At 70.3% G+C, this 115,343-nt stretch carries 95 protein-coding genes and 2 tRNA genes (2 of these 97 cut by a window edge); 49 read left to right on the forward strand and 48 right to left on the reverse strand.

Translation table 11 applies throughout. The features are described 5' to 3' along the window. On the reverse strand, positions 1-123 hold the start of the coding sequence (locus ACH4RG_RS02915) for a hypothetical protein (RefSeq protein ID WP_398539020.1). 303 nt of this gene lie to the left of the window's left edge; only the first 123 of its 426 coding nucleotides appear in the window; it begins with the start codon at positions 121-123; its stop codon lies beyond the left edge, outside the window. 154 nt (positions 124-277) lie between these two features. On the opposite strand from ACH4RG_RS02915, the gene ACH4RG_RS02920 reads away from it, so the two are divergent. The 3 genes from ACH4RG_RS02920 to ACH4RG_RS02930 are packed head-to-tail and all read left to right on the forward strand — an operon-like array spanning position 278 to position 2,803. Then, complete coding sequence (locus ACH4RG_RS02920) at positions 278-1,402, forward strand: helix-turn-helix domain-containing protein (RefSeq protein ID WP_398539021.1); 1,125 nt, start codon at positions 278-280, stop codon at positions 1,400-1,402. Continuing rightward, the gene (locus ACH4RG_RS02925) at positions 1,399-2,067 is read left to right on the forward strand and encodes a YdcF family protein (protein ID WP_398539022.1); all 669 of its coding nucleotides are present in this window, start codon (positions 1,399-1,401) and stop codon (positions 2,065-2,067) included. The genes ACH4RG_RS02920 and ACH4RG_RS02925 overlap by 4 nt, the downstream gene beginning before the upstream one ends. Before the next feature lie 46 nt (positions 2,068-2,113). Further along, positions 2,114-2,803, forward strand: a complete 690-nt coding sequence (locus tag ACH4RG_RS02930) for a WbqC family protein (RefSeq protein WP_398539385.1) — start codon at positions 2,114-2,116, stop codon at positions 2,801-2,803. A 30-nt stretch (positions 2,804-2,833) separates the two neighbouring features. Here the strand turns inward: ACH4RG_RS02930 and ACH4RG_RS02935 are convergent, their stop codons facing one another. The 4 genes from ACH4RG_RS02935 to ACH4RG_RS02950 form a co-directional block, all read right to left on the reverse strand. Next, positions 2,834-4,525 (reverse strand): relaxase/mobilization nuclease domain-containing protein, encoded by a 1,692-nt coding sequence (locus tag ACH4RG_RS02935; RefSeq protein ID WP_398539023.1) that lies wholly within the window; start codon positions 4,523-4,525, stop codon positions 2,834-2,836. Continuing rightward, positions 4,522-5,034: a plasmid mobilization relaxosome protein MobC gene (gene mobC / locus ACH4RG_RS02940; protein ID WP_398539024.1), complete on the reverse strand. Its 513-nt coding sequence runs from the start codon at positions 5,032-5,034 to the stop codon at positions 4,522-4,524. Before mobC ends, ACH4RG_RS02935 begins: the two co-directional genes overlap by 4 nt. 718 nt (positions 5,035-5,752) lie before the next feature. Further along, entirely contained in the window at positions 5,753-6,448 is a 696-nt protein-coding gene (locus ACH4RG_RS02945) for an ATP-binding protein (RefSeq protein ID WP_398539025.1), read from the reverse strand. Beyond that, positions 6,445-7,338 (reverse strand): hypothetical protein, encoded by an 894-nt coding sequence (locus ACH4RG_RS02950; protein WP_398539386.1) that lies wholly within the window; start codon positions 7,336-7,338, stop codon positions 6,445-6,447. Before ACH4RG_RS02950 ends, ACH4RG_RS02945 begins: the two co-directional genes overlap by 4 nt. 256 nt (positions 7,339-7,594) lie before the next feature. Between ACH4RG_RS02950 and ACH4RG_RS02955 the strand changes: the two genes are divergently transcribed. The 3 genes from ACH4RG_RS02955 (at position 7,595) to ACH4RG_RS02965 (ending at position 11,699) form a co-directional block, all read left to right on the forward strand. After that, complete coding sequence (locus tag ACH4RG_RS02955) at positions 7,595-7,879, forward strand: helix-turn-helix domain-containing protein (protein WP_398539026.1); 285 nt, start codon at positions 7,595-7,597, stop codon at positions 7,877-7,879. Positions 7,880-8,368: 489 nt separating this feature from the next. Further along, positions 8,369-9,886, forward strand: a complete 1,518-nt coding sequence (locus tag ACH4RG_RS02960; RefSeq protein WP_398539027.1) for a LacI family DNA-binding transcriptional regulator — start codon at positions 8,369-8,371, stop codon at positions 9,884-9,886. Positions 9,887-10,271: 385 nt separating this feature from the next. Further along, the gene (locus tag ACH4RG_RS02965; RefSeq protein WP_398539028.1) at positions 10,272-11,699 is read left to right on the forward strand and encodes a hypothetical protein; all 1,428 of its coding nucleotides are present in this window, start codon (positions 10,272-10,274) and stop codon (positions 11,697-11,699) included. A 39-nt stretch (positions 11,700-11,738) separates the two neighbouring features. Here the strand turns inward: ACH4RG_RS02965 and ACH4RG_RS02970 are convergent, their stop codons facing one another. The 4 genes from ACH4RG_RS02970 to ACH4RG_RS02985 all read right to left on the reverse strand — a co-directional run bounded on the left by ACH4RG_RS02970 (position 11,739) and on the right by ACH4RG_RS02985 (position 14,377). Then, entirely contained in the window at positions 11,739-12,242 is a 504-nt protein-coding gene (locus ACH4RG_RS02970) for a hypothetical protein (RefSeq protein ID WP_398539029.1), read from the reverse strand. A gap of 147 nt (positions 12,243-12,389) precedes the next feature. Beyond that, positions 12,390-12,463 (reverse strand) — tRNA-Pro (locus tag ACH4RG_RS02975). A 28-nt stretch (positions 12,464-12,491) separates the two neighbouring features. Then, positions 12,492-13,262, reverse strand: a complete 771-nt coding sequence (locus ACH4RG_RS02980) for a Pr6Pr family membrane protein (protein WP_397927505.1) — start codon at positions 13,260-13,262, stop codon at positions 12,492-12,494. A 176-nt stretch (positions 13,263-13,438) separates the two neighbouring features. Continuing rightward, positions 13,439-14,377, reverse strand: coding sequence for a metallophosphoesterase (locus ACH4RG_RS02985; RefSeq protein ID WP_397918342.1), 939 nt, complete (start codon positions 14,375-14,377; stop codon positions 13,439-13,441). A 99-nt stretch (positions 14,378-14,476) separates the two neighbouring features. Between ACH4RG_RS02985 and ACH4RG_RS02990 the strand changes: the two genes are divergently transcribed. Further along, positions 14,477-14,941 carry a GatB/YqeY domain-containing protein gene (locus ACH4RG_RS02990; RefSeq protein ID WP_265600285.1) on the forward strand — a complete coding sequence of 155 codons (465 nt, stop codon included), beginning with the start codon at positions 14,477-14,479 and terminating at the stop codon, positions 14,939-14,941. Between the two features lie 105 nt (positions 14,942-15,046). Here the strand turns inward: ACH4RG_RS02990 and ACH4RG_RS02995 are convergent, their stop codons facing one another. Continuing rightward, positions 15,047-17,299: a transglycosylase domain-containing protein gene (locus ACH4RG_RS02995; protein WP_397918341.1), complete on the reverse strand. Its 2,253-nt coding sequence runs from the start codon at positions 17,297-17,299 to the stop codon at positions 15,047-15,049. Between the two features lie 685 nt (positions 17,300-17,984). Here ACH4RG_RS02995 and ACH4RG_RS03000 point away from each other — a divergent pair. Then, positions 17,985-18,335, forward strand: coding sequence for a WhiB family transcriptional regulator (locus ACH4RG_RS03000; protein WP_003967458.1), 351 nt, complete (start codon positions 17,985-17,987; stop codon positions 18,333-18,335). Between the two features lie 52 nt (positions 18,336-18,387). On the opposite strand, the gene ACH4RG_RS03005 is transcribed toward ACH4RG_RS03000, so the two are convergent. Further along, positions 18,388-19,836: an ArsA-related P-loop ATPase gene (locus ACH4RG_RS03005; protein WP_398539030.1), complete on the reverse strand. Its 1,449-nt coding sequence runs from the start codon at positions 19,834-19,836 to the stop codon at positions 18,388-18,390. Continuing rightward, positions 19,833-20,807, reverse strand: a complete 975-nt coding sequence (locus ACH4RG_RS03010; protein WP_398539031.1) for an ArsA family ATPase — start codon at positions 20,805-20,807, stop codon at positions 19,833-19,835. The genes ACH4RG_RS03005 and ACH4RG_RS03010 overlap by 4 nt, the downstream gene beginning before the upstream one ends. A 72-nt stretch (positions 20,808-20,879) precedes the next feature. Between ACH4RG_RS03010 and ACH4RG_RS03015 the strand changes: the two genes are divergently transcribed. The 4 genes from ACH4RG_RS03015 to ACH4RG_RS03030 all read left to right on the forward strand — a co-directional run bounded on the left by ACH4RG_RS03015 (position 20,880) and on the right by ACH4RG_RS03030 (position 23,556). After that, entirely contained in the window at positions 20,880-21,038 is a 159-nt protein-coding gene (locus ACH4RG_RS03015) for a DUF4177 domain-containing protein (protein WP_003967454.1), read from the forward strand. Further along, on the forward strand, positions 21,038-21,508 hold the full coding sequence (locus tag ACH4RG_RS03020) for a RidA family protein (protein WP_397927507.1): 471 nt from the start codon (positions 21,038-21,040) through the stop codon (positions 21,506-21,508). The genes ACH4RG_RS03015 and ACH4RG_RS03020 overlap by 1 nt, the downstream gene beginning before the upstream one ends. Before the next feature lie 279 nt (positions 21,509-21,787). Continuing rightward, positions 21,788-22,723 carry an NUDIX hydrolase gene (locus tag ACH4RG_RS03025; protein ID WP_397927508.1) on the forward strand — a complete coding sequence of 312 codons (936 nt, stop codon included), beginning with the start codon at positions 21,788-21,790 and terminating at the stop codon, positions 22,721-22,723. Continuing rightward, on the forward strand, positions 22,720-23,556 hold the full coding sequence (locus ACH4RG_RS03030) for an MBL fold metallo-hydrolase (RefSeq protein WP_397918336.1): 837 nt from the start codon (positions 22,720-22,722) through the stop codon (positions 23,554-23,556). Before ACH4RG_RS03025 ends, ACH4RG_RS03030 begins: the two co-directional genes overlap by 4 nt. A 100-nt stretch (positions 23,557-23,656) precedes the next feature. Here the strand turns inward: ACH4RG_RS03030 and ACH4RG_RS03035 are convergent, their stop codons facing one another. After that, entirely contained in the window at positions 23,657-24,331 is a 675-nt protein-coding gene (locus tag ACH4RG_RS03035; RefSeq protein WP_003967450.1) for a Crp/Fnr family transcriptional regulator, read from the reverse strand. 580 nt (positions 24,332-24,911) lie between these two features. Between ACH4RG_RS03035 and nth the strand changes: the two genes are divergently transcribed. The 3 genes from nth (at position 24,912) to ACH4RG_RS03050 (ending at position 27,855) form a co-directional block, all read left to right on the forward strand. Further along, complete coding sequence (gene nth / locus ACH4RG_RS03040; RefSeq protein ID WP_397927811.1) at positions 24,912-25,694, forward strand: endonuclease III; 783 nt, start codon at positions 24,912-24,914, stop codon at positions 25,692-25,694. Positions 25,695-25,793: 99 nt separating this feature from the next. Then, positions 25,794-26,558, forward strand: a complete 765-nt coding sequence (locus tag ACH4RG_RS03045) for an NUDIX hydrolase (protein WP_397918335.1) — start codon at positions 25,794-25,796, stop codon at positions 26,556-26,558. 91 nt (positions 26,559-26,649) lie between these two features. Beyond that, positions 26,650-27,855, forward strand: a complete 1,206-nt coding sequence (locus ACH4RG_RS03050) for a MarP family serine protease (RefSeq protein ID WP_397918334.1) — start codon at positions 26,650-26,652, stop codon at positions 27,853-27,855. A 129-nt stretch (positions 27,856-27,984) separates the two neighbouring features. On the opposite strand, the gene ACH4RG_RS03055 is transcribed toward ACH4RG_RS03050, so the two are convergent. The 5 genes from ACH4RG_RS03055 to acs form a co-directional block, all read right to left on the reverse strand. Beyond that, a complete protein-coding gene (locus tag ACH4RG_RS03055) occupies positions 27,985-28,188 on the reverse strand; it encodes a hypothetical protein (protein ID WP_397918333.1) in 204 nt (67 codons plus the stop codon). A 115-nt stretch (positions 28,189-28,303) separates the two neighbouring features. Then, a complete protein-coding gene (locus ACH4RG_RS03060; protein ID WP_397918332.1) occupies positions 28,304-29,326 on the reverse strand; it encodes an alpha/beta fold hydrolase in 1,023 nt (340 codons plus the stop codon). Further along, on the reverse strand, positions 29,323-29,877 hold the full coding sequence (locus tag ACH4RG_RS03065) for a phage holin family protein (RefSeq protein ID WP_397918331.1): 555 nt from the start codon (positions 29,875-29,877) through the stop codon (positions 29,323-29,325). Before ACH4RG_RS03065 ends, ACH4RG_RS03060 begins: the two co-directional genes overlap by 4 nt. A gap of 40 nt (positions 29,878-29,917) precedes the next feature. Continuing rightward, positions 29,918-31,333, reverse strand: coding sequence for a Na+/H+ antiporter NhaA (gene nhaA, locus ACH4RG_RS03070; RefSeq protein WP_397918330.1), 1,416 nt, complete (start codon positions 31,331-31,333; stop codon positions 29,918-29,920). 283 nt (positions 31,334-31,616) lie between these two features. After that, a complete protein-coding gene (gene acs, locus ACH4RG_RS03075; RefSeq protein ID WP_398539032.1) occupies positions 31,617-33,614 on the reverse strand; it encodes an acetate--CoA ligase in 1,998 nt (665 codons plus the stop codon). A gap of 458 nt (positions 33,615-34,072) precedes the next feature. Between acs and ACH4RG_RS03080 the strand changes: the two genes are divergently transcribed. Further along, positions 34,073-35,590 carry a hypothetical protein gene (locus ACH4RG_RS03080; RefSeq protein WP_398539033.1) on the forward strand — a complete coding sequence of 506 codons (1,518 nt, stop codon included), beginning with the start codon at positions 34,073-34,075 and terminating at the stop codon, positions 35,588-35,590. A gap of 105 nt (positions 35,591-35,695) precedes the next feature. On the opposite strand, the gene ACH4RG_RS03085 is transcribed toward ACH4RG_RS03080, so the two are convergent. Continuing rightward, positions 35,696-36,691, reverse strand: coding sequence for an ATP-binding protein (locus tag ACH4RG_RS03085; RefSeq protein WP_397918327.1), 996 nt, complete (start codon positions 36,689-36,691; stop codon positions 35,696-35,698). 108 nt (positions 36,692-36,799) lie between these two features. Here ACH4RG_RS03085 and ACH4RG_RS03090 point away from each other — a divergent pair, with 108 nt between their 5' ends. Next, positions 36,800-37,627 carry an oxidoreductase gene (locus tag ACH4RG_RS03090; protein ID WP_397918326.1) on the forward strand — a complete coding sequence of 276 codons (828 nt, stop codon included), beginning with the start codon at positions 36,800-36,802 and terminating at the stop codon, positions 37,625-37,627. Between the two features lie 609 nt (positions 37,628-38,236). On the opposite strand, the gene ACH4RG_RS03095 is transcribed toward ACH4RG_RS03090, so the two are convergent. Next, the gene (locus ACH4RG_RS03095; RefSeq protein WP_397927513.1) at positions 38,237-39,082 is read right to left on the reverse strand and encodes an HAD family hydrolase; all 846 of its coding nucleotides are present in this window, start codon (positions 39,080-39,082) and stop codon (positions 38,237-38,239) included. 500 nt (positions 39,083-39,582) lie between these two features. On the opposite strand from ACH4RG_RS03095, the gene ssd reads away from it, so the two are divergent. From ssd to ACH4RG_RS03130, 7 genes are all read left to right on the forward strand, one after another. Beyond that, positions 39,583-40,719: a septum site-determining protein Ssd gene (ssd, locus tag ACH4RG_RS03100; protein WP_397918324.1), complete on the forward strand. Its 1,137-nt coding sequence runs from the start codon at positions 39,583-39,585 to the stop codon at positions 40,717-40,719. Beyond that, positions 40,716-41,864, forward strand: a complete 1,149-nt coding sequence (locus ACH4RG_RS03105; RefSeq protein ID WP_397927514.1) for a TadA family conjugal transfer-associated ATPase — start codon at positions 40,716-40,718, stop codon at positions 41,862-41,864. Before ssd ends, ACH4RG_RS03105 begins: the two co-directional genes overlap by 4 nt. After that, complete coding sequence (locus tag ACH4RG_RS03110; protein ID WP_398539034.1) at positions 41,825-42,784, forward strand: type II secretion system F family protein; 960 nt, start codon at positions 41,825-41,827, stop codon at positions 42,782-42,784. The genes ACH4RG_RS03105 and ACH4RG_RS03110 overlap by 40 nt, the downstream gene beginning before the upstream one ends. Then, entirely contained in the window at positions 42,781-43,623 is an 843-nt protein-coding gene (locus ACH4RG_RS03115; RefSeq protein WP_398539035.1) for a type II secretion system F family protein, read from the forward strand. The genes ACH4RG_RS03110 and ACH4RG_RS03115 overlap by 4 nt, the downstream gene beginning before the upstream one ends. Positions 43,624-43,769: 146 nt before the next feature. Further along, entirely contained in the window at positions 43,770-44,036 is a 267-nt protein-coding gene (locus ACH4RG_RS03120; RefSeq protein ID WP_397918268.1) for a DUF4244 domain-containing protein, read from the forward strand. A 106-nt stretch (positions 44,037-44,142) separates the two neighbouring features. Then, positions 44,143-44,508 carry a TadE family type IV pilus minor pilin gene (locus ACH4RG_RS03125; protein WP_398539036.1) on the forward strand — a complete coding sequence of 122 codons (366 nt, stop codon included), beginning with the start codon at positions 44,143-44,145 and terminating at the stop codon, positions 44,506-44,508. 141 nt (positions 44,509-44,649) lie between these two features. After that, positions 44,650-45,162, forward strand: a complete 513-nt coding sequence (locus ACH4RG_RS03130) for an Rv3654c family TadE-like protein (protein ID WP_397927516.1) — start codon at positions 44,650-44,652, stop codon at positions 45,160-45,162. Here the strand turns inward: ACH4RG_RS03130 and ACH4RG_RS03135 are convergent. Then, positions 45,125-47,593, reverse strand: a complete 2,469-nt coding sequence (locus ACH4RG_RS03135; protein WP_398539037.1) for a DEAD/DEAH box helicase — start codon at positions 47,591-47,593, stop codon at positions 45,125-45,127. The two genes, ACH4RG_RS03130 and ACH4RG_RS03135, sit on opposite strands and share 38 nt — an antisense overlap. A gap of 79 nt (positions 47,594-47,672) precedes the next feature. On the opposite strand from ACH4RG_RS03135, the gene ACH4RG_RS03140 reads away from it, so the two are divergent. The 19 genes from ACH4RG_RS03140 to ACH4RG_RS03230 all read left to right on the forward strand — a co-directional run bounded on the left by ACH4RG_RS03140 (position 47,673) and on the right by ACH4RG_RS03230 (position 79,014). Next, positions 47,673-48,026, forward strand: coding sequence for an STAS domain-containing protein (locus ACH4RG_RS03140; protein WP_003967428.1), 354 nt, complete (start codon positions 47,673-47,675; stop codon positions 48,024-48,026). Positions 48,027-48,225: 199 nt separating this feature from the next. Beyond that, the gene (locus ACH4RG_RS03145; RefSeq protein ID WP_397918264.1) at positions 48,226-48,696 is read left to right on the forward strand and encodes an ATP-binding protein; all 471 of its coding nucleotides are present in this window, start codon (positions 48,226-48,228) and stop codon (positions 48,694-48,696) included. A 485-nt stretch (positions 48,697-49,181) separates the two neighbouring features. Beyond that, complete coding sequence (locus ACH4RG_RS03150; protein ID WP_397918263.1) at positions 49,182-51,611, forward strand: sodium-translocating pyrophosphatase; 2,430 nt, start codon at positions 49,182-49,184, stop codon at positions 51,609-51,611. A gap of 490 nt (positions 51,612-52,101) precedes the next feature. After that, entirely contained in the window at positions 52,102-52,788 is a 687-nt protein-coding gene (locus ACH4RG_RS03155) for a small secreted protein (protein ID WP_398161847.1), read from the forward strand. Between the two features lie 78 nt (positions 52,789-52,866). Beyond that, positions 52,867-54,393 (forward strand): methyltransferase, encoded by a 1,527-nt coding sequence (locus ACH4RG_RS03160; protein WP_397918261.1) that lies wholly within the window; start codon positions 52,867-52,869, stop codon positions 54,391-54,393. Between the two features lie 578 nt (positions 54,394-54,971). After that, complete coding sequence (locus ACH4RG_RS03165) at positions 54,972-55,169, forward strand: hypothetical protein (protein WP_398539387.1); 198 nt, start codon at positions 54,972-54,974, stop codon at positions 55,167-55,169. Positions 55,170-55,450: 281 nt separating this feature from the next. Next, entirely contained in the window at positions 55,451-58,351 is a 2,901-nt protein-coding gene (gene topA, locus ACH4RG_RS03170; RefSeq protein WP_397927519.1) for a type I DNA topoisomerase, read from the forward strand. 341 nt (positions 58,352-58,692) lie between these two features. Continuing rightward, positions 58,693-61,962, forward strand: coding sequence for a dTMP kinase (tmk, locus tag ACH4RG_RS03175; protein ID WP_398539038.1), 3,270 nt, complete (start codon positions 58,693-58,695; stop codon positions 61,960-61,962). Between the two features lie 248 nt (positions 61,963-62,210). After that, positions 62,211-63,416 (forward strand): DNA polymerase III subunit delta', encoded by a 1,206-nt coding sequence (locus tag ACH4RG_RS03180; RefSeq protein ID WP_397918258.1) that lies wholly within the window; start codon positions 62,211-62,213, stop codon positions 63,414-63,416. A 79-nt stretch (positions 63,417-63,495) separates the two neighbouring features. After that, positions 63,496-65,025 (forward strand): alpha/beta hydrolase, encoded by a 1,530-nt coding sequence (locus ACH4RG_RS03185; RefSeq protein ID WP_397918257.1) that lies wholly within the window; start codon positions 63,496-63,498, stop codon positions 65,023-65,025. A 124-nt stretch (positions 65,026-65,149) separates the two neighbouring features. Next, positions 65,150-65,223, forward strand: a tRNA-Thr gene (locus ACH4RG_RS03190). A 526-nt stretch (positions 65,224-65,749) separates the two neighbouring features. Further along, positions 65,750-66,355, forward strand: coding sequence for a VWA domain-containing protein (locus ACH4RG_RS03195; RefSeq protein ID WP_361333268.1), 606 nt, complete (start codon positions 65,750-65,752; stop codon positions 66,353-66,355). A gap of 28 nt (positions 66,356-66,383) precedes the next feature. Continuing rightward, complete coding sequence (locus tag ACH4RG_RS03200; RefSeq protein WP_397918234.1) at positions 66,384-67,790, forward strand: protein kinase; 1,407 nt, start codon at positions 66,384-66,386, stop codon at positions 67,788-67,790. A gap of 347 nt (positions 67,791-68,137) precedes the next feature. Continuing rightward, the gene (locus ACH4RG_RS03205) at positions 68,138-71,296 is read left to right on the forward strand and encodes a DEAD/DEAH box helicase (RefSeq protein ID WP_398539039.1); all 3,159 of its coding nucleotides are present in this window, start codon (positions 68,138-68,140) and stop codon (positions 71,294-71,296) included. Beyond that, a complete protein-coding gene (locus ACH4RG_RS03210; protein WP_397927533.1) occupies positions 71,277-72,854 on the forward strand; it encodes a hypothetical protein in 1,578 nt (525 codons plus the stop codon). Before ACH4RG_RS03205 ends, ACH4RG_RS03210 begins: the two co-directional genes overlap by 20 nt. Continuing rightward, complete coding sequence (locus ACH4RG_RS03215) at positions 72,854-75,190, forward strand: AAA family ATPase (protein ID WP_398539040.1); 2,337 nt, start codon at positions 72,854-72,856, stop codon at positions 75,188-75,190. The genes ACH4RG_RS03210 and ACH4RG_RS03215 overlap by 1 nt, the downstream gene beginning before the upstream one ends. Further along, positions 75,190-77,331, forward strand: a complete 2,142-nt coding sequence (locus ACH4RG_RS03220; RefSeq protein WP_398539041.1) for a hypothetical protein — start codon at positions 75,190-75,192, stop codon at positions 77,329-77,331. The genes ACH4RG_RS03215 and ACH4RG_RS03220 overlap by 1 nt, the downstream gene beginning before the upstream one ends. A gap of 676 nt (positions 77,332-78,007) precedes the next feature. Continuing rightward, entirely contained in the window at positions 78,008-78,790 is a 783-nt protein-coding gene (locus ACH4RG_RS03225) for a hypothetical protein (RefSeq protein WP_398539042.1), read from the forward strand. Continuing rightward, the gene (locus ACH4RG_RS03230) at positions 78,787-79,014 is read left to right on the forward strand and encodes a hypothetical protein (protein WP_397918228.1); all 228 of its coding nucleotides are present in this window, start codon (positions 78,787-78,789) and stop codon (positions 79,012-79,014) included. The genes ACH4RG_RS03225 and ACH4RG_RS03230 overlap by 4 nt, the downstream gene beginning before the upstream one ends. A gap of 393 nt (positions 79,015-79,407) precedes the next feature. Here ACH4RG_RS03230 and ACH4RG_RS03235 read toward each other — a convergent pair whose 3' ends face one another. The 25 genes from ACH4RG_RS03235 to ACH4RG_RS03355 all read right to left on the reverse strand — a co-directional run bounded on the left by ACH4RG_RS03235 (position 79,408) and on the right by ACH4RG_RS03355 (position 106,470). Beyond that, complete coding sequence (locus ACH4RG_RS03235) at positions 79,408-80,307, reverse strand: ABC transporter permease (RefSeq protein WP_397918227.1); 900 nt, start codon at positions 80,305-80,307, stop codon at positions 79,408-79,410. Further along, entirely contained in the window at positions 80,294-81,064 is a 771-nt protein-coding gene (locus ACH4RG_RS03240) for an ABC transporter ATP-binding protein (RefSeq protein ID WP_398539043.1), read from the reverse strand. Before ACH4RG_RS03240 ends, ACH4RG_RS03235 begins: the two co-directional genes overlap by 14 nt. Position 81,065: 1 nt before the next feature. After that, positions 81,066-82,415, reverse strand: coding sequence for a sulfate adenylyltransferase subunit 1 (locus ACH4RG_RS03245; RefSeq protein WP_398539044.1), 1,350 nt, complete (start codon positions 82,413-82,415; stop codon positions 81,066-81,068). A 2-nt stretch (positions 82,416-82,417) separates the two neighbouring features. Further along, the gene (gene cysD / locus ACH4RG_RS03250) at positions 82,418-83,350 is read right to left on the reverse strand and encodes a sulfate adenylyltransferase subunit CysD (RefSeq protein WP_397919246.1); all 933 of its coding nucleotides are present in this window, start codon (positions 83,348-83,350) and stop codon (positions 82,418-82,420) included. 2 nt (positions 83,351-83,352) lie between these two features. After that, positions 83,353-83,898 (reverse strand): adenylyl-sulfate kinase, encoded by a 546-nt coding sequence (gene cysC / locus ACH4RG_RS03255; RefSeq protein WP_397918224.1) that lies wholly within the window; start codon positions 83,896-83,898, stop codon positions 83,353-83,355. A 21-nt stretch (positions 83,899-83,919) separates the two neighbouring features. After that, the gene (locus tag ACH4RG_RS03260; protein WP_397918223.1) at positions 83,920-84,741 is read right to left on the reverse strand and encodes a glycosyltransferase; all 822 of its coding nucleotides are present in this window, start codon (positions 84,739-84,741) and stop codon (positions 83,920-83,922) included. Between the two features lie 82 nt (positions 84,742-84,823). Then, on the reverse strand, positions 84,824-86,119 hold the full coding sequence (locus ACH4RG_RS03265; protein WP_397918222.1) for an ATP-grasp domain-containing protein: 1,296 nt from the start codon (positions 86,117-86,119) through the stop codon (positions 84,824-84,826). 30 nt (positions 86,120-86,149) lie between these two features. Beyond that, the gene (locus tag ACH4RG_RS03270) at positions 86,150-86,950 is read right to left on the reverse strand and encodes a sulfotransferase (protein WP_398539045.1); all 801 of its coding nucleotides are present in this window, start codon (positions 86,948-86,950) and stop codon (positions 86,150-86,152) included. Further along, the gene (locus ACH4RG_RS03275) at positions 86,947-87,846 is read right to left on the reverse strand and encodes a sugar phosphate isomerase/epimerase family protein (protein ID WP_398539046.1); all 900 of its coding nucleotides are present in this window, start codon (positions 87,844-87,846) and stop codon (positions 86,947-86,949) included. The genes ACH4RG_RS03270 and ACH4RG_RS03275 overlap by 4 nt, the downstream gene beginning before the upstream one ends. Further along, a complete protein-coding gene (locus ACH4RG_RS03280; RefSeq protein ID WP_397918219.1) occupies positions 87,843-88,595 on the reverse strand; it encodes a hypothetical protein in 753 nt (250 codons plus the stop codon). The genes ACH4RG_RS03275 and ACH4RG_RS03280 overlap by 4 nt, the downstream gene beginning before the upstream one ends. Further along, positions 88,592-89,533, reverse strand: a complete 942-nt coding sequence (locus ACH4RG_RS03285; protein WP_398539047.1) for a Gfo/Idh/MocA family protein — start codon at positions 89,531-89,533, stop codon at positions 88,592-88,594. The genes ACH4RG_RS03280 and ACH4RG_RS03285 overlap by 4 nt, the downstream gene beginning before the upstream one ends. Continuing rightward, positions 89,530-91,083: an Ldh family oxidoreductase gene (locus ACH4RG_RS03290; protein WP_397927540.1), complete on the reverse strand. Its 1,554-nt coding sequence runs from the start codon at positions 91,081-91,083 to the stop codon at positions 89,530-89,532. Before ACH4RG_RS03290 ends, ACH4RG_RS03285 begins: the two co-directional genes overlap by 4 nt. A 62-nt stretch (positions 91,084-91,145) precedes the next feature. Next, positions 91,146-91,553: a glyoxalase gene (locus ACH4RG_RS03295; RefSeq protein ID WP_397918216.1), complete on the reverse strand. Its 408-nt coding sequence runs from the start codon at positions 91,551-91,553 to the stop codon at positions 91,146-91,148. An 87-nt stretch (positions 91,554-91,640) separates the two neighbouring features. Continuing rightward, positions 91,641-92,933 carry an ATP-grasp domain-containing protein gene (locus ACH4RG_RS03300; protein WP_398539048.1) on the reverse strand — a complete coding sequence of 431 codons (1,293 nt, stop codon included), beginning with the start codon at positions 92,931-92,933 and terminating at the stop codon, positions 91,641-91,643. Between the two features lie 151 nt (positions 92,934-93,084). After that, complete coding sequence (locus tag ACH4RG_RS03305; protein ID WP_398539049.1) at positions 93,085-94,416, reverse strand: MFS transporter; 1,332 nt, start codon at positions 94,414-94,416, stop codon at positions 93,085-93,087. Further along, complete coding sequence (locus ACH4RG_RS03310; protein ID WP_397918213.1) at positions 94,413-95,213, reverse strand: polysaccharide deacetylase family protein; 801 nt, start codon at positions 95,211-95,213, stop codon at positions 94,413-94,415. The genes ACH4RG_RS03305 and ACH4RG_RS03310 overlap by 4 nt, the downstream gene beginning before the upstream one ends. After that, on the reverse strand, positions 95,210-98,350 hold the full coding sequence (locus ACH4RG_RS03315) for an amino acid adenylation domain-containing protein (protein ID WP_398539050.1): 3,141 nt from the start codon (positions 98,348-98,350) through the stop codon (positions 95,210-95,212). Before ACH4RG_RS03315 ends, ACH4RG_RS03310 begins: the two co-directional genes overlap by 4 nt. Then, positions 98,347-99,675: a nucleotide sugar dehydrogenase gene (locus tag ACH4RG_RS03320; protein ID WP_398539051.1), complete on the reverse strand. Its 1,329-nt coding sequence runs from the start codon at positions 99,673-99,675 to the stop codon at positions 98,347-98,349. The genes ACH4RG_RS03315 and ACH4RG_RS03320 overlap by 4 nt, the downstream gene beginning before the upstream one ends. 513 nt (positions 99,676-100,188) lie before the next feature. Further along, positions 100,189-101,178: a LuxR C-terminal-related transcriptional regulator gene (locus ACH4RG_RS03325; RefSeq protein ID WP_398161798.1), complete on the reverse strand. Its 990-nt coding sequence runs from the start codon at positions 101,176-101,178 to the stop codon at positions 100,189-100,191. Positions 101,179-101,587: 409 nt separating this feature from the next. Continuing rightward, positions 101,588-101,749, reverse strand: coding sequence for a hypothetical protein (locus tag ACH4RG_RS03330; protein ID WP_397918209.1), 162 nt, complete (start codon positions 101,747-101,749; stop codon positions 101,588-101,590). A gap of 433 nt (positions 101,750-102,182) precedes the next feature. Then, positions 102,183-103,235: a 3-oxoacyl-ACP synthase III family protein gene (locus ACH4RG_RS03335; RefSeq protein WP_397918208.1), complete on the reverse strand. Its 1,053-nt coding sequence runs from the start codon at positions 103,233-103,235 to the stop codon at positions 102,183-102,185. Between the two features lie 51 nt (positions 103,236-103,286). Beyond that, a complete protein-coding gene (locus ACH4RG_RS03340) occupies positions 103,287-104,099 on the reverse strand; it encodes an arylamine N-acetyltransferase (RefSeq protein ID WP_397918207.1) in 813 nt (270 codons plus the stop codon). 26 nt (positions 104,100-104,125) lie between these two features. Next, entirely contained in the window at positions 104,126-104,938 is an 813-nt protein-coding gene (locus tag ACH4RG_RS03345; RefSeq protein ID WP_397918206.1) for an arylamine N-acetyltransferase, read from the reverse strand. A gap of 6 nt (positions 104,939-104,944) precedes the next feature. Then, positions 104,945-106,105, reverse strand: coding sequence for an amidohydrolase family protein (locus tag ACH4RG_RS03350; RefSeq protein WP_398161796.1), 1,161 nt, complete (start codon positions 106,103-106,105; stop codon positions 104,945-104,947). Beyond that, a complete protein-coding gene (locus ACH4RG_RS03355; protein WP_397927546.1) occupies positions 106,066-106,470 on the reverse strand; it encodes a YybH family protein in 405 nt (134 codons plus the stop codon). Before ACH4RG_RS03355 ends, ACH4RG_RS03350 begins: the two co-directional genes overlap by 40 nt. 217 nt (positions 106,471-106,687) lie before the next feature. On the opposite strand from ACH4RG_RS03355, the gene ACH4RG_RS03360 reads away from it, so the two are divergent. Both ACH4RG_RS03360 and ACH4RG_RS03365 read left to right on the forward strand, forming a co-directional pair. Further along, positions 106,688-107,368 carry an NAD(P)H-dependent oxidoreductase gene (locus tag ACH4RG_RS03360; RefSeq protein WP_397918203.1) on the forward strand — a complete coding sequence of 227 codons (681 nt, stop codon included), beginning with the start codon at positions 106,688-106,690 and terminating at the stop codon, positions 107,366-107,368. A gap of 306 nt (positions 107,369-107,674) precedes the next feature. Continuing rightward, a complete protein-coding gene (locus ACH4RG_RS03365; protein ID WP_397918202.1) occupies positions 107,675-108,433 on the forward strand; it encodes an NAD(P)-dependent oxidoreductase in 759 nt (252 codons plus the stop codon). Between the two features lie 82 nt (positions 108,434-108,515). On the opposite strand, the gene ACH4RG_RS03370 is transcribed toward ACH4RG_RS03365, so the two are convergent. Together ACH4RG_RS03370 and ACH4RG_RS03375 are read right to left on the reverse strand one after the other, a co-directional pair. Next, positions 108,516-109,520, reverse strand: coding sequence for a 3-oxoacyl-ACP synthase III family protein (locus ACH4RG_RS03370; protein WP_397918201.1), 1,005 nt, complete (start codon positions 109,518-109,520; stop codon positions 108,516-108,518). A gap of 291 nt (positions 109,521-109,811) precedes the next feature. Next, complete coding sequence (locus ACH4RG_RS03375) at positions 109,812-110,474, reverse strand: TetR/AcrR family transcriptional regulator C-terminal domain-containing protein (protein ID WP_397927548.1); 663 nt, start codon at positions 110,472-110,474, stop codon at positions 109,812-109,814. A gap of 211 nt (positions 110,475-110,685) precedes the next feature. On the opposite strand from ACH4RG_RS03375, the gene ACH4RG_RS03380 reads away from it, so the two are divergent. From ACH4RG_RS03380 to ACH4RG_RS03395, 4 genes are all read left to right on the forward strand, one after another. Beyond that, complete coding sequence (locus ACH4RG_RS03380; RefSeq protein WP_397927549.1) at positions 110,686-111,336, forward strand: NAD(P)-dependent oxidoreductase; 651 nt, start codon at positions 110,686-110,688, stop codon at positions 111,334-111,336. Between the two features lie 622 nt (positions 111,337-111,958). Next, positions 111,959-113,212 carry an IS701 family transposase gene (locus ACH4RG_RS03385; protein ID WP_397918198.1) on the forward strand — a complete coding sequence of 418 codons (1,254 nt, stop codon included), beginning with the start codon at positions 111,959-111,961 and terminating at the stop codon, positions 113,210-113,212. Between the two features lie 272 nt (positions 113,213-113,484). Then, positions 113,485-114,657, forward strand: a complete 1,173-nt coding sequence (locus tag ACH4RG_RS03390) for a 3-deoxy-7-phosphoheptulonate synthase (protein WP_397918197.1) — start codon at positions 113,485-113,487, stop codon at positions 114,655-114,657. Between the two features lie 48 nt (positions 114,658-114,705). Beyond that, positions 114,706-115,343: the 5' portion of a 2,3-dihydro-2,3-dihydroxybenzoate dehydrogenase gene (locus ACH4RG_RS03395; RefSeq protein WP_397918196.1), read on the forward strand. The gene runs 133 nt beyond the window's last position; only the first 638 of its 771 coding nucleotides appear in the window; it begins with the start codon at positions 114,706-114,708; its stop codon lies beyond the right edge, outside the window.

The raw sequence follows: 115,343 nt of genomic DNA on the forward strand, positions 1-115,343 counted from the left end.
CCGGCAGTACTCCGTCAGTGACGCCTGTAACGCCGTTTGACGGGCTGCGGAGACTCCGGCCAGCCGCAGGAAGCCGTAGACGACGGGCCCGTTGACCGGGCGGTGCTCGGTAAGGAGTTCCATGCTGGTGACCGTCCAAGGGACTCGGCGAAAAGAGACCCCTTGAGCGTTGCTGTACCTCAATGCGCAGGGAATCACCGGCTGTTCCACTTGCGCTCTACTTCCGCCCCACCGGCCGCACGCTTCTGCTTCCATGGCTGGTGGAAGGGAGCGACGCGTGGCGACCGTGCACCACTGGACCGGCCTGGAGGCCAGAGCCCTACGGCTCGCCCTCCGCCTGAGCGTGCGTGCTTTCGCCGAGCGCCTCGGTCTTGCCGTCGCGACCATTTCGAAGTGGGAAAAGCTCCGGTCCGCGACCGAGCCCCGCCCCGACACGCAGGCCATTCTCGACACCGCGCTTGGTCGCGCCGATGCCTCCGTGCACCTGCGCTTCGAAACGCTCCTGTCGGAGATGGCCGGCCCCGGGCAGGTGGCAGCCGGACGCCGGGTGACGGCTGCCGGGCCCAGAGCCTGGGAGTACGAGTCGTGGACCGACGACCTGGACCGTGCCGTCGTCGCCTTGTCCCGGCAGAACTTCACCTTCGCCGACAGCCTGCTGGGCCGATGGCTCAACCGTTTCACGGCCGCCGAACTCGATGACAAGGGCCTGTACCTCTACGCCCGATCCACTGCGTTACTCGGAGACCTCAAGCGCGATCAGGGCGCGGTGCTCGGACCACTGTCCGCACGCCACTCCTACGCGGGCGCGCGCTCGATCTTCACCCAGCTCGACATTCCCCGCCGTGTCGCCCAGCTCGATCTGTCCCTCGCGGTCGTCGCGGAGATGTCCGGTGACCTGGAGACGTCGGCCCGTACGTACGAGACGCTCGCCGTCGACGACCGGCTCTCTCGCCGTGACCGGGCCAGAGCCCGCCTGTGGGTGGGCACCGCACTCAGCAAGGACGGCAACCACGACTACGCGACCCGCGTGATGCAGGCCGCGACCCGTGAATTCGAAGACCTCACCGAACCCGACGATTGGTCGGTGGCCCATCAGAAGCTCGCCCTGGCCCGCCGGGGCGTCGGGGACCTCACCCAAGCCCTGCACTTCATCGACATTGCCCGAAGCAGCGGGAGCAGCGACTCACCGATGCAACGTGTACGACTGGACACCGCTCACGGCCACATCCTGCTGTCCGACGCGGCGACCCGCGATGATGGGTTACGCGTTCTCGGCCAGGCCGCTCGGACGGCCGCGCAGTACGGTCTCGTGCATCAACTGCGCAGTATCGAGAGCGTCAAGGCCAGCAGCGAGGGGCCGCCCGGGGCCTCGCCGAAGGTGATCAGGGAGACGAACGCATGAGTGACAACCAGCAGGCCATCACCGAAGACCAGTGGCACCAGGCCAAGGCGATCTGGGACTACCACCAGATGCACCACCAGGCCCGCCCCGTGGACGTGGCGATCGGCCTGGGCAGCCACGACCTGGGGGTGGCGACGCGCACCGCCGAGCTGTACCACGCGGGTCTCTTCCCCACGCTGGTCTTCACCGGCGGCAACAGCCCGACCACCGCCAAGGTCTTCCCCCGCGGCGAAGCGGTCCACTTCCGCGAGCACGCCATCGACCTCGACATCCCCGCCTCCGCGATCCTGCTGGAGCCCCACGCCGCGAACACCGGGCAGAACATCACCCTCGCCCGTGAGGTCCTGGCCGACGCCGGCATCACCCCGGAGAAGGTGCTGCTGGTCTCCAAGCCCTACATGGAACGGCGGTCGTACGCCACCGCCCGCAAGCTGTGGCCCGAGGCCGAGATGGTGTGCGCCTCGGAAACCCTGGAGTTCGACGACTACCTCAAGTCCATCGGCGACGAGAAGCTCGTGGTGGACATGCTCGTCGGCGACCTCCAGCGGGTGATCGAGTATCCGAAGCTCGGGTTCGCCATCGAGCAGGAGGTCCCGGAGGACGTGCATGCTGCGTACGAATCCCTCATCCACGCCGGCTTCACCAGCCGCCTCATCGCTTCCTGAACTCTCCTCCCCGGGCAACCTGTGCGCCATCCACCAGCCCAACTTCATGCCCCGGCTGACTACGCTGGCCAAGCTGTTCGCGTCGGACCACTGGATCGTCCTGGACGACGTGCAGTTCGCCCGCCGCGACTACCAGCACCGCGCCCGCATCGCCACACTCGACGGCCTTGGCCCGAACCGGTGGCTGACCATTCCCACTCACCGCCCCTCCGGGCGCGCCACCCTTATCAGAGACACTCTGATCGCCGACCCTGCCGCGGCCCGACGCAGAGCCTCATCGATCCTGCGCCAGCAGTACGGGACCAGTCCTCACTGGCCCGCACTTGACCGTGCCCTTCAGCCGGTCTGGAATGCGTTCGACACAGGAAGGATCGCGCCGGTCGCCACGGCCTCGACTCGCGCCCTGCTCGAACTGCTCGGCTGGCGGGGGCAGATCTTCACCAGCAGCGCCCTGCCCGCACGCACGGGTCGGTCCGAGCGGCTGGCCGACCTGGCCGACGCCACCGGCGCACGCGCGTACCTGTGCGGCACCGGCGGCATGACCTACCTGGACCATGCCCCCTTCACCGAGCTGGACGTAGCCGTCGTCCCGTTTCTCTCGCCGGCCACTGGTCTGTGGGCCTCGGGGCGACAGGTCAGTGCTCTGCGGGCGTTGGCCTTCCGCGGCCCCGACGCTGTGGGAGCTCGGTTTCGGGCTCTCGTGTTCGCCCACGATGCGCTGGGGTACGCGGCCTGACACCCGCTTCGGGTACGGAAGCGGGTGTGATCAACGTCGACGTGCCTGTGGCGGCTGTGGCTGGGAGGCCGGCGCGACCGCTGCCGGGCTGACCGATGTGCTTTGCCGCCGTGCCGCGCTCCGCATCCGTGCCACTCGTGCACGGTCGCTCGGAACTGGCCCGGTGCTGAGCCGCTCGACGCGCCAGGTCACTACCCGTGCGGGGCTTCGGGCGTCGTTGAGTGCACGTTCGTCGGTGGCCTGCTGCAGCAGCTGCTTCGGATCATGCCCGGCCTTCTCGGCGGTCGCGAGGGCGGCGGTGAGGGCGTCGAAGGCCGGGTCCCTGACAACCTGCTCGGCGTGGACAGGCATGGCCTGTCGGATGAGGAGGATGTGTCGTTCCACCGTCTGCTGAGGTGGCCGGCGCTGGGCGAGGACGGTCAGTGGTGCGGTGGCTGTCTGCTCGTAAGCGGCCTGCAGGTGGATCAGGGCCTGATGGGCTGCGGCCACCTGTTGGTCGTGGCGGCGGAGCTGGTGCCAGCGGGCGGCGGCGATGACGGCGAGGATTGCGGCGTCGAGGAGCATCGCCAGCAGCGCGCCGTCCTTGGGGGCGGGCTCGCGGACCATGGCTCGTACGGCGCTACGCAGGGCGCGGGCGTGCTGGTGCTCGGCCTGGACGCGGGAGCGGGTTGCGCGCTCGAACGCCTCGGCTGCCTGCCATAGCTGGGGACGAATTTCCTGGGGTGCGCGCATGGGCAGGGCGTCGAGGGCTTCGCCGAAGGCAGCCACGTGGGCCTGAGCGGCTGCATCGTCATCGCCGTCGAGGTGGTGGGGGATGCGCTCCGCGGCGGCGGTTGCCTGGTGCCACGGGTTCACAGGACGGGGGCTGTGCTGGGGTTCGGTGGCTTCTAGACGCTTGTGGATCTTGGGGAGGGACAGGTCGGGGGAGAGCTCGGAGCCGGAGTACCAGAGCTGCTCCTGCTGGGTGTTGACGTCGCCGTCGAGGGCGACGGTGTAGCCGCGTACATCACCGGACGGGAAGTGCTTGATGTCCACGAGGATGCCGTCGGTGTGCTCCAGCAGGTGGACGAACTCCTCGGTGCTGGTGGCGGCGGCCACGGCGGTGCGCACGGTGGTGCGCAGGTGTTCGCGGGCGGTGCGGGCTTGGCCGGCGCGCTTGGCCTTCTCCTGCTCGGCACGGGTAGGCCGTTTCGCGGCTGTGCGATCCCCGCGTATGACCTGGAAGAGGCCGTACTCCTTTTCGACGGCTGCGAGTTCGCGGTCGGCGGTGAGGTAGTCGTTCCAGTGCCGGGCGGTGCGCAGGTCGGCGCGGACTGTGGTGGCGGCGATGTGGATGTGGTCGGGGGCGTGGCGGACGGCGACCCAGCGGCAGCCGTCCGGATCGCCGTCGGGTGCGATGCCGGTGGCGGCGACGATGCGGTGGGCGATGTCAGCCCAGTCGTCGTCGCTGAGGTGGCGGTCGGCCTTGGTGGCACGGATCGAGCAATGCCACACGTGCTTCTCGGGTGTGCGGCCGAGCCGCTCGGCCTGCTTGACGTGCAGGTCGAGGTCGGCGACGAGAGCCCGCTTCGTGGCATCGACATCATCGGTGCGGCCGGGGTCGGGGGCGAAGCCGTCCCAGGAGGCGACCAGGTGCGGGTCGGTGTGGCCCTTCTTCTTCGTGTCGTAGAGGTAGCGGATCAGGTTGGCGGTGTCCTTGCCTCCGGTGATCTTCGCGATCATCGCGGCGCCTTGTGGCTGACGGCCTGGTTCGCGGCGGCCGCGATGTGGCTCACCGTCTCACCGACCGCGTCCAGGGTCCGGGCGGTCTGGGCGAGGAGAGCGCTGTCCCCAGGATGTGGATGACCGCCGGAGTTGAGCTTCTTGGCGATTTGGTTGACGTTGCGGCCGATGGCGGTGACCTGCTCGCGCAGGGCGTTGATCTCGTCGATGTAGTCGTCGAGCTGGGTGCGCTGGCCGGCCAGGGTGAGGTCGCCGTGGACGTGGGCCAGAGTGGCTGCGGCAACGTAGTGGGCGCCGCTGAGGTTCAGCGACGTTGCCTTGGCGCGTATGACGGCCTCTTCCTCTTCGCTGTAGCGGACGTCGACTCGTCCCTCGCGACGGCCGTTGGGGTCGGGCTTGCGACGTTGGGCGACGCGTTGCAAGGTGGCTTCTTCTGCTGCACGCGGCAACGGCATCTCGACGGCAGCAGTGCTGTCGGCGATGGCGGTGGGCTGTTCCTGCTCGGGCACCCCCTGGTGCCCGAGTGCCTCCGCCACTCCCGGGGCGGAGGCTTCCCCGTGAGACCGGCCCTTGGACGGTCCAGCGGGATACCTTGCTCCGCCCGGGGCTGGCGTGGAGGTCACTGGGCTGGGACCGGTGGGGGCAACGTGGTGTGACTGGTGCATGGGTTCCTTCTGGGCAATGCGTCTCGGAGAGGGATCGGTGTGTTGCGCCCGATGGCTGCGTGCAGAGGCACTCGGCACCCGTGCTGCGCGCCGCCGACTTCGGGGGTGGACGGATGGGAGTGGGGACCCGGTACCCACGACTCACTGCTCTGGGGGACCGTGCTTCTGGCAGTCGGTGTTCTGGTCCTGCGGGCGGGGACCGAGGGGATGCTGAGCGTGTCCCCGCGTTCGGTCCCCGCGTCCGGCCCCCGTATCCGGTTCTCGACCCCGGTCCCCGTTGCGTGGACCGGCTTCGCGGGGACCATACGCGCGGTGACCTGCGTCTTTGCGGGAACCGGTCCCCGAATCAGTAGGGGACTGGCTGCCGTTCGGTGGGGACCGGTCCCCGGTTCTCGACGGGACCGTCCCCGACGGGCCGTCAGGGGGACGTGCCCATGTTGGGGACCGTGGCCGGGACCGGTCCCCTCGTGTCTCTGCCTGGTCCCCTGTGCTGGTCCCGCACGGTCCCGGGCAGTCGGAGGCTTCCGGTCCCCGATGCGGCGGGGGAGGTGTCCCGGGGTGGTCAGGTCTGGGTGCGGCGCCTGCGGTCGGGGCCGTCGAGGATGACGCGCTCGGTCATCTCGGCGAGGCGGGAGGCGACGCGGTCTCCGAGGGCGGTCCGTAGGTCGGCGGTGGGAAGGTTCGTGGTGATCAGGGTGGGGCGCAGGTGCTCGTACCGGTGGTTGATCAGCCGGTAGGTGAGTTCCTCGGTCCACTCGCTGGTCTTGGCTGCTCCGAGGTCGTCCAGGAGCAGCAGCGGGCACTTGGCCAGGGCCTGCAGCTCGCGCTCGCTGTCGAAGCCGGAGCGGGGACGCAGGCGGGCGTACAGGTCGGCGGCGGTGACGGCCTCCCAGCGCAGGCGGACTCCGGCGGCGAGGAGGGCGCGTATGGCGCCGTACGCCTGGTGGGTCTTGCCGGTGGCGGTGGGACCGGCGATCAGCAGGGACGAGCCCTCCGAGATCCCCGGTGCGCCTGCCGGTCCGGGGCGGCCGGCGCGGGCGATCTCGTCCACCCAGGCTGTGACTTGCGGGTGGTCGGTCAGAGCGTGCCGGTAGCGGGCCGGGATGCGGGCGTCGGCCAGCTCCAGCGCGGTGACGCGCTCTGGCGGCGGCTCGTGCGCGATGGCGTCGGAGCCGATTCCTCGCTGGGTCAGGATGGCGCCGAGGCGGTCGGCGATCCGGCCGACCTGGTGCGGCTCCCGGGCGAGGGTGGCGGTCACAGGTCACCTCCGTAGGCTGCGGCGACGTCGGCGGGGTTGGTCCACGGCCGGTGGGCGGCGGCGGGCGCGGGCGCGGAGGCGTTCATGGCCTCGTGGACGAGGCTGGGCAGGGTGCTCGGGTGCAGGCCCTTGGCCCGGTGCCGTGCGAGACCTGCCCGTACGTGGGTGGGGTCGATGCCCTCGTCGAGGAGCTTGCGCACCTGCCCGCCGAGATGGCTGAGGACGTCTCGGGGCGGTCGGTGGGTGCACGCGGCAGCGTACTCGCCGATGAGGTCCTTCGCCGAGACGGTCTGGGGCGCGGGGGCGCTCGCGCCCCCCAACGGGGTAGTTCCTAGATCCCTGTTCCTAGGTCCTAGATCCGGACCGTGAGGGCTCACCGCAGGCTCCGTGAGTCCTCCCTGTGCCTGCGGTGAGGGCTCGCTGAATCGCGTCTGACCTGCGGATTCGTCATTCACGGCAGCCTCCGTGCTTCCTCTGTGCCCCTTCACGGAGGGCTCCGTGACTGCTCCGTGCGTCGGCGGTGAGGGCTCACGCGTGACACCGAGGTCGTGGCGCGGGCAGGCGGGGTTCCGGACGCCGCTGGGACGGTTGATCTTCTGGTGCTTGGCGAAGGAGACGATGTGCAGGTAACGCTTGCCGTCGTCGCCCTCGTAGCGGCAGATCAACCCGGCGGCGTCGAGCTGGGTGAGATCGTCCTCGACCTCCACCGGGCCGTGCTCGCGACGCAGTGACCACAGCTGGCCGCCGATGACGGCCGCCTGGTCACGGAACCTGCCCTGGTCGTCGGCGAGGGTGAGCAGCCCGAAGAAGGTCCGCTCGGCGGAGAGGGGCACGGCCGCGAGGGACTCAGACGCGAACGCCTCGGGCTTGATCGTGCGGATACGGGCGATGCCGATCGACCACCTTTCGAAATCGGGGGCAGGGAACCGGCGAGGCCGGGGTGCGTGGACAACACAGCCACACCCAGGGCCCAAAAGTCCAGTGTTGGTTCTAATCCCCGACACAACTTCTCACCGGCCGCATGACGGTAGGCCCGAAATCCCGGTTGGCCAAATCACCCCGACAATTCACCGGTGGCCGGCGCATCGCTCACAGCAGACAGGAAAACCGTCCCCAAGCAGCTCGGACGCAAGCTACAACACATCAATGCCGCCACGCCCCCTCGAAATCGGACCCGCCGGACAAGCCGCCGCCCACGCCATCGAGCGCACCCGCACCGCCCGCGGTTACTCCCAGCGCCAGCTCGCCGCACGCGTCACCGCGCTGGGCCGGCCCATGACCTTCACCGCGTTGTCCCGCATCGAACGCACAGTCCGAGGCTGCGACATCGACGACCTCGTCGCCATCGCCGCCGCCCTCGGAACTCCACCGCATACCCTCCTCGCCGGCCCTCACGCACACCCAAGGCCGGTGGAAGCGGGCGCAACATAGCCGACGATCCCCGGTTAGCCAAACCGGGGATTCTCCGCATCATTGTCCTGATGTCGAACCCGGCCGCCAACGATGAGATCTCCCGCCGAGTGTCCCGAAAAGGAAAACTCTCTGTTGTCTGTTCCTGCGATACCTCCCGCCCTTCCCCGACTCCATACGGCCAAGGAAGTCGCCGAAGCCTTGGGATGTTCCGTCTGGTGGGTAAAAGAGCGTGCCCGACGCCGACTCATTCCCTTCGCGTACCTGGGTGGCGCCTATCGCTTTACAGCGGAACACGTAGCGGAAATCGTGCGGCTCCACGAGGAATCTCCCTCGCGTGTCCCGCAGCTCCGGACACGCCCCGTTCCGGTGTCCGCCCTGCGCGAGCCCGGCGCCGCCTCGTCCGGACCCGCGCTCACCGCCCGGCCGCCGCGTCGGCTGCTCAAGACCCAGGCCGCCCAGTACGGCATCACCGCCTAGACAGCCCCAGCGAGAGAAGGGAGGGAACACTTGGGGTACGCGGAGAAGCGCGCCACCTACTGGCGGGGCCGGTACAAGCTCGCCGACGGCAAGTACGGCACCGTCTCCGACCCGAGGGGGGCGGTGCTCAAGTTCGCCACCAAGCGGGAAGCCAAGCAGGCCGCCGACGCCGAGGAGGTCGCCGTCCGCCGCGGGGAGTGGCGGGACCCGGGCCTCGGTCAGGAGACCTTCGGCGAGTACGCCAGCCGCTGGTACGCGGACCAGGACCTCGCGGCGTCCACCATGCAGAACTACCGGTGGCACATCGAGGAGCACCTTCTCCCCACCTTCGCGGACAAGTCCCTCTCCGGCATCCTCCGCTCGGACGTGGAGCGTTGGGAGAAGGCGGAGAGAGGCGTCTATGCGGCCTCCAGCGTGAAGACCTGGCGCTCGACCCTGCACCTCATCCTTGAGGATGCGATCGACGAGGGGCTCATCACCTCCAATCCGACGGCCCGACGGCGCGGTCGCGGCAAGCGCGCCGGCCGGTCCCGTGACCGCGGCCCCGAGAAGGTGATCACCGACCCGCTCGGCGCCCTGCTGATCGCCGAGCGAGCGGCGCTCCTGTCCGGGCGGGACGACGAGTTCGTCGCCGTGATCCTGAAGGCGTACACGGGGATGCGGTGGGGCGAAATCGTCGGCATGGAGACAGAGTTCGCCCGCCACAACGCCTTCCGCGTCGAGTGGCAGCTGTACGAGCTCGACTCCGGCGAGATGGTGCGCGTGCCGCCGAAGGACGACAGCTACCGCACCATCGACGCCATGGACTGGCTGTCAGCCCTCGTCGCCGATCACATCGCCCGTACGAAGCCGGTCTCGTGTCCCTGCCACGGCAAGACCTACGTCTTCCGAGGGCAGGGCGCCGCCCGCACGGGAAGTCACACCGGCGCGAAGCTCGTCGACGTCGCCCGCCGCGCGGGCGTTTCCACCGGCACGGTCTCCAACGTGCTCAACCACCCCGAGCGCGTACGGGAGGAGACCCGCGCCCGAGTTGAACTCGCCGTCGCCGAGCTGGGCTTCGTACGCAACGCGGCTCCGACCCACGAGGCCGCCCACTGGCGCCGTAACGGCTTCGCCACCTGGCTCTTCCAGCCGGCCGCCACCGGCTGGTACCCGAAGAAGGCCCCCCAGGAGCCGCGCCCCGTCCCGCTCCTCGGTGATCCTTGGCCCGGCGTCCCCGCCCGCGGCCGTGGCGCGAGTCAGCGAGCCGACGCCTGCTGGCTCCCCGTCGCCAAGGGCCTCACCCCGCACGGTCTTCGCCACACCCATCGCACGCTCATGGAGGACCTCGGCACGGAGAAGGTCCTCATGGACGAGCGCATGGGCCACCTCGACGGCTCCGTCTCCGCGCGCTACGCGCACGTGACTCCCGGCATGCGCCGCCGTCTCCTCGCCGGCCTGACCGATCAGTGGGAGACGGCCCTCGCTGCCCGCCTGGCCCTGTACCCGACATCACCGGTGGGTGTGCTCAACGACCTCCTGCGCGCACGCGCGGTCGTCCTCCGGTAGCCCGACGGTGTCCCGCAACGTTGTTGCGGGGCACCGTCGTTTGAACCGTGCGAGCGTTGCGGTTCGATGCTGGATCCGGTCACGCGCGTCCCTAGCGGCCTATCAACGGCACCAGGCCGCTGCCTGCCGATCTCTTGCCGAGCCGAGACCGCTGTGTAGAGCCCTTCGACAGAAGCCTGGTCTCGGGATGTCCCTTCCATCGCTCTCGGCTGCTTCGTGTGAGTAAGCTGAGGAAGCCAGGTCCGGACCCCCGGTAGCACCGGGGGAACCAGCCGAGCGCACCTAGTCTTCGCCGTCCGGAGGCGCGTCAGCACCGTGCCCACCAGCGGAACTTCACTCGCTTCCACGCACGGTCCCCGTGCGTCCATCGTTCGGAGTCCTCCGCATGTCTGCTCAGCCGACCCTGGCCGCGCTCCGCGGCTTCCACTGCGAGCACACCCCCAGCAAGAGCCGCATCCTCGCTCTCGTCCACCATCGAGAGGGCCCTGCCTCACTGCAGGCCGTTCTCACCTGCCGGCAACCCGAACTGGCGCAGCAGGCAGTGGGTATCCTCCAGCAGGCCATCAGCTCTTCCGCCGATGCTTGGAAGCCCGAGCCACTGGAGAAGCTGTGCGCCCAGCTGCCGGATGCTCCGGCTTCCTCCCTCCGCCGTGCCGCAAGGCACGCGCTCACGGGCGCCTGGCCCATGCCTCCAGGCAGCTTCCTGAAGTGGGAGCAGATCGCCGATGGCAGCGACGACAACGCGGACGAGGACAGTGACGCCGACGCGGTCACCCGCGCCGTGCGCACCCCGAACGACGCACGGCTCGCTGACCTGGCTGGCCCGGTCATTCGGGTGGAAGTACTCCGCGAGTTCCACGTACATGACCAGCAGGCCGTGTTGAAGGCAGCTAGGAGCGCTGGCTGGGAGCCCCTGCCGAACGAAGACCCTGAGGACGACGACCCGCAGGACCTCGTCGGGGCGGTCATGTGGCTTGGGGAGTCCGACAGCGACATCGAGGGCGCGGACACGGTCACGGAAAGCTCTCAAGGCGTGAAGCTGCGCATCGAAAGCGGGCACGAGGTCTCCGACTGGAGCGAGGAACCGGTGGTCGCCGACTTCGGTGCGGGCTGGAGGTACAAGGCGGCTGTCCACAGAGGTGACCTGGCGAAGCAGCCTGCCGAGGGGAAGACCCTGGACTTCGCGGCGCTGTTCCCGATCGAGGCACCGCACTGTGATGACCCGGAGTGCGAAGAAGAGCGGTGCCAGTGGCAACTCACGCCTCGAACTGCCGACGTCCTCTACACGGAGCTGTGTGTGCTAGCCGACCAGGCGTACGACGACAGCGAGGAACTCGGTGACAGGCCCGTGGTGCCCGACGAGCACGACGGCCACTGGGGAGTGTTCGCCTATCTCCCGAAGTTGACCTTCGCGGCCGACCTCCAGTGGCGCCGCCAGTTCGCCCGGGCCGCCGACGACCTCGCCGGTGACCTCGAACGCGGGCAGTGGCCGGAGCCCACCTGCACGGCCGAGGAACTTGCCCTTCACCTCGCCGTCCGTGACGCGCGAGACCGTGGGGATGAGGGCGATGCCGCTGGTGACCACGGGAGGCTGCCCACCCACCGTGACGACTACGACTTCGACATGTGCTCCGAAGTGTTCTTCCAGGACACCGACGTGCTGATGCTCTACAACGCTCGCTTCGACGGGATCAACGACCCGGACGGCGAGACCAACCAGCACATGGGCATCGGCGATCTCCGTGCCGCAGCCTGGTTCGAACCGTTCCTGAACGTCGCTGCCCGAGAACCCCACCGCGGGTTCCGCCGCTGACCGCCAGGCAGCCCGGCGGGGGAGCCTGACCGAGATCGCTCAGGCGGTCAGGCTCTTGCGGCGGACCCGGAGGGAGTACGTGGTGCCCTCGGGTCCGCCGTAGCGGCTCCACCCGACCGAGGTGGCCACAGCCCAGCCCTTCTGCTCTCGCATCTGAGCGGCGAACACGCCGAGACTCTCGATCTTGCACCCGCAGTCCAGCACGACCTCGATGCCGATGTACGGGCTGCGAGGATTCTGCTCGCCGTCCGACTCGGTCCACCGGACCTGGTGCACATGCTCGGCCAGCCCTGTCCGCTGCACGTCGTGCTTGATGCCGTGGGCCTTGGCGTACTGGTCCAGATCGTCGATCACGAAGAGATGGCTGGACCACTCCCCGGGCCACACCGCATACAGCCTGGACTCGCCGGCCACCGCCCGCTCGTACGCCGCCCGGTCTGTGCCGTGGGTGACGCTGCCGTCCTTGTGGATCTCGATGTAACAGGTGGTTCGTGCAGTGTAGGGGAAGTCCCGTCCCGCCGCTGCAGCACTTCTCGGTTCCATGGCCTGCCCTCCCGATGCACCCGTCCCCAGACTTTGGGGCCACCCCCGACCAAGATCGTCTCCCAGATTTCTCCCAAACGATCACCCGAGACGCAGGAAGGGCCTGATCCTCACTGAGGATCAGGCCCTTGACCTGGTCTTACTCTGTCGGGGTGGCGGGATTTGAACCCACGACCTCTTCGTCCCGAACGAAGCGCGCTGCCAAGCTGCGCTACACCCCGATGCCCACCGGACTCCCGGCGACATCGATTACTTTAGCCCACCGGCGGCCGGAGGCGAAATCCGGTTTCTCCGGTGCTGGAACCACCCCGCCACGTTCGGCCGGAGGTGGTCCACGGTGGTGATCAGGAGGCCCAGGGCGGTGAAGAGGAGGCCGAGGGCGAGGGCCTGGGTGAGGACGCCGGCGTAGCCGTATGTGTCGACGTCGAGGAAGGGGTACGGGTAGCGGGCCGGGGCGTCGGGGGAGAGCAGGGCTCCACGTGTCAGGACGATGCCCAGGTAGGCCGCGGGGGCGGACAGCCAGAGGGGGATGTGGGCCAGGCGCAGGGTGCGGGGGGCGGTCAGCAGGAGCCAGTCCGCGGCGACGGCCGAGGGGGTGATCGTGTGGAGCAGGAGGCTCGCGGCGATGGACCAGTCGGCCTCCGGGGCCGGACCGGCGCGGGAGGCGCCCATCGGGGAGCCGCCGTGGTGCACCAGCACCAGGTGGTACATCAGGCCGGTGACCGCGGCGAGCAGGAGCACCCCGCCCGACAGTCGCGGCGACAGCGGTGGACCGCCCCGCCAGGAACGTACGGCCGACCATCCGAAAGCGCCCGCGATCAGGAGGTTCGCCAGGACCGTGAAGTGGATCAGCGTCGGTGACGCGTAGCCGGTCGCCAGGGCGATGACCGGGCCCGCGGCCGCCGCCCCGCTCGCGGTCGCGCGCAGGGCCGTGGCCCAGGGGCGGCGGGGTGCTGCGGGGGCCGGGAGCACCTCTGCCGCCCGGGGGCGGGGGAGCAGAGTGGTCCGGGGCGGGGTCATGATTCGTACCGTAAGCGGGTGGGAAGACCCCCGCGATTCGTCCGCCCGCCGTGAGTAGCCCCTCGTTCGGACGCCTCGGCGTCAGTGCCCGGCCCCGCCGGGCGTGCCTTGGCCCGGCGGACCTCGGCCCCGCCCCTCGTCGTCGCGCGTTGTGGGCCCGCCCCGCTTGCCCTCGCTCAGGCCTTCGGCGTCAGCGTCAGCAGGGTGACCTCGGGCGGGCAGGCGAAGCGGACCGGGGTGTAGCGGTTGGTGCCGCAGCCCGCGGAGACGTGGAGGTAGGCGCGCCGGTCGCCGACCGTATGGCTGGACAGGCCCTTGACCCGGTCGGTGTCCAGGTCGCAGTTGGTGACCAGTGCCCCGTAGAACGGGATGCACAGCTGTCCGCCGTGCGTGTGGCCCGCCAGGATCAGGGGGTAGCCGTCGGCCGTGAAGGCGTCCAGGGAGCGCAGGTACGGGGCGTGGACCACGCCGATGGAGAGGTCGGCGCCGCTCACGGGGCCGCCCTGGACCTCGGCGTAACGGTCCCGCTTGATGTGCGGGTCGTCCAGACCGGTGAACGCCAGCTCCAGGCCGTCGAGCTTGAGCCGGCCCCGCGTGTTCGACAGGTTCAGCCAGCCCGCCTCGTCGAAGGCGTCGCGCATCGGCTCCCACGGGTTGTGGACGACGCCGACCGCGGGGGCGTTGCCGTTGAGGCCGTGCTTGCCCCGGGCCTTCTCCAGGAGGTAGCGCGCGGGGTTGCGGAGCTTGGGGCCGTAATAGTCGTTGGAGCCGAAGACGTACACCCCCGGGAACTCCATCAGCGGGCCGAGCGCGTCGAGCACCTCGGGCACGGCCTCCGGGTCGGAGAGGTTGTCGCCGGTGTTCACGACGAAGTCGGGGCGCAGGCCGGCGAGCGACTGGAGCCAGGCGCGCTTCTTGCCCTGGCCGCTCACCATGTGGATGTCGGAGACCTGGAGCACGCGCAACGGGCGCGCCCCCTGCGGGAGTACGGGAACGGTGACCCGTCGCAGGCGGAACGAGCGGGCCTCGAACCCGGCGGCATAGGCGAGTCCGGCGGCGCCGACCGCCGCGCCGACTGCCGTGACTTTCAGGGGTACTCCGTAGCGTGCGCGCATGTGCCCATCGTCGCAGAAGCGGAACCGTGAGCGGAAAACCGGTGGGGCGGCCGGAAAACCGGTGGGCGGCCCCGGCCCCGTACCTGTCACAATCGCGGCATGACCACGCTCAAGTCCAAGCTCAAGGAAGACCTCCACACGGCCATGAAGGCGCGTGACGAGCTGACCTCGTCCACCCTTCGGCTCACCCTCACCGCGATCACCAAGGAAGAGGTCAGCGGCACGTCGGCGCGCGAGCTCTCCGACGACGAGGTGCAGAAGGTGATCGCCAAGGAGGCGAAGAAGCGCCGTGAGGCGGCCGAGGCCTTCGCCCAGGGCGGCCGGACCGAGCAGGCCGAGCGGGAGAAGGCGGAGGGCGAGCTGCTCGACGGCTATCTGCCCCAGCAGCTCTCCGACGACGAGCTGAACGCGATCGTGGCGTCCGCCGTCGAGGAGGCGAAGGCCGCCGGGGCCGAGGGGCCGCGTGCGATGGGCGCCGTCATGAAGATCGTCAACCCGAAGGTCGCCGGGCTCGCCGAGGGCGGCCGGGTCGCCGCCGCGGTGAAGAAGCTCCTCGCCGGCTGAGGCACACGCGGAGCAGACGGAGCAGACGGAGCAGACGAAGAAAAGGGTGGGCGCCCTGGTCGAGGACCGGGGCGCCCACCCTTTTCCTTTCAGTACGGATACGGGTCAGGGGCCGTTCTGGCCTCGCCCGCCGCCACCGCCCGGTCCGCCGAGCACGCCGTCCGGGAGTTCGATGCCGGGGAACCGGTTGCCGTCGTCGCCGGGCTTGGCGTCGTCGCGGTCCTCGTCGTCGCGGTCACGACCCCGGTCCCGGTCGCCCTTCTCCTTGTCCTTTTCCTTCTTCTCCTTGCCCCGGGGGACGGCGACCGGGTTGAACCCGGGGGTCTGGGCCGCGTCCAGGGCTCCGGTCATCGCGATGCGCCAGATCGGACCGGGCAGACAGCCACCACAGACCTTGTCGTAGTACTGGCCGCCGATGGTGACGTTGAACATCGAGCTCTTCTCGCCGACGTCGTCACCGACCCACACCGCGGTGGAGAGGTTCGGCGTGTACCCGACGAACCAGGCGTCCTTGCGGTCGTTGGTCGTACCGGTCTTGCCCGCGTTGTCCCGGTCGTTGAGTCCGGCCCGGGTGCCGGTGCCGTCCTCGACGACGCCCTTGAGCATCTGGTTGATCGTGTCCGCGGTCTTCTCGCTCATAGCCCGCGAGCAGGACGTCTTCGGCACGGGGATCTTCTTGCCCTGCGGGTCCTTGATGGACTCGATGGCGATCGGCGTGCAGTACGTGCCCCGGTTGGCGAACGCGGCGTAGGCGCCGGCCATGGAGAGCGGGGTGCTCACCTCACTGCCGAGGGTGATCGACGGGTTCTCGACGACCTTCTTGCCGTCACCGCGCTCGTAGCCGACCTTCTTGGCCATCTTCACGGTCTCGCAGAGGCCGGCCTTCTGCTCCAGCAGCGCGAAGTAGGTGTTGATGGACTTGCCGAGCGCGCTCGTCATGTCCCAGGTGCCCTTTTCGGACTCCAGCTCGTTCTGCAGGGCCCAGTCCGCGTAACCGGCGGGGGAGCCGGTGCAGTTCCGGAAGTCCCGCTCCTTGAGCGTCATCTTCCAGTCCGTCGAGAACGTCGTCGCCGGGCTGATGCCCTTCTCCAGCGCCGCGGCCGCGGTGAACGGCTTGAACGTCGAGCCGGTCTGGAAGCCGTACGTGCTGCCGCCCATCTTGTTGCTGACGGCGAGGTTCAGCACGGTCTCGTTCTGCTTCTGGTCCAGACCGTAGGGGCGGGACTGGCCCATGGAGAGGATCTCGCCGCTGCCCGGCCGGACCTGCACCACGGACGCCGCGAACTTGTCGTCCTTGTTGACCCTCGCGGTGGCGGCCTCGTTGGCGGCCTTCTGGGCGCGCGGGTCCAGCGTGGTCCGGATGGTCAGACCGCCGAGGTTCCAGAGCTTGGCCCGGTCCTCGTCGGTCTTGCCGAAGGCGGGGTCGGTGAGGATCGTCTTGCGGACGTAGTCGCAGAAGAAGCCGGAGCCGCTGACCGCGGTGATGCAGCCGTTCTTCGGCCGGGAGACCTTCAGCTTGATGGGCGACTTCATCGCCTTGTCGGCCTCGGCCCGCGAGATGGTCTTGACCGCGGCCATCCGTGCCAGCACGATGTTGCGGCGCTTGGTCGCTTCCTCCAAGTCGTTGACCGGGTCGTAGCGGCTCGGCGACTGCACGAGGCCGGCGAGCAGCGCTGCCTCCTCCAGCTTGAGGTCCTTGGCGTTCTTGGAGAAGTAACGCTGGGAGGCGGCCTCGACGCCGTACGCCTGCTGGCCGAAGAACGTGATGTTGAGGTAGTTCTCCAGGATCTTCTTCTTGCCGAGCTCCTCCTCGACCTGGATCGCGTACTTCAGCTCGCGGACCTTGCGGCCGAGCGTCTGCTGCGTGGCCTCGGCGACCTTCTCCGGGTCGTCGCCCGCCTCTTCGACGAAGACGTTCTTCACGTACTGCTGGGTGAGGGTCGAGGCGCCCTGCGCCGCCCCGCCCGCCTGCACGTTGCGGTTCATCGCGCGGAGGATGCCCTTGAGGTCGACCGCGCCGTGCTCGTAGAAGCGGGAGTCCTCGATCGCGATGATCGCGGCCTGCATGTGCGGCGAGATGTCCTTGAGCGGGACGACCGTGCGGTCACGGGAGTACACCGTGGCGATGGTGCCGCCGTCGCGGTCCTGGATCGTGGTCCGCTGACTGAGCGGTGGAGTCTTGAGGTTGGAGGGGATCTCGTCGAATCCTTCGACCGTCCCCTTGGCGGCGAGCCCCAGCGCTCCGGCTGCGGGCAGCGCGATGCCTGCCAGGACAGCTCCGGAGAGCGCGGCGACACCGAGGAACTTGGCGGCCTGCTGGGTCGTGGTGAGACCCCCGCCCGAGCGCTTCTTTGGCATAGGGGGCAGCCTAATCCGTAGTGATGAACGTGTCGCAGGAGCAGGGGCCTCTCGGAGCGTTCGGGTACCGGACCGTGACATCCGGACGGGTTCGCCGTGCCTCCGAAAGGGTGGGCCGGGGCGTCCGGCCAGGTGAGCCGTGGCGTCCGAACGGGCCGGGCCCCTGTCATACCGGGCCCGCCTTCCGGGCCCGCCGTGGCCTTCCGGCGAGAGCGTGCCGGGCGTCGCGGCACGGGCGCGCGGGCGCGTACCGCCTACGTTCTCATTCGCCGGACAGACGGAGAGGCCTTGGCCTAAGCTGCTCTCAACTGTCACAGCAGACCGGTTCCGTATCAAGCCCCCTGCAACCCCATGCGCATCTTCTGGTCATTCTTCATCCGGCGGATGAGCACCCACATGGGTCTTCACATAGCGATCGAGGCGCTCCCGAAATCGCCCCGTATGTCGCAAGAAGTCCCTTGCAACTTGAGTGCACTGTCCCCTTTTCGCGGAGATAGTCGCGCATGTCCTCGGCTCACTCCCCTGGGTGATCTGCCGCATACGCATAGTCCGTTCGGACCATTCAAGATTGGGCCCGAAGGGGGTGTTGTGCTGTCCCCACCTTCCGTAACGTCCTCAACTGGCAGCGGTGAATATGCCGTTACCGCCGTGGGGGAGCCTCGATTCGGGAGAGGACGGCGCCGGGATGGGCTGGGTAACCGACTGGAGTGCGCAGGCAGCCTGCCGCACTACCGATCCGGATGAACTGTTCGTACAAGGGGCAGCGCAGAACAGGGCCAAGGCGGTGTGCACCGGATGTCCGGTGCGGACCGAGTGCCTGGCCGATGCGCTCGACAATCGCGTCGAATTCGGCGTGTGGGGTGGAATGACGGAACGGGAGCGCCGCGCACTGCTGCGGCGTCGGCCCACCGTCACGTCCTGGCGCCGACTGCTGGAGACCGCGCGCAGCGAGTACGAGCGGTCCACCGGTGTTCTGCCCGGGGTCATCGGGCTGGAGGACGAGGAGCTGCACGAGACGTACGCGGCCGTCGGGTAGGCGCCGGCACCGCTGAGTAGGCCTGTATGCCATCAGGCCCGGTGGGTGGTGCCTACGCCGTTCCGGCAGGGGTCGGGGCGGAACCGTCCGCCAGACGGTCGCCGATGGCCCGGAGGCCGTTCAGGTCGTGTACGTCGCCGGGCAGCGCTGCCACGGCCGTCACCGGCACCTCGGGGTGCCGTGCGGTGAAACGGTCGCGGGTGCGGCGTTCACGGGCGACGACCTGCATGCGCTCGGCGTGCAGACGCAGCAGGCCCGCCGTCAGTTCCTCCACGCCCACGGCCTCGTCGGCCGTCGCGTCGGCGGTTGAGTCGGCAGAGTCCGCGGGGCTCGTCGCGTCGTCAGGGGTGTTCGCGGATGTCGCGATGTTCTCGTGCGGCGGCTCGTTCTCCGTCGTGTCCTGGGGCTCGGCTGCGGGCTCGGGGCCGGACGCCTGCCCGGCCTCGGGGGAGAGGGGCGGCTCGGTCGGTCCGGAAGCGGTGACCGCCGGGTCGGGGGCTTCCTGGTCACCAAGGCCAGCTTTCCCGGCCCGCTGATCCACAATGCGGGTGTCGTCAAGATTTTCCGCGGCGGCCAGTGCCTGCTCGGCGGAGAGCCGCGAAGCCTCGCTGCCGTGCACGCGGTTGAGGACCAGACCGGCCAGCGGCATCTGCTCGGCGGCCAGCCGCTCCACGAAGTAGGCCGCCTCGCGCAGCGCGTCCTGCTCCGGCGTCGCCACCACGAGAAAGGCCGTGCCGGGCGCCTGGAGCAGCTTGTACGTGGCGTCCGCGCGGCTGCGGAAGCCGCCGAACATGGTGTCCATCGCGGCGACGAACGTCTGGACGTCCCGCAGGAACTGACCCCCGAGCAGCTTGCCCAGCGTTCCGCTCATCATCGACATACCGACATTGAGGAACTTCATCCCGGCCCGGCCGCCCACCTTCGCGGGCGCCATCAGCAGCCGGATGAACTTCCCGTCGAGGAACGATCCGAGCCGCTTCGGCGCGTCCAGGAAGTCCAGCGCGGAGCGCGAGGGAGGGGTGTCGACGATGATCAGGTCCCACTCGTCGCGCGCCCGCAGCTGCCCGAGCTTCTCCATCGCCATGTACTCCTGCGTACCGGCGAACCCGGCCGACAGGGACTGGTAGAAGGGGTTCTCCAGGATCGCCCTGGCCCGTTCGGCGTCCGCGTGGGCCTCGACGGTCTCGTCGAAGGTCCGTTTCATGTCCAGCATCATGGCGTGCAGCTCGCCCCGGCCGTCGATGCCGTCGACCCGCCTCGGCACGTTGTCCAGCCGGTCGATGCCCATGGACTGGGCGAGGCGGCGGGCCGGGTCGATGGTGAGGACGACGGCCCTCCGGCCGCGCTCGGCGGCCCGTACGCCCAGGGCGGCGGCGGTCGTGGTCTTGCCGACCCCGCCGGAGCCGCAGCACACGACGATCCGGATGCCCGGATCGTCCAGCAGTGCGTCCGTGTCCAGCCCCGACACGGACGGGGTCCCACCGGCTGTGTTCGCCGTCATGCGTCTCCCTCTTCCCCCGCACCCTGCTTACGGAGCTCCGTGGCCAGGTCGTGCAGCGCGGCCAGGTCCACCCCGTCGCCGATCAACGGGAGCTCCGCCGTCGGCAGGCCGAGGCCGGCCAGCACCGCGCGCTGCTCCCGCTCCAGGCCTACCCGCTCCGCGTGCTCGGCCGCCTGCTCGACCAGGGGCCGTACGAGCGCCGCGGAACCGGTCACTCCGGCCCGGGTCAGCGCTTTGGCGATCTCCTTGCGGCGGCCGCCCGCGGCGGTGCGCAGGGCGTCCTCGTCGAGCAGATGCGGGCGGACCATGTTCACGAAGACGCTGCCCACGGGCAGCTCGGCGGCGCGCAGTTCGTCGATGCCGTCCGCGGTCTCCTGGACCGGCATCTCCTCCAGGAGGGTCACCAGATGGACCGCGGTCTGCGGCGACTTCAGGACCCGCATCACGGCCTGGGCCTGGTTGTGTATGGGGCCGATCCTGGCCAGCCCGGCGACCTCGTCGTTGACGTTCAGGAAACGGGTGATCCGGCCGGTCGGCGGGGCGTCCATGATCACGTGGTCGTAGACGAACCGGCCCTGCTTGTCCTTGCGGCGTACGGCTTCGCACGCCTTGCCGGTCAGCAGGACGTCCCGGACGCCGGGCGCGATGGTGGTGGCGAAGTCGATCGCGCCGAGCTTCTTCAGCGCCCGGCCGGCGCTGCCGAGCTTGTAGAACATCTGGAGGTAGTCGAGGAGCGCGCGTTCGGCGTCGATCGCCAGCGCGAACACCTCGCCGCCGCCCGGCGCGACGGCGATCTTGCGCTCCTCGTAGGGGAGCGCCTCGGAACCGAAGAGCTGGGCGATGCCCTGCCTGCCCTCGACCTCGACGAGGAGGGTGCGCCTGCCCTCGGTCGCGAGGGCGAGCGCGAGGGCGGCGGCGACCGTGGTCTTACCGGTGCCGCCCTTGCCGCTGACGACCTGGAACCTGCTCACGTATTCGAGCCTAACCAGTCCGGCCCCGGCCTACGCACGGGACCGTACATGGCAGGCGTTACAGTCGGGCCCATGACCAAGTGGGAATACGCGACCGTGCCGCTTCTCGTGCACGCGACCAAGCAGATTCTGGACACCTGGGGCGAGGACGGCTGGGAGCTGGTCCAGGTCGTTCCCGGCCCGAACAACCCCGAGCAGCTCGTGGCCTACCTGAAGCGGGAGAAGGCGTAGTGGCGGGCGCCGTCGAGGCGCGGCTCGCCGAGCTCGGCCTGACCCTGCCCGCCGTCGTGCCGCCGCTGGCCTCGTACCAGCCGGCCGTGCGGACCGGGGTGTACGTGTACACCTCCGGCCAGCTGCCGATGGTGGACGGCAAGCTCGCCGTCACCGGCAAGGTCGGCGCCGAGGTCACGCCGGACGAGGCGAAGGAGCTCGCGAAGACCTGCGCGCTCAACGCACTGGCCGCCGTGAAGTCGGTCGCCGGCGACCTGGACCGGATCGAGCGCGTCGTGAAGGTCGTGGGCTTCGTCGCCTCGGCCTCCGACTTCACCGGCCAGCCCGCCGTGATCAACGGCGCCAGCGAGCTGCTGGGCGCGGTCCTCGGCGACAAGGGCGTGCACGCCCGCAGCGCCGTGGGCGTCGCCGTGCTGCCGTTGGACGCACCGGTCGAGATCGAGGTCCAGGTGGAGCTCGCCGACGGTTGAGAACTCTTTCTCGCCCTGCCTTTCGATCCCGTCCGGTCCCCGCGACCGGGCGGGATCGTCCGTGTCCGGGGGGGCGTGTTGGACGGGTCCGGGGCGCAGTCGGAGGGGTACGGGGCGTCCCGGGCGGGTCCGGGGCGCCGTCGGGCCGGTCCGGGGTGTGTCGGGCGGGTACGGGGCGCCGTCGGGACGGTGCGGGGTGTGTCGGGTCGCCGCGACGCCTCGGGAGCCGGGAGCCGGGAGCCCCTCGAACATCGGCGCGGTTCCGGATAGCCTCCGGCCATGTCCCAAGGTCAGTGGTACCCCCCGGAATGGCCCGACCGGATCCGGGCCCTCGCCGCCGGTGAGCTGACGGCCGTGACACCCCGGCGGGCCGCAACCGTGATGCTGCTCCGCGATCCGGGCGGACCCGAGGCGGGTGGGACGGGCGGCGATCCGGGCGTGCAGGGCGGCGCGCCCGGTGGCCCTGTCGTGCACATGCTTCGCCGCCGGACCTCCATGGCCTTCGCCGGGGGCGCGTACGCCTATCCGGGTGGCGGGGTCGATCCGCGCGACGACGACCGGCTGATCGGGTGGGCCGGGCCCCCGCTGGGGCACTGGGCCGCGCGGCTCGGTGTGGCGACGGTCGCCGAGGCGCAGGCCGTCGTCTGCGCGGCGGTGCGTGAGACCTTCGAGGAGGCGGGCGTCCTCCTCGCCGGGCCGACCGCGGACACCGTGGTCGGCGACACGACCGGGGACGACTGGGAGGCCGACCGGGAGGCCCTGGTCGCCCGGGAGCTGTCCTTCGCGGAGTTCCTGGACCGGCGGGGCCTGGTGCTGCGCTCGGACCTGCTGGGCGCCTGGGCGCGCTGGATCACGCCGGAGTTCGAACCGCGCCGGTACGACACCTGGTTCTTCGTCGCCGCGCTCCCCGAGGGGCAGCGCACCCGGGACGTCTCCACCGAGGCCGACCGCACGGTGTGGATCGCCCCCGCCGACGCGGCCCGCCGCTACGACCGGGGCGAGCTGCTGATGATGCCGCCCACCGTGACCACGCTGCGGGCCCTCGCGCCGTACAGGACGGCCGCGGAGGCGCTCGGGGCGGCCGACGGACAGGACATGGCCCCGGTCCTCGCACAGGCCCGTCTGGAGGGCGGCGAACTGGTGCTGAGCTGGCCGGGGCACGACGAGTTCACCCAACACGTACCCGCGGCGGGCCCGGCAGGCGGTGGGGCGTGAGCGACGCGGCAGCCCTGCCCGGACAGCCTCGCGGAACCGTGGCCTCCGGCCCCGCGACCACCCGCACCGTCAACATCCTCGCGCCCAACCCGTCCGCGATGACGCTCGACGGGACGAACACCTGGATCGTGGCCGAGCCCGACTCCGATCTCGCGGTCGTCATCGATCCCGGGCCGCTCGACGACGTACACCTGCGGGCCGTGATCGGGGCGGTGGAGCGGGCCGGGCGGCGCGTGGGCCTCACGCTGCTCACCCATGGTCACCCCGACCACGCGGAGGGCGCGGGCCGGTTCGCGGAGCTGACGGGGACGAAGGTGCGGGCCCTGGACGCGGCGCTGCGGCTGGGCGACGAGGGTCTCGCGGCGGGCGACGTGATCACCACCGGCGGCCTGGAGCTGCGGGTCGTGCCGACGCCCGGGCACACGGCGGACTCGCTCTCGTTCCATCTGCCCGCCGACCGGGCGGTGCTGACGGGTGACACGATCCTCGGCCGCGGCACGACGATGGTCGCGCACCCGGACGGGCGGCTCGGCGACTACCTGGACTCGCTCAGGCGGCTTCGGTCGCTGACGGTCGACGACGGCGTCCACACGGTGCTGCCGGGCCACGGCCCGGTGCTGGAGGACGCGCAGGAGGCGGTGGAGTTCTACCTGGCCCACCGCGCGCACCGGCTCGCCCAGGTGGAGACGGCGGTGGAGGCCGGGCACCGTACGCCGTCGGAGGTGGTGGCGACGGTGTACGCCGATGTGGACCGCACCCTGTGGCCGGCCGCCGAGCTGTCGGTGCGGGCGCAGCTGGAGTATCTGACCGAGCACGGACTGATCCGGGGCTGATCCGCCGCCGCGCGGCGAAGGGCCCCGCCGACGGACGTACCGGCGTGCGTGCTCCGGTAGGTGCCCCGGTCGGCGCGGCCCTTCGCGTACGGAAACGGGGTCAGCGCGAACGCTTCGCCAGCCGCTCCACGTCCAGCAGGATGACCGCACGGGCCTCCAGGCGCAGCCAGCCGCGGCCCGCGAAGTCCGCGAGCGCCTTGTTGACCGTCTCGCGGGAGGCGCCGACCAGCTGCGCCAGTTCCTCCTGCGTGAGGTCGTGCACGACGTGGATGCCTTCCTCGGACTGGACGCCGAAGCGGCGCGACAGGTCCAGGAGGGCGCGGGCTACACGGCCCGGCACATCGGAGAAGACCAGGTCGGACATCTGGTCGTTGGTCTTGCGCAGTCGGCGGGCGACCGCGCGCAGCAGCGCGGTGGCCACCTCGGGCCGGGCGTTGAGCCAGGGCTGCAGGTCGCCGTGGCCGAGGCCGAGGAGCTTGACCTCGGTCAGCGCGGAGGCGGTCGCCGTACGCGGGCCCGGGTCGAAGAGCGACAGCTCCCCGATCAGCTCGCCGGGGCCGAGCACGGCCAGCATGTTCTCGCGCCCGTCGGGCGAGGTGCGGTGGAGCTTCACCTTGCCCTCGGTGACCACGTACAGGCGGTCACCCTGGTCGCCCTCGTGGAACAGCGCGTCTCCGCGCGCGAGGGTCACCTCACTCATCGAGGCGCGGAGCTCCGCGGCCTGCTCGTCATCGAGCGCCGCGAAAAGCGGGGCGCGCCGCAGAACGTCGTCCACGAGTTCTCTCCTTGTCGGCCTGTTCAGGGAACCGTGGTCCCCATCATGCCGGACGGTAAAACAGTGCGATCAATCACAAACCAGTTTGACGCACGGGCGGGCCGGACCCTACGGCAGGGGGCCGATCGGGGGTGGATACGCCGTGACGGCGGTGGTTGTCGGTGCCTGGCTCTAGGCTGGCCGGGTGTCCAGAACGCCGGGGAGAGCGCAGGCCAAGGGGGCTGACGCGGCCCTGAAGGGTGGCGATTCAGCTGTGGGCGAACAGCCCTGGCCGCGCCCGAGGAATGCCGCGAATGGCTCCCTCGAAGGGGTGCACGGCTCCCCCGGAGAGCCGGGGGAGCCGCTCCGGAAGTCGGCCAGGAGGTCCGCAGTGTCATCGTCGTCATCGCCAACGCCCGCCCAACCCGCCCGACCTGTCCAAACCGGCGAATCTGGCGAATCCGGCAAATCGGATAGAACGGCCGAGCCTGCCACAGTGCGCAAGGCGGCCACGACCCCAGCTGCCGCGGCGCGTAAGGCGGCCACGACCAAGGCGGCCACGACCAAGGCGGCCACGACCAAGGCGGCCAAGGCCCCTTCGGTGCGCAGGGCGCCGAAGGCGGAGTCGCACCTCGCGATGGTCCGCCGGGCCCGCCGGATCAACCGGGAGCTCGCCGAGGTCTACCCGTACGCCCATCCCGAGCTGGACTTCCGCAACCCGTTCGAGCTCCTCGTGGCCACGGTCCTCTCCGCCCAGACCACGGACCTGAGGGTCAACCAGACCACCCCGGCGCTCTTCGCCGCCTACCCCACCCCCGAGGACATGGCGGCTGCCGTGCCGGAGGAGATGGAGGAGATCATCCGGCCGACCGGGTTCTTCCGGGCCAAGACCAAGTCGCTGCTCGGCCTCTCGGCCGCCCTCCGGGACGAGTTCGGCGGTGAGGTCCCGGGGCGCCTGGAGGACCTGGTGAAGCTGCCCGGCGTCGGCCGCAAGACCGCCAACGTGGTCCTGGGCAACGCCTTTGGTGTCCCCGGCATCACCGTCGACACGCACTTCGGGCGCCTGGTGCGGCGCTGGAAGTGGACCGACGAGGAGGACCCGGTGAAGGTCGAGGCGGTCGTCGCCGGGATCTTCCCCAAGAGCGAGTGGACGATGCTCTCGCACCGGGTGGTGTTCCACGGACGCCGGATCTGCCACGCCCGCAAGCCCGCCTGCGGCGCCTGCCCCATCGCCCCGCTCTGTCCTTCGTACGGAGAGGGCGAGACCGATCCGGAGAAGGCCGGGAAGCTCCTCAAGTACGAGATGGGCGGTTACCCGGGCCAGCGGCTCAGCCCGCCCGCCGACTACCCAGGGAAGCCCGCTCCCGCGCTCGGGGCGGGGTGAGGGCGACGCCCGCGCACGGCCCCCGCACTTCACCCCCAGGACGGAACGGCTCGGAACGAAATGGCCGATGACAGGCGTTGTGAATCGACGGGGGTGCCTATGACGCACGCGCACACGCACACACAGGGCACGGCGCACGCCGGGAACGACCTCGCCGAGGGGCCGGGTCGCAGCGGTGGCGGCCGTGCTCCCGACCCGGCCGTCATCGTGACCACGGACGGCCTGCCCGCGTGGCTCGACCCCGTCGCGGCGGCCGCGCTCAGCGTCCAGCCGCAGCAGCTCAGCCGCTTCCTGCCGCCCGAGAGCGGGGCGGGCCGGCAGTCCGCCGTCCTGGTCCTGTTCGGCGAGGGGGAGCGCGGCCCCGAACTGCTGCTGATGGAGCGGTCCGGGACCCTGCGCTCCCACGCCGGGCAGCCGTCCTTCCCCGGCGGCGCACTGGATCCCGAGGACGGTGACCAGGCCACCACCGGGCCCCTGCGGGCGGCGCTGCGCGAGGCCGAGGAGGAGACCGGGCTCGACCCCCGGGGCGTACAGCTCTTCGGTGTGCTGCCCCGGCTCTACATCCCGGTCAGCGGTTTCGTCGTGACGCCCGTGCTCGGCTGGTGGCGCGCGCCCAGCCCGGTCGGGGTGGTCGATCCGGCCGAGACGGCCCGGGTCTTCACGGTCCCCGTGGCGGATCTCACGGACCCCGCGAACCGGGCCACGGCCGTCCACCCGAGCGGGCACAGCGGCCCGGCGTTCCTGGTCGAATCGGCCCTGGTCTGGGGTTTCACCGCCGGAGTGATCGACCGGATTATGCATTACGCGGGATGGGAACGCCCCTGGGACAGGGCCAGACAGGTGCCGCTCGACTGGCGCGCATGACACGCTGGCTGTCCTGCTGCGCTGTTCCGGGCCCGGCCCGGACCCCGTCACCACCGACGGGCCAGGTGACGAAAGTGCGAGGCTACCGACGGTGAACGTGCTGGACATCCTGCTGCTGCTGGCTGCCGTGTGGTTCGCGGTCATCGGCTACCGCCAGGGTTTCGTCGTCGGCATCCTGTCCGTGATCGGCTTCCTCGGGGGCGGTCTCGTCGCCGTCTACCTGCTGCCCGTCATCTGGGACCGGCTGACCGAGGACGCCGAGGTGTCCACCGCCGTCGCCATCGGCGCGGTCGTCATCGTGATCGTCTGCGCCTCGGTCGGCCAGGCCTTCACCACCCACCTGGGCAACCGGCTCCGCCGGTACATCACGTGGTCGCCCGCGCGCGCCCTGGACGCCACCGGCGGCGCGCTGGTCAATGTGGTGGCCATGCTGCTGGTGGCCTGGATGATCGGCCTGCTGCTGGCGGGCACCTCGCTGCCGACCCTCGGCAAGGAGGTCCGTAGCTCCTCGGTGCTGCTCGGGGTCGACCGGGTGATGCCGAAGCAGGCGCCCAGCTGGTTCCAGGACTTCTCCTCCGTCCTCGCGCAGAACGGCTTCCCACAGGTCTTCAGCCCGTTCGCCAACGAGCCGATCACCGAGGTCAAGGCCCCGGACCCGGCTCTCGTGGGCAGCCCGGTGGCCGCCCGCGCCAAGAAGTCGATCGTCAAGGTCGTGGGCACCGCCCCGAGTTGCGGCAAGGTCCTCGAAGGCACCGGCTTCGTCTTCTCCGAGCGCCGGGTGATGACCAACGCCCATGTGGTCGGCGGCGTGGAGGAGCCCACCGTGCAGATCGGGGGCGAAGGCCGGCTGTACGACGCGAAGGTCGTCCTCTACGACTGGCAGCGCGACATCGCGGTCCTGGACGTCCCCGATCTCCGGGCCAGGCCACTGCAGTTCACCGGCCCGGACGACGACGCGGCGACCGGCGACAGCGCGATCGTCGCGGGCTTCCCCGAGAACGGCGGGTACGACGTGCGCTCGGCCCGCGTCCGCGCCCGCATCGACGCCGACGGCCCGGACATCTACCACCGGGGTACGGTGCGGCGCGATGTGTACTCGCTCTACGCGACGGTGCGCCAGGGTAACTCGGGCGGCCCGCTGCTCACTCCGGACGGAAAGGTGTACGGAGTGGTGTTCGCCAAGTCGCTCGACGACCCGGAGACCGGCTACGCGCTGACGGCCGACGAGATCCGTGAGGACATCGAGATCGGCCGCGAGGCCAACCAGCAGGTCGACAGCGAGGGCTGCGCCCTCTAGGGCCTGCCCCGGGGATGAGGGCCGGAGAAACGCCGCGGACCGGCCAAGATCCGCCGGACACGCCCTGGAGGGGGCCCGACACGGGTGACTGACACCCCTGGGGCCCGCCCCGGGCCGAGCCGGTGAGGGTCAGTTACGGGGGTGTCGGAGCCGTGCCGAGACCCAGCGGGCCCGACGGCGGAGGATGCGCGGAATCCCGAGACGGGAACGGTGAAGGTCATGCACATCGTGCACCCGGCCCCGGGGGCCGCCCCCCTCATGAGTGCCCACACCGGCTGACGCGGTGGAGCGGCGGTTGCGTGCTTCGTCAGTGAAGTCGTGCGTCCAGCCCATACCCCGACGTCTGCCCGTGACCCAAGGTCGGTAATCGTGCGGGAGTCAGCCAATTGGCCTATGCGGCGGGCAATTGGCTGTTCGTCGGACACGCGTGCCCGTGACGGGCGGGCTGCTACCGGTCGGGCTCGGGGTCCTTGAGCCAGTTGATGAGTTCGGTGGAGAAGCCGATCGGATCCTCCTCGTGGGGGAAGTGACCGACACCGTCGAAAAGTCGCCACCGGTAGGGCGCCTCGACGTACTGGCCGGACCCGGCCGAACTGCGGGTGCGTACCGCCGGATCGAGCGACCCGTGCAGGTGCAGTGTGGGCACCCGGACCGGACGCTTCATCCGCCGGTTGAACTGGATTCCGTCCGGACGGGCCATCGACCGCACCATCCAGCGGTACGGCTCGATCGAGCAGTGGGCGGTGGAGGGGATGCTCATGGCCCGCCGGTAGACGGCCAGGGTCTCCTCGTCGGGGAAGTCCGGGGTGCGGGGGCCCGCCCAGTCCTGGACGAGGGTCCCGACCAGCGCCGCGTCGTCCGCGAGGAGCTGACGCTCCGGAAGCCACGGGCGCTGGAAGCCCCAGACGTACGAACCGGCCCGCGACTGCGCGAAGTCGGACAGCATCGACGAGCGCCAGCGGCGCGGGTGCGGCATGGAGGAGACGGCGAGCCGGCGGACGAGCTTGGGCCGCATCACTGCGGCCGTCCAGGCGAGGTAGCCGCCGAGGTCGTGGCCGACCAGGGCCGCGTCGGGCTCACCGAGGGAGCGGATCACCCCGGTGACGTCGAGGGCCAGGTTGGCGGGGTCGTAACCGCGTGGTGTGCGGTCGCTGCCGCCGACCCCGCGCAGGTCCATCGCGACCGCCCGGAACCCCGCGTCGGCGAGCGCGGTCAGCTGGTGGCGCCAGGTCCACCAGAACTGCGGGAAGCCGTGCAGCAGGAGCACCAGCGGCCCCTCGCCCATCTCCGCGATGTGGAACCGCGCCCCGTTGGCCGCCACGTCGCGGTGGGCCCAGGGGCCGTCGAGGCGCACCGGGCCCCCCGCGGCGGCCCGGCCCACGGGGCTCGTGGCCGGTTCGGCCGGGGCTGCCGGGCCCTCCGGGTCCACCGGACCCGTCGGGCCGAACGCGCTGGAATCGGGAACCGTCATGTGGATGAGCGTGCCACAGCGTCGGCCCTGCCCTTACCGGAGTCCGTAGGGGCGTCCTTCGGCGAGCCGCTCTCGATGCCCTTCTTCGCCAGGGTGCTGCCGGAGCGCTCGATGATCGCGGCGGCCGCGATCGACGGGCGCGGGTGCGGCTTGGCCTTCTGCAGGACGGCGGCGGTCTGCTTGGCGGAGGCGATGGACTTCTCCGGCGGCTTGATCTTCTTGAACTTCCGCAGACCGATGAACCCGATCAGGGCGGCCAGCAGAATGAAGGCGCCGGCCACGATCAGGAAGCACCACGCCAGACCCAGGCCGGAGCTGTGGATCCAGTACGCGGCCGCGAAGCTCAGCATCGGCATCGTGAACAGCAGCAGTACGCCCGCGGCGATGAACGCCGCGCTGCCGATCGCCCCGCGCTTGACGTCCTGCCGTACCTCCGCCTTGGCCAGGGCGATCTCGTCGTGCACCAGCGCGGACATCTCGGCCGTCGCCGAGGCGACCAGCTGCCCGATGCTGCGGTCCGCACTGCCCGCGTAGTTGCCGGGGTCGCTCATCCCTGACTCCCTCTCCGTCTTCGACACGTCCGATGTCAGATCATGCCGGACTGTTCGGCTCGTCGCGCGCCGCCCCCGCCCGCTCTTCGGCGAGACGGCGGTGTTCTGCCGCCTTCCGCTCCAGGATGGCGGCCATCCGCAGGTGGTATTCCGGATCATCCTGCTCGTAGACGTCGGGTACCCCGGATTCGTCCTCGTCCAGCTCCTCGGCCTCGTACAGCTCCTTGTACTTGCGTACCCGGAGCTTGAGCAGTACGCAGGCGAGCAGGGCCGCGATCAACGAACCGAGCAGTACGGCGGCCTTGATCTCGTTGATCATCTCCGGGTCGCCCTCGAAGGCCAGTTCCCCGATGAGCAGTGAGACGGTGAAACCGATGCCGGCGAGTGCGGCGAGTGCCAGGACATCGGCCCAGGCCAGGTCCTTGTTCAGCTCCGCCTTGGTGAAGCGGGCGGCGAGGTAGGTGCCGCCGAAGATGCCCACGGTCTTGCCGACGACGAGACCGAGGACGACGCCGAGCGTTTCGGGACGGGTGAAGACACCGGCCAGCGCCTCGCCGTTCAGCGCGACCCCGGCCGAGAACAGGGCGAACAGCGGGACGGCGATCCCGGCCGACACCGGGCGGACCAGGTGCTCGATGTGCTCGCCGGGGGAGTGCTTCTCGCCCTCGCGGCGGCTGCAGCGCAGCATCAGGCCCATCGCGACACCGGCGATGGTGGCGTGGATGCCGCTGTTGTACATCAGGCCCCAGATGACCAGGGCGAGCGGAACGTAGACGTACCAGCCTCGGACGTCGAAGCGGAGGAGCAGGTAGAAGACGGCCAGGCCGAGCACGGCCCCGCCGAGCGCCAGGAAGTTCAGGTCCGAGGTGAAGAACACCGCGATGATCAGGATCGCGAAGAGGTCGTCGACGACGGCCAGGGTCAGCAGGAAGGCCCGCAGAGCGGACGGCAGCGAGGTGCCGATCACCGCGAGGACGGCGAGCGCGAAGGCGATGTCGGTGGCGGTGGGGACGGCCCAGCCGCTCGTCGAGCCGCCGCCGACGACCACGGTGAGGAAGTAGACCAGGGCGGGCACGGCCATGCCGCACAGGGCCGCCACGACCGGAAGGGCCGCGGCCTTCGGATCGCGGAGTTCGCCCGCCACCAGTTCGCGCTTGAGTTCCACGCCGGCGACGAAGAAGAAGACCGCGAGCAGCCCGTCCGCCGCCCAGTGCGCGACGGAGAGGTCCAGGCCTATGGCGTCGATGCCGAAGTGGAACTTGCTGACCGTTTCGTACGAGTCGCCGAAGGCGTTGGCCCAGACGAGCGCGGCGACCGCTGCGGCCAGCAGCAGGATCCCGCCGACCGTCTCGGTGCGGAGCGCTTCCGCCACGTAGTTCCGCTCGGTGAGGGAGAGCCGGCCGAGCAGTGGGCGCCGGGGCGGGGCGGGCGGCGCGGGCGAGTTGGGCGGTGCCACGAGAGGACCTCCAGGTCAGGGGCGGCATGAGGGCATGACTGATGGACATGCCGACCAGACTTCCCGGCGCCCCTGTGGAGATGTTCTCTGTAGTTGTGGTGAAGCGCCCACTCTACCGGGGGCGTAAAGAGTGGAGCCGTATTAGGTGATCTTCAGGCTAAATGCCCGATGGGCACCCGGCGCGTTGCCGGATGCCCATCGGAGCCGTACTCCGTAGTTCTGTGTCTGGTCCGTGCTGCTCTGTTCTGCGCTGCCTGCTCTGCTCTGTTCTGTGCTGTCGGCCCTAGTCCTCGGACGAGGAGGACGGCAGTTGGGTGGTGATCAGGTCCATCACGGAGGAGTCGGTCAGCGTGGTGACGTCGCCCAGTTCGCGGTTCTCGGCGACATCGCGGAGGAGGCGGCGCATGATCTTGCCGGAGCGGGTCTTGGGCAGCTCGGCGACCGGCAGGACCCGCTTGGGCTTGGCGATCGGCCCGAGGGTCGTGCCGACGTGGTTGCGCAGGTCCGCGACCAGTTCGTCGGAGGCGCTGGCGGTGCCGCGCAGGATCACGAACGCCACGATGGCCTGGCCGGTCGTCTCGTCCGCGGCGCCGACCACGGCGGCCTCGGCGACCGACGGGTGCGAGACGAGGGCGGACTCGACCTCGGTGGTGGAGATGTTGTGCCCGGAGACGAGCATGACGTCGTCGACCCGGCCGAGCAGCCAGATGTCACCGTCCTCATCCTTCTTCGCACCGTCACCCGCGAAGTACTTGCCCTCGAAACGCGACCAGTAGGTGTCGATGAACCGCTGGTCGTCACCCCAGATGGTGCGGAGCATGGAGGGCCACGGCTCGGTGAGGACGAGGTAGCCGCCTCCGCCGTCCGGTACCTCGTTGGCGTCGTCGTCCACGACGGTGGCGGCGATGCCCGGCAGCGCGCGCTGGGCGCTTCCCGGCTTCGTCTCCGTCACACCGGGCAGCGGCGAGATCATCATCGCGCCGGTCTCGGTCTGCCACCAGGTGTCCACGACGGGGCACTTGTCGGCGCCGATGTTCTTCCGGTACCACATCCACGCCTCGGGGTTGATCGGCTCACCGACCGAACCCAGGACGCGGAGGCTGCTCAGGTCGAACTTCGCGGGGATGTCGTCGCCCCACTTCATGAACGTACGGATCGCCGTGGGGGCGGTGTAGAGGATCGTGACGCCGTACTTCTGCACGATCTCCCAGAACCGCCCCTGGTGCGGGGTGTCCGGGGTTCCCTCGTACATGACCTGCGTCGCACCGTTGGCCAGCGGCCCGTAGACGATGTACGAGTGACCGGTGACCCAGCCGATGTCGGCGGTGCACCAGTAGACGTCGGACTCCGGCTTGAGGTCGAAGACCGCGTTGTGCGTGTACGACGCCTGGGTGAGGTAGCCGCCGGAGGTGTGCAGGATGCCCTTCGGCTTACCCGTGGTGCCCGAGGTGTAGAGGATGAAGAGCGGCTGCTCCGCCTCGAAGGCCTCGGGGGTGTGCTCGGCGGACTGCCGAGCGGTGATCTCGTGCCACCAGACGTCGCGGCCCTCGGTCCACGCGGTGTCCTGGCCGGTGCGGCGGACGACGAGGACGTGCTCGACGTTCTCGAACCGCGAGACGGCGTCGTCGACCGCGGGCTTGAGCGCGGACGGCTTGCCGCGGCGGTAGCCGCCGTCGGCCGTGATGACGACCTTGGCGTCCGCGTCCTTGATACGGGCGGCGATGGCGTCGGCCGAGAAGCCGCCGAAGACCACGGAGTGCGCGGCGCCGATGCGGGCGCAGGCCAGCATCGCGATGGCGGCCTCGGGGATCATCGGCAGGTAGACGGCGACCCGGTCGCCCTTGCCGACGCCCAGTTCGGTCAGGGCGTTGGCGGCGCGGGAGACCTCGTCCTTCAACTCCGCGTACGTGATGGCCCGGCTGTCGCCCGGCTCGCCCTCGAAGTGGATGGCGACCCGGTCGCCGTTGCCCGCCTCGACGTGGCGGTCCACGCAGTTGTACGCGACGTTCAGCTTGCCATCCGCGAACCACTTCGCGAAGGGCGGGTTGCTCCAGTCGAGGGTCTCGGTCGGCTCGGTGGCCCATGTCAGGCGGCGGGCCTGCTCGGCCCAGAAGCCCAGCCGGTCCGCCTCGGCCTGCTCGTACGCCTCTGCGGTGACGTTGGCGTTGGCGGCCAGCTCAGCAGGTGGAGCGAATTTCCGCTCTTCCCGCAGCAGATTGGCCAGGCTCTCGTTACTCACGACTTCTCCCAGTCCCAGGGTGTCCGTTGTGTCCCGGGGCATAGCTCATCAGGCGCGGGGCCAGGTGACAAGGGCCTGCCGGGAATTGGTTTAGACCTGTGTCTTCGTGTATGGAGCCATGATCCCGCTCCGCGGTCGAGGGTCGCCGCGCGACGCGTGGCGCGGTGGCACTTCGTCCCCGTCGGGGCGTCCCGGGGTGTGTTGGGGCCTGTTGGGGCGGCGTGCCGGTCGGGTGTGCCGGTCGGGTGTGGCGGGGTGCGAGCCGGAACGGGGTCGCCTGGTTGCACGGGTCCCGGGCGCGTCCGGTTCAGGCCGGAGGCGTTTGGGCTAGTTGATGACTCTTATTAGCGAATAGGCAGCTTTTCATTCGGCATGTCGCCCATGCCGTGCGGAACCGTGTGCGAATTTGGCCGCGCCGTGTCGGCACTTCAACGCAAATAACCTGCAAGGAAGAGGGTGGGCGGATGATGGCCGCCACGAAGAGGATCACCTTGGGCGTCATGTCCGCGGCCTTGGTCGCCGTGCTCGCGGGCTGTTCCGGAGCCGGGCCCGGGGGGTCCGCTTCAGGGGGCGCCGGAGCCGACACGGAGAAGGGCGCCCACGGCGCCAAGGAGAACCCCCCGGCCGCCGTTCCGAAGAACGCGGTCAAGCTGATCGGGGACGGGTCCACCGCCTTCACCGGCGCCCAGCCGAAGATGCCGGCCGTCGAACGCCTGGCGCCCGGGGAGAAGCCTCCCCAGTTCGTGGTCTTCTCCTGGGACGGCGCCGGAGAGGACAGCCAGAAGCTCTTCTCGCACTTCCGCGGCGTGGCCAAGAAGTACAACGCCAGGATGACGTACTTCCTCAGCGGCGTGTACTTGCTGCCGGAGGAGAAGAAGGACCTCTACAACCCGCCTCAGCACGCGCCGGGCCGTTCCGACATCGGCTTCAACGACACCGACGGCATCCGCGACACCCTCAGCGAGGTGCGCGCCGCGTGGCTGGAAGGCAACGAGATCGGCACCCACTTCAACGGCCACTTCTGTGGCAAGGACGGCGGCGTCGGGACCTGGTCCGTCGACGAGTGGAAGAGCGAGATCAGCCAGGCGAAAGCCTTCGTCAAGGGCTGGAAGACCAACACTCCGGAGCTGAAGGGCGAGGACCCGCTTCCCTTCGACTACGACAAGGAACTGGTCGGCGCCCGCACCCCCTGCCTCGAAGGCCAGAAGAACATGGTCGCCGCCGCCCGGACCATGGGCTTCCGCTACGACTCCAGCGGCGTCGGCAACCAGGTCTGGCCCAAGAAGAAGGACGGGGTCTGGGACATTCCGCTCCAGCTCGTTCCCATGCCGGGCCGCGCCTTCGAGACCCTCTCGATGGACTACAACTTCATGGTCAACCAGTCCGGTACGGCTACCCAGGGGGACCCCGCCCAGCACGAGTACTGGGGCAACCAGATGCGGGACGGGCTGCTCCAGGCCTTCGACCGCTCGTACAACGGCAACCGGGCGCCTCTGATCATCGGCAACCACTTCGAGTCCTGGAACGGCGGCACCTACATGCGCGCCATCGAGGAGACCATCGCGCAGGTGTGCACCAAGGAGGGCGTGCGCTGCGTGTCCTTCCGTCAGCTCGTCGACTGGCTGGACGCACAGGACCCGAAGACGCTGGCCAAGCTGACCCATCTCGGCGTCGGCGAGGCGCCCAAGACGGGCTGGTCGTCCTACCTCGGCACCCAGCAGGCCGCCGCCCAACCCGCGGACAAGGGCAAGGGTGAGGACCGGGGCGAGGACCAGGGCAAGGACCAGGGCAAGGACCAGGGCAAGGACCAGGACCAGGACCAGGACGAGGGTAAGAAAGAGACCCCGGTCGAGGGCGAGGGTAAGAACCAGACCCCGGCCGAGGGTGCCGGAGAGGCCCGAGGTCAGGCACCGGGCGGGGATGACGGAGAGGCCCCGGGACCGGCTCCGGATCAGGCTCCGGGCGCTGCCGCGGGTCAGGCCGAAGCGAGTTCGGCTCCCGCCGGAGCGACTGGCTGAAGCACCGAGGGAATGCCGGCCGGAGCATCGGCCGATCGCGCGCCGCATCGTTCGCCTTCTCGTCGGCCACCGAAAGGTGGCCGACGAGAAGGCCCGTGCGGTGAATCAGGCGGGTGCGGTCACGCCCGCTCCCGCATGGCGTTCGTCGAGCACGAAGGCGGGGTCGACCTGGGCGGCCAGGTCGGCGCCGGTTTTCTCGTTGCCCCAGCTCTCGGCGTTCTTCAGGTGGAAGTGCACCATCTGGCGTGTGTAGCGCTCCCAGTCACGCGACCCGTACGAGTCCTCGGCGGCGTCCTGCAGTGTCTGCAGAGCCATCCGATTGTCGGCCTCCAGCAGCTCGAACCTGGACGGCCGCCCCTTCTCCATCGAACGTACCCAGTCGGAGTGGCCGATCCCGATCAGCAGGTCGTCGCCGACCTCCGCACGCAGGAACTCCAGGTCGTCCGGGCCCTGCACCTTGTTCCCGACGACCTTCAGGGCGACGCCGAAGTCGCGTGCGTACTCCTTGTACTGCCGATAGACGGACACTCCCTTTCGGGTCGGCTCCGCAACCAGGAACGTCATGTCGAAGCGCGTGAACATGCCCGAGGCGAACGAGTCCGAGCCCGCCGTCATGTCGACCACGACGTACTCGTCGGGGCCGTCGACCAGGTGGTTGAGGCAGAGCTCCACGGCCCCGACCTTGGAGTGGTAGCAGGCCACTCCGAGATCGGACTCCGTGAAGGGTCCGGTCGCCATGAGCCGGACGTCCCCGTCGTCCAGCCGAACCGTGCGCGCGCAGGCCGTGAAGACCGGGTTGTCCTCGCGGACCCGCAGCAGCCGGGAGCCCTCGCCGGGCGGAGTCGTCTTGATCATCGTCTCGGCGGAGGCGATGCGGGGGTTGGCGCCCCGCAGGTAGTCCTTGATGAGCGGGAGGTGCGCCCCCATGGCGGGCAGCGCGGCGGCCTCTGCCTCGTCCAGGCCGAGAGCGGCCCCCAGGTGCTGGTTGATATCGGCGTCCACGGCGATGACGTGGGCTTCGTTGGCGGCGAGGTGGCGGATGAAGAGCGAGGACAGCGTGGTCTTTCCGCTGCCGCCCTTCCCGACGAAAGCGATCTTCATGTTCACCTAGGGTAGCGGGTCCATTGCGGTGCGCTGTCACTGTTCGTGAAGAAGGCCACTTGGGGATGGGGGTGGTACAGGCGTGGTGGGCGCGTAGCCTCGCTACTTATGAGTACGACTGCCTCTGACCCGCTCGCCGCGCTCGGTTCCCTGCCCGGCGTTCCCGATGCCGTGGACTCCGTGCGCAAGGCCGTCGACCGGGTCTACGGTCATCGCGTCATGCGACGCCGCAGCAATGAGGTGACGGCCGAAGCCGCACTGCGGGGTTCTCGTGGTTCGGCCGCGCTGGCCGGTGCCGACTGGAACCTCGAGGAGGTGCGTCGGCGTACCGACTTCAGCGGGGAGGGCGAGGCGCGCATGGTCGGCGCCGCGCTGAGGCTTACCGCGGAGGCTGGGCAACTCCTTTCCGTGTGGCGGCAGTCACCCCTACGGGTGCTGGCTCGGTTGCATCTGGTGGCGGCCGGCGGAGCGACTCCCGACGACGCGGTGGTGGGCCGCCCTCGGCTGGCGGGCGAACCCGTCGACGAGCCGCTGATCGAGGCACCTGTTCCGGGGGCCGAGGAGGTCGCCGGACGGCTCGAAGGGCTCTCGCGGCTGATCATTGCGGGCGGCAGCGCCCCCGCGCTGGTCACGGCCGCCGTGGTGCACGGCGAGCTACTGGCGTTGCGTCCGTTCGGCTCGCACAACGGCCTGGTGGCCCGGACCGCCGAGCGCATCGTGCTGATCGGCAGCGGGCTTGACCCGAAGTCGATCTGCCCGGCCGAGGTGGGACACGCGGAGCAGGGCCGGGCGGCCTATGTCGCGGCGTTCGAGGGCTATACGGCCGGAACCCCGGAGGGTATGGCCGCCTGGATCGCCCACTGCGGGCGCTCCGTCGAGCTGGGTGTGCGCGAGTCGACCGCGGTGTGCGAGGCGCTTCAGCGCGGCGCCGCCTGAGGTGCGCTGCCGCTGCTCCGGTGCCCGGTGTCGGCCCGGGTGCCTGACGTCAACGTGAGTGCCCTGCCGACCCGGGGCGACGCGGCGTCGGGGTGGACGCGCTCTCGGGGCGGGAATGCCCAAGGGGCCGAGGCGGCAGGCGCCGGAGCGTACGAAGGGCGCGGAGGGCGCCGCGGGGTGAAAAGGACGACTTCCGGGCGGCCGTGGGGTGGTGGCCCTGGGCAGGGGTGCGGCGGCACCGATGTGCGGTACCGCCGCTGGCACGTCCGCCCAGTTACCAAGCGTCCTCGTGTTCTGCCCATCAGGTCGGGTACTTTGCCCGTCACCTGGTGCGGCTGGCCCGTAATCGACGGGTCGACGTCGCGTGGGTGCTCGGCTTTCGTGCGCGGTCCGTGGGGCCGTTCTGCTTTACAGGTCATCCTCACGGATGTCCTTGGTCTCGCGGGCCGTTAAATCCTTTGTACTCCAGGACCAGGGGAAGGGATACCCCTGGCTCCGCTTCTTTACTTTTAGGTTCAATCAAGGGCGAATCGGGCGAGGCTTCACTCCGGTGGAGCGTCCGGCTCACCTACTAGCTGAGCCCCGCTTCTGGCTGAACCCCGCCCCGTCTCATCCGGGCAGAACTGTGCCGGCGGTACGCCGGCGACTGGCGTACCAGACCAGCCCGGCGGTGACGGCCGCCGCGCCGACCGCGGCCGCGGCTACGAGTGCGGGGCGGGGAGGCATCGAGAAGGCGGGCAGTCGCTGCTTGAGTCGGACCGGGCGGTTGAAGACGAGAATCGGCCACTCGCGAAGGGTCGCTTCGCGGCGCAGCGCGCGGTCGGGGTTGACCGCGTGCGGGTGGCCGACCGACTCCAGCATCGGTACATCGGTCGCCGAGTCGCTGTAGGCGTAGCAGCGCGAAAGGTCGTACCCCTCCGAGACCGCGAGCGCCCTCACGGCCTCGGCCTTGGTCGGTCCGTAGGCGTAGTACTCGACCTCGCCCGTGAAGCAGCCGTCGTCACCGACGACCATGCGCGTGGCGACGACGCGGTCAGCGCCGAGCAATTCGCCGATGGGCTCGACGACTTCGGCGCCCGAGGTCGAAACGATGACCACATCGCGCCCCGCTGTGTGGTGCTCTTCGATGAGGGTGGCGGCCTCGTCGTAGATGATCGGGTCGATCAGGTCGTGCAGGGTCTCGGCGACGATCTCCTTGACCTGCTGGACGTTCCACCCCTTGCAGAGAGCGGAGAGGTATTCACGCATCCGCTCCATCTGGTCGTGATCTGCGCCCCCGGCGAGGAACACAAACTGTGCGTACGCAGTGCGCAGTACGGCGCGGCGGTTGATCAGTCCGCCTTGGTAGAAGGACTTGCTGAAGGTCAGCGTCGAAGACTTCGCAATGACCGTCTTGTCCAGGTCAAAGAAGGCTGCTGTGCGCGGCGAGAAGCAGTTTTCCACAACGCTGAGCATAGGGGCCCACCATTCGGCGTAAACTGCGGCGCGTGGGTTTGCCTGAGAAGGCCCTCGGGTACACCATGGAAGTCACGGATCGTTCGCGACCGTGCAAACCCGGTCCGACTCCTCCCCCCCCGAGTCGACCGTGGGGACGACCCCCGCTCTCCCCCCCGGCGGGGGTCGTCGCATGTCCGGACACTTTTTAGGGGTGGGAACCACCTGAGCCTCCCGTCTGGCCGCTTATCGGCCTGATTGTGCGAGTCGGGTGTCGCGCGTCTCGCCTCGTCACAGTGTGTAGCCAGAGAGCTGCGCTCCGGAAGTCGCTGGTTCGGGTTACGAAGTTATTCACAGCCTTGAAGTTGTCCACAGTTTTTCATCAAGATCCACATGATTTTCCGAGGTGCTGCACGTTGATTCCACCCGCGAAGTCCGCGGGTGCCGGAATCGCGCATCTCGGAACGCTCCGAGAACACCGCGAACCGTACTGAAGGGGCAGGGAGAAGGGGGCGGAGATCGTGGCTGGATCCATCGCAGGAGAAGGAACGGCGGTCGACGGGGGGCGGCGCGGAGGCCCGCTGATCGTGACGGAGGACGTGGAACTGCTCGACGACCTGCTGCGGCTCTGCGCGGCGGCCGGAGCCGAGCCGGAAGTTCATCACGGGCCGCCCGGGCGCCGGGGCGGTTGGGAGCGGGCTCCGATGGTGCTGGTGGGAGATGACGCCGCCGCGCGTTGCCGCGGCGCCGGCCGCAGGAAGGGGGTGATGCTGGTGGGCCGGGACCAGGACGACCCCGACGTGTGGCAGCGGGCGGTGGAGATCGGGGCCGAATACGTGCTGCGTCTGCCCGATTCCGAGCCCTGGCTCGTCGATCAGATCGCCAACGCCGCCGAAGGCGTGGGTAGACCCGCTTTCACCGTCGGTGTGATGGGTGGCCGGGGCGGCTCCGGCGCATCGACGCTGGCCTGCGCCCTTGCCGTGAGTGCGGCGAGGTCCGGCAAGCGGACGATGCTGATCGACGCCGACCCTTTGGGGGGCGGGATCGACGTCCTGCTCGGCGGCGAACGGGCCGAAGGCATGCGGTGGCCGGATTTCGCGCAGTCGAAGGGCCGCCTCGGGGGAGGAGCCCTTGAGGACTCGCTGCCCGCCCTCCACGGGTTGCGGGTGCTGAGCTGGGGTCGGGACGACGAGGTGGTGATCCCGCCGCAGGCGATGCGTGCGGTGCTGGCCGCCGCGCGACGACTCGGCGGGGTGGTGGTCGTTGACCTTCCGCGCCGGGTCGACGAGTCGGTCGCCGAAGCACTGGCCCAACTCGACCTGGGCCTGCTCGTCGTGCCGGGCGAACTGCGCGCGGTAGCAGCGGCCAGGCGCGTCGCGGCCACGGCCGGAATGGTGCTGGACGACCTGCGGGTAGTACCCCGGGGGCCGTACGCGGCAGGGCTGGACGGGCGATGGGTGGCCCAGGCCATCGGCCTGCCGCTCGTCGGCGAACTCCCCATGGAATCGGGCCTTCTGGTCGCGCAGGACGATGGCACCCCGCCCGGAGCCAGCGCCCGGGGGCCGCTGGCCCGGTTCTGTTCGGCCTTCTGGGAACAGGCAGGGGCGGCCGGTGACGCAAGCTCCGTGACCGGTCTGCCCGGGGGAGGGTCGGTATGACGGACGAACTGCTCGACGCCGTACGCCAGCGGCTGGCACGCAGCGGTGCCGCTCCCACCCCGGCCGGCGTGGCCGCTGCTCTCAGGGCTCAGGGGCGGTTGCTGGGGGACGCCGAGGTGCTCGGGGCGGCGGCGGAGTTGCGCGGCGAACTCGTCGGCACGGGCGTGCTGGAGCCGTTGCTCGCCGATCCGGAGGTGACCGATGTGCTGGTCTCCGCGCCGGACCGGGTGTGGGTGGACCGGGGTGTTGGGCTCCAGCTGACGGGCGTCACCTTCCCTGACGCGGCGGCGGTGCGGAGGCTGGCCCAGCGTCTCGCCGCGGTGGCGGGCAGGAGACTGGACGACGCACGCCCGTGGGTCGACGCACGCCTGCCCGACGGCACGCGGATGCACGCCGTGCTGCCCCCGGTGTCCGTCGGCTCGACCTGCCTCTCCCTGCGCGTGGTGCGGCCACGGGCCTTCTCGCTGGCGGAGTTGGTGGACGCGGGCACGGTGCCGCCGGGCGGAGACCGGATCCTGCGGGCGCTCGTGGAAGCGCGGATCTCCTATGTGATCAGCGGCGGCACCGGGGCGGGCAAGACGACGCTCCTCGCCAGTCTGCTGGGCGCGGTCGGCCCGAACGAGCGGATCGTGCTCGCCGAGGACTCCGCCGAGCTGCGGCCGGACCATCCGCATGTGGTCCGCCTGGAGTCACGTCCGGCCAATCAGGAGGGGGCGGGCCGGGTGACGTTGCGGGACCTGGTGCGGCAGGCACTGCGCATGCGGCCCGACCGGCTGGTGGTCGGTGAGGTGCGAGGGGCTGAGGTCACGCAGTTGCTGGCCGCCCTGAACACCGGACACGAAGGGGGGTGCGGCACTGTCCACGCCAATGCCGCCGAGCATGTTCCGGCCCGACTGGAGGCTCTGGGCACCGCGGCCGGTCTCGACCGGGTGGCGCTGCACAGCCAGTTGGCGGCCGCGCTCTCTGTGGTCGTGCATCTCGTGCGGGACCGCGCGGGGCAGCGGCGAGTCGCCGAGGTGCACGTCCTGGAGCGGGACGCGGCGGGACTGGTCCTCACGGTTCCGGCCCTGAGCTGGGGCGTCGGCGGATTCGTTCCGGAGCGCGGATGGGAACGTCTGCGGTCGCTGATCGGGGGTGCGCTGTGACGGGGGCGGCGTCCGCGTACGCGGCCCATGCGGTGGCTCTCTGCGCTGGTTCAGCGGTGTGGCTCGCGATGGTGCGGGACACGGGCGTTCGGAGGGCGCGGGTGTTGTTCGTGGACGCTCCCGCCGAGTCGGGTCGGCCATGGAGCCGATGGCGGCCGCACCTGCTCAAGGCCCTGGGACGTGTGGGGGAGTCGGCCCGGGGGCGTCGGGAGTGGTGGTGCGTTCCGGTCGCGGTGCTGCTTGCGGTGCTGGGGAGGTCGGTGCTGCCGCTGGTAGCGGGGGCCGTGGCGGTCCCTTTGGTGCGTCGGTGGTTGCGGAGGCGGGCTGGAGCGAGGGAGGCGGAGCGGGCCGCTGCCGCGGTGGCGGCGTTGTGCGGAGCCGTGGTCGGGGAGCTGCGGGCCGGCCGCGAGCCGGGAGAGGCGTTGCTGCGCGCGCTGCGCGAAGATCCGTCGGAGGTCGGCTCGTCGGAGTCGCCCACTTCGGGCGGCCGGCTCGGGGAGACGGAGGCCGCGGTGCTGGCGGCGGCGCGCTTCGGCGGCGACGTGTCGACGGCGCTGCGGAGGGCGGCGGAGGTCCCGGGGCTGGCGGGCCTGTCCGGGATGGCGGCGTGCTGGCACGTGGCCGTGGACGGCGGGGCCGGGCTGGCGACCGGGCTGGAGCGCCTGGAAGCGGCGCTGCGGGAGGACCGGCGCAGACGGGAGGAGCTCCGTGCCCAACTGGCGGGAGCGTGGTCGACGGTCATGGTCCTGGCACTGCTCCCCCTTGCGGGGCTGGGGCTGGGAGCGGCACTCGGAGCCGAACCCTTGCGTGTACTGCTGCACACCCCCGGCGGCCTGGCCTGCCTGGCTGTGGGGGTGTTCCTGGAGACGGCCGGGCTGTACTGGGCCTGCCGGATCGTGCGCGGAGGGGAGGCGACGTGAACATGGCGGACGGAGGAGTTCTCCACAGCCTGGGGATGTCCGCGGCGGTGCTGGGCGTGGCGGCGCAGTCGGCAGCCATGATCGTCGCCGCATTTCGGAAGCGAGCGGTGCGCGGGCGGGGTGCGCTGCTGCTGGGGACGGTCATCGCGGCACGGCCCGGCAGGGGGAGCCGGCTGGTCGCACCGTTCCGGGCGAGCGGTCGTTCGGATCTCTCCGAGTCCGCCCGGTGGTGGGCGGCCCCGGCCGGGGCCTGGCTGGCCGGATGGATTCTGGTCGGCGGTGCGATGGGCTGCGCGGTCGGTTCGGCCGCGGCGTACGGGCTGTGGCGGTGGCGGCGCAACCGGCCCGCCGCTCGTTCGGGCGGTACGCGTCGGGAGCGGGCCGTGATCGCCGAGCAACTGCCGCTGGCCGCGGATCTGCTGGCGGCCTGTATCGCGGTCGGGGCAGGCCCTCGGGAGGCGGCCGCGGCGGTGGGCCAATCCATCGGCGGCCCGGTCGGTGATCGGCTCGCCCGTACGGCCGCCGAGATCCGCCTCGGCGGCGAACCGGCCGATGCGTGGGGTCGGTTCGGGGAGATACCGGGCGCCGGCCCGCTGGCCCGCTGCCTGCACCGGGCTGGTTCGACGGGGGCCCCGGCCGCGGAGCCGGTTGCCAGGCTGGCCGAGTCGATGCGCGCCGAGCGAGCCGCCGCGGCGGTGGCGCGGGCCCAACGGGCCGGGGTGCTGATCACGGCACCGGTCGGCCTCTGCTTCCTCCCCGCCTTCCTGTCGGTCGGGGTGGCACCGGTGATCCTCGGCCTGGTCGGCGACCTGCTCGCGACCGGCCGTCCGGGCCGGTGAGGTTGCGTGGGTCGATGGGCCTGCCGGGCTGGTGAGCCTGCCGGGCTCTTGCGGCCGAAGCGACCTGGCGGCCATTCATTTTCGCTGTCATTCACGGGTGTTCCCTTCGGGCGCCCGCTCGTCATCGATGCTTGTCGGGGGATGAAATGGAGACGAAGTTCTGGGACCGGGCCGTCCACGTTCTGCGTGGAGGCCGGCTGTCCGAGGGTGTGCCGGGCCGGAGGGCGAAGTGGGCCGCACGGTGGGCGGGGCGGCTCGGCAGGTCCGATCGAGGGATGACCACGTCCGAGTACGCGGTGGGAACCATCGCCGCGTGCGCCTTCGCGGCGGTGCTCTACAAGGTGGTGAACAGCGGGCCGGTGCTGTCGGCGCTGCAGTCGCTGGTCGAGGACGCGCTCGATGCGAAATTCTGAGACTCCGCCGGGGGCCCGCCCGGAGAAGACCCCTGGGGCATGGGATCGCGGCATTCTCCGCGGCCTTCCCCGGGGGCGGCGGCGGGGGCCGCGAGGACGCCCGGCCATGCGTGGCGGCGGGCGCGGCGACCGGGGCGCCGTGACGGCGGAGGCGGCTGTGGTGATCCCGGTGCTGGTGGCCTTCACCACAGCGCTGCTCTGGGCGTTGATGGCGGCCTCGGACCAGATCCGCTGTGTGGACGCGGCTCGGGCGGGGGCACGGGCGGCGGCCCGCTCGGAGCCGGAGGCAGCCGTACGGGAAGCCGTCCGTGACGCGGCACCCCGCGGTGCCCGGGTCGAGGTGGGGCGAGCAGGAGACCTGTGGCGCGTCCGGGTGGAGGCCCCGGCCCCGGGGCCGGGCGGGCTGGCTCTGACGTTGAGAGCCGAGGCGGCCGCCCTGGCGGAGGACACGGTCGGGGGCTCCGGGCCGTGAGGGCGAGGGAAACGGGAACCTGGGGGCGGGCACTGGGGCACCGGGCGGGTGTCGTCGGCGGGGCAGGGCCCCGCGGTCGGGTCAGGGCGGGGCAGGGAGAGAGACGAGGGCGAGAGCGAGGACAGGCATATGGGTCGGTGGATGGGGCGGGACCCGGACCGGGGAGCGGGCCGGCGGACGGATCGGATAGCAGCTTGGCTCGGGGCCGCGCTCGGGGGCCGGATCGCACGCCGGATCGCGAACCAGCGCGCGGGTCTCGGTGGGGACCGAGGTGTGGCGACGGTGTGGGTGGCTGTCACCGCGGCAGGTCTCTGCACCGTGTTCGCGGTGGTGCTCGCGCTGGGGCAGGCCGTGGTTGCCCGTCACCGGGCGGGCGGGGCCGCGGATCTGGCCGCCCTCGCGGCCGCGGACCGGGCGCTGGAAGGGACGGTGGCCGCGTGTGCGACGGCCCGGCGAGTGGCCCTGGCCCAGGGGGCCGTGCTCGTTCGCTGCGTGGTGCACGGGGAGATCGCTGATGTGACCGCCCGCTCGGGATTCGGGCCCTACCTGCCCACTGTCCGGGCCCGGGCCGGCCCTCCCGTCGATCCTGGGGCCGGGTCTCCGGCCGATGGCCGGGCTATACCGGTTCGTCAGGTTCCGGGGGTGCCGCCCTGAGGAGTTCGGTGAGCAGGCGTACGGCTCCGCGTTTGTGCAGGGGCTCGTTGCCGTTGCCGCACTTGGGGGACTGGATGCAGGAGGGGCAGCCCGCATCGCACTCGCAGGACGCGATGGCCTCCCGGGTCGCCGTCAGCCACGCACGGGCGGTGTGGAAGGCCCGCTCGGCGAATCCGGCTCCTCCTGGGTGGCCGTCGTAGACGAAGACCGTCGGCAGCAGCGTGTCGGGGTGCAGCGGTACGGACACGCCGCCGATGTCCCAGCGGTCGCAGGTGGCGAAGAGCGGCAGCAGGCCGATCGACGCGTGCTCGGCGGCGTGCAGTGCGCCGCCGAGGATCTCCGGGTTGACGCGGGCCGCGTCGAGCTGGTCCTCGGTGACCGTCCACCACACGGCGCGGGTGCGCAGGGTGCGGGGTGGCAGGTCGAGCTTCGTCTCGCCCAGGACTTCCCCGGTGATCAGCTTCCGGCGGAGGAACGAGACGACCTGGTTGGTGACCTCGACGGAGCCGTAGCAGAGCCGCCCCTGGCCCCAGGGGATCTCCGTGTCGGTCTTCAGGACGGTGATGGCCGTGGTGTCGCGGGCGACCGTCGAGTACGGCGGGTCGGCCTGTTCGACCAGGGCCACGGAGTCCTCCAGGTCCAGTCTCCGGACCAGGTGGGTGCGGCCCTGGTGGAGATGGACGGCCCCCTCGTGGACGGCCGTGTGGGCGGCCGTCTCGTCGACGGTGCCCAGCAGACGGCCGGTGCCTTCCTCGACGATCTGGACGGGGCGGCCGCCCCCGCCCCGGATATCGGCCAGGTCGGCGGCTCGCTCGCGGCGCGTCCAGTGCCAGCCCGACGCCCGTCTGCGTAGCAGCTTCGCCGCCTCCAGCTGCGGCAGCAGCTCGGGCACGGCCGGGCCGAAGAGGGCGATGTCGGGCTCGGTCAGGGGTAGCTCGGCGGCTGCGGCGCAGAGGTGGGGGGCGAGGACGTAGGGGTTGTCCGGGTCCAGCACCGTCGACTCGACGGGCTGCTGGAAGAGGGCCTCGGGGTGATGCACCAGGTACGTGTCCAGCGGGTCGTCCCGGGCCACGAGAACGGCCAGGGCGCCCTGGCCCGAGCGGCCGGCCCGGCCCGCCTGCTGCCAGAGGGACGCCCGCGTGCCCGGGTAGCCGGAGATGACGACCGCGCCGAGACCGGAGACGTCGATGCCCAGTTCCAGGGCGGTGGTGGCCGCCAGACCGAGCAGCTCGCCGGAGTGCAGCGCCCGCTCCAGGGCCCGGCGCTCCTCGGGGAGGTAACCCCCGCGATAGGCGGCGATCCGCTTCGGCAGCGAGCGGTCGACCTCCGCGAGGCGCTCCTTGGCGATCACCGAGATCAGTTCCGCGCCGCGCCGGGAGCGTACGAAGGCGACCGAGCGTACGCCCTGGAGGGTCAGGTCGGTGAGGAGGTCGGCGGTCTCGGCCGTCGCGGTACGGCGAACGGGTGCACCCTTCTCGCCGTGCAGGTCGGTCAGCGGGGGCTCCCACAGGGCGAAGACCAGCTCACCGCGCGGGGAGGCGTCGTCGGACACCTCCCGAACCGGCAGACCCGTCAGACGCCCGGCTGCGACCGCGGGATCGGCCGCCGTGGCCGAGGCGAGCAGGAAGACCGGATCGGCCCCGTAGCGGGCGCACAGACGGCGTAGACGGCGCAGGACCTGGGCGACGTGGGAGCCGAAGACGCCCCGGTAGGTGTGGCACTCGTCGATCACGACGTACCGCAGGGCGCGCAGGAAGGACGCCCAGCGGGGGTGGGAAGGCAGTATTGCGCGGTGCAGCATGTCGGGGTTGGTCAGGACGTAGTTCGCGTACTGCCGCACCCATTCGCGTTCCTCGACGGGGGTGTCGCCGTCGTGGACCGCGGGCCTGACGGCGTTGCCGAGCGGGGCCGCGAGCGCCTTCACCGAGCGCCGCTGGTCGGCTGCCAGGGCCTTGGTGGGGGCGAGGTACAGGGCGGTGGCCCCGCGGCCGTTGGGGGCCTCCGAGCCGTCCAGGAGGGTGCTGAGGACCGGTGCGAGGTACGCGAGGGACTTCCCGGAGGCCGTGCCGGTGGCGATCACGACCGACTCGCCGTCCAGCGCGTGTTCCGCCGCGGCCGCCTGATGGGCCCACGGATGGGCGATCCCGGCCTTCTCGATCGCCGAGATCACTTCTGGCCGGATGCGATCCGGCCAGATGGCATGGGTTCCCGATCGCGGGGGCAAGTGCTCCGTATGAGTGATGCGCGCGGACCGGCCCGCCCCTGCGGCGAGCCGGTCGAGGATCATGGCGGGAGAGGGGCGCGAGCCCCTACTTTCGGGTGGTCGTCCGGGACGGTGATTCTTGGCCATCGGCACCGAGTGTGTCACTGGCGTGACGGACAATGGTCCCAAGGCGTCGTGCATGGCTGCTGGTAAGTGATTGAATGCCATCGCGGCTGGCGATCCGTCCCCTGGCCTCCGTCGGGGAGACCGAGGGGCGACCGCTCGATAGCAAGGTGCTGGAGGATCCGTGGACCTGTCCCTGTCGACTCGCAATGTGTCCGGGCCTGGTGGCGACCGTACGGTCGTCGAGGTCGGTGGCGAGATTGATGTGTATACCGCGCCCAAGCTGCGCGAGCAGTTGGTCGAGTTGGTGAATGACGGCAGCTACCACTTGGTTGTCGACATGGAAGGCGTCGACTTCCTCGACTCCACCGGCCTCGGCGTGCTCGTGGGTGGCTTGAAGCGTGTCCGGGCCCATGAGGGCTCGTTGCGCCTGGTCTGCAACCAGGAGCGCATTCTCAAGATCTTCCGGATCACAGGTCTGACCAAGGTGTTCCCGATTCACACCACGGTCGACGAGGCTGTCGCCGCCACCGACTGAGGTCGGAGCGGGCCGGCCCCCGGGTCGGTCGGCAGGCGGTGAACAGGCCGGCAGCGGCAGCGCATGGGCCGTGACGGGCAGACGGTCGACCCTTGGGTCGGCTGTCGGCTTTGTCGGCTTCCGGAGGAGGAGAGCAGGGGTGCCGGGCGATATGCCCGGGGCCTCTGAGGCGTACGCCCGAACGTTCGAGGGGGATGTCATGGCCACCGTTGAACTCCGCTTCAGCGCCCAGCCTGAACATGTCAGGACGGCCCGCCTGGTGGCGGCCGCCGTGGCGCGCAGGGCCGGTGTCGACGAGGCGGTGCTCGACGAGGTCAGGCTCGCCGTCGGGGAGGCGTGCAGCCGCGCGGTCGGGCTGCATCGCAGTCACGGCATCACCGAGCCGGTCAGCGTCGCGTTGACCGAGGAGGAGAAGGCGTTCTCCATCGAGGTCGGGGACAGCGTTCCCGGCCCCGGCGGGGGTCCCACCGCGTCCGGGGCGCGTCACAGTTCCGGTGCTTCCGGAGCGGGGCCGGACCGGGCCGATCCCGAGATGGACGGCGAGGGCGAGGACGAGATGGGCCTCGCGGTCATCAGCGGTCTCGTCGACGACGTGGAGGTTCGATCCGGTGCGGCCGGCGGAGTGATCCGCATGAGCTGGCCGACGGCCGACGCCGCGGTGCGCCCCTGAGGGCCCGTACCCGCGTCTGCGCCTGCGCCCCTACCTGCGTCTGCCTCTGTTTCCGCACATGCTGCTCGCGCGTGCCCGTGCGTGCGCGGTCCGTGCCCGTGCCCAGACCCCTCCGGCACTGCCCGTGCCTGTGCTCGGCGTTCCTGTGCCTCTGCCCGTGATGAGAGGTGCTGAGGTGCCGTGATTCTGGGTGTGAGTTGCCGCGGTGTGCTGAGAACCGTCCTCCGGGACCTGCGCGTCGAGGACCGTGGGCGTTGAGCCACGCGGACGATGTTTCGTTTTTTCAGGCCCTGCTGAGCAGGGCCTTTTTCTTGATTTTCTTCGCGTAATGCGCCGGCCTCATTACTGCATTCGAGGAGAATCCTTCCGCTGATCTTTCGGCGTTGGGGGGAGAGCGATCAATTCTCTTCCCACCCACTGTTTTGATCAGGTTCCGCTCCCTACAATCCGTCCACGACTTGAGCGCTGAGCGTCAAGGAGGACGTATGGCGGAGTTCCTCACCACCCCAATGGCAGCACTGACGCAAGAATCCGCACTTTCCGACCGACCCGCCTCCCTCGCGGCGGCGGTACTCACCGATGGCAACCGGATGATCGTCATCGTGGTGGCGGTCGTCGCCGTCGCCGCGCTGATCGTCGCCCAGCTGCTCGTACGCCAGGTCCTGGCGGCAGGCGAGGGCACCGAACGCATGAAGGAGATCGCCGCGGCGGTCCAGGAGGGCGCGAACGCCTATCTGTCCCGACAACTGCGCACGGTCGGTGTCTTCTCCGTCGTCGTGTTCTTCCTCCTGTTCCTGTTGCCGGCCGACAACTGGTCTCAGCGCGCGGGGCGTTCCCTCTTCTTCCTGGTGGGTGCGCTTTTCTCCGCGGCGACCGGATACATCGGCATGCGGCTCGCCGTACGGAGCAATGTGCGGGTGGCCGCAGCCGCTCGTGAGGCGACTCCGGCGGAAGGTGAGCCGGAAAAGGATCTCACCGCCGTCTCGCACAGAGCGATGAAGATCGCTTTCCGCACGGGTGGCGTGGTCGGAATGATCACGGTGGGCCTCGGCCTGCTCGGGGCCTCCTGCGTGGTGCTCGTCTATGCCGCCGACGCGCCCAAGGTGCTGGAGGGGTTCGGCCTCGGCGCGGCGCTGATCGCCATGTTCATGAGGGTCGGCGGCGGGATCTTCACCAAGGCCGCGGATGTCGGGGCCGACCTGGTGGGCAAGGTGGAACAAGGCATCCCGGAGGACGATCCGCGCAACGCCGCCACCATCGCCGACAACGTGGGCGACAACGTCGGTGACTGTGCGGGCATGGCCGCCGACCTCTTCGAGTCGTACGCCGTGACGCTCGTCGCCGCGCTCATCCTCGGTACGGCCGCGTTCGGCGACTCCGGTCTCGCCTTCCCCCTGATGGTCCCGGCGATCGGCGTCGTCACCGCGATGATCGGGATCTTCGCGGTGGCCCCGCGCCGCGCCGACCGCAGCGGCATGACCGCGATCAACCGCGGCTTCTTCATCTCCGCGGTGGTCTCGCTCGCCCTGGTGGCCGTTGCCGCCTTCACCTATCTGCCCTCTTCGTACGCCGAGCTGGACGGGGTCACCGACGAGGCGATCGCCGGGCACGGTGGTGATCCGCGGATCTTCGCCCTGGTCGCGGTGGCCATCGGCATCGTCCTGGCCGCGCTCATCCAGCAGCTCACCGGCTACTTCACCGAGACCAATCGCCGCCCGGTCCGGGACATCGGGAAATCCTCGCTCACAGGTCCGGCCACCGTGGTGCTGGCGGGCATCTCCATCGGCCTGGAATCGGCCGTGTACACCGCCCTGCTGATCAGCCTGGGCGTCTACGGGGCGTTCCTGCTGGGCGGTACGTCGATCATGCTGGCGCTCTTCGCGGTCGCGCTCGCCGGGACGGGGCTCCTCACCACGGTGGGCGTCATCGTGGCCATGGACACCTTCGGACCGGTCTCGGACAACGCCCAGGGCATCGCCGAGATGTCCGGGGACGTCACAGGGGCCGGCGCCCAGGTCCTCACCGACCTGGACGCGGTCGGCAACACGACCAAAGCCATCACCAAGGGCATCGCCATCGCCACCGCCGTACTCGCCGCGGCGGCGCTCTTCGGGTCCTACCGCGACGCCATCGCCACGGCGGTGGACGAGGTCGGGGCCGGGGCGGGCGAGCTGGGGCTGAGCCTGGACATCTCCCAGCCCAACAACCTCGTCGGCCTGATCCTTGGCGCGGCGGTCGTCTTCCTGTTCTCCGGGCTGGCCATCAATGCCGTGTCCCGGTCCGCCGGGGCCGTGGTCTACGAGGTCAGGCGGCAGTTCCGCGAGCATCCCGGGATCATGGACTACTCGGAGAAGCCCGAGTACGGACGCGTCGTCGACATCTGCACGCGCGACGCCCTGCGTGAACTGGCCACACCGGGACTGCTCGCGGTCCTGGCGCCGATCGCGGTCGGCTTCACCCTCGGCGTCGGCGCCCTCGGCTCGTACCTCGCCGGCGCGATCGCCACGGGCACACTGATGGCCGTGTTCCTCGCCAACTCCGGAGGCGCCTGGGACAACGCCAAAAAACTCGTCGAGGACGGCCACCACGGCGGCAAGGGCAGCGAGGCCCATGCCGCGACCGTCATCGGCGACACGGTCGGCGATCCGTTCAAGGACACGGCGGGTCCGGCGATCAACCCGCTGCTCAAGGTGATGAACCTGGTCGCCCTGCTCATCGCGCCGGCGATCGTGCAGTTCAGCTACGGAGCGGACGCCAGCCCCTGGGTGCGGGCGCTGGTGGCGGTCGTCGCCATCGGGATCATCGTCGTCGCGGTCTACGTCTCCAAGCGACGCGGCATCGCCGTGGACGACGGCGACGCCTCCGGGGGCGGCGGTCCCTCGGTCCCCGCGCCGGATCCAGCGGCGACCCCGTGAGTCTTGCGTAGCGAGGTGTGCCGGGCGCGCGCAACTGTGTGACGCGTGTTCAAGGGGCGGGCGCGAGGTGAGAACTGACGCTCCGTCCGTCCCGTCTCCGCCCCGTTTCGCCTCTTCTCTGCTCCTGCCCCTCCTGCGTCCCCTCCGTTACCGTCCGATGTCGCCTGCGGCTGCGGCTGCGTCCCCTCCGTTACCGTCCGATGTCGCCTGCGGCTGCGTCTGCGTCTGCGCCTGTGTCTGCGCCTGCGCCTGTGTCTGTGTCTGTGTCTGTGTCTGTGTAGAGAGTGACGGGGCGAAGGGGACGACGATCGGAAGCAGCCTTTCGGATGGGTGACCGATCGTGCGTCCGATTCTCGGCGTGAGTGGCATCTCCCTCATTTCCCTTGGTGCAAATGGCTTCAAAAGCCTGCACACCGGATGACCGGCACCCGGCTGTCGTCCCCTCGGCGTGTAAGTTCCGGGGCCGAGAGCCTTGGAAGGGACCAATCCGGTGAACAAAAAGCTTGCAGCCGCACTGTCCGGCGGTGCGGTACTCGTACTGACGCTGTCGGGCTGCAGCGACGACAGCGACAACAAGGTCAACGACTGGGCCAAGAAGGTCTGTGACCAGGTTCAGCCGCAACTGCAGAAGATCGCCAACGCCAACGCCTCCATCCAGCAGCAGACCGCGGACAACAGCAAGCCCGCCGACGTCCAGAAGACGGACTCGGCCGCCTTCCAGCAGATCTCCCAGGCGTACAAGTCGCTGGGCACCGCCGTGGACTCGGCCGGTCCGCCGCCGGTCGACGACGGCGAGACCACGCAGAAGGAAGCGGTCAAGGAGCTCAACGCCTCCTCCAAGTCGTACGCCGACCTCAAGACCGAGGTCGACGCGCTCGACACCAAGGACCAGGCGAAGTTCGCCGACGGGCTGAAGGGCATCGCCGACGAGCTGAACAAGATCAGCACCAGCGGTGACCAGGCTCTGAAGAAGCTCCAGTCCGGTGAGGTCGGCGTCGCGATGTCGAAGCAGAAGGGCTGCCAGAAGCCGACTGCCTCGACCGGCCCCTCCGGATCCGCGGCGGCCGGCTCCGAGGCGTCCCCGGCGGGCACGGACGCCGACAAGAACGACTCGACGGAGAAGGACTCGACGGAGAAGGATTCGACGGAGAAGGACTCCGCGGAGAAGAAGGGCTGAGCGCCGTTCTTCCGGCCCGGACACCCTGTGGGTGTCCGGGCCGCTGCCGTTGTCGGTGGGAGCGGACACAATGGGTGGGTGAGTAAGAGCAGCCTTCCGACACCCGACCACGCCGCCGCCCTCCGTGAGGCCCTGCTCGCCGCGGACTTCACCGCGGACGGGCTCCTCGACCGCCTCGGCGCGCCCGCCTATGCCGCCCTCGCCCGCAGCGAGACGGTCCCCGCCCTGCGGGCCACCCGGGGGGACACCCCGCTCGACACGCTGGTGCGGCTGTTCCTGCTGCGGCGTCCCGTCGCCGAGGAGCAGGCACGTGCCGCCCTGCCGCTCGCCGAGTGCGTCGCGGACGGCTGGGTGCGCCACGCCGACGGGACGGTCCGTGCGGGCGTCGACGTACGGCCGTACGGGGGGCCGGACGGCGAGGACTGGTTCATCGTGTCCGACCTCGGGTGCGCGGTCGGCGGTGCGGGAGGGATCGGCTCGCGCGAGGAGGGCGTCGTCCTCGGGGTCGGTGGGGCCTCCACCACCCTCGCCGGGATCACCGTCCGGGCGCCGGTCGCCTCGGCCCTCGACCTCGGTACGGGCTCCGGCATCCAGGCGCTGCACGCCGCCCAGCACGCGAGCCGGGTCACCGCCACCGACCTCAACCCCCGTGCCCTGGAGTTCACCCGGCTCACCCTCGCCCTGTCCGGCGCCGCCCCCGCCGACCTGCGCGAGGGCTCTCTCTTCGAGCCGGTGGGCTCCGACACGTTCGACCTGATCGTCTCCAACCCGCCCTTCGTCATCTCGCCGGGCGCCCGCCTCACCTACCGGGACGGCGGCATGGGCGGCGACGATCTGTGCCGGGCGCTGGTGCAGCAGTCCGGCGCCCATCTGAACGAGGGGGGCTACGCCCAGTTCCTCGCCAACTGGCAGCACGTGGAGGGCGAGGAGTGGCAGGACCGACTGCGCTCCTGGGTGCCGCACGGCTGTGACGCCTGGATCGTCCAGCGCGAGGTCCAGGACGTCACGCAGTACGCCGAGCTGTGGCTGCGGGACAGCGGCGACCACCGCAGCGACCCCGCCGAGTACACCGAGCGGTACGAGGCGTGGCTCGACGAGTTCGAGGCGCGGGGCGCCACGGCCGTCGGGTTCGGCTGGATCACCCTCCGCAGATCCGCCGCGGCGGAGGCCGGGAACCCCTCGATCGTGATCGAGGAGTGGCCGCACGCGGTGCGGCAGCCGCTCGGGCAGGCCGTCCAGGAGCACTTCGCCCGCCAGGACTACCTCCGCGACCAGGACGACGCGGCGCTGCTCGCGGGGCACTTCGTCCTCGCCGCCGAGGTCGTGCAGGAGCAGGTCGGCCTGCCGGGGGCGGAGGATCCCGAGCATGTGGTGCTGCGTCAGCACCGCGGCATGATGCGGGCGACCAAGGTCGACGCGGTGGCCGCCGGGTTCGCGGGCGTGTGCGACGGCTCGCTGCCCGCCGGGCGGATCCTGGACGCCATCGCGCAGTTGATGGCGGAGGACCCGGTGCTCCTGCGCGACCGCACCCCGGAGGCGATCCGGCTGCTGGTCGAGGAGGGCTTCCTGGAACCGGCGACCAGTGCCGTACCGCGGAGTCAGTAGGGCGCGGAGTGCGTGAGGCACTCCGAGAGAGCGGAGTGCCTGGAGGGCGCGGCGAGCGCGGAGTGCGTCGAGGCCGCGGAGGTGCGACGGCCGGGGATGTGCGACGGCCGCGGAGGTGCGACGGCCGACGAACCGGAGGCCGGTTCCGTCCGGCGGTGTGCGCTGGGGGGAGGCCCTGTCCGTAGGACAGTGACCGCGGCCGCCTTCCGGTACGGGGTGGGAGACCTCCCCGGTCGGGCGGTGCCGTCCTTGTCACCGGTGCGTTCCCGCTCCGCGCGCTCTCCGGCGCGACCGGGCCGTGCATTCCGGTCATGGTGTTCGCGGGACGGTCCGAGGACGGCCCGAGGACGGCCCGAGGACGGCCGAATCCGGACCGAATCCACCCTCCGGTCCGGTCCGTATGCGGTTCGTATGCGGCCGATGGGGGTCCGCTGGTCGGCGGGGGAGTGCTGTTCACCCGGGGTTCGTGTGGGCGATGCCCCGGGGTGACAACCTCCCCGTGCCGGGCCGCCGAGGTCCGGCTCCGGGACCGGCCGGCCCGCCCCGGGCGGTTCACCACGACGGTCCAGGAGTACGACATGGAGAGCGTCTCAGCAGTCTTCGCCGGTACGGCCCTGGCGCTGTTCGGCACCGCCCTCCTGGTCTGGACAGGGGCGCGAGCCCTGCACCGCGCGCCGGTGGCGCACGGTGTGAGCCCCGTCGCCTCCACCGCACTCACGACGTCCTTCGGCGTGGTCTTCGTCGGCCTCGGCGTGTGGTGCTTCACGCTCGTCTGATCCCCGCCCCCGGCGGGGCGGCGCCCGGGCCGACAGGTTGCCCGGCGGACACCGCGACCACCTCCGAAAAGACACCGGCCAAGCCTCCGCGTGGCGCGGACCCGGCGGTCCGGGCGGCAGGAATGGCGGAAGTCGGGTTACCGTTCGAGTGGCCGTTGCGGGCTTTTGCCGTTTGACACGGGGGCGGGTTGTACCGTCACACTCCGCAGCGACAGCACCGCGGGCAGCGTCATGACGCTGCCCGGATGCCCATCGAGTGTCGACCGGAGAGAAGAGCGAAGTTGTCCCCGACCAGCGAGACCGCACAGGGCGGCCGCCGACTCGTCATCGTCGAGTCGCCTGCCAAGGCGAAGACGATCAAGGGCTATCTCGGCCCCGGATACGTCGTCGAGGCGAGCGTCGGGCACATCCGCGACCTCCCGAACGGCGCGGCCGAGGTCCCGGACGAGTACACCGGCGAGGTACGCCGCCTCGGGGTGGACGTCGAACACGACTTCCAGCCCATCTATGTCGTCAACGCCGACAAGAAGGCCCAGGTCAGGAAGCTCAAGCAGCTGCTGGCCGAGTCCGACGAACTCTTCCTCGCCACCGATGAGGACCGCGAGGGCGAAGCCATCGCGTGGCACCTCCAGGAAGTGCTCAAGCCCAAGGTCCCGGTCCACCGGATGGTCTTCCACGAGATCACCAAGGACGCGATCCGGGCCGCCGTCGCCAACCCGCGCGAGCTCAACCAGCGCATGGTCGACGCCCAGGAGACCCGCCGCATCCTCGACCGCCTCTACGGCTACGAGGTCTCGCCGGTCCTGTGGAAGAAGGTCATGCCGAAGCTCTCGGCGGGCCGCGTCCAGTCGGTCGCCACCCGGCTCGTCGTCGAGCGGGAGCGCGAGCGCATCGCCTTCCGCTCCGCCGAGTACTGGGACCTGACCGGAAGGTTCGCCACCGGCCGCACCGGTGACGCCTCCGACCCCTCGACCCTCACCGCCCGCCTCAGCGCGGTCGACGGCCGCCGGATCGCCCAGGGCCGCGACTTCGGCCCCGACGGGCAGCTGAAGGCCGGCTCCGCCCAGACCCTGCACCTGGACGAGACGAACGCCCGCGCCCTGGCCGCCGCGCTCGCCGACTCCTCCTTCGCGGTCCGGTCCGTCGAGTCGAAGCCGTACCGCCGCTCCCCGTACGCCCCCTTCCGGACCACGACCCTCCAGCAGGAGGCGAGCCGCAAGCTGGGCTTCGGGGCGAAGGCGACCATGCAGGTGGCGCAGAAGCTGTACGAGAACGGCTTCATCACCTATATGCGTACGGACTCCACGACCCTCTCGGACACCGCGGTCTCCGCGGCCCGGGCCCAGGTCACGCAGTTGTACGGGGCGAACTACCTCCCCGAGAAACCGCGTACGTACGCCGGGAAGGTCAAGAACGCGCAGGAGGCGCACGAGGCGATCCGCCCCTCCGGCGACCGCTTCCGTACCCCCGCCGAGACCGGCCTCACCGGCGACCAGTTCCGGCTCTACGAGCTGATCTGGAAGCGGACCGTCGCCTCGCAGATGAAGGACGCCGTCGGCAACTCCGTCACCGTCAAGATCGGTGGCCGGGCGAGCGACGGCCGGGACGCCGAGTTCTCCGCCTCCGGCAAGACCATCACCTTCCACGGCTTCATGAAGGCCTACGTCGAGGGCGCGGACGACCCGAACGCCGAGCTGGACGACCGTGAGCGCCGGCTGCCGCAGGTGGCCGAGGGCGACGCGCTGTCCGCCGAGGAGGTCACGGTCGACGGGCACGCCACCAAGCCCCCGGCCCGTTACACCGAGGCCTCGCTGGTCAAGGAGCTCGAAGAGCGCGAGATCGGCCGCCCGTCGACGTACGCCTCGATCATCGGGACCATTCTCGACCGCGGCTACGTCTTCAAGAAGGGCACGGCACTCGTCCCGTCCTTCCTGTCCTTCGCCGTGGTCAACCTGCTGGAGAAGCATTTCGGCCGGCTCGTCGACTACGACTTCACCGCCCGCATGGAGGACGACCTCGACCGCATCTCGCGGGGCGAGGCCCAGTCCGTGCCGTGGCTCAAGCGCTTCTACTTCGGCGCCCAGCCCGGTGACGACACCGCGGGAGTCGGCGCGGCCTCCGACGCGGGCAACGGCGACGGCGACCACCTCGGCGGCCTGAAGGCTCTGGTCACCGACCTCGGTGCGATCGACGCCCGGGAGATCTCCTCCTTCCCGGTCGGCAACGACATCAAGCTCCGCGTGGGCCGCTACGGCCCGTACATCGAACGGGGCGAGAAGGACGCCGAGGGCCATCAGCGGGCCGACGTCCCCGAGGACCTGGCGCCCGACGAGCTGACCGTCGAGCTCGCCGAGGAGCTGCTGGCGAAGCCCAGCGGCGACTTCGAGCTGGGCGCCGACCCGGTCAGCGGCAACCAGATCATCGCCAAGGACGGCCGCTACGGCCCGTACGTCACCGAGGTGCTGCCGGAGGGGACGCCGAAGACCGGCAAGAACGCGGTGAAGCCGCGGACCGCCTCCCTCTTCAAGTCCATGTCCCTGGACACGGTGACCCTCGCCGACGCCCTCAAGCTGATGTCGCTGCCGCGCGTCGTCGGCGAGGACGCCGAGGGCGTCGAGATCACCGCGCAGAACGGCCGCTACGGCCCGTATCTGAAGAAGGGCACCGACTCCCGGTCGTTGACCTCCGAGGACCAGCTCTTCGACATCACCCTCGAAGAGGCCCTCGCGATCTACGCCCAGCCGAAGCAGCGCGGCCGGGCGGCGGCCAAGCCGCCGCTCAAGGAGCTGGGCACCGACCCGGTCAGCGGTGCGCCGGTCGTGGTGAAGGACGGCCGCTTCGGCGCGTACGTCACCGACGGCGAGACCAACGCGACGCTGCGCACCGACGACAGCGTCGAGGACATCACGCCGGAGCGCGGCTACGAGCTGCTCGCCGAGAAGCGCGCCAAGGGGCCCGCGAAGAAGAAGACGGCCAAGAAGGCCCCGGCGAAGAAGGCGACGGCCAAGAAGACGGCCGCGAAGAAGACGACGGCCACCAAGACCACGGCCGCCAAGAAGACCGCGGCGAAGAAGACGACGACGGCCAAGAAGGCGACGACCGCCAAGACGGCTGCCAAGAAGACGACGTCGACAGCGAAGAAGACGGCTTCGGCCTCCGCCGCCGCCCCGTCTGACGACTGACCCCGCCCGCGCGCGGATCGCACCCAGCCGCCCGGTACCTCGATCCCCGCGATCCAGGTGCCGGGCGGCGGTGCGTCGGCGTGCGGGGTGGTGGTGCGCAAGGCGCGGGCTGGGCGGTGGTGCGCGAGTGCGCGTGCGGGGGTGGTGCGCCAGGCGGGCTGGCGGTGCGTGGCGGTGGTGCGCAAGGCCGGCTGGCGGTGCATGGCGGTGCATGGCGGTGGTGCGCGAGGGGGCTCGCGGTAGTCCGCAAGAGGGTCTCGCGCACCATGGCCGGAAGTTGTTTACGTCCATATGTTCGGACGGGCCGACGTTCACCGCACCGCTGCCGATAGGCTGGGCGGATGACGCGAGCCGAGCAGCCAACGGTCGTGAGCCCCACCTCCGACACACTTGCCGCAGACTCACGCGAGCGCGCCGTACGGGCCCTGTTGCGTATTCCCCCGCTGAAGCGGTTGTGGAGCGCCCAGCTCGTCGGCGGTATCGGCGATGCACTCGCCCTTCTCGTGCTGGTGCTGCTGTCGCTGCAAGCGGCGGTCCTTGAGGGCTCATTCGGCACCGGATACCGCGGGGCGGCCTTCGCCGTCGCCGCCGTCTTCGGTGCCCGGATCCTTTCCACCCTGTTCTTCGGAGCCGTACTCCTGGGGCCCCTGACGTCCCTCACGGGGCCCGGCGGAAAGCTGGACCGGCGATGGCTGATGATCGGGGTGGACGGGGTGCGCCTGGCGCTCCTGGTCGTCGCCCCGCTGTGGATCGACTGGACGCCCGACAAGGCGCTCATGATGATCCTCATCACCGTCTTCGTGACCGGCGCCGGTGAGCGCCTGTGGGCCGTGGCCAAGGACAGCGCCGCCCCGGCGCTGCTGCCCGCCCCGCCTCTCGAAGGCGCGGCCGTACGCCCCCTGCCCGACCACCTCGACGCCCTGCGCCGCCTCTCGCTGCGCACGAACTTCCTCGCCGTGCCCGCCGCCGCGCTGGTCCTGCTGGCCGCCACACTGGTCGGCAACCTCCTCGGCTCGGGCCTGGAGTGGTTCTCCTTCCACCAGGCGGCCCTGGGGTCCTACGTCGCGGCCGGGCTCTTCTCCGCCTCCATCTCCATCCTGTACTTCCTTCAGTTCCCGGCCACGCAGACGCCCCGGCCGCGCTCCCCGCTGGAGGGCCTGCGCCGCCCCGCCACCGGCAACGGCCCCGACAAGGGCCGCACCGGTGCGGTCCCCCTGCTGGTCGCGGTCTGCGCGGCCCTCGCCGGAGCCGTCGCCGCGGCCGCCGCCGTCTCCGTACTGCACGCGTACGACCTCGGGGGCGGGCCGGCGACGTTCGCGCTGCTGGTCCTCGGACTGACCGGTGGCACCGCCCTCGGTATCCGTACCGCGCGCCATGTGCTGCCCACCCTGTCGCGCCGCCGTCTGCTGGCGCTGGCCATCATGGTCACCGGCCTCGCGCTTCTCGCGCTCGGCCTGGTGCCGGACACCGCGACCGGGATCGCCATCGCCCTGCTCGCCGGTTACGCCGCCGGGGTCGCCGCGAACACCGGGCACACCCTGATCGACCAGGAGACCGAGGCGTTCCGGCAGGCCCGGACCACCGAGCACCTCCAGGCGGTCGTCCGGGTGCTCGTCGCGCTCGGCGCGGTCGCGGGCCCCCTGCTGGCCGCCGCGATCGGGCGGCACCGCCTGGTCGCCGGCGACTTCGTCTTCGCCCACGGTGGGGCCGCGTTCACCCTGATGCTGCTCGGCGCGCTGCTGCTGCCCGTCGCCGCCCTCGTCCTCGCCAAGACGGACGACCGGGCGGGCGTGCCGCTGAGTCGGGACCTGCGTGAGGCGCTGCGCGGCGGCGACCCGGCGGTCGCGCCCGCGGCCACCGGCTTCTTCCTCGTCCTGGAGGGCGGCGACGGAGCGGGCAAGTCCACTCAGGTCGAGGCGCTCGCCGACTGGATCCGGTCCAAGGGCCACCAGGTCGTCGTGACCCGCGAGCCCGGGGCGACCCCGGTCGGCAAGCGGCTGCGGTCGATCCTGCTCGACGTGTCCTCCGCCGGCCTGTCCAACCGGGCCGAGGCCCTGCTGTACGCCGCCGACCGCGCCGAGCACGTCGACTCCGTGGTCCGCCCGGCGCTGGAGCGCGGCGCGATCGTCATCTCCGACCGCTACATCGACTCCTCCGTCGCCTATCAGGGCGCGGGACGGGACCTGGCCCCGACCGAGATCGCCCGGATCTCGCGGTGGGCGACGAGCGGCCTCGTACCGCATCTGACGGTGCTGCTGGACGTCGACCCGGCGACCGCGCGGGAGCGGTTCACCGAGGCGCCGGACCGGCTGGAGTCGGAGCCGGCCGAATTCCACGAGCGGGTACGGTCCGGGTTCCTGACCCTGGCCGCCGCCGACCCGACGCGCTATCTGGTGGTGGACGCCGGCCAGGAGCCGGAGTCGATCACCACGGTCGTACGTCACCGGCTCGACCAGCTCCTTCCGCTCTCCGAGGCCGAGATCGAGGCCATCGAGGAGGCACGCCGCCAGGCCATCGAGGAGGCCCGGCGCAAGGCGGAGGAAGAGGCCGCCCGCAAGGCCGAGGAGGAGCGTCTGGAGAAGGAGCGCCAGGAGCAGCTCGCCCGGCTGCGCGCCGAGGAGGAGGAGCGCAAGCAGCGCGAGCTGGAGGAGGCCCGCCGCCGCGAGGCCGAGCGCCAGGCGGAGGAGGCCCGGCAGCGCGCCGAGGAGGCCCGCCGCCGGGCCGAGGAGGACCGGCTCCGGCTGGAGGCCGAGGAGCGGGTCCGCGAGGCCGAGCAGGAACGCCTGCGCAAGCAGGCCGAGGAGGAGGCCCGGCTCCGCAAGGAGGCCGAGGCACAGCGCCTGGAGAAGCAGCGCAAGGCCGAGGAGGCCCTGATGCGCGCCGAGGAGGCCCGCCGCCGGGCGGAGGCCGAAGCCGCAGCCCGTACGGAGGCGGCGCGCGCCGAGGCCGAGCGGGCGGAGGCCGAGCGGGCGGAGGCCCGGCGGGAGGAGGAGGCGCGGGCGTCCCGTGACTCCCGTGACTCCCGTACGGAAACCTCCTCGCGGTCGTCGTCGGCCTCGTGGTCGGAAGGCCCGTCCGTTCCGGAGAACGAGCTCACGGTGCCCACACCGATCGTGAACCCGAACGAGATCACGCAGCCGGTCCCGGCGGTCCGGCCGGAGGACGACCGTCCGTCCGGATCCGGTACGGGTACGGGTACGGGTGCACGTTCGGGCTCCGCCCCCGGGGAGGACGAGACGGCGATGCTGCCGCGCGTCACGGACCAGCGGTCGACGGACCGGTGGCAGGCCCGGGACGCGGACGAGACGGCCGTGCTGCCGCCGGTCTCCGCCGATCGGCCCTCCGACCGGGTGCCTCAGGGTTTCTTCCGGGACGAGAGCCAGGGGACCTCGCCCGCGGAGAGCGAGAACGAGCGCACGCGGGAACTGCCGCAGGTCGCGGATCCGAACGCCGGAGAGACGAACGACCGGCAGCAGGGCCGCCGCAAGCGCCCCCGCCCGGACTGGGCGGAGGAGACTCCGCTGGACGATCTGCCGACCCTGGCGGACGAGCTGCTCGGGGGCCAGGAGGACGACGGTCCCGCGGGCCGGGGACGTCGCCCGCGCGGCTGACGCCCCCCAGCGCCGACGGTGAAGTCCCGGCCCGTCCGTCCCACCGGGGGCGGGCGGGCCGGGACTGTCAGTGGCGTCCCCCACAATGGAGAGCGGCGAGACGGACAGCGCACCTTGCCCCGTCCCGCAGACCTCCCACGGACCTCCCGCAGAACGACGCCGAACGCTCGACGCCACCGCCGCATCCCAGCACTGCACTGCACTGCACTGCACGGCACGGCACGACACCACCGGAAGGGCGGTGACCCATGACCGTATGGGACGACCTGGTCGGACAGACCCGCGTGCAGGAACAGCTCGCCGCCGCCGCCAAGGACGCCGACGCCCTGGTCACCGCCGTGTCCGACGGCAAGCCGCTGGACCAGGGCTCGAAGATGACGCACGCCTGGCTGTTCACCGGACCGCCCGGCTCCGGCCGGTCCACGGCGGCCCGGGCCTTCGCCGCCGCGCTCCAGTGCACGAGCCCGGACCGGGCGCTGGGCGGCGCTCCCGGCTGCGGTTTCTGCGACGGCTGCCACACCAGCCTGATCGGCACGCACGCCGACGTCCAGGTCATCCGTACGGACCTCCTCTCCATCGGCGTGAAGGAGACCCGCGACCTGGTCCGGCGCGCCCAGCTCTCCCCGGCGGTCGGCCGGTGGCAGGTCATCGTGATGGAGGACGCCGACCGCCTCACCGAGGGCGCGGGCAACGTCCTGCTGAAGGCCGTCGAGGAGCCCGCGCCGCGCACGGTCTGGATGCTCTGCGCCCCCTCGCTCGAAGACGTCCTGCCCACGATCCGTTCCCGTTGCCGGCACCTCACCCTGAGCACCCCGCCGGTGGAGGCGGTGGCCGACGTGCTGATCCGCCGCGACGGCGTCGACCCCGAGCGGGCCCACTCCGCGGCGCGCGCCACCCAGGGGCACATCGGCCGGGCCCGCCGACTCGCGACGGATGAGCGGGCGCGGGCGCGGCGGGCGGCAGTGCTGAAGGTGCCGCTGCGGGTCGCCGATGTGGGCGGCTGCCTCAAGGCGGCCCAGGAGCTGATCGACACGGCCACCGACGACGCCAAGCAGATGGCGGAGGAGGTCGACGTGAAGGAGACCGAGGACCTCAAGGCGGCGCTCGGCGGGGTGGCCGGGGGCAGGATGCCGCGCGGTACGGCGGGGGCGATGAAGGAGCTGGAGGACAAGCAGAAGCGCCGCAAGACGCGTACGCAGCGGGACAGCCTCGATCTGGCGCTGACCGAGCTCACCGGGTTCTACCGCGATGTGCTGGCGCTCCAGCTCGGTTCGAAGCTGGCGATCGCCAACGTCGATGTGCAGGACTCCCTCGACCGGATCGCGGAGTCCTCGACGCCCGCGCAGACCCTGCGCAGGATCGAGTCGGTCATCGCCTGCCGCGAGGCGATGGACCGCAACGTGGCGCCGCTGCTCGCGGTGGAGGCGATGACGATGGCGCTGCGGGCGGGCTGAAGCCTTCCACGCCGGGTCCCTGTTCACCCGAATGAGCAGGGAATCGGACGACTCGTCACCCGGCGGATACGCTCCCTGAATGGATACCAGGCGGCTGCTCCGCACCTTCGCCATCGGGATCGGCACTGCCGGCCTGCTCATCTCCGGCTGCAGTGGCAGCGGCTCGTCGCCGAGCGCTTCGGCCACCGGCTCGGCGGCTCCCGAGGGGCTGTCGTCGTACTACGCGCAGAAGCTGAGCTGGCGTGACTGCGGGGTGGAGGGGTTCGAGTGCGCGACGATGAAGGCGCCGAAGAACTACGACAAGCCGGATGACGGCGACATCGACCTCGCAGTCTCCCGCAAGAAGGCCACAGGACCGGGCAGACGGATCGGCTCCCTCCTGGTGAATCCGGGTGGCCCCGGTGGCTCCGCGATCGGCTATCTCCAGGGGTACGCGGCCCTCGGCTATCCGGCCCAGGTGAGGGCCCGCTACGACATGGTCGCGATCGACCCGCGCGGCGTGGCCCGCAGCGAACCCGTCGACTGCCTCACGGGCCCGGAGATGGACGCCTACACGCAGGTCGACCAGACGCCCGACGACGCGGCGGAGGTCAAGAAGCTGAGCGCGTCGTTCGAGAAGTTCGCGGCGGGCTGCGAGAAGCGGAGCGGCGAGATCCTCCCGTACGTCTCCACCGTCGACACGGCCCGCGACATGGACGTCCTGCGGGCCCTGCTCGGCGACGAGAAGCTGAGCTACGTCGGAGCGTCGTACGGGACCTTCCTGGGCGCCACCTACGCGGACCTCTTCCCGGAGCGGGCCGGCCGCCTCGTCCTGGACGGGGCGATGGACCCCTCCCTGAAGGCCATCGACATGAACCGCGACCAGACGGCGGGCTTCGAGGGGGCCTTTCAGGCCTTCGCCGCCGACTGCGTCGAGCAGCCGGACTGTCCGCTCGGCACCACGTCCACCGCCGACGCGGCGACCGCGCTGAAGCAGCTCTTCAAGGACCTGGACGCCAAGCCGATCCCGACCGGCGACGACCGCGAGCTGGGCGAGTCCCTGGCCACCACCGGCGTGATCGCCGCCATGTACGACGAGGCCGCCTGGCCGCAGCTCCGCGAGGCGCTGGCGGGCGCGCAGCACAGCGACGGCTCCGGTCTCCTGTCCCTGGCCGACGGCTACTACGAGCGCGGGCCGAACGGGAAGTACGCCAACCTGATGTTCGCCAACGCCGCTGTGAACTGCCTCGACCTGCCGCCCGCCTTCGACGGCCCCGACGCGGTCGAGAAGGCGGTCCCGGGCTTCGAGGAGGCCTCCCCGGTCTTCGGGCGCGGCTTCGCCTGGGCCTCCCTGAACTGCGCCTACTGGCCCACCGATGCCACGGGCACCCCGCACCGCACCGAGGCGAAGGGCGCCGACCCGATCGTGGTCGTCGGCACCACTCGCGACCCGGCCACCCCGTACAAGTGGTCCGAGGCCCTCGCCGAGCAGCTCTCCTCCGGCACCCTGCTCACCTATGAGGGCGACGGCCACACTGCTTACGGCCGGGGCAGCGACTGCATCGACACGGCGATCAACACGTACCTCCTGGAGGCCACCCCGCCCACCGACGGCAAGAAGTGCACCTGACCCCCTGCCCCTCCGACCTGCCCTGACCAGCGCAAACACCCCGGGGGATGCCGTGTGCGGAGCACACCCGGAAACTGTGTAGACTTGGCCCCGCTGCTGATCGCACCATAGTGCGACAGGGCGCGCCGCCTTAGCTCAGTTGGCCAGAGCAACGCACTCGTAATGCGTAGGTCTCGGGTTCGAATCCCGAAGGCGGCTCAGTCAAACCCCAGGTCACATAGTCTGTGACCTGGGGTTTTTGCTTTTCTCGGGGCGGATTGGGGCGCGTCGGAGCGCACGGTCGGGACGCCGCGGAGGGGCTTGCGTGAGCGAGCGGCGGGTGATGTCGGCAACAACTGAATGTGGGTTCTAGGTCACTTTTGGTGCTGGCGCGGACGGTGACCTTCGGCCGCGCCAGCGCCAAAAGTGATCCAGAACCTCGTTTCACCCGTTGCCGAGAGGTGATCTGCTTCTGGCGTCTTCTCGGCCTTTTCGAATGTTTCTTCCGATGTCGAAAAAAGACCTACAGAGGCGAGTAGGTCTGTAAGGCTGGGCGCGACCAGCCTCTGCGTGCTGCGTTGCCCCATCGGGCGTGCAGCCTTTGCTGCTAGGGGAGTTGACGTACCGGCAAGTGTTGGTCATCCTGTCATGTTCTGCTCGTAGAGGTCCCGTCTCGGACAGCGGAGGAATCTTGGAAGAGCCCATTTCCGGTCGCCCTAGGGCACAGCGGCCTCGCCCACTGCCCGTGCTCGTGCTGGCGGACGTCAGCGGCAGCATGGCCGATGACGGCAAGATCGACGTGTTGAACCAGAGCATGGCCACGATGATCCAGTCGTTCGCCGCCGAAGATTCGCTACGCGGCGAGATCTGGACCGGCGTAGTGACCTTTGGAGGCCGCCGCGCCGCGCTCCATCATCCGCTGCAGCCGGCAGACCAGGTGCAGTGGACCGACATGGAGCCCGCGGGACGCACCCCGCTCGGGGCAGCACTCGATCTCGCGACCGATTTGCTGGCAGACGATGGCGTCATACCGCGCCGGGCCTTCCGCCCAACGGTTGTGCTGGTTTCCGACGGGATCCCGACCGACGAGTGGCACGGACCGTTGCAGCGGTTGCTGGCCTCTGAGAGGGGTACGAAGGCGCTCCGGCTTGCCGTGGGAGTGGGGCAGGACATGGACGAGGAGGCGTTCGCTGTGCTCAACGCCTTCATCGGCAACCCCGCCATCGCGGTGAAGCGTGCCGATGAAGTGCATGAGCTGCCGCGATTCTTCGACTGGATCACCGCCACCGTGACCACACAAGTGCGCAGCGGTCGGATCAGCATCGACGACCTGTCCGACTTTATGAACTGACCGGCCAAGACACCTGGGAGTACACGGAGTGCTGGGCACCGGCCCGACCTGGAGCACGACCGGATTGCAGGTCGTGGTGAGCACCGAGAACAGCCAGTCCATCGAACTGACGCGCAGGCTCGGCGCGGGGGGCCAGGGAGAGGTCTGGGAGGCGAGCGGCGGTCGCGTAGCCGTCAAGATTCTGCGCAGCCGTGACGCGGTCGCCGCGCAGCGGCTCGCCGAACGGCTGCGTACTGTCCGCCTGCTCGACCTGGACGAGATGCCGCTGGCACGCCCGCTCTCCCTGCTGGCACCGCCCTATCTGGGTTACACGATGTTGATGCTGGCCGACATGGCCGCGTTGCAGCATCTGGTCAAGCAACCTTCGGACACCGGCGATCTCGCGGAGTGGTACGCGACGACCGGCGGTCTGCGGCGGAGACTGCGGCTGCTCGGCCGATTGGCCGGCGCGCTGGCCGAGTTGCACGCCAGGGGCTTCTGCTACGGGGATCCGTCGCTGGTCAACGTGATGGTCTCCGATTCACTGGAGCACGAGCAGGTGTTCCTTATCGACGTCGACAACATCGCCGTGGCCTCGGAGGTCCGGGACGGCGCGTACGTCACTCCGGGGTACGCGGCACCCGAAGTCGTCACTGGGCGACGTGGTGTGTCCAGCCTCAGCGACGCCTTCGCCTTCGCGGTGATGGCCTTTGAGACGCTTTCCATCCAGCACCCGTTCATCGGAGATCTCGTTCACGACGGTGAACCGGAGTTGGAGGAAAGAGCCTTCGTCGGCGGGATTCCCTGGGTGGACCACGGCAGCGACCAAGCCAACAGGTCGAGCTACGGGCTGCCCCGTCGCCACACCCTGACACCGGGATTGCGCGTCCTGGCGGCACGGACGTTCGAGGGCGGGCTTGCTGACCCCATCGGGCGGCCCACGGTGGGCGAGTGGCGTACCAAGCTGTTCGAGGCCGCCGACCTGACTCTGACCTGCGAGGGGTGTCGGGGTTCCTTCTACGGCAGTGAGCCCGCGTGTCCGTGGTGCCGGAACTCGCCACCACCAGCTCTGGTAGCCCGAGTCCTCACTCAGGTACCACCCAACAAATCGGGGGAACAACTGATCGCACGGACCAAGCAGGCGGTCCTGTTACAGCGAGAGATGGCCGCCTCGATATCGAAGCGCACCGTCACGGGGTCGGTAGTCTGCGGTGAGTTGCCCGTCGTTACCCTCCTGTTCGATCGCACCGGGCAGCTGACCGTGCGTAATCGTTGGGACCGGCCGACGTGGGTGGTTGGCCCGGGTGGGGGACCGTGGCTTCCGGTCGAGCCCGGGCAAGAATCCGCCATTCCCGGACTGGCCAAAGGCGCCATATGGGAATTGCACTTCGACGCTCAGCACACACCGCACAGGCTCCTGCGCTTCAGTCGCCTCACCCAGGGGGGCGGTAGGTGAGCCCGGGCGCGCCCGACAGCGGGCACCCCAGCCGGCCCCGGTCGATGCCACCGAGTGGCAACGACTCCTCCGGTTCATCACGCGGGGGAAGCCGGAACCGTCCTCAATATCAGGCGAAGACGAGTAAATTGTCCCCGCTTTCAGGCGCCGCCACGTTGATCTCCCTGACGTGGCAGCTACGAGCGGCCCCACCGCAGATAGCGGCCGACGAGACAGAGGCGGTCCTGGGACGCACCCCTGCCGGCGGAGTCGTCGTGGAGATCGATGGGGTACGAGCACCTGCGGTCGGGTTGACGGACGAGGACAGCCGCAAGCTTCAACGACTCCTTGGGTCAGGACAGGCGAGGGTGGTCATCGCGCTGTGCCTCTCTCCTGCCCTGGACCCGGCGGCATGGCCACGTCTGGACCTCAACGTGTACACGTACGACAAGGGGCCGACCGGCACGCCGCTGGCGATCGGAGTGACCGACAAGGAGTTTCAGAGCATCTTCCGAGCCGCTGGCAGGCCCCGATACGACAAGCCCGAGTGGGCGCTGCGGTGGCTGAACGAGCGACTCGTTCTGCCTCCCCTTCCCGGCTCCGCGGCCAGCACCCCAGGTCGTATGGTGATCTCGGCAGGTCCCAGGGAGAGCGCCGAGGAGCCGGTCGCTTTCCGTATCCACGGTCGAGGTGTGGCGGTCGATGTGAAGACCGTGGGCGACCGGGTGATGCTGAGCCGAGTGGTGCTGCGCGGCCACGACGCACAACAGGGACCACTGAGGCTGATCAACCGCTCAGTCGCCTTCACCGACGAGTCCCAAGCCACGCGTCTGCGTGCCGAGATGAAGCGCCAGCTCGCCAAACTCGCGTCGGGCGAGGGCTTTCTGGCGATGTGGAACACCTACAACCGCAAGGAAAGCTGGTGGATCCAGCGAAGGATTCACGATGACAGGTACCTCAAGTACGACCGGGTGGTGCGTCGGCACGACGGTACCCTTCGCTTCCACGTAGCCGTGCCGACCGGGTCCGATGAGGGCAGGCTGTCCCTGTTGGACCAGGCATACCGCAGGAACGAAGACAAGGCCCTGGAACTAGAGGCATCCATGACCCTGCCGTCCGTCCTGCTGCGCGAGCCCGCCGCTGACGGAGAGGAGTGGGGCCTGCTCGACGACGAGCTTCCCCAGGAGTCGGTCAGCGGTGAGGTGCTCAACGCCGACCCCGTCGCGGGCACGGTCGACGTTCGGCCGCGGACCGTCGAAGCGCGGGCCGGGATGCCCGCCCAGCGGCGAGACCCCGCGCCGCAAGGCTTCCTCTACCGGTCCTTCCGTGGTGACCGCCGACGACTGATGCGGCGGCGGAAGGCCTTTGACCTTGTACGAAAGGGCCGCACCACGATTCCCAATCTCCTCGCCCTGCTTGAGGGCGATCCGACGCCGGCGCCGGTGCTGGAGCGCCCCATCGACCCGAAGTCAGAGGCTACCTGGGCCTGCTTCAAGAAGGGACGGCCGACGGAGGCCCAGGAGAGCGCCCTGCGCGTCGCACTCAACACTCCTGACATCGCGATCATTCAGGGCCCTCCGGGTACCGGTAAGACCCAGGTGATCGCTGCTTTGCAGACCAGGCTCGCCGAGGCCGGAAGGGGCTATGCCCGGCTTCGCGGAAGTATGTTGCTGACCAGCTATCAACATGCCGCTGTCGATGAGCTGGTGGAGCGGTCGGTGGTCTTCGGTCTGCCCGCCAACAAAATCGACCGGGCTGGTCGCGGGACCACGGTGCAGATAGACCGTTGGCAGACGGAGACGACGACCCGGCTGACCGAGCGGATCGCCAACACCGACCAGGGTCCCGGTATGGTCGCGCTTCGACGGGCGGCAGCACTCGCCGCCGGGTATCTTCTCGCGCCGACAGACGCCTTGGGCACCGCCGCGATGTTCCGTGAATTGATGGACCTCACCGAGGGGCTGGTGCCCGGGCGAATTACCGATCGGCTCAGGAACCGCCTGGCGGCACTCAGCATGCCGCGTCCAGTCCTCATCGGATCGGACGCGGAGGAGTTGGCGGTACGGGCGGTGCGGGGCATCCGTGTGTCAGCCGAGTCGTTCGGCGACGACGGTCCGGCCGGAGCGGCGAAAGCCTTGAGGCGGCTGCGTGCGCTCACGGACGTAGACCTCCCGGACAACGGGCTCGAACTCCTGGAGCGGGCGGCTGCTTGGATCGAGCCAGGCCCGCCGGTTTTCCTGGCCGAGTTGGCCGCTCTTCGGATCACCCTCTTGGAACTGCTGGCCACGCCGGCCGGTCCCGCACCGGACCCGGTCGTCGACCCGGAGCTACGCCGCCTGATCGAGGACACCGTGGACGCTCTGGCGGACCGAACGGCGGAGTCAGCGGAGGACGGTGTCACGCTGGCGCTGCTGGATTACCGGGAGGCGCTCGACGGTGACCCCGACGCGGTGCACTGGACGCTGCGTGAGTACACCGCCTCGTACGCCGCTACGTGTCAGCAGGTCTCGTCGCCGGCGATGGCCGAGGCGAAAGGTGAGTCATATGTCGACGATCTTGTCTTCGACACGGTGATCGTGGACGAAGCGGCCCGAGCCAATCCGCTCGATCTGATGATCCCGCTCATTCACGCGGGCCGGAGAATCGTGCTGGTCGGAGACCACAATCAGCTGCCGCAGATGCTGGAGCCGGACGTGGAGCGCGCATTCGAGCCGGTCACTCGGGAACTGCTGTCGGAGAGTCTGTTCCAGCGACTGTTTGAGGGCCTGGCGAAGCCTGGTGTCCCCGTGCAGCGTGTGGTGACCCTCGACAGCCAGTTCCGCATGCACAGGGTGCTCGGCGATTTCGTCAACCGCAACTTCTACGGGGATCTCAAATCCCCCCGCCCCGACGACGAGTTCGCGCACGGTCTGTCCCGTTACGGCACGGCGGTCGCGGCCTGGCTGGACGTCCCGCCAGGCGTCGGTCCCGAATACGGTGAGCGCAGCAAGTGCCGGCCGGCGGAGGCCGTGGCCGTCGCCGAGGAGGTCGCCCGTCTCGTCGACGAGACACCGGACCTCACCATCGGGGTGATCGCGTTCTACTCCGCCCAAGTCGAAGAGATTTGTCGCAAGTTGGCGGAGAAGGGCCTGCTTGCCCGCGTGGGCAGGGACTACGAGGTGGCGGAGCGACTGCGGTACGACAGCGGCGGCCACCGGCTGGACAGGTTGCTGGTCGGTACCGTGGATGCCTTCCAGGGCAAGGAGTTCGACGTCGTGCTGCTGTCGACGACTCGCTGTGGTCCACGGCAGGAAGTACCGCCCGCGGCCACTGACCGCACGTATCCCAGGTGGGTCGCGAAGCGGTACGGACATCTGACACTCCAGAACCGGCTCTGTGTCGCGATGAGCCGCCAGAAGCGGCTCCTCATATCCGTAGGCGCTGCGTCGATGTTCGACGCCGGTTTCGCTCCACCAGCACTGGCTCCGCTCACCGACTTCCTGGACATGTGCGGAAAGGGAGCGCCGTATGGTCACCTCGGCCGCTGACTGGTCCCGGGCCAGGGTGCTCAGCTACGACCGGCGGGAACCCGGCGACGGCCGACTCTGTCTACTGTGGCCTGCCTGGGCATACCGAGTCACCGCGCCCGTCCTCAAGCACCGTGGTCTGGATCTCTTCGAGCGAGTCGTACTCGGGCTCTGTCAGGCGGGTGTGCGCCGGCCTGACCGCATGGGGGCCTTGATCGAACTCGATGCCCGACTGTGTGCGCACATTCTTGACAGGGCGGTCGACGCGGGACACCTGAACGCGCGCCACGAGTTGACGGATCAAGGGCGCCAGGCACTGCGCACCGGTTCGACGGCCGAATCCCCGGAGTGGCAGGTTTGCCACGTCTTCGAGGACCCGTTCTCGGGAGAACTGTGGCCTCGGACGACCGACTTGCTTCGCGAGGCGCATGTGCTCCGCCCCCACGGTGAAGGCGTGGAGCTGCAACTGGGCACAGCCGGCAAGTCGGACCGTGCGTCGGCGCGGCGGGTCCGGCCGCCGGACCGGCCTCCGCAGCACCCCAACGCCGCGCGTGTGGTGGCCGCGGCGAGCGAGGACCGGGACGCCCGTCGCGTCTTCAAGGTGCGCCAGTACGAACGCCGATCCGGACTCGATCCGGTCGCCACACCCGAGGGTCTGGTGGGTTCTCGTGGGCCCGGCGGGATTCCCGAGAACCTGCCGGAACTCAACCGGGTCGCGTTCCTCAACGATCCGGAGCCGGTGTACCTGGTGGGGTTCTTGGAGGTGTCCGGCGACGCCGACACCGAGACGGCCGAGGCATGGACCGCGTACGACCCGTTCGGGCTGGGTCCCAGCGACTTCTTCCAGTCATTGGTCTACCGCTTCGGCCGTGACGACGGCACGCTCGACGAGGAGATACAGGTCCGGGCAGCCGCGGAACTGGCCGCCGCCAGCGCCCGGTACATCCAAGCGGATCAGGGCCTGCGCGATCTATTGGAAGAGCGCTTGGCACATGACTTCGGCCCCGAGATCCGCGCCGACCGTGACGCCTTCGATCTCATGTTGGAGCTCGACATAGCTGTCGAGTCCACGAACCGGGACGAATCGATGGAGCGGATCGTGCACACGGCGCTGCGTCTGTACGAGGTGCTCTTCCGCCGGATGATGGTGGCGTACCCGGTGAACGACGGCACCTTCCGCACGTTCAGGAACTCACCGACGCTGCGCCGGGCGATGCTGGAGGACGCGGCTCAGAGCGTCGGCTTCCACGGGGTCACTCGGCTCTACTCCGGTGTACGGGATGGAGAGCTGGACGGCAGCTACCGCAAGCCGGAGGAGGGCTTCCTCAAAGCCATGTTTCCGTTGTCGCTGCTCGCGGCCAAGGAGCATGCCGACCATCCGCTGCGCCCCATGGCGGTCGAGCAGCCCGATCTTCCGCTCACACTCACCGTTCTCAACCCCCTCCGCAACCGGGGCGCACACGCGGGACGTGATGCCACCAACCCGCATGACGCCCAGTGGTGCCGAGACGCCGCGGCCTGTGCCGTGCGGGCTCTCCTGCGACTGCCCCACCCTCGAACCGAGAGGACTTCGCTCTGATGGCCAGGAACCGCAGGGCCCGACGGACACCGCCGAAGCGTCCCGATGCGCCGAAGACGACCAAGAATTCCTCCCTTGCTGAGATGGTCTCGCAGGGCATGACATCCGCTACGGTCGAGCTGGGCAGTGAAGCCATTCCTTCGGCGCAGCCGGCCGACCCCCCGCACAGCGAAAAGGATTTGGCCGACCTGTGGCAGCAGGCCACTCAGGTGACGCGGGCCTACCAGGACGCGGTGAAGGGGCTGGGGCGGCGTGAGGGAGCTGTTACCGCGAGGGAGGAGGAGATCGTACGACGTCGGGAGCAGCTCGATGCGGAAGCGCTGGCGTTCGACATGCGGCGTCATGAGCTAGCCGAAGCCGAGTCGGCCCTGGAGCAGGAACGAGAGTCGCTGTCGGAGCGTGCCGCCGCACTGGACGGCCGCGACCGCACCCTGCTGGACCGCGAATCGGCGCTTGCCGTACGGGAAGAGCGGGAGAAGGAGCTGATCATCGCTGAGGCTCGCACGGAATTAGCCGCAGCCCGGAAGCGGTTCGACACCGCCCGTCACGATTTCGATGAGGAGATCGCGCGCCAGCAGTCCCGTCTGCGCGAGGAACTCTCAGCCGAGAGGGAACGGCTGGTCTCGCAGCGTGCGGAGCTGGCCGAGGAGTGGCGGCGAATACGTCACCAGAAAGTGGAGATGCAGGCTCGCGAGGAAGATCTCCAGGACACCAAGGAACTGTACGCGGAGCGCACCACTCTCGCTGTGTCGTCCGCCACCGAGCAGATCCGTGCCGAAGCCGAACACCGGCGACGGCTCTACGAGGCGGCACGGGACGATGCCGACATGCACAGTAGGCGGATCGCCGAGTACGAGCGGCTCGATCGGGCGTTCGGGAGCCAGAGCCCTGTCGACGCTCTCGCCGAGTTGGAACGGCTGCGTGAGGAGAGCGCGGAGCTGCGACGGCTCCGGCTTTCGGCGCCCGGTGAGCAGACCCTGCGGCTCGCTGCTCTGGAAGAAGAGACCCGCCAGCTTCGCGACCGGTGCATCACCTATGCCGCACACAATGAACGGTTGCAGCGTCAACTTTCGGCGCACGAGATCACGGCCGTGGAGGTTGAGCGCCTGTCGGTGAGCAAGGAGGCGCTTGAGGCGGAGGTACGCGCCTATCGGGAGCAGGTCGAAGAGCAGAAACGCGACTGGCAGGGTTTGGTCGAACGGAGAGAGGGCGAAACCGCCTTCGCCGCTTGTAGCGCGATGGACGAGAAATACGACACCGCCCCGGGTGACCTCGCCGAAATGGCCCCTCCGCTGAATGAACTGGTCGCGCACATCAGGGCGTTCATCAGGCAGCAGCACGGGCTGTTCTACGAGATGGCCGATCTGCGTTCTTTCCTCGGCGGTCTCGCCGCGACGCAACTGCACTTGCTCGAGGGCATCAGCGGTATCGGCAAGACACAGTTGCCGCAGCGGTTCGCCGAAGCGATCGGCGCGACCACGAAGGTCGTGTCCGTCGGCGCGGACTGGCGCACACCGCAGGATCTCATGGGTTACTACAACGCCTTCGAGCGCCGCTTTTACGAGTCAGAGTTCACCAAGGCCCTCTACCAGGCGCAGTGCCCAAGGTTCTCAGCGCAGCCGTTCTTCATCGTTCTGGACGAGATGAACCTTTCCCATCCGGAGCAGTACTTCAACGACGTGCTGTCCGCGCTCTCACGCGAAGTTTCCCGTGAGAGCAGGCCCGATCTCGTCCTGATGAGTTCCGCTGTGGAACCGTCTCCCCGGCTGTTGCGTGAAGGGCGGCTGTTACCCGTACCAAAGACGGTCTTCTTTGTGGGGACTGCCAACCAGGACGAGACGACATTGTTGTTCGCGGACAAGACGTACGACAGGGCCAACCTGGTCGAACTCCCCGCCACCTACGAGCGATTCACTGTCCCGCCACAGGGTTCCATCGAGCCGCTGAGCTGGAAGGCCCTCGAAACTGCCTTCGACGCCGCCGAGGTGGCGCACGAGCGTGATGCCCACAAGGCTGCGGAATTTCTTGCCAGCACACTGGCTGACCGGATGGCCACCGACTTCCAGATCTCTTGGGGCGGTCGCCTCTCCGCGCAGCTCTCCCGATATGTACCCGTGGTCATGGCTTCTGGAGGATCTCTGAGCGAGGCCACCGACCAACTGGTCGCGCGAAAGATTCTACGCAAGCTGCAGGGGCGCTACGAAGTCCGGGTGGACCACCTGAAGCAGCTGCGAGAGGATCTGGGTGTCAAATGGCAGAAGTTGTCGGCCGACGGGACCCCTGATCGATCGGTAGCCGCACTCGACAGCATCATCCGCAAGCTGGGCCACGAGTGATGGACGGCAACGACCTGCTGGACCGAGTCTCAGGTCGACCGGTACCGGGGATCGTCGGGCGCGCGCTGATGGGGCAGTACATCTTCTTGCCGGAGTACGGTTCTGCGGACGCAGGGCGCCGACCGTTGGGTACTGTCGAGTATTACGTCGACAAGCGGGGGCGGTCGGACAAGGCGGAATCCGATCAGGTGACGATGGAAGCCGTTCTGGCAATTGGCCGGATCGTCGCAACGCTGACCGCACGGCAGGCCTCTCTCGCCGAACTGGCAGATGTCCACCCGCTGGTGGATGGTGCGGCCGCGATGAAGACCCTCAGCCGCCAGCCTCTGGAAGAGGCGATCGAGGAGCATCTTCCTTTTCTACGCTCGGTGTGTTTCCGTCCTGTGAGCCGGCTGCGTCCCATCAATCATCTGGTACCGGTTCCCAGGGCGCGGCGTATCACGCCGCAGACCGTGATGCGCTTGGCCGCGCACAGTGAGGACTGGGCCTCGTTGCGCCCGGACGGGGTGCGTCCGGATCGGGTGCTCAGCCCTGAGCGCGAAGTGAACCTGGACCTGTACGAGAACCGGGTCGCCGTTCACCTTGTGGACCAGCTCTGGCGCTATCTCACCACGCGCATGGCCCAGATTCGCGATATCAAGGGCATGTTCAGTGATGTCGAGCGATACATCGAAGACGTGAGCAGCCGACCGTGGCAGCAGAGCAGCCTGCGGCTTTGGCACCTGCTTGCTCAGTTTGTTGAGCAGGAGGAATGGGAGGCTCGGGCCAGCCTACGTTTGCAGGAGCTGGAGAACCTGCGAAGTGCCGTGTCCGCACTTCGCAGGTCACCGCTGTGGAACGGCGTGAACCGGCGCGCGGCGCTGGGGACCTCGTTGCGCGCCACCAACCTGTTCATCGGCGAAGACCGATTCCGCCACGTCACCGAACTCTGGCAGCAGTGGACGGCTACCCGAACGCGATTGATTTCAGGCGATGACGAATTCAATCGTGGTCAGGACTGGTGCCGAGGGTACGAATGCTACGTCGCCGTTCTGCTCCTCCGAGCATTCGATGAGGTCGGCGGACAGCCAGCGGATCAGTCAGTACTCGCCCGGGGCGCGGTGCCGGTGAAGTACCGGTACAGAGGGTCTGACGTGACGCTACGCTGGGGTGAGGATGGCGTGCTGGTCATTGAGCGCGACGAGACCGTCATACTGCGAGTGGTTCCGCTCCCACACCCCTTGACGGAGTCTCGGCTGAGGGTGCCGGTACTGGACGAGCTTGCCCTGCTCAACGTTCAGTCGCCGATCGAGCCCACGCTCGTGCTCTATCCGGGAGGCAGGGAGGAACGGCAAGAGTTGCCGCAGTCCGTGCGGCTGCAAGCGTTCGAAGCGCCCGGTGCACCGGCGCCCGGCAAGGACGGCACTCCGCTGTGGAAGATCCCCGTATCACCTCTGGAGATCGACAGCGTGACCAGGCTGGGCCGAGGGCTGCGCTTCGTTCTTGAACAGCCCCGCCTGTCCGGATATCCGTACCAAGTGTCGGTCGGCGCCGGTGTGGACACCGACTTCGTGTCCAGGATCCCTTGGCTGTCGATGGGGACGAACGGGCTCATCGTCACACGCGTACCGGCTGATCACGAGATGACCGCCGCACGAGCGCTGATCCTGGCACAGCGCCGGGACACCTCTCGTTTTCAGCAGCGAGGCACGAATTCCACGGCGGTGGAAGCGCTGTGGGAGGAGGTCGGACGCGCTGTCAAGCAGACGGTCGCGCTCACGCGATGTCCTCGATGCGGCGCCGAGTCCGCAACCCCGGATCGAGCTCTGCAGATTCGGGGCGACGGGCACTTTCGATGCTCGTGTGGTCAGTGTGGCGGAACCTGGGAGGGGCGGCGGTGTCGGGCGTGCCGTCGGCTGTATCCCATCCTTGAATCCTCGGCTCTGGTTGATGCCGGGAACACAGACGGTGACTACCTCGATCGACACTTTGCGACAGACCTTCTGGCGGCACCGTGCTGGGTACGAGCCCGGGTCTTCATATGCCCACGGTGCGCTGTCTGTGGGAACGCCGAAGGCGAGAGTCAGTGTGCGCGCTGTAGTGACGGCAGTGCCACGGTTGGGCAAGACCGGGGCGGACGTCGGCCCGAGACCTCCGACTGAGCTCCAACGCTGACATGAGGGGGGGCCTGGGCTTTCGCCTGGTCTTCCTTCGGCTTGCCGCCCTTGTCGGCGTGGCCTCCTTGGCCGCAGCGTTCCTGGCCTTCTCCTTCTTCGCGGCCTTGCGCGCGGCCTTCGCGGCCTCGGCCTGGCGCTGGAGGGGGACGAGCTTCGCGGTCGCCTCGGCGGCGCTCTTCCCCACGTGGGGGAGGACGCTCTGGTAGATGTCGCGCGTGATCCGGGTGTCGCTGTGCCCGAGGGTGTCACCGTGCCGGGGTGGAGCCAGGAGCCGTCTTCCTGCGTGAAGACGTGGCCGGTCTCGACCCAGGCTGTGCCCCATTCTTCGCGAGCCGTTTCCTGCCGTTCGCGGTGGTGCTTCAGGACGTCGACCGTGTCAACCGGTGGACAGCTGCGCAGGGCGCGTGCAAAGCGGTGGACGAGGGATGGGCGTCGGTGGGTGGCGGGAAAACGGCTGATGGGGCGTTCTTGCGCTCTACCGAAGCCGAAGCCTCACGACCGCCCTTGGATGGTTCTCACAAAACGGAAGACCGCGCGGCGAAGCGGTCGGAGCTCCATGCGTGAAGGGCTTCCCTCCGCCAGGGTCTCGCGGAAGATTTTCTGCCGGTCGGCGTTCCGCCCGGGACCGATAGGTGAAGCCCCATCTCAAGAGGAGTACCGCGTGGTCTTGGACTTGTTCGGAATGGTGCAAAGCCGCTTTCTGGTTCAGACGCCTCGTGCGGGGACCATCGTCACCATGACGGTCATCGCGTCCGGAGACGAAATCCGGGTGGACGAGATGCCGTGGAGTGGTCGCGACCACAACCGCACCGCCCCGCGGCCAGATCTGGTCGAGGCCCTGATCTGCCGAAATGTCACGAGCGGGGCGGCTGTTGACTTCGGCGTCGCCCCTGAGGTCCAGAGCGCGGCAGTCGACTCTCTCTGCCGCAAGGTGCTGACCGTGCCGCGCAGTTCACGCTGGCGCGAAGCTGCTTCGACGGCGCTGTTGAGCGACTGGGACGACCAGTTGTGGCGGACGGGTCGCCTCTCGTCCCGTGCTGTGGGCGCACTCCGGGCGGAAACGCGAGCCGTCCACCGGCAGTTGGTGCCGCTGTGGCGGCGGCGCACCCGGCATGGACGCGTGCTTTCGCTCGACGTCGGCCTTGGTAGCGGGATGTCGCTGTACGAGCTGGTCGCCGCCGACGTCGACCTGCTCGACCGCACGGCGGGGGGAGTGTACGAGGACGCCCGCCTCAACGGCGTCCTTCGGGGCTTGAAGCCGGTCGAGAGGCAGGTATTGTTCGCGCTCGCAGAGGGCGAGGGGACCACGTGGACGGAGGCCGCTGCCGTTACGGGAGCCGCCGACCCGCAGAAGTTGGGCGAGCGGGTACGTCGCAAGGCCAAGCGCCTCGCCGCTGAGCAGCGGCGCCGAACCGCCCTTCGGTGCGGGGAGGGGCTTCGGTGAACCGCTCCTTCTTCCACCTACCTGTCGTCAAGGGTCTGGCGGTGGGCGGCGGTGTAGCGGCGAGCTGGTCGTGGGCGCTCGGGGCGCCGTGGTGGGTGATTCCCATCGGGATGTCTCTCACCGTGCTGCTGCCGCAGGAGTCGGCACATCGTCGCGATGTCTACCGCGACGTGCTTCGACATCGCGAGCGGATGGTTGAGCTGAGGCGCGAACGGATCGAGTAGAGGTCTCGAAGCCACCACGCCGGGACCGCCCGCGGTCGCCGTTCCGCGTCACTCGTGGCGCGGCATCGGCGAGGTCGGCTCGGGCGCCCTGCTGGTGTTCCGCCAGCGGGTTTCCCCGAGCCGCCTCCCACGTAGGTGTGGCCTTGCGCGGAAGGCCTGCGGTGGCCCGTGGGGTCTGGTCGGTCTTCGAGGACGAAGCCGGATGCTCCATGACGCCGCCGCAGGCTGGATCAGGGGCAGGGAGGTGAAGTGCCTAGCGTCATCCCTGGCGGCCACGGCCGCGTCGCGCTCACACGTCTGCTCGCGCCCGGAGGGCACCGGGTCGCCGGCATCTTCCGGCGTCCGGGACAGTCCGACCCCCTCCGCTCGGCAGGCTCCCGACCAGTCCTGTCGTCACTCCGCCGCAGGCAGTCCGCGGGCGTGCAGCACCCTCCGCTGTACGGGTCCGAAGACGCCGACCTCGACCAGCACACCGACTGCCAGCACGGCCACGGCTGCCGCCAGCACGAGGCTGAGACGGCCGCTGCGCCGGCCGGCGTCGAGCATCTGTCCGAGACCAGGCAGGGGCGAGGCGGTCATGAGCTCCGCTGTCATCAGGGCCCGCCAGCCGAATGCCCAGCCCTGCCGGAGCGCGGCCACCACACCGGGGAGAGCGGCCGGAAGCAGTACGTGGCGCACGCCTGCGGCTCCCGTCGCTCCCATCGAGCGGCCCGCCCGCACCAGGAGCGGTGGCACCTGGCCCAGCGCGGTCAGAACCCCAGTCGCCACGGAGGGGACGGCGCCGAGAAGCACCACCATGTACACCGCGCCGTGCGAGGTGCCGAGGCAGATCACGGCGATGGGCACGAGGACCGCGGCCGGCAGCGACTGGAACGCACTCAGCACTGGGGCGACCGGCACCCGCAGGAACCCGAACCGGTGGAGCAGCAGACCGAGGGGCACTCCCAGCACTGCTGATGCCGCGAATCCGACGAGACAGCGTCCCAGGCTGTGCAGCAGTCCGGAGCCGAGCGTCCCTGCGGACCAGGCTTCGGACAGGTCCCGCAGGACGGCCGACGGCGCGGGCAGCACAGACGAGAGGCCGAGCAGGTGGACCAGCTGCCAGACGCCTGCTACGAGCAGGACCGCCGAGCAACCGGGCCAGACCCGGCTCGCGGCACGCAGGAGCAGCACTCCTGTGCGGCCTTTGAAGGCGACTCCGTCGTGCGTCGTGCGGGGACGGTCCGCCGTGCATCGCTCGGAACCGGCGGGCGGTGCGCCCGACGGGCGGGCGGCGCTGTCAACGACGGGCATGGAGGTCGGCCTCCTCGCCGAGTCGGGTGGTGATCTCGTCGACGAGGCAGACCGCGTCCGGAGTGCCGGTGCCGGTGCCGGTGCCTCGTGCCGAGCGGCGTCCGACGGGCCACTCGGCCACGACGCGACCGGGATCCGACGACATCAGCACCACACGGTCTCCCAACGCCACGGCCTCCCTGACGTCGTGGGTCACGAACAGCACCGCCGTCCCCCGTTCCGCGCAGACACGGAGAAGTTCACCGTGCAGCACCCTCCGTGATACGGCGTCGAGCGCCGCGAACGGCTCGTCCATCAGCAGGACGTCCGTACCCTGTGCCAGGGCGCGGGCCAGGGCGACCCGCTGGCGCATGCCGCCGGACAGCTCATGCACCCGCTGCCCGTGGCTTTCGGGGAGTCCCACCAGGGCGAGCAGGCTCCTGGCCCGCGCCCGCCGGGAACCAGCGGCGACGCCAGCGAGACGGAGCGCGAGTTCGACGTTCTTCCCCGCCGTCAGCCACGGGAACAGGGCGTGGTCCTGGAACATCACGGCCGGACGTCCGGCCGCGACACCGATCCGCCCCGCGGTCACCGTATCCAGGCCCGCGATCAGATGGAGCAGCGTCGACTTGCCCGACCCGGAGGCACCGACGACGCACACGAACTCGCCCTTCGCGAGGCGCAGATGGACGTCGTCCAGCACGACGCGGCGGGCGGCGCCCGTGCCGTACGTCTTCGTGGCGCCGCAGACCTCGATGACCGCGGTGTGTCCTGTCACCTCAGAGGTCCCGCCCCTCGTCCGTGGTGGTGTCGGTGAAGGCGTCGCCTGCCATGCCGGCGGCGAGTGTCGTGCCGTCGGCGGGGTCGATCAGCAGGAACGAGCCGGTGCGCCGGGAGCGGGCGTAGGAGTCGAGGGCGAGCGGTTCGGCCGTGCGAACCACGACGCGGCCGATGTCGTTGGCGACGAGCTGCCCCGGGGCGGGGTGCTGGGACAGGTCGTCGAGGACGAGGCGCGAGGGGATGCCCCTGACGATCGCTTTGACGGTGCGGGTGGTGTGCTTGAGCAGCACCCGCTGGCCGACGACGAGCGGAGTGTCGGCGACGTGGCAGACCGTGGCCTCGACGTCCTGGGTGGTGGTGGGCGCGTCGCCGCTCGGTACGACGATGTCGCCGCGGGAGATGTCGATGTCGTCCTCCAGCAGGAGGGTGACCGACTGCGGTGTCCAGGCCAGGTCCACGGACCGGCCCAGCAGGTCGATCCCGGCGACTTTGGAGGTGTGGCCGGAGGGCAGCACGGTGACCTCCTCGCCCACCCGGAAGGCGCCCGCCGCGATCTGACCGGCGTAGCCACGGTAGTCGGGGTGCTCCGCCGTCCGCGGGCGGATCACGTACTGCACCGGGAAACGGCCATGTCCCGCGGCGCCTGTGTCCGCTCGCGGTGCGCCTCCGAGCGGAGGGGACGTCGGCACGGTTTCGAGGTGTTCGAGCACGGTCGGGCCGCCGTACCAGTCCATGGTCGCGGCAGGTTCCACCACGTTGTCACCGGTGAGGGCGGAGATCGGGATCGTGGTGACCTCGGGGACGCCGAGTCCGGTCGCGTACGCGGTGAACTCCGCGGCGATCGCGGCGAACACCGGCTCCGCGAAGTCGACCAAATCCATCTTGTTCACCGCCAGGACCACGTGCGGGACGCGCAGCAGCGCGGCGAGCGCCGCGTGCCGGCGGGTCTGCTCGACCACTCCGTTGCGCGCGTCGACCAGGATCACGGTCAGCTCGGCGGTCGACGCGCCCGTCACCATGTTCCGGGTGTACTGCACGTGCCCGGGCGTGTCCGCCAGGATGAACCGCCGCCGCGCCGTGGCGAAGTACCGATAGGCCACGTCGATGGTGATGCCCTGCTCCCGCTCGGCCCGCAGACCGTCCGTCAGCAGCGCCAGGTCCGGCGCCTCCTGGCCCCGCCGGCGCGAGACCGCCTCCACGGCCTCCAACTGGTCCGCCAGAACCGACTTCGAGTCGTGCAGCAGCCGTCCCACCAGGGTCGACTTCCCGTCGTCCACGGAACCCGCGGTCGCGAAGCGCAGCAGAGTGGTCGCCGACGACTGGGCGGTGAGCTGCTCGGTGCCGGTCATCTCTAGAAGTACCCTTCGCGTTTGCGGTCTTCCATCGCCGCCTCGGACAACTTGTCGTCGGCGCGTGTCGCGCCCCGCTCGGTGAGCCGGGAAGCGGTGATCTCCGCGATCACCGCGTCCAGCGTGGTCGCGTCCGAATCCACCGCGCCGGTGCAGGACATGTCCCCGACCGTGCGGTAGCGGATCAGCCGTTTCTCCACCGTCTCCGACTGTCGCGGACCGCCCCACTCACCCGCGGTCAGCCACATCCCGGACCGCCGGAACACCTCCCGCTCGTGCGCGAAGTAGATCTCCGGGAGGTCGATCCGCTCGCGCTGGACGTACTGCCACACATCCAGCTCGGTCCAGTTCGACAGGGGGAAGACCCGCACATGCTCCCCCGGCGCGTGACGGCCGTTGTACAGCTGCCACAGCTCCGGCCGCTGACGCCGCGGATCCCACTGCGAGAACTCGTCCCGCAGCGAGAACACCCGCTCCTTCGCGCGCGCCTTCTCCTCGTCACGCCGCCCGCCGCCGAACACCGCGTCGAAACGGTGCTCCTGGATCGCCTCCGTCAACGGCACCGTCTGCAGCGGATTGCGCGTCCCGTCCGGCCGCTCCCGCAACACACCGCGGTCGATGTACTCCTGCACCGACGCCACACGCAGCCGCAGCCCGTGCCGCGCCACCACGCGGTCCCGGTACGCGATCACCTCGGGAAAGTTGTGCCCCGTGTCCACGTGCAGCAGCGAGAACGGCACCGGCGCCGGCGCGAACGCCTTCAACGCCAGGTGCAGCATCACCTTGGAGTCCTTGCCACCGGAGAACAGGATCACCGGGCGTTCGAACTCGCCCGCCACCTCGCGGAAGATGTGCACCGCCTCGGACTCCAGGGCGTCCAGGTGCGACAGGGCGTACGGGCCGGCCGCCCCGTCCTGGACCGTCACGTCGGGCATCGTCACAGCAGACCCCTCTGGGTGAGCAGCGCATGAACGGCCCCGGCGGACTCCGCCACCGTCCGGTCCCGCGCATCGATCCGCAGGTCCGGTGCCACCGGCGCCTCGTACGGGTCGTCGACCCCGGTCAGGCCGCTGATCTCGCCGGCCGCCTGCTTCGCGTACAGGCCCTTCACATCGCGCGCCGAGCACACGTCCACCGGTGTGGCGACGTGCACCTCGACATACGCGGTGCCCTCCTGCCGATGGCGCTCGCGCACCGCCTCACGGCTGTCCGCGTACGGCGCGATCACCGGCACCAGCGCCAGCACACCGTTGGACGCCAGCAGTTCGGCGACGAAGCCGATCCGCTGCACGTTGACGTGCCGGTCCCCCCGGCCGAACCCCAGACCCGCCGAGAGGAACTCGCGGATCTCGTCGCCGTCCAGCAACTCCACCCGGCGGCCCTCCGCCCGCAGTCGCGCGGCCAGCGCGCGGGCGATCGTGGTCTTGCCGGCGCTCGGCAGACCCGTGAGCCAGATCGTGGCTCCCCCGTCGGCGCGGCCCATGTCCCCCGTACCCGCCATCGCTCAGGCCGCCGGCAGGGCAGTGGCCAACGAGTTCGCCGCCTGGAGGCCCACGTTGAGACCGGCGGCGGCGGGGTCGTCCGACCAGGGCTGCGTCCTCGCGCTGGCCGCGAACCGGCGCAGCGCGGCCGCCGGTGTGCTGCGCGGAGCCAGCCGGCCCGCACGCCACGCCTCCCGCAGGGCGATGCCCGCGCCCTTGCTGTTGCGGTGGGCCACGCGCAACCCCGGGGCGAAGTGCACCCGTCCACCGGACTCGGCGAGCCGCTCGACGAGGCCGTTGTCGCTCGCGGTGACCACGTCGGGGAACCCGCCGGCGGCGAGGAACTCCTTCGTCCAGACGGCCGAGTTGCCGCCTGCGAAGAAGGTGACCTCACTGCCGGGGCTGTGCTGGGCGTAACGGAACTCGTAGCGGTACTGGCGGGCGCGGGACACCACACTGCTGTCGAACGGCAGCACCCTGCCGGTGATCGCCGCCCGCTCGTGCGTGAGGGCCGCGTCGAGGACGGCGAACCAGTCGGGCAGGGGGCGGGCGTCGTCGTCGAGGAACGCCAGGACGTCGCCGGTCGCCTCCTGGCCGGCGAGGTTGCGGCCGGCCGCCGCGCCACGGCGCCGCTCGTGGCGCAGCAGGCGTACGGGGAAGGGGTGGGCCGTGTCCTCGACGCGCAGCGGGGTGTCGGAGGCGTCGTCCACGAGGATCACCTCGTGGACGATGCCCGTGTCGCACGCCGCGATCGCGGTCAGCAGGAGGTCGACGTCGGTGGGCCGGTTGTAGGTCGCGACCACCACGGAGACCTGCTTGCCGCCGTCGGGGGGTGTCGTGCTCATGGCTGTACTCCTTGCGGACGCTCGCCGACGGCCACGTCCGTGGGTCGGGTGGGGTTCGGAGGGTGCGGAGGTAGGCGGACGGTCACCGGGGCGAGGTGGCGGACGGATCGGTGATCCGGGCGGCGAACGGGTCGAGGACCTCGTCGACCTCGCCGAGCAGCGTGCCGAGTGTGGCGGCCTGCCCGTCGGCGGCGACCGGTTCCGTGGCGATCACGACGAGGGCCGCGGCCTCGGCGGCCCGCCGCACCGCGGTCTCCGTGTCCGCCGCGTGCACCACGACATAGCCGCAGCGGTCCTCCGACCAGCGCAGTTCGTGCACCCTGTCACCGGGTTCCACCTGGACGTCGACCTGGACGACGCCGTCCGCGGCCTCCGCCCGTGGCGTGCCGGTCACCGAGGTGACGGTTCCCGGGGAGGCGACGAGGAAGCGGATGGCCGCCGCGCCGTCCGGCTTCCCGGGTCGCGGCAGCGGGTCTCCGCCGAGGGCGAGGCGGTAGGTCGCCTCCTCCAGGTCGACGCCGTGCACCAGGCGGACCAGGTCGTTGATGCGGTCCCCGCCGCGTCGGCTGTGCGACTCGACGACGCGGGGACCGGCGGCGGTGAGGATCAGCTCGGTGTGCGCCGGGCCGTCGACCAGGCCCACGGCGTCCAGAAGGGCCTCGACCGTCGACGCGACGGCGGACAGTTCGCCGTCGTCCAGCGGCGCGGGCACGACATGACCCAGTTCGACCACGCCCTGCCCGGTCTCCTTGCCGGTGACGGCGACGACCGTGTGCGTTCCGGCCCGTGAGAACGTCTCGACGCTGAGCTCCTTGCCGACCAGCCACTCCTCGGCCATGAACTCCTCCAGGCCGAAGGCCTCACGCCATGCCCACGCCTCGTCGACCTCGTCGACGGACGCGATACGGCGGACGCCCAGGCTGCCGGAACCCATCGTGGGCTTGAGCACGGCCGCTCCCGCGGCCTTCACGAAGTCGTGCAGCTCGGCACGGGTCGGCCGGGTCACGGTCGCCACCGGCCCGATGCCGCGCTCGTTCAGCAGGGCGCGCAGGGCCGGCTTGTCGTGCAGCAGCCGGGTGGTCCGCTCGCTGTTGCCGGGCAGTCCGAGTGCGTCGGTGAGATGCCCCGCCACCGCCTGCGCGGCCTCGGTCTGCGTGAAGACACGGGCGAAGGGGCGCTGTTCGTGGAGGGCGCGCACGAGAGCGGTGACGGTGGGAACGTCCTGGTAGTCGACCAGCAGCAGTTGGGAGCAGTGTTCCACCACGTCCGGGTCGAACGCGGACGGCTTCTGGACGTGCACCACCTCCAGGCCGAGCGCTGCGGCCTTGCGGACGATGCCGGCCTTTCCGCCGACGACGAGAACGCGGGTTGCGGACAAGGGATTCACCTTCGGTAGGAGTTCGTCACATCAGGTCAGGACGGTTGCGGGGGCGGCGGAGGCACGCAGCGCCTCCCACACGGAAGCCGTGTCCTGCGGCAGCTCGCCGCCGGTGCCGGCGGCCGGGGACCGGGGCTTGAGTCCGGCCAGGTACGGCGCGAGGTCGAGGCCGGTGAACCGTGACAGGCGTTCGGTCTCCTCGCCCCGGCAGAGGGCGTGGTACTCGACCACCAGACGGCGCTCGGCCGGTACCCCGGGTGCGAAGTCGATCCAGTGTCCGTTCCACGCGGTCCACTTGGCGAGGGCCGCCGCCTCGGTGAGCGGCACGTAGGGCCGGTCGCCCTTCCAGCGCAGCATGGAGCGGGCGGCCTCCGTCGGGTGGCGCACCAGCATCACGTAGCGGGCCTTCGGCAGTACCTGGCGAAACCACGGCAGATGCAGCAGGTACTCGTTGTACTTGTCGCCCCAGTGCGGCAGTTCGCCCTGGGCGGTTGTCAGGATGTGCCGTGCCAGGGCCACCGGGTCGTCCCCGACCGCTCCCTCGGCGACGTCGCGGGCCGCGGCCCGCAGGCTCTGTTCCACCTGGGTGCGCCAGGGTCCGACGCCGGCGCCGTCCGGTGGGCGCCGGTCCAGCGCGTGCAGGATCTCGTCGGTGCGCAGATGGCGGTCGGCCAGGTCCTGGCCGCCCAGCCATCGGTGCAGCAGGTAGGGGAGTTTGCCGTTGACGGTGAAGTGGCCGCCCGCGTCGTGGAAGGCGAGGTTCATCGCGTAGGCGAGAGCCGTGGTGCCGCAGCGCTGGCTCCCGAGCAGGATCACGGGTGAGACGGTCATGCGCCGGCCTCCACCGTGTGCGCGTTCGGGTCGGCGGGGACGGCGTCCGCGCCCGGGGCACGCGTCATCTCGCGGAGCAGGCGCATGCACGTCGTGCTGGCCTCGAAGCCGCCGGTGGTGAACTCCTCGCCCCACGGCTCGTCCCGCTGGGCCTGTGTCAGCACCCGGCCGATACGCCAGTGGGTCTCCAGGGAGATCCAGTCCCGGTAGCCGTCCTCGGCCAGCCGGGCGAGGATCGCCGGCCAGGGCAGGTCCCCGTCACCGAGGCGGACGTAGGCATGCCGCCCGTCCGGGTCCTTGACATGGACGTGCCTGATGCGTTCGCGGCCGAGCGCGTAGTCCTGCGGGAAGGGGACGGGGTCCCAGCCGCTGAAGACGCTGTTGCCGGGATCCCACAGGACGCCGAGCCGGTCGTCGCCGAGGGCGTCCAGGAACTCCAGCGTGTGCCGCATGGTCGGGCTGTTGGTCCGCATGCCCGTCTCCACGAGCAGGGGGACCCGTCCGGCGGGGACGCCGTCCAGCACGTCACGGGCCGCGGCGGCCGCCTTGCGCGGGTCGGGGTCGCCCTGCCGGTAGAAGGTGAAGATGCGGACGAACGGTGCTCCGAGCAGCTCGGCCCGGCGCACGGAGTCGGCCACCAGCTCACGTGCGGCGTCCGTCTCCGCGGCGGTACGGGGCAGTTCGCACTTCAGCGCCGGAGGGTCGAACCCGGCCACCCGCAGTCCGTGCCGGGTCACGGTGTCCCGCACGCCGACGAGGGCGGCGTCATCCATGCGGTGCGGCGGCACGCCGTTGCTGGACCGGATCTCCAGGCCGTCGAAGCCGAGACGGGCCGTCGTGGCAGCCGCCTCCTCGATGTCCTGGGACAACTCGTCGTTGATGATGGCGAGTCTCACGAAGGGGTCTCCTCGCTGAGGGCCTGGGGAAGGGTGGGATCGGGGCCGTACCACTGGCACAGCAGCGCGGTGTCCTCGGCGAGGGACGGCGCCTTCGACTCGACGGTGACAGCGCGCAGTTCACCGGCCGCGTCGAGGACCCGCCGGGTCGCCCCGGGCCGGGCAGCGGCGAGGGGCCGGTGACGCGAGGTGCCGGGCGCCTCCCAGTCGAATCCCTTGACCTGGGCGTACGAGATCCGGTGGGCGAGCCGGGCCGCCGCCGCGACGGGGTCGCCGTCGATTCTGGCGAGGCCCATCGTGTCGAGCAGGACCGAGGTGCCCGCTCGGCGGCACAGCTCCTCGAGTTCGGGTACGGGGGCGTATCCGTGGTGGGTCTCCACGAGGACGAGGGAGCTGTCACCGACCCTCGCCGCCAGCGCGTCGACCTGCGCGAGCGTCAGGCCGATCCGGTCGGGGGCGGTGCACCCGGCGGACGCGAAGACCTTCACCGGCAGGCCCCGCTCGGGCCAGCGAAGGGCGCCGATCCCGCCCGGGGGATGGGCGGCGTCGCCGAGCACCGTGCCGACGCCGACGAAGCACACCTCCGCGCCGGCGGCGCGCAGGCCGGCGAGCCCCCCGGCCTCCCAGGCGTGGCCCTTGCCCTCCCTGACGTCGACCGCCGTGCCGCCGCACGAGAGGGCGAGGCCGGCGAGTGCGTCGGCGTCGAGGCCGGGCGCCGATCCGGAGGAGATGCCGATCAGCGGCCTCACACGACCACCGCCGCGGAGGCGGCGACCGACGAGAGGATCTCGGTCACCCCACGGGCGCCGTCGAGGTGGCAGCGCGCCGGGGAACGTCCCGCCGCGACGGCCTCCGCCATCTCCCGGTACACCTCGGTGCGCAGTTCCGCGGTCGGCGCGGTGGGCCAGGTCTGCTCCGTATCACCGATCTGGGTCATCACCGTGCCGTCGGTGATGTTGAAACCGCCGTCGGGCCCGAGGATCTGGAGCCGTTCGGTGCGCACCGTCGACTCGGCGGTCACGGTGAACGCCAGGGTGGCCCCGGACAGGAAGGTGACCATCCCCGTGACGCGGGTGTCGATGCCCGCGGCGACCTCCCGGGGCGGTGTCAGGCGTACCGACGCCGGCCGCCCGAGCAGCTGGCAGGCCAGGTCGAGGTAGTGGACTCCCAGGTGGGCGGAGATCCCGCCCAGCGCGGCGGCGGGGTCGCCGCGCCACCCGGCACGCCGGTAGTGGGCGGGAGGGCGGAACCGTGAAACCTCGAGAACCCCCGTGACGGACGGCGCCGACCAGGTGGCGGCGAGGGCCGCCGGTGGCAGCCGCATCCGGTGCTGGAGCATGACGCCGACCGGTAGACCGGTCCGCCGGGCCACGGCCGTCACCCGGTCGATCTCCTCCACGGACACGGCGGGCGGCTTCTCCAGGAGAACGGCCTTGCCCGCCTCCAGCACCTCGACCGCGAGTCGCGCGCGCCCGCCGGGGGGAACGCACAGGGCCACCATGCCGACGTCCGGGTCGTCGAGGAGCTCCCTCCATGAACCCGCCCGGCGATGATCGCCGGTGTCGACCGCGGGGGCCTCCTCCAGGACGGACACGACCCCCGCTTCCGGCAGCCGCTCGAGCGCGGCGGCGTGCTGCCGGCCGGCGACTCCGAATCCCACGATGCCCACACCGAGGCGCGTGCTCACGCGGCACCTCCCGCCGGGGCCGCGGCGGTCTCGGGGACAGCCCAGCCGAGCCGCTCGACGACCGACACCGGTACCGGCACGCCGTGTTCGGCGGCCACGGCCTCGGCCAGCCGCTCCTGCTGTTCCGGGAGATGGACGGCGGGCGGCCCCTGCGGGTAGCCGGCGGCCACCGCGCCCGACAGGGCGTCGAGCAGGTCGTCCACCGGGGGGTTGCCGAAGGCTTCCGGCGACAGGGCGAGGAACAGCTGGGAGCAGTCCATCGACCGCTCCGGCTCGGCACGTTGCTTGTGGACGAGAGGGCTCACCGTGCCGCCGGCGAGGATGCCGGCCAGCACCTCGGTGATCACCGCGACCCCGAGGCCTTTGTGACCGCCGAAGACCGGGACGGCACCGCCCCGGTCCAGCTCCTCCGGGTCGGTGGTCGGGCGGCCCTCGCGGTCCACCAGCCAGGTCGCGGGCACCCGTTCGCCGCGGTGCGCCGCGTGCCGGATCTTTCCGCTGGCGACGGTCCCGGTGGCGAAGTCCACGACGAGCGGGGGCCGGTCCTCCCGGGGGACGACCATGCACACCGCGTCGTTCCCGAGGGTGGGGCGCCCGGCGCCCGGGGCGGCGACGCTCGGGCCAGAGACGTTGAGGACGAGGCCGACCACGCCGTGGCGGACGAAGTGGTCCCGGTAGGCGGCGAGCATGCCGACATGGTTGTTCCCCCGGACGGCGACGGCCGCGAGCCCGGTGCGGGCCGCCTGCTCGGCACATCGCCGGGCCGCGAGATCGGCTGCGACCTGGCCGAAGCCGCCGTGGGCGTCGACGCGGACGACGGATCCGTTCTCCTGGGTCAGCTCGGGTTCGGCAGCGGGGTCGATGCCTCCCTGCCGCAGCCGGTCGAGGTACATCGGCAGCAGGCCGACGCCGTGCGAGAAGTGGCCCCGCACGTCGGCGTCGACGAGGACGCGGGCGACCAGGGCGGCGCGCTCGGCGGCGACGCCGGCTGCGGTCAGCGATCCGGTCGCCGCCTCCATCAGGGCGTCGGCGGTGAAGCGGACCTCCCCTTCCGGCCGGGGCTCGGGTCGGGGGGCGCGATTGAGGTGGACGGTCCGGTCTGCCCACGCCGCCGTCCCGGCGTCGGTGGTGACCAGGAGCACCGCGCTGCCCTGCCGGGCCGCGGTGCGCGCCAGTTCGACCGCGGACTCGTCGGCCGGCGGCACGGCGACGGCGTCGACGACCACGACGGGCGCCCGGACCGGCGAGACCGGCCTCCGGCCTCCGGCGGCCACCACGCTCACGCCCGGAGGCAGGACCGGGGCGATCCGCCGGGACCGGCGGGTCTCGCCGACGGTGACGGCGCCGTACTGGGCCCTCCGGTGTCCGGCGAGCACCTGGGTCAGTGCGGCCGCGGGCCCGGTGTCGTCCGCGAGTACCGCGACGATCTCGCCGGCGGCCACGGTGACGGTCAGCCCCGCGATCAGGATGCGCTCGGCGCCCTCGGGGCCCTCGGCCACGATGAGGTCCGCCACGCGGAATGCGGGCGGCCTGCCCGCTGCTTCGGTCATTGCTGGCTCCTCGAAATACCGTGGTACGGATCGGAACGAAACCGGGTCCGGTGGACCGGGGGTCAGGACGCGGTCTGCGGCTCCAGGAACTCCAGCCGGTTGCCGAACTTGTCGAAGGCGTAGAAACGGTCGTGGCCGGGGAAGTTGTCGTCCCACGTCACCTCGTGGCCGCCCTCCTCCAGGCGCTTGGCCAGGTCGCGCAGCGACCGGACGAGGATCCCGGGGTGCGCCTTGCGCGCGGGGGCGAAGTCCTGCTCGACGCCGAGGTGGACCTCGAGGCCGCCGCCGCGGAACCAGCACCCGCCGCGGGCGGCGAGCACCGGAGGCTTCTGCAGCTCGGTCATCCCGAGCACGTCGCCCCAGAACGCGCGGCACTCGTCCTCGCCGCCGGGCGGGATGGCGAGCTGGACGTGGTGCAGGCCTCCGAACGCGTAGTCGGTGGCCTTCGCCTCGTTGTTCTGTGCAGTCATCTCTCTTCTCTCTTCTCTCTGTTGTGCGCGCACCTGCCCGGCGCCGGGGACGGCGGGCAGGTGCCGTTCGGGCCGGCCGACGCGGTGTCAGCCGGTCGAGGCGAGTGCCTCGTGACGCGCGGCCATGCCGTCGCTGCGTACGGTGAACGACAGCTTTCGTACACCCTCCTGGGCCCGCCGCAGCGCCTCGTCCTGTGACGTGCCCACCGCGCAGACGTGTGCACCTCGGGCGAAGGAACCGGTGACCCCCTTGAGCCGTTTGCCCGGTTCGCGCAGCACTTCGACGTCGACGACGCCCTCCAGGGCACGGGCCTCGTCCTCGCCGGTGACCTCCACGATCTCGCCCACCGCGTCCGGGCACGCGTACCAGATGGCCGCCGCGCCCGGCCCGTCGTGCGGGGCGGCGAGGGCCGCCCGGACGTCGTCGAGGACCTTGATGCCGACGGCCTGGCGGGCGACGACGTTGATCAGGTCGACACCGCTGACCCGCGCCCACAGCTCGGGGATCTCGTCGCCGGCCGGGCGCAGGTGCGTCTCGACGATGTGGACGGCGTCCACGGCCACGATGACCTCGGTGTGGGTGACGCCCTGGCGGACGCCGAGTGCCGTCAGCATGTCGGTGACCGCGTCGCGGATCCGCCGGTCGTCGGCGTCCGGAAGCGGGGCGGGGACGACGTGGCCGACCTCGACGAAGTGGTCGTGCTCGGAGATCTTGCGGGTGACGCCCACGGCGAGGTGCTCGCCGTCCTCGCTGACGCACTCCACGCTGTACTCGTCACCGCTCAGGAACTGCTCGACAAGGAGGTCCGGCGTGTCCAGATCGCCGGCGCCCTCGGCCCCCCACCCGAGGGCCCGCTCGATGTCGGCGGGCCCGTCGATCCGGGTGACGCCCTTGCTGGCGACTCCGCGCACGGGCTTGCAGATCAGCGGGTAGCCGGTCCGCTCGGCGACCTTGCGCACCCCTTCGACGTCGTGGACGGTCTCGGCGACGACGCTGCCGATCCCGGCCCCGGCCAGCACCCTCCGCATCTCGTACTTGTCGGCCACGGCCCGGACCGTGTCGGCGGTGTGCCAGGCGAGACCGAGGTCGAGCCCGATGGCCGCGGTCTTCTCGGTGTCCTTCTCCGTGAAGTTGGTCAGCCGGTCGACCGGGTCGACGGCGTGCACGAACCGCGCGGCGGCCACCCACTCCTCGACGGGAGCGTCCTCGCGGAGCACGATCAGGCGCTGGATCTTCTCCCGGCTGCGCAGCCGGGGCACCACCTCCGGCCGGCAGATGACGGTCGTGCGCAGCCCGGGCCAGGCGTCGCGCGCGCGGTCCGGCAGATCACGGCCGCCGCTGACGATCAGAAGGTGCTGGGGCGGGGGTGTGTCGGACATGCTTTCCTCCGTCAGTACGCATTCCGCCGGTGTACGGGAATGGGTCGGTGCGGGTTCCGTCTGGTGACGGGTGGTGAGGTGTCGTCGTGCGGTACCGGACCGGCCGACCGGGCCCGCTCCGAGGAGCGGAGCCGGTCGGGGTGCTCGGCGGTCAGGAGCCGCTCGTGGCAGGTACGGGCTCGGCGTCCGGACCGGGCTCGGCGTCCGGACCGGGCTCGGCGTCCGGACCGGGCCCGGCGGCCGCGGGCGCCGGCTTCTGCCGGGTGCCGAGCCAGCTCAGGGCGGCCGAGAGCGGGAAGCAGACCGCGATGATCAGCCAGCCGCCCGGCCCCATTCCGGAGAGGAGCCACAGCACCACGGCCGGCCCGGCGATCTCCGCCGCCGAGAAGCCCACGTTGAAGAAGGCGAGGTATCTGCCCTGGGCGGCCTCGGGCGACATCGCGAAGGAGATCTCCCAGGACGACGCCGAGTGCAGCAGCTCCCCGAAGGTCAGCAGGAGCAGCGCCGTCATGAGAGTCATGATCGCCCAGCCGGAGGTGTCCGACCAGCCGCTCGCCGCGAAGGCGACGCATGCGAGGAGCAGCAGCACCGACGACCAGGTGGTGGCCCGGGTCGCGGAGGCCAGGCTGTCGATGTGCCGTGTCGTCCGGACCTGGCCCAGCACCGTGATCACCGTGTTGGTGGTGACCAGGACGGTGATCATCCAGATCGGTGACCGGGTGTGCTCGGCCACCCACAGCGGCAGCACGGTGATCAGGATCGCGTCGTGCAGGAACATCACACCGTTCGCCGCGGTGACCGCCACGAACCGCCAGTCGCGGATCGGCGGGACGACCGCCTTCGCGTTCTCGCCCTCGGCGGTGTCCTTGGCCTTCGCCGGGCCGACCCTGGGCAGCATCCAGACGAGGACGAACACCACGAGGAAGCTGAACGCGTTGCCGATGAACAGCCATTGGAACGCCGCCTTCGACCCGGTGGTCAGGGCGATGCCGGCGAGCGAGAAACCGACGGTGAAACCGAGGTTGCGAAGGGACCGGATGAACCCCATCGTGCGGTTGCGTTCGGACCCGGTGATCAGCCGGCCCACCAGGGCCTGGTTCAGGGGCTGCCCGGCCCGGTCCATGACGTACAGCAGGCTGGCCGTCACCACGAACTCGGTGAATCCCTCGACCCGCATGTAGGCGAGGTAGCCGACGGCCCGCCACAGGCAGACCACCAGGATGATGTTCCTCGGGCCGAAGCGGTCCGCGAGCATGCCCATGGGCACGGTGGTGGCGAGTCCGACGACGCCCGCGATCGCCAGGCCCACGCCGAGCTGAGTCTCGCTGAGGCCGCCGAAGCGCGTGAAGTACAGGGCGGAGCCGGCCAGGAACATGCCGGTGCCCATGGAGCCGATCAACGCGTTCACCGCGATGATCCGGGACTCCCGGGTGGCGGGCAGCGCCCCGGCCAACCGGGTGCGCCACGACTTCTGTCCGGTCATCTCTCTTCCCCCTCGGAAGCGGTCGGGACGGGCCGGGTGGGCAGGGCGGTCGGCCCGTCCCACCCGCTGCGCCAGTGGCGCACCAGTCCGGCCCAGGTGTCGGCCGCCCCGGAGGGCAGGTAGGTTCTCCGGATCCGCTGCGGGTCGGCGGTCCATGCGACGGCGGGCGAGCGGACCGTTCCGAAGGCCAGGACGTCGTCGGGGAGGTACGGCTGGTCGGGCACCCCGCCGTAGGGGTAGGCGAACAGCCGGGCCGGGGACGGCCCGAACCGCTCGCGGATGTCGTCGAGCGATCCCAGGGTCTGGGCCCTGCCGTCGGCCGCGGGGACGCGGTCGAGGTGCGGGTGGGTACGGGTGTGGGCGCCGATCAGGTGTCCCTCCCGCGCCAGCCGGTCGCATGCCTCGTACGTCAGGTAGTCCTCGCGCGGACGGGTGCTGCGCCGGCCCAGCATTCCGGTGCAGACGAAGAACACCGCCCGGACGCCGAGGCGGTCCAGGATGTCCCGCGCGTGGGTCGCGTTGTCGCGGTAGCCGTCGTCGAAGGTGACGAGCACCGTGGGACGCTCCGGCCGGCGCGGGCCTCCGTCGGCGAGCAGGTCCGCCGGGTCGTACGGATCGAATCGTTCGAGGACCTGCTCCATGCCTCGTTCGAACTCGTCCGGGGACAGAGCGGTGTAGTGCCGCACGTCCGGGTGCACATGGTGGAAGTACAGGACCAGCGGCCATCCGGGCGCACTGCCCGTCGCGGGCTGGTGTTCGGCCGGGATGCCGGGGACCAGGGGCGGCGCCGTCGTCATCGGGCACCGCCTTCCACGGGCGGGGCGGCGTCCGGCCGGGGCGTGGCCGGGAGTCCGGCGGAGGAGTCCAGGGCCTGCCGCATCACGCGGTCGACGCAGCCGGCCAGCTCTTCGATCCGTTCCGCACTCCAGTGGACCGTGGAGTACTTGAGGCTCATCTCCAGCTGCCCGTCGACGAAGTCGCCCTCGGCCATGAGCAGGTAGCGCTCCCGCTGGAGCGGCGAGCGGTGGGCGCCGAAGCTCTCCTGCGCGGGGCGGAGCGCCGTGCCCGGCGCGCGCTGCTCCAGCCGCAGGAGATGACCGCGGAAGTTGAGCCGGACCAGGGGGCGCGGACACGCCGCGAGCGCCGCCCGTTCCGCGGGGTCGGGCGAGAGGAAGCGCAACGCGTCGAACCCGTAGCGGCGTTCGGGCAGGGCTGCGGGACCGCCGAGCGCGGTGACGAGCGCGGACATGCCCTCGCCCTCCCAGCGCAGGACGGCCGGATAGGTGCTCTGGACATAGCCGACCGTGCGGGACAGGTCGAGGCCGCCCGGGGACACGTCACGGCTGTGCGCGTAGACGTCGACGCCGTGCACGGGCTCCCCGGTCCAGGCCGCCAGACCGCCGACGAGGCAGCCGAGCGCGAAGTCGTGCGGGGCGATGCCGGCCTCGGGAAGGCGGTGGGTCACCTGCCGGGTAGTCTCCGCGGGCAGCCGGAAGCGGTGGGTGCGCAGGGTGGGCAGCGGAGCGGGGCCCTCCGCGTCGGGGCGCAGCGCGGCGAACTCCCGGGTGCGCGCCCGCCACTGGGCGGCGTCCTCGCGTGCCTGCGCGGTGTTCACCCAGTCCCGCAGCGCGGCGCCGACGGCCCGCGGTCCCGTCGCGGCACCGCCCGGCCGCCCGTCGCCCAGCAGCTGTTCGAGGTCGTCGACGAGCAGGCCCATCGAGACGCCGTCGAGCACGAAGTGGTGCACCGTCAGGAGCAGCCGGGCCCCGGAGTCTCCGCACTCCGCGTACAGCAGACCGAAGACCCGGCCCTCCGCGAGCGACATCGACGTCTGGGCCGCGGCCAGCGCGTCCTCCAGCCGGGCGGTGCGTTCCTCCGGTACGGCCGCGGCCAGGTCGACGACACGGACGGCATCCGCCGGGTCGGACTCCCTCAGCACGACCGTGCCGTCCTCACGCAGCGCCGTGCGCAGCGCGGGGTGACGTCGCCGCAGGGCCCCCGCCACCCGGGCGAGACGGTCGGCGGACAGCCCCGAGGCGGTCGTGAACAGGGCGTTCAGGCAGAAGTGGTCGCGTTCGGGCAGGTCGCCGTCGCGCAGCCAGCGGTGCTGGGCGGGCAGCAGGTCGAGCGGGCCGTCCGGCTCCTCCTCGACGGCCTCCGGCGCGCGGCGGCGGTCCGCCCTGGCGACGGCGGCGCGGGCCGTGCGTCCGACGAGCAGGTCCCCAGGGTGCATGGAGACGCCCCGCGCCCGCATCTGCGCGCAGACGCGCAGGGCCATGAGGGAGTCGCCGCCCTGGGCGAGGAAGTCGTCGTCGGGCCCGAGCTCCGGCGCGAGCAGCAGAGCGCGGAGCAGGCCGAGGACGGTGTCCAGGGGGGGCCGCGCTGTCATGACGTCGTCCGGGACGGGCGTCGCGCCGGCGGCGAGGGCGGCTGCCGCGGCCGCGGCGGCCGCCCGGCGGTCGGTCTTGCCGGAGGTGGTCAGGGGCAGCCGGTCGAGCACCGCGATGCGGCCCGGTACCAGGTAGGCGGGGACCCGCTCACGCAGGTGCTCCCGGACCGCCCGGGGGTCGGGGCCCGCACCGTTGCGGGCCACGGCGGCCGCGAGCACGTTCCCGCCGGCGCCGTCGTCGAGGGTGAACGCGGTCGCGGAGGTGATGCCGGGGGTGTCGAGCAGATGGCGGTCGACCTCGTCGAGCTCGATGCGATGGCCGCGCACCTTCACCTGGTTGTCGACGCGCCCCAGGAACTCGATGCCGCCGTCCTGCCGGCGCACCACCATGTCGCCGGTGCGGTACATCCGAGCCCCGGGAGCCGCCGCGTACGGGTCGGGCGGGAAACGCTCCTGGGTCCTCGCGGCGTCGTGCAGATAGCCGGTGGCGAGCAGCTCGCCACCGATCCACAGTTCGCCCGGCTCGCCGTCGGCGACCGGGCGGCGGTGCTCGTCGAGCACCCGTGCCACGCGGTCGCCGACCGGCTCGCCGATGGGCAGCCCGGCCGTTCCCGGCACGTCGTCGCCGGGGGCGAGCACCAGGGCGGTCGCCGTGATGACGGTCTCGGTGGGGCCGTACCCGTTCACCAGCACGGTGTGCGCGAGATTGGTGCGGAGGTGGGCGCGGGCGTCCGCGGCGGTGGCGTTCTCGCCGCCGATCACGACCGTACGGACTCCGGCGAAGGAGGGGTCGTCGGCGCCGTCGAGTTCCGCGCACAGCATGCGCCAGTATGCCGTGGGGAGTTGGAGGACCGTCACCGCCAGCTCCCGGACGACGGACGCGAGGTGCGCGGTGTCAGGGGCGCTGCCCGCACCGTGGAAGGCGAGGGTCCCCCCTGCGACGAGAGTCGGCCAGATCTCCTCCTGGGCGACGTCGAATCCGAGGCTCGCGAACTGCAGCACCGTGCTGTGCGGCCCGAGGGCGAACAGGTCCACGGACGCGGTGACATGACCGGCCAGCGCACGGTGCCCCACCAGGACGCCCTTGGGCGTCCCGGTGGATCCCGAGGTGTAGACGACGTAGGCGCCCAGGTCGCCGGGCAGGGTGCCTCCGACGGTGGGGTCCGCCGGGGGCGGGGCCGTCGACCGCTCTGCGGAAGGCCGCGGAGGTGCCGTTCCGCCGTCGAGAACCACCACGGCTCCGCTGTGGTCGAGGACGTACGCGAGGCGCTCCGCGGGGGTCTGCGTGTCGACGGGCACGAACGCGGCGCCCGCGAGCCACGTCCCCAGCATCGCGACGACCGCCTCCGGGCCGGAGGGCATATGCACGGCGACCGTGTCGCCGCGCCGCACGCCGCGACCCGCGAGGGTCAGCGCGGCCTGTTCGGCACGACTCCACAGTTGCCCGTAGGTCACCGTGCCGTCCGGTGTCCGCAGGGCGACGGCTGTGGGACGGGCGGCCGCGTGAGCACCGATCAGCGCCGGGACTGCGGGGTGGCCGGTCATGCGTACTCGCCCTTCGCCGTCGTGCCGGGCCCGCTGGGGTCGAGAACGAGCCGTGCGTGGGCCAGTAGTTCGCTGTCGTACATCCGGTGCCTCTGCACGATGATCGTCAGGTCCGCCGCCGCGAGGTCGGTCACCAGGTCCCGTCCGGCGGGCACGGGCCGGCCGCGCGCGGAGAACGTGCTCACGTACGGGTCGTGGAACATCACCTCGGCGCCCGCGCCCAGCAGTTCGACGGCGAGCGGCTCGGCCGGCGAGTGCCGCGTGTCGGCGACGTCCGGCTTGTAGGTGACGCCCAGCAGGAGCACCCTGGCCCCGCGGGCGGCGACGTTGGTCGCGGTGAGGAGTTCCTGCGCGCGCGAGGCGACCCAGACAGGAATCGAGTCGTTGATCCGCTGCGCCTGCTCGGCCATCCGGAACGGCACCCCGGCCTGCGTGGCCCGGTGGACGAGGTAGAGCGGGTCGACCGGAATGCAATGGCCGCCCACACCGGCACCGGGACGGAACGGAGTGAAGCCGAAGGGCTTCGTGGCGGCGGCCGCGATGGTGTCCCAGACGTCGACGCCCAGGCGGTGGCAGATCTGTGCGAACTCGTTGACCAGCGCCAGGTTCACCTGCCGGTAGGTGTTCTCCAGGATCTTCGCGGCCTCCGCCTCGCGACTGGAGCGGGTGACGTGCACCAGGTCCGTGAGCCCCGCGTAGAACGCGGCGGCGCGAGCGCCGCACTCCGCCGTCAGGCCGCCGACCACCTTCGGCGTGTTGTGGAAGCCGTACCGGGTGTTGCCCGGGTCCACCCGCTCCGGCGAGAAGGCGAGGTGGAAGTCCTTTCCCGCCGTGAGACCGGACTCCTCCAGAATGTCGCGGATGACACCGTCGGTGGTACCGGGGTAGGTGGTGGACTCGATGATCACGAGCTGTCCGGCCGTCAGGTGGTGGCGGACCGTGCGCACCGCGGAGAGCAGCGGCTCCAGGTCCGGTACCCCGTGGGTGTCCACCGGCGTGGGAACGCACAGGGCGATGACGGAGCACTCACGGAGGAACGAGGGGTCCGTGGTGGCGTCCAGGAGCGGTGCCACGGACTCCAACTCGGCACGGGTGACCGTGTCGACGGGCGTGCGGCCGATGTTGACCTGCGCCACGAGGAAGTCGCTGAGATCGAGTCCCCGGGTGCGGTGCCCACCCGCCGCCGCGGCTACGGCGAGTGGGAGCCCCGCGTAGCCGATCCCCACGACGGCGATGTCGACCGTGCGGTCGTGGTGCGCGTGCGGAGCGAGGTCGGTGAGTACCGGCCCGGGCGGCCCGGATGGTGCGGCGGCGATGACGTCCATCGAACTCTCCTGATGCGCGAACTGGGAAGTGAAGGGCGGGGCGGGCAGCGCCCTACCACCAACCGTTGTCGCTCTGAGGAAGCTCGACGGTCCTCTCGGAAACCGACGCGAGAACGCGGTCGTTCGCGGTGACCGGATCGGCCGTGACGGACTGAACCATTCCGGCCACGACAAGACAGGAAGCGCAGAGGAGAGCTCTGCAGACGAAGGCGCGGAGCGATATGGACATGCGTGTCCCCCGGTTGGCTTTTTGGCAGGTGGAGAATCTGGCGGGACGGAAGCGGTGCCTACCGCTCGTCCTTGCCGGCAGACCCATGCTGCTGTCGCTTCACCCCAGGGTTCAAGCCATACCGGCGGCGGCGTCCGGTCATGGCGGCATGACGCCACAGCCCGCTCCGATTTCCCTGCGGAACGAGCGGAAAGGGGAATCCCCACTTCCGTCACAGGGGCACGGAGTGCGCCCCGGCCGCGTTCGAGCGGCCCCACGGCTCCGGAGCCGCTCGGAGCCCTGACTCAGTCCAGGAGCTTCAGTTCAGCGACACGCAGGGCCGCCTGGAACCGCGTCTGCACTCCGAGCCGGTCCAGCAGACTGGTCATGAACCGGCTCAACGTCCTCGGGGAGACGTCGAGATGACGTGCGATCACCTCGTCCTTGACGCCGTCGGCGAGCATGCGCAGCACCGCGAGCGCCTGCGAGTCGAATTCTCCCCCGAAGGTGTCCCTTGCCCCGGCCGGACGAAAGCGCACCGAAGTGTGCCAGCAGTAGTCGTACAGCGCGTGAAGTGATCTCACCAGCGCCTGCCCATGGATGGCAAAGGCCCCCTCGCTGCTGTCCTCCGGGTTGATGGGCAGTACAGCGAGGTTGTCGTCGAAGAGGACCATCCTCAGGGGCAGATAGTCCGCTGTGCGCACCTCGCGCCGCGGCCGCTCGGCATTCACCAGATACGCCGCCATATACGGAACCTCGGTCGTCCGTCGCGAGTACAGCGTCTCCACCCGGATGCCCCGGCTCTCCATTTCCTTGTCGCGCAACAGCATGTCGTTGAGGAGCTCCTCCGGCGGGAGCCCACCGGGATGCATCGACCGCATGGACACATTGCACGTGCTGCCCGCGTCCTCGAGGAAGGTGTTCACCAGAGCCGCTGTCGGCAGTGTTTCGATCTCGACGGCCTCGCGCCGCTCGTCACGCAATCGCGGATAGTCGCCGATCAGCGAGGCGATGGCCCCACGGATTCTGGACACCCGCTGCAGATGCGCCTCGGCCTGGCGCTCCTCGGCGGAGAACAGCCGGGTCAGCGCGGCTTCCGGCGTCACCGTCACGTAGCCGCAGGGTGCGGAGGACGCAGGGGCCAGCAGGCCAACGCCCCACAGCGCGTCGCACGCTTGATCCACCTCAGCGAGGGAGCAGCGAACCTCCGCCGCCAGCTGGTCGAGCGACCACGCCGGGTTCCGGTAGATCAGCCCGTAGAGTCGCCGACGCAACCGCTCGCTTTCCTCGTTCACGTATCCCCCTGTAGTCGACTTCGTCCCTCGCCGTGGTGGCGAGAGACACATCCTCCACCTCGGCTCGCCGCCAGACCACAGTTCTGCTGTCCGCAGGGACGGCCACTGGTGATATGCACGCGTGTGTACGGCTACGCGTTCACCGCCGATCCGATAAAGCCGGAATCGTACGAGAGGGCCTGGGCGTACGTGCTCCTCACGCGAGAGCCGCGCCGGATTCGGATTCCAGCAACTGGGTCTCGACGGGCGCCCCATTGGCATGACGGACCCTGAGGGGAAAACACGCCTCGACGTGCTCCACTCCTACGGGTTCCGCGGAGATGAAAAGGGTGTACTGGCTGCCCGCACTCGTCGGCGTCTCCGCAGCGAACACCCACGGCAGCCTCGCTCCGAAGCCCGTGGTCGAGGATCACCGAACGAGGTTCTGTCGCTCGCGGCGTGGCGGGTCGTACGGCAGCCGGCGGGTCACCGCCCGTTCGACCGGCGTCGGTGAGCCGGAGCGGGTGCTCGGCGGCGAACGACGGTGGCGGCGGCGATGTCCGGGCCGCTCGTCCGTGGTCTGCTGCGTCACGTCTGCTTCTCGAAGAGGGCCGGACCGGGTGGGAAGAACGTGGCGCGGGACGTGAGACGGTCGCTGCGTTGTCAGAGCGTTCGTCTCGGGGACTTCCGTCGAAAGCGCGCACGGCGTGCCCGCCCCGGCCACGGGCTCTCGCTGCGGGGGACAGCGGGCCCCTGGGTGGCCAGGGCGGGAGCTCGACCGCGGCGGAAGAGCCTGCACCGGCCCCGATGCCTGCCGGCTCTCCTGCCGGAGGTCGGCTGCCCCGACGCGGCGGACTCGCCCGGCAGTGGGGAGCCGACGGGGCGGCTCTCGTGGAAGGACTGCCGGACGCGTTCCCGCAGCCCGCCGATACAAGCGCCGCCGCACGCGTACAGCGGGGCGTGGGCCCCGGCGACTCCGGCGGGGCCGATCCACAGGACGCGCGTCCACCGCTGCCCGCGGTAGGTCACTTCCCTCCGGGGCGGGCCATCCCGGGGACCTCCGCCGCGACGAGATCCGCCGGGAGCCGGAAGACGAGCGAGCCGAAGAGGAAGCCTGCCCCGATCGCGCCGAGCACGATGACGTCGCCGCGCCGGGCCCGGCCCTCGACGGCCAGCCGCCACAGTGCCGTCAGCGGTGAGGCCGCAGCGGTGTTGCCCAGGGTGTCGGCGGTGACGGGGACCCGGTCGGGTGCGGCGCCGGCCATCTGCCCGATGCGCCTCACCAACTTGGCGTTCGCCTGGTGGACGGCGAAGCCGCTCACCTCGTCCACCGTGACGCCGGCGAACGAGAGCGCCGCGCTCAGGGACTTCGGCACCTGGGTCATCGCCTCCCGCAGCACCACGTTGCCGTCCATGAAGATGTACGGCGTCCGGGGGGTCTCCGTCGTCGACGTCGGCACCTTCTGGTCCACACGCCAGGCTGTCGCCATCCGGACGCCGTCCGAGTAGACGTTGCCGAGGTCATAACCGAGCAGGCCGTCCTGGCCTTCCGTCTTGCGCAGGACCACGGCCCCCGCGGCGTCTCCGAAGAAGATCCGCGTGAGGCGGTCCTGCGGATCGGTGATGCCGGAGCCCCGCTCCGCGCAGACGACCAGCGCGGTGTCCAGCCCCGGTTCCTGCAAGAGGCAGGAGGCTGTGTGGATCCCGTACACGGACGAGGCGCACGCGTGCTGTGTCAGGTCGAGGATCCGCGGGGTCTTGATGCCGAGGCGCTCGGCGAGGCTCACGCCCAGGGACGGCATGATCCAGTCCGGGCTCGTGCACGCGACCACCAGGACGTCGATGTCGCGGGCCCCGACGTCGGCCGCCGCCATGGCCTTCTCGGCCGACTCGACCGCGAGGTCGAGGACGGTTTCGTGCGATTCGAGGAACCGCCGTTCCCGAATTCCGGTCTTCTCCTCGATCCACTCCGGCGTGGTATCCAGGGTTTCGCACAGCTCCGCGTTCGTGACGATCCTCTCGGGTAACGCCAGAGCGATGCTGCGTGGACTGACGGGTGCGAGTTCCCATGCGGGCATGACGAAGTCCTCCTCGGTGCCGGATTTCGGGGGTATGGAGTGTCGCGGCGCCTATGTCTCCTCGAACGCCATGCGTACCGAGCCCCTCAGGTAAGGGCTGGGCCTGGGGCGCTCGTCCAACGTGATGCCGAACCACTTCTCGTACGCGTTCAGTACGGCGGCATCGTCGGCGAGTTTCTCGGTCACCGTTTCCTCGCCGCGGGTGATGGTCAGCACGTCGTCCTTGAGCAGAACCGAGCCGTCCTCGGTCGGAAGGGAGCAGAACATGTTCTGCAGGAGCATCGAGTCCGGGTTGGTCCGGTACCAGTAGATCGCCTGGTCGAAGTCCGACAGGGTCGTCGGATCGTCGTAGACGCGGTACTGAGGCTTTCCGTCACGGAGGACGTCGGTGGTGCGGTCGTCGACCTTCCGGATGGAGAACGCACCGTGCGGGTCTCCCTGCGCCTCCTGCGTGTCCAGGGGGATCGGATACCTGCTGCCCTTTCCGAACCCGACGTCGACGAGCCAGTGGCGCCCGTCGATCTCCACCGCCAGCAGCATGTGGTTGTACGGATCGCGCAGCCGGCCGCCGATCCAGACGCGTCCGTGCCGGAGGTGCACGGTGAAGCCGAGGGACTCCAGAAGGAAGGAGAAGGCGCTGTTGAGTTCGCCGCAGGTGCCACCGCGGCGCTGGTGCACGATCTTCTCGACGATCCGTTCGTCCTTGTAGTAGATCTCCTTGCCGAGGTGGTAGTCGAGGCTTTCGAAGGGCACCGACAGCACATGCCGCTCGTGCAGGTGGCGCAGCGCGGCGATGTCGGGCCGGTCCGGCCGCTCGGCGGAGATGCGTTTCAGATAGGCGGCCGTCGTTACTTCATCCAGCATGCCGTCTCCCCTGTTGGTGTGGGATGTCAGTTGCTGTCGAACGAGAAGCGGAGCGAGTCGTTCGTGTACGGGGTCGGTACGGGACGTTCTTCCAGCTTCATGCCGAACCACTTCTCGTACGCCGCCAGCACCGCGTCGTCGTCGACGAGTTGCTCGGTCTGCTTCCGGTCTCCGGAGACGACCGTCAGCTGGTCGTCCCGCAGGATGACCCAGCCGTTCTCGAGGGGAAGCGAACAGACGAGGGTCTGCAGGAACGGGGAGTCCGGACTGGTCCGGTACCACCACATCGTCTGGCGGAAGTCGGTCAGCTCCACCGGCTCCTCGTAGAGGATGTACTGCGGGGTCCCGTTGCGGAGCACCTCGACGGACCGCCGGTCCAGACGCCGCACCACGAACTCGCCGTGCGGATCCAGCTGGGGCTTGACGCGGTCCAGCAGGAGGGGCCGGCGGCTGCTCTTGCCGAAGCCGATGTCGGCGATCCACCGGGTGTCGTCGACGGTCACCGTCATCACCACGTGGTGGTACGGGCCGGTGGTCCCGCCTCCCGGGATGTGGACGCGGCCCTGATGCAGGGTCACGTCGAAGCCCATGGACTTGAGCAGGAGGTAGAACGCGGTGTTGATCTCACCGCACAGGCCTCCGCGGTGCTGGTGGACGATCTTGTCGACGGCCCGTTCGTCCATCCGGATCTCGGCGCCCCGGTGGTAGTCGAGGTTGTCGAACGGCACCGACAGCACATGCCGCTCGTGCAGGTGCCGCAGCGCGTCCGCGTCAAGGCGTTTCGGGCGGTCGGCCGAGATGCGGTCCAGATAGGCGGCGACCGTCTTCTTGTCCAACACGGCTTCTCACACGTCCTTTCCGTTGAAGCGCGGGAAGAGTGCCTCGGCGTTGGCGTGCTCCAGGCGGGTCCGCTCCTCGGTGCTGAACCCCCCGTGCTCGATGACGCGGTGGCCGGTGTCGAGCGTGTAGTGCTCGGGCATGAGCGGGAAGTCCGAGCCGACGAGGATCCGGTCCGGCGATGCGAAGGACCGCAGGGCCGCCAGGGCGTGCGGGTCACCCGCCATGGCGATGTCGACGTAGAGCCGCCGCAGTGAGCCGACGGGGTCCTCGGGCAGCCGGTCGGCGAGGGGCGCGCTGATGAGTCCGCCGCAGGAGAGTCGGCCCGCGTAGAAGGGGACGCCGCCACCGCCGTGCGGCAGGATCACCGGCAGGTCCGGGAACCTCTCCAGCGCCTGGTTGTAGAGGAGTTGGGCCGCGACCCGCACCGACTCGAAGGGGAACTCGTACAGCGAGGCGGGCAGGCCGAAGTCCGGCTGACCGGTCGACGGGGGAACCGTCGGGTGCACGAACAGCGGACTGCGCCGCTGGGCGGCCGCCGCGAAGAGCGGGTCCATCGAGCGGTCGCCCACGTACAGGCCGCCGTAGTTGCTGACGAGGCCCACGCCGTCCAGCCCGAGCGTGTCGACGGCGTACTCGAACTCCTCCAGGACCAGGTCCATGTGAGGGAAGGGAAGCGTGGCGAAGGCACCGAAGCGGTCGGGGTGCGCGGCGACCAACTCGGAGAGGTACTCGTTCACCCGGCGCGCGAACCGTCGGGCCGGCTTCGGTTCCAGGTTCGCCGGCACTCCCGGCCAGACGCTCACCACGGCGGCACGGATACCGTGCCGGTCCATCATGGCGAGGCTGTCGCGAGCGCTCCAGGTCGGTCTGTCGACTCCTGGAAGAATGGTCGCGACGCCCATCTGAGCCAGTTCGTCGAGATAGAAGTCCGGCAGGATGTGGTGATGCACGTCGATGGCCCGCGACCACGGCTTTCCGGCGGGCGCCTGCTTGCTGTCCGGCATCGATCGTCCTCGGGTCGGGTCGGGTCTGGGCTGGTTGGAGGAGACGCGGTGGAGCACGTCGGGCGCGGGCAGGCGCCGTGCCGGCACCGCCCGCGCCCGGGTGGTGCCGGGCGGGTTGCTGATCAGGCCCGGGTGGTGCCGGGCGGGTTGCTGATCAGGCACCTCCAGACGCCGTCGGCGCCGCGGCGGAGGATGTCCGCGGCGGTGCCCTCGAGGCGCTGGTGCGTCCCGTCCGGCCCAGTGCCCTCGTGTACGTAGTCGCAGATCATCAGTGCTGTGTCGCCGACCGTGTAGATGTGCCGTACCGACAGCTTGACCGGGAGGCGGTCCGGCAGCGTCTGCGCGGCCGACTTCCACATCTCCTCTCCCGTCAGGTACTGGCCGGGAGCGAGAACGCGCATGGCGTTCGGTTCGAAGAGCTGCTGGATGTCCTGGAGACTGCCCGCGTTGAAAGCCTGCTCGAATGCCGCCGAAAGCTGCTCGGGTTCGGTGGGAAGGGTGATCTGCACGCCTGTGGAGTTCGACATGAACACAGAACAGTGCACCGCCGCGGGGCGCTCAACCCGCTACCGGTCAGTCTGTCAGGTCCAGGGAGTGCCGGGGCTCCGGCCGTGACGAGCTGTTCGCGGACCTGACGAACTATCCGGTGCAGGCCTGGGCAGAGGGTGCACGGGGCCGTGAGGATGACGCTTCGTATCCGGGGATGTCACATTCCCCGCAACCACGAATGACGAGGGATTCTCCATGGTCAAGGTAGCCATCATCTTTCATTCCCGGAGCGGCAACATCTTCCAGCTGGCGACCGCGGCGGCCGCCGCGGCGGAGAAGGCGGGCGCCGAGCCGAAGCTGTTCAAGGTCCCCGAGCTCCCGGACCCGATGGTGCTGGACAAGGAGGCGTACGCCGAACTGGAGGCCACCACCCGTGACATCCCGGTGGCCACGCTGGACGACCTCGTGGCGGCGGACGCGATCATGATCGGCACGCCTGTCCATTTCGGTCTGCCGGCCCCGCAGATCCTGAACTTCGTCGACCGCTCGGGTCCGGTCGCCATCCCGGGGAAGCTGGCGAACAAGGTCGCGACCGTGTTCGCCTCGGGGTCCGCCGCGCACGCCGGCCAGCAGACGGCGATCCTCGCCCTCCACAACGTGCTGTGCCACTGGGGATGCCTCATCGTCCCCAACGGTTCGAGCGTCGAGATCCTGGCGTCCGAGCACAACGGATCGCCCTACGGCACATGCAGCATCTCGCGGCACGCGCCGAACAACGTGCACGAGGACAACCGGAAGGCGATCGAATACCAGGCCCTGCGCCTGGTGGAGGTGGCCACGGCCTACCAGACCGGGCTCCAGCAGCAGGAGTCCGCCATCGACCTCATCGACTTCGACTTCCTCATGAAGAAGTTCCCCCGCCTGTCCGTGGACTGACGGGGAGCGGCCGACGGGCGCGTCGGTGAGGCAGCAACGCAGTGCACCCGCGGCGCCCCAGTGCCGCGGGTGTGACGCATGTCGGCGGGCAGGTCCCGCCCCTCGGACGCGCTATCCATCGTGGTACATTGATCGAGTACTGGATCAATGTTCGAGTGCTCGATCGGTGTCCGTCACGGAGCCGTCTCCCAAGACGACAGGCGGGGACCGACCGGGGCCGGGAGGGCGGCGGCACGCCCGCCGAGCGGCAGGTCTCCCCGTGCGTCACGGACGCGCGGCCCCGCGCCGCACACCTCCCCTGTCCCCATGGACATTCGCGCGGGCACACGCCCGCCCCACCATGTCGTCCCCGCACAGGAGGAACACGTGAAACTGGTCATCTTCGGCGCGAACGGCCCGACGGGCCGACTGACCACCGAGCAGGCACTGGCCGAGGGGCACGAGGTCACCGCCGTGACCCGTCAGCCCGACGCGTTCCCGCTGAGCGACGCCCGGCTGAGCGTGGTCAAGGCGGACATTCTGAACCCCGAGGAGGTGCACCGCGTGGTGGCCGGCCATGACGCGGTCGTCTCCACCGTCGGCGTGCCGTACACCAAGGAGCCGGTGACCGTCTACTCGGAGGGCACCACGAACCTCATCAAGTCGATGCAGGCCCACGGCATCCGGCGACTGGTCTGCGTCAGCTCGATCGGGGCCAACTACGAGGACGCACCCGGCGAGGCGTTCATCTTCCGCAAGGTGATCGTGCCGATCCTGCTCAAGATGGGCCGCCCCCTCTACGAGGACACGAGCCGCATGGAGGACATCGTGAGCGCCAGCGGCCTGGACTGGACGGTCGTCCGGCCCGCCGGCCTCTTCGACGCCACGACCACCACCGACTACGTCGTCAGCAAGACCCGTCACCCCGGATGGTTCACCTCGCGCAGGGACCTCGCGGACGCGCTGGTGCGGGAGGCGGTCGACAACCGCAGCCTCGACTCCCGTGTCGAGGTCATCACCACCAAGGGTGTCCCCAGCTACTTCCAGGTCTTCGCCAAGGAGGCGCTGCACATCGGCAAGAAGTGAGCCACACGAGGAAGGCCCGGCCCCGTGGATGACGGGGGCCGGGCCTTTCTGCGCGGGCGCCCGAAGCCGGGCGCCCGGTCGGTCAGACGGAGCGCAGCAGCGTCAACCCCATGGACATGCCACCGCCGAACGCCGCCAGGAGCGTCAGGTCCCCCGGGGCCACGGCGCCCGAACGGGCCAGTTGGTCGAGGGTGATGGGGACCGAGGCCGCGCCGGTGTTGCCGTACCGCGTCACCGTGGTGGCCATCCGGGCGGAGGGGATGCCCAGCCGTTCGGACATGCTCTCCAGGAGCCGTCCGTTGGCCTGGTGGGGCACGAAGTGCGCGATGTCGTCCTGGCTCACCCCGTTGTCCTTGAGGAACTCCTGGATGTGGGGGACGACTTCGCCTTCGACGAACTCGGCGACGCCCCGGCCGTTCATCGAGAAGTAGTGCATCCCGTCGCGCAGCACCTGCTCGGTCGCCGGCATGCGGCTGCCTCCGCCGGGTACGCCGATCAGCTCACGCGCGGAGGCGAAGCTGGCCAGCCTGGTGGAGATCAGCCGCTGGCGGCCGCCCGGGCCCAGCACGACAGCACCGGCACCGTCCCCGAACAGCACGATCGTGCGGCGGTCCGTGGGCGAGAGGATGCGTGAGTACACGTCGGCTCCGATGACCAGGGCGTAGTCGGCCGAAGCGCCGGCGAGCATCTGATCGGCGATCGTCAGGGCGAACGTGAAGCCGCTGCACACCGAGTTGACGTCGAAGGCGGCGGTGCCGTTCCCGGCGCCCAGTTCGTCGGCGACGACACAGGCCGTCGCCGGCTGCGGGGAGTCCGGCGTGGAGGTCGCCACGACGATGAGGCCGAGCTCGGAGGCGCTGATCCCGGCCTGCTCCAAGGCCGCCCGGGCGGCGGCGACGGCGAGGTCCGAGGTCGCCTCCTCGGGCTCTGCCCATCGCCGCTCCTGGATGGCGGTCTTGCGCAGGATAGCCACTTCGGACACCCCGGACAGGGTGCTGATGTCCTTGTTGCTCATCACGCGACTGGGTACGTAGGACCCCGTCCCGAGCATTCCCCGTACGTCCTGGGCGGCATCGCATGTGATCATGGTCTGCTCCAATGTCGTCCTGACTGGTACCGGCCATACGTCCGCGTCGGCCGCGACGGGGAACGGGGCCCGAGGCCCCGCCGTCCGTGTGACGTGCCGCCCGCCGCTCATCGCGGCCAGGTCCCCCGAGGCTCTGGCGCCGTGCGGAGGCACAGCGCGCCGGGTACGGCGGATCCGTATGGGATCAGGACAGTCGGTGATCGATCCGCGGTCCAGCGGGCTCCGGCGGATCTGTCAGGTGGGTGGGCGCCCAGCGATCGACTGCGGCCGTCCCGCGGCCGGGAACAGCCGTCAGCCGTTGGCGGGGAGCTGGGCTTCCAGGCCGTCGAGGACGAGCTTCACGCCCAGGTGGAAGTTCTCCTCCCAGCCCTCGTCGAGCATGTACTCGTACTCCACGAGCGTCGGATACTGGTCCTGCTGCCGACGCAGCTCCTCCTGCGCCGCAGCGCGGTGGTCCACCGACCACTGGAGGTTGGACTGGCTCGCCGCGGAGCCCAGGACGTGGTTGTACAGTAGCCAGCAGGAGGCCTGTGTTTGCTGTGCCTTGAATCCGGCACGCGACAGCGTTGCCTGCAGGAACTCCAACCACGTGAGAAAGTTCGGCCCGATCGACGGCCGCTGACGCAGAGGCAGCGCCGCGGACCATGGGTGCCGCAGGAGCATGGTGCGACATCCGGAGAGGAGGGCTACGACGTTCTCCTGCCAGTTCTCGGCATGCCCGTCGGGGAGTGGGGCCTCGGCGAAAATGGCATCGGTCGCCAGGTCGACGACGTCGTCCTTCGTGTCGACGTGCCAGTACAACGTCGTGGCGCCGATACCGAGACGCTCCGCCAGGTGGCGCATGGTCAGACGCTCCATGCCCTCCTCGTCCAGCAGGGCAATCGCCGCCTCGGTGATGCGACCCCTCGTCAGCGGCGGCTCTTGGCGCGGCGCAGGTGACTGGCGCAGCCACACACTCTGCCCGGAACCCGAGCCCGTACGACCGTTCCCCCGTGACTTGCCCACGCTGATACACCAACCTTTCCGGTCCATCGTACGCGGGAGAAGCCATGGTAGTACATTGATCGGTGCACTCGATCGTTGTTCTAGAGCTGGACCACTGTTCGACACCCTCCCTCGCGTGTGTCCCCCGCCGCATGCAGACCCGTCCGCCAGGAAGGTACGCATGAAGTTGGTCGTGTTCGGCGCCCACAGTCCCACGGGGCGTCTCGTCACGGCGATGGCCATGGCCGCGGGGCACACGGTCACCGCGATCACTCTGCGGCCCGCCGACTTCCCCTTCTGCGACCACCGGGTGCAGGTCGCCGCGGCGGACGCGATGGACGCCGACGCGGTGGACTGGGTCGTGCGCGGTCATGACGCGGTCATCTCGGTGATCGGCGCGCCGTCCTCCTGGAAGCCCGTCACGGTCTGCTCCCAGATCGCCTACAACATCGTCAAGGCGGCGATCAACCACGGCGTACGGCGCCTGCTCTGCGTCGGCTCCGCCGCGCTCGACGCCGCCGATCTGTCCCCTGCGGCCCTCCTCCGCCAGCGTGCGATGCGTCCGGTGGTGCTCGCGTCCAGTCACGCCGTTCAGCGGGACGTGCGGTGCATGGAGAAGATCGTCCGCGGGAACGGGCTCGACTGGACCCTGTTCCGGCCGGGGCGCCTCGTCGGCCGGAGCGACGTGACGGACTACCGGATCGTCACGCGCCCGGCGCCGCGCCTGCTCACCTCCCGGGTCGACCTCGCCCACGCCCTCGTCCGCGAGATCACGCAGTGCGACTACGTGGGCGAGACCATCTACGTCGCCACCGCGCGCCGCGTCCGGTGAAGGGCGCCCCGACTTCCGTGTTCACCCGGAGTTGACGAGCGCGCCAAGGGGATGCCTCACGTGGCTGGTCGTTGATCCGGCGCGATACGGGCTGTCCGTGTCGACCTGGCGCGTCGGCTCGTGCCCGACGGTCCGGGGGAGCCAGCGGCCGCGATGCTGCCGGCGGTCCACGTCCGGGCCGCAGGGCTCCGGCGAACATCTCGGCCGTCACTGATGAAGGATCGAACGGTCGACCGCCCTGCTCTGCGGCCACCACCGATTAACCGGCCGATATGGACGAAAGGGCGGTCACTTCTCGCCTTCCTCGGTATCGCCGCAGCCCTCACCTGCCACGGAGAACCGGCCGAGTCCACCATATGGGGCATCTTCTCGAGTCGGCCAAAGCGACATCTTTGGTGCACCATCCATCTTTCTGTGGTTTCCGGGTGAAGCTGTGGCGTCGCCGGATGGGGTGCCCGGGACTGTTTCTGCTCATCAGTGGGGTAGGTGACATATCTGTGGCTGGTGTGGTGGTGCGTTAATCAGCTAGTCGATAAAGTGATGTCTCGTTTGGTCCGGATTAGTCCTATCGACGTCCGCAGGTGAATTCGGCCTGGCGGGACAGCTATTCGGGGGGTCAATCTTGAGTGCAGCCGGATTTTCGCTGGTCAAGACAGGCAGACAAAATAGCGACGCGGATCGATTATTTGGCGAGAATGTGGTGCCCGATGACCTGCTGCGAGAGTTGTCGACCTCGCTCTTCGCCTCCTTGCCGCGTGCCGACCAGCGCAAGAAGGGCGTCGAATACGTCAGAGGCATCCTGGAGGTTCCAGGACGCAAGTCCATCAGGAACATCGCCAGCCTGACCGGAGGCCGGGCGGCCGATCAGAGCCTGCACCATTTCATCAGTGGGTCGACGTGGGACTGGACACCGGTGCGCCAGGCTCTGGCCCGCTACCTCGTGCCCCGTCTGCCGGTCGAGGCCTGGGTGGTGCAGGACACGATGATCCGTAAGGCGGGGCAGCACTCGGTCGGCGTGGACCGCCGGTTCGTCCCGGCCGAGGGGCGGGTGCTGAGCGCACAGCAGGCGATCGGTGTCTGGGCGGCTTCCGGCTGCCGGAGCAGCCCTGTCGACTGGGGGCTCCATCTGCCTCCGACGTGCGTCGACGACCGGTCGCTGGGCAGCGGGCCATCGATGCGGGACAGCGCCGAGGCGGACACGCTGTCCGACCGGGCTGTCAAGCTCTGCGCCGGCATGGTCTCGGAATGGGGGATGCCGGTGCGGCCGGTGGTGCTGGACGCCGGTTCCCTGAACCTCGCCATGCTCTTCGACCGTCTGGGCCGCAAGGGGTTCCCCCTGCTGGCACGGGTCGACCAGTCGGTACCCCTGCTCGTCTCGGACCCGGCGCTGACAGGCCACCGCGGCTCGGCGAGCATGCTGGCCGGGGATGTCATGCGCGCGGCCAGCGGCACCCGACAGCCGGTCCAGTGGCGCGAGTGCGGCAGGGGCGGCGGGGTGCGGTCGGGCCTGATCGCGAGCGTGGCCGTGCGCCTTTCCCAGGGGAGAACCGGGAGAATGCGGGCCGGAGGCAGCCGAAGGCTGGCCCTGATCGGACTGGCCGAGACCGGGCAGCAGAACGCGCCCCAGTTGTGGCTCACCAACCTGACCTCACAGCATCCGAAGTCGCTGCTGACGTTGTTCACCCTGGTGGAGCGGGTGCGGGACGACTACCGCGAAGTCGCCAAGAACGTGGGCATCGAGGACTACGTGGGCCGTTCGTTGGACGGATGGCACCGCCACATGACGTTGGCCTCGGCCGCCCACGCCATCGCCGTGCTGACCTGCCCCGGCCAGATGTGGAACGGGCGGATGGGCAGAGCGGAACCCGGCACCTGACGAAGTGAGCCGTGGCGCGTTGTCGCGGTCCGCCCCCCCGCTACAGGATCGGACGGGCGGCTGATCCACCGGCCGTCGGGCCGCCCCTGTCCGGCCGTTCTTACGTCACGTGTCGGCCAGGGCCCGGGAGCGGAGTGTCCGTCGGCCCGGCGTCGAGTGAGGGGTGTCCGGCTCCCGGCTCCCGCACGGTGCGCACGGCGTCTCGCGCGACCCAGTCCTACGGCGATCGTGGGACGTATCCGACCGATCCATCCGCAAGGGGAGAGACTTCAGTGGACAACCCTGTGCTCGACATCGGATCGAAACCGGCCCGGCAGCAACCGGGGTGGGGTGATGCGGAGAGCGTACGGCGTGTGCGTCGCGAGCTCCTGGTCTCACCAGGGCTCGTCGACCCCGAGGACGTGCGCACGTTGCGCGCGAGGCTGGCCGTCGTCGCCGCCGGAGGTGCTCACGTGGTGCAGGCCGGCGACTGCGCGGAGGACCTCGCGGAGTGCACCGAGCCTCATGTCGCCCGCAAGGCAGACCTGTTGGACGTGCTCGCCGGCAGGCTGAAGACGATCACCCGCCAGCCGGTGGTCCGCGTGGGGAGGATGGCGGGTCAGTTCGCCAAGCCCCGCTCGAAGCCGACGGAGTGGGTCGGCGACCTCGAACTCCCGGTCTTCCGCGGGCACATGGTCAACAGTCCCGAGCCCCACCTACTGAGCAGACGGCCGGACCCCCAGCGCATGCTGGCCTGCTACCGCGCCTCCCGCACGGTGATGCGCCATCTGGGCCGACACCGCGGACCGGGGGAGCCGGGCATCGAGCCACCGGTGTGGACCAGCCACGAGGCCCTCGTCCTCGACTACGAGCTCCCGTTGGTGCGCGGGGACGCCGGCGGTGTGCCGGTCCTCACCAGCACGCACTGGCCTTGGATCGGCGACCGTACCCGGCAGCTGGACGGCGCTCATGTCGCGCTGCTCTCCGCAGTGGCCAATCCGGTCGCCTGCAAGGTGGGTCCCGGCATGACCGTGGAGGAACTGCTCGCCCTGTGCGAACGCCTCGACCCCGAGCGCGAGCCCGGCCGGCTCACGCTGATCGCCCGCATGGGGGCGCAGCTCGTCGGTCACCGGCTCCCGCCGCTCGTGGCGGCGGTGCGGGAGGCGGGGCATCCGGTCATCTGGCTCTCCGACCCGATGCACGCCAACACGGTCACCACACCGGACGGGCACAAGACCCGCTACGTCGAATGGATCGCGAGGGAGGTACGGGACTTCCGGTCCGCGGTGCTGACCGGCCGGGGGGTCGCCGGTGGACTGCATCTGGAGACCACTCCGGACGACGTGACCGAATGCGCCCCGAGCCCCTCGGCCACCGACGAGGTCGGCGACCACTACACCAGCCTGTGCGACCCGAGGCTCCGTCCGGACCAGGCCGAGTCCGTGGTCGCGGCCTGGGGGGCCTGAAAGCCGTCCCGAACGAACCAGAGCGAACCGTACGAAGGAGGACCGCACATGGAGGGCAAGATCGCCCTGATCACGGGGGCAGCGGGGGGAATCGGCGCCGCGGTGGCCCGGGCGCTCGGCGGTCGCGGGGCCACGGTGGCCGCCGTGGACCGCGACGCGGACGGCCTCTCGCGCACCGTGCAGAAGCTGACCGCCGACGGCGTGATCGCCGAGGCGTTCCCGGCCGACATCACCGACCGTGCCGAGGTCGGCAACGTTGTCGACTCCGTCGAACAGCGGCTGGGCCCGGTGGACTTCCTGGTCAACGCGGCAGGGGTGCTGCGTCTGGCCGAGGCACGGCACCTGACCGACCAGGACTGGGACGCCACCTTCGCGGTGAACGCCACCGGGGTGTTCGTGATGTCACGCACGGTCGTCAACCGGATGGTGCCGCGCGGTCGGGGCGCCATTGTCACCGTGGCCTCGAACGCGGCCGGCACGGCACGTACGCAGATGGCCGCGTACGCCGCCTCGAAGGCCGCCGCCACGATGTTCACCAAGTGCCTGGGGCTGGAAGTGGCCCAGCACGGCATCCGGTGCAATCTGGTGGCTCCCGGTTCCACCGACACCCCGATGCTCAGCTCCATGTGGCACGACGGGAGCGGTCGCCGGAGCACCCTCGCGGGCCGGGCCGACGCGTACCGGGT

Source organism: Streptomyces sp. NPDC021019, from assembly GCF_044333295.1.
Taxonomy (GTDB): Bacteria; Actinomycetota; Actinomycetes; order Streptomycetales; family Streptomycetaceae; genus Streptomyces.

Coding starts and splice junctions, on each gene's coding strand:
- ACH4RG_RS03095 (WP_397927513.1), bottom strand. CDS start 39,082: ATGCTCAGCGTTGTGGAAAACTGCTTCTCGCCGCGCACAGCAGCCTTC.
- ACH4RG_RS03360 (WP_397918203.1), top strand. CDS start 106,688: ATGGTCAAGGTAGCCATCATCTTTCATTCCCGGAGCGGCAACATCTTC.
- ACH4RG_RS03125 (WP_398539036.1), top strand. CDS start 44,143: ATGCGTGGCGGCGGGCGCGGCGACCGGGGCGCCGTGACGGCGGAGGCG.
- cysD (WP_397919246.1), bottom strand. CDS start 83,350: ATGCCCGACGTGACGGTCCAGGACGGGGCGGCCGGCCCGTACGCCCTG.
- ACH4RG_RS03310 (WP_397918213.1), bottom strand. CDS start 95,213: ATGACGACGGCGCCGCCCCTGGTCCCCGGCATCCCGGCCGAACACCAG.
- ACH4RG_RS03355 (WP_397927546.1), bottom strand. CDS start 106,470: ATGTCGAACTCCACAGGCGTGCAGATCACCCTTCCCACCGAACCCGAG.
- tmk (WP_398539038.1), top strand. CDS start 58,693: ATGACGCGAGCCGAGCAGCCAACGGTCGTGAGCCCCACCTCCGACACA.
- cysC (WP_397918224.1), bottom strand. CDS start 83,898: ATGGGCCGCGCCGACGGGGGAGCCACGATCTGGCTCACGGGTCTGCCG.
- ACH4RG_RS03135 (WP_398539037.1), bottom strand. CDS start 47,593: ATGGCATTCAATCACTTACCAGCAGCCATGCACGACGCCTTGGGACCA.
- ACH4RG_RS03180 (WP_397918258.1), top strand. CDS start 62,211: ATGACCGTATGGGACGACCTGGTCGGACAGACCCGCGTGCAGGAACAG.
- ACH4RG_RS03260 (WP_397918223.1), bottom strand. CDS start 84,741: ATGAGCACGACACCCCCCGACGGCGGCAAGCAGGTCTCCGTGGTGGTC.
- ACH4RG_RS03085 (WP_397918327.1), bottom strand. CDS start 36,691: ATGAAGATCGCTTTCGTCGGGAAGGGCGGCAGCGGAAAGACCACGCTG.
- ACH4RG_RS03185 (WP_397918257.1), top strand. CDS start 63,496: ATGGATACCAGGCGGCTGCTCCGCACCTTCGCCATCGGGATCGGCACT.
- ACH4RG_RS03005 (WP_398539030.1), bottom strand. CDS start 19,836: ATGACGGCGAACACAGCCGGTGGGACCCCGTCCGTGTCGGGGCTGGAC.
- acs (WP_398539032.1), bottom strand. CDS start 33,614: ATGCCCCGGGACACAACGGACACCCTGGGACTGGGAGAAGTCGTGAGT.
- ACH4RG_RS02985 (WP_397918342.1), bottom strand. CDS start 14,377: ATGCGCGCACGCTACGGAGTACCCCTGAAAGTCACGGCAGTCGGCGCG.
- ACH4RG_RS02995 (WP_397918341.1), bottom strand. CDS start 17,299: ATGCCAAAGAAGCGCTCGGGCGGGGGTCTCACCACGACCCAGCAGGCC.
- ACH4RG_RS02980 (WP_397927505.1), bottom strand. CDS start 13,262: ATGACCCCGCCCCGGACCACTCTGCTCCCCCGCCCCCGGGCGGCAGAG.
- ACH4RG_RS03270 (WP_398539045.1), bottom strand. CDS start 86,950: ATGACCGTCTCACCCGTGATCCTGCTCGGGAGCCAGCGCTGCGGCACC.
- ACH4RG_RS03300 (WP_398539048.1), bottom strand. CDS start 92,933: ATGTCCGACACACCCCCGCCCCAGCACCTTCTGATCGTCAGCGGCGGC.
- ACH4RG_RS02965 (WP_398539028.1), top strand. CDS start 10,272: ATGTCTGCTCAGCCGACCCTGGCCGCGCTCCGCGGCTTCCACTGCGAG.
- ACH4RG_RS03365 (WP_397918202.1), top strand. CDS start 107,675: ATGGACATTCGCGCGGGCACACGCCCGCCCCACCATGTCGTCCCCGCA.
- ACH4RG_RS02935 (WP_398539023.1), bottom strand. CDS start 4,525: ATGATCGCGAAGATCACCGGAGGCAAGGACACCGCCAACCTGATCCGC.
- ACH4RG_RS03110 (WP_398539034.1), top strand. CDS start 41,825: ATGGGAACGTCTGCGGTCGCTGATCGGGGGTGCGCTGTGACGGGGGCG.
- ACH4RG_RS03060 (WP_397918332.1), bottom strand. CDS start 29,326: ATGACGGTTCCCGATTCCAGCGCGTTCGGCCCGACGGGTCCGGTGGAC.
- ACH4RG_RS03245 (WP_398539044.1), bottom strand. CDS start 82,415: ATGACCGGCACCGAGCAGCTCACCGCCCAGTCGTCGGCGACCACTCTG.
- ACH4RG_RS03315 (WP_398539050.1), bottom strand. CDS start 98,350: ATGACCGGCCACCCCGCAGTCCCGGCGCTGATCGGTGCTCACGCGGCC.
- ACH4RG_RS03220 (WP_398539041.1), top strand. CDS start 75,190: ATGGACGGCAACGACCTGCTGGACCGAGTCTCAGGTCGACCGGTACCG.
- ACH4RG_RS03165 (WP_398539387.1), top strand. CDS start 54,972: ATGGAGAGCGTCTCAGCAGTCTTCGCCGGTACGGCCCTGGCGCTGTTC.
- ACH4RG_RS02930 (WP_398539385.1), top strand. CDS start 2,114: ATGCCCCGGCTGACTACGCTGGCCAAGCTGTTCGCGTCGGACCACTGG.
- ACH4RG_RS03380 (WP_397927549.1), top strand. CDS start 110,686: ATGAAGTTGGTCGTGTTCGGCGCCCACAGTCCCACGGGGCGTCTCGTC.
- ACH4RG_RS03065 (WP_397918331.1), bottom strand. CDS start 29,877: ATGAGCGACCCCGGCAACTACGCGGGCAGTGCGGACCGCAGCATCGGG.
- ACH4RG_RS02955 (WP_398539026.1), top strand. CDS start 7,595: ATGCCGCCACGCCCCCTCGAAATCGGACCCGCCGGACAAGCCGCCGCC.
- ACH4RG_RS02970 (WP_398539029.1), bottom strand. CDS start 12,242: ATGGAACCGAGAAGTGCTGCAGCGGCGGGACGGGACTTCCCCTACACT.
- ACH4RG_RS03340 (WP_397918207.1), bottom strand. CDS start 104,099: ATGCTGGATGAAGTAACGACGGCCGCCTATCTGAAACGCATCTCCGCC.
- ACH4RG_RS03015 (WP_003967454.1), top strand. CDS start 20,880: ATGACCAAGTGGGAATACGCGACCGTGCCGCTTCTCGTGCACGCGACC.
- ACH4RG_RS02990 (WP_265600285.1), top strand. CDS start 14,477: ATGACCACGCTCAAGTCCAAGCTCAAGGAAGACCTCCACACGGCCATG.
- ACH4RG_RS03080 (WP_398539033.1), top strand. CDS start 34,073: ATGTCCGCGGCCTTGGTCGCCGTGCTCGCGGGCTGTTCCGGAGCCGGG.
- ACH4RG_RS03320 (WP_398539051.1), bottom strand. CDS start 99,675: ATGGACGTCATCGCCGCCGCACCATCCGGGCCGCCCGGGCCGGTACTC.
- ACH4RG_RS03105 (WP_397927514.1), top strand. CDS start 40,716: ATGACGGACGAACTGCTCGACGCCGTACGCCAGCGGCTGGCACGCAGC.
- ACH4RG_RS03335 (WP_397918208.1), bottom strand. CDS start 103,235: ATGCCCGCATGGGAACTCGCACCCGTCAGTCCACGCAGCATCGCTCTG.
- ACH4RG_RS03055 (WP_397918333.1), bottom strand. CDS start 28,188: ATGGGCTGGACGCACGACTTCACTGACGAAGCACGCAACCGCCGCTCC.
- ACH4RG_RS03000 (WP_003967458.1), top strand. CDS start 17,985: ATGGGCTGGGTAACCGACTGGAGTGCGCAGGCAGCCTGCCGCACTACC.
- ACH4RG_RS03295 (WP_397918216.1), bottom strand. CDS start 91,553: ATGACTGCACAGAACAACGAGGCGAAGGCCACCGACTACGCGTTCGGA.
- ACH4RG_RS03290 (WP_397927540.1), bottom strand. CDS start 91,083: ATGACCGAAGCAGCGGGCAGGCCGCCCGCATTCCGCGTGGCGGACCTC.
- ACH4RG_RS03130 (WP_397927516.1), top strand. CDS start 44,650: ATGGGGCGGGACCCGGACCGGGGAGCGGGCCGGCGGACGGATCGGATA.
- ACH4RG_RS02925 (WP_398539022.1), top strand. CDS start 1,399: ATGAGTGACAACCAGCAGGCCATCACCGAAGACCAGTGGCACCAGGCC.
- ACH4RG_RS03145 (WP_397918264.1), top strand. CDS start 48,226: ATGGCCACCGTTGAACTCCGCTTCAGCGCCCAGCCTGAACATGTCAGG.
- ACH4RG_RS03305 (WP_398539049.1), bottom strand. CDS start 94,416: ATGACCGGACAGAAGTCGTGGCGCACCCGGTTGGCCGGGGCGCTGCCC.
- ACH4RG_RS03025 (WP_397927508.1), top strand. CDS start 21,788: ATGTCCCAAGGTCAGTGGTACCCCCCGGAATGGCCCGACCGGATCCGG.
- ACH4RG_RS03370 (WP_397918201.1), bottom strand. CDS start 109,520: ATGATCACATGCGATGCCGCCCAGGACGTACGGGGAATGCTCGGGACG.
- ACH4RG_RS03235 (WP_397918227.1), bottom strand. CDS start 80,307: ATGCCCGTCGTTGACAGCGCCGCCCGCCCGTCGGGCGCACCGCCCGCC.
- ACH4RG_RS03210 (WP_397927533.1), top strand. CDS start 71,277: ATGGTCACCTCGGCCGCTGACTGGTCCCGGGCCAGGGTGCTCAGCTAC.
- ACH4RG_RS03120 (WP_397918268.1), top strand. CDS start 43,770: ATGGAGACGAAGTTCTGGGACCGGGCCGTCCACGTTCTGCGTGGAGGC.
- ACH4RG_RS03215 (WP_398539040.1), top strand. CDS start 72,854: ATGGCCAGGAACCGCAGGGCCCGACGGACACCGCCGAAGCGTCCCGAT.
- ACH4RG_RS03090 (WP_397918326.1), top strand. CDS start 36,800: ATGAGTACGACTGCCTCTGACCCGCTCGCCGCGCTCGGTTCCCTGCCC.
- ACH4RG_RS03045 (WP_397918335.1), top strand. CDS start 25,794: ATGACGCACGCGCACACGCACACACAGGGCACGGCGCACGCCGGGAAC.
- ACH4RG_RS03150 (WP_397918263.1), top strand. CDS start 49,182: ATGGCGGAGTTCCTCACCACCCCAATGGCAGCACTGACGCAAGAATCC.